Annotated in this window: 104 protein-coding genes, 1 tRNA gene and 1 riboswitch (1 of these 106 running past the window's edge); of the genes, 48 read left to right on the top strand and 57 right to left on the bottom strand. The window is 65.0% G+C overall.

Translation table 11 applies throughout. The features are described 5' to 3' along the window. From QPK31_RS05610 to QPK31_RS05585, 6 genes are all read left to right on the top strand, one after another. On the top strand, positions 1-731 hold the final stretch of the coding sequence (locus tag QPK31_RS05610; RefSeq protein ID WP_374045781.1) for a sensor histidine kinase N-terminal domain-containing protein. The gene continues 826 nt to the left of window position 1, outside the view; only the last 731 of its 1,557 coding nucleotides appear in the window; the start codon falls outside the window, past its left edge; it ends in the stop codon at positions 729-731. Further along, on the top strand, positions 721-1,035 hold the full coding sequence (locus QPK31_RS05605; protein ID WP_290421961.1) for a DUF4212 domain-containing protein: 315 nt from the start codon (positions 721-723) through the stop codon (positions 1,033-1,035). Before QPK31_RS05610 ends, QPK31_RS05605 begins: the two co-directional genes overlap by 11 nt. Continuing rightward, complete coding sequence (locus QPK31_RS05600; protein ID WP_290421960.1) at positions 1,032-3,080, top strand: VC_2705 family sodium/solute symporter; 2,049 nt, start codon at positions 1,032-1,034, stop codon at positions 3,078-3,080. Before QPK31_RS05605 ends, QPK31_RS05600 begins: the two co-directional genes overlap by 4 nt. 49 nt (positions 3,081-3,129) lie before the next feature. Further along, positions 3,130-4,344 (top strand): 6-phosphofructokinase, encoded by a 1,215-nt coding sequence (locus tag QPK31_RS05595; RefSeq protein ID WP_290421959.1) that lies wholly within the window; start codon positions 3,130-3,132, stop codon positions 4,342-4,344. 94 nt (positions 4,345-4,438) lie between these two features. Continuing rightward, a complete protein-coding gene (locus QPK31_RS05590; RefSeq protein ID WP_290421958.1) occupies positions 4,439-6,475 on the top strand; it encodes a S9 family peptidase in 2,037 nt (678 codons plus the stop codon). 10 nt (positions 6,476-6,485) lie between these two features. Further along, positions 6,486-8,516 carry an alpha/beta fold hydrolase gene (locus QPK31_RS05585; protein ID WP_290421957.1) on the top strand — a complete coding sequence of 677 codons (2,031 nt, stop codon included), beginning with the start codon at positions 6,486-6,488 and terminating at the stop codon, positions 8,514-8,516. 182 nt (positions 8,517-8,698) lie between these two features. Here the strand turns inward: QPK31_RS05585 and purM are convergent, their stop codons facing one another. After that, on the bottom strand, positions 8,699-9,742 hold the full coding sequence (gene purM, locus QPK31_RS05580; RefSeq protein ID WP_290421956.1) for a phosphoribosylformylglycinamidine cyclo-ligase: 1,044 nt from the start codon (positions 9,740-9,742) through the stop codon (positions 8,699-8,701). A 291-nt stretch (positions 9,743-10,033) separates the two neighbouring features. Between purM and hda the strand changes: the two genes are divergently transcribed. The 11 genes from hda to proX all read left to right on the top strand — a co-directional run bounded on the left by hda (position 10,034) and on the right by proX (position 19,649). Further along, positions 10,034-10,720, top strand: a complete 687-nt coding sequence (hda, locus tag QPK31_RS05575) for a DnaA regulatory inactivator Hda (RefSeq protein WP_290421955.1) — start codon at positions 10,034-10,036, stop codon at positions 10,718-10,720. After that, positions 10,717-11,391, top strand: a complete 675-nt coding sequence (locus QPK31_RS05570; RefSeq protein ID WP_290421954.1) for an HAD family phosphatase — start codon at positions 10,717-10,719, stop codon at positions 11,389-11,391. Before hda ends, QPK31_RS05570 begins: the two co-directional genes overlap by 4 nt. Continuing rightward, the gene (gene pcnB / locus QPK31_RS05565) at positions 11,384-12,772 is read left to right on the top strand and encodes a polynucleotide adenylyltransferase PcnB (RefSeq protein WP_290421953.1); all 1,389 of its coding nucleotides are present in this window, start codon (positions 11,384-11,386) and stop codon (positions 12,770-12,772) included. Before QPK31_RS05570 ends, pcnB begins: the two co-directional genes overlap by 8 nt. Beyond that, positions 12,769-13,242, top strand: a complete 474-nt coding sequence (folK, locus tag QPK31_RS05560; protein ID WP_290421952.1) for a 2-amino-4-hydroxy-6-hydroxymethyldihydropteridine diphosphokinase — start codon at positions 12,769-12,771, stop codon at positions 13,240-13,242. The genes pcnB and folK overlap by 4 nt, the downstream gene beginning before the upstream one ends. 3 nt (positions 13,243-13,245) lie before the next feature. After that, positions 13,246-13,593: a DMT family protein gene (locus QPK31_RS05555; RefSeq protein WP_136220979.1), complete on the top strand. Its 348-nt coding sequence runs from the start codon at positions 13,246-13,248 to the stop codon at positions 13,591-13,593. A gap of 77 nt (positions 13,594-13,670) precedes the next feature. Then, a complete protein-coding gene (gene panB / locus QPK31_RS05550) occupies positions 13,671-14,528 on the top strand; it encodes a 3-methyl-2-oxobutanoate hydroxymethyltransferase (RefSeq protein WP_374045780.1) in 858 nt (285 codons plus the stop codon). Positions 14,529-14,540: 12 nt separating this feature from the next. Further along, positions 14,541-15,056: an RNA 2',3'-cyclic phosphodiesterase gene (gene thpR, locus QPK31_RS05545; RefSeq protein ID WP_290421951.1), complete on the top strand. Its 516-nt coding sequence runs from the start codon at positions 14,541-14,543 to the stop codon at positions 15,054-15,056. A gap of 160 nt (positions 15,057-15,216) precedes the next feature. Further along, positions 15,217-15,648, top strand: coding sequence for a hypothetical protein (locus QPK31_RS05540; RefSeq protein WP_290421950.1), 432 nt, complete (start codon positions 15,217-15,219; stop codon positions 15,646-15,648). Positions 15,649-16,207: 559 nt separating this feature from the next. After that, complete coding sequence (proV, locus tag QPK31_RS05535; RefSeq protein ID WP_290421949.1) at positions 16,208-17,443, top strand: glycine betaine/L-proline ABC transporter ATP-binding protein ProV; 1,236 nt, start codon at positions 16,208-16,210, stop codon at positions 17,441-17,443. Then, positions 17,440-18,585: a glycine betaine/L-proline ABC transporter permease ProW gene (proW, locus tag QPK31_RS05530; protein ID WP_290421948.1), complete on the top strand. Its 1,146-nt coding sequence runs from the start codon at positions 17,440-17,442 to the stop codon at positions 18,583-18,585. The genes proV and proW overlap by 4 nt, the downstream gene beginning before the upstream one ends. Before the next feature lie 14 nt (positions 18,586-18,599). Next, on the top strand, positions 18,600-19,649 hold the full coding sequence (gene proX, locus QPK31_RS05525; RefSeq protein WP_290421947.1) for a glycine betaine/L-proline ABC transporter substrate-binding protein ProX: 1,050 nt from the start codon (positions 18,600-18,602) through the stop codon (positions 19,647-19,649). Between the two features lie 21 nt (positions 19,650-19,670). On the opposite strand, the gene QPK31_RS05520 is transcribed toward proX, so the two are convergent. Beyond that, a complete protein-coding gene (locus QPK31_RS05520) occupies positions 19,671-21,008 on the bottom strand; it encodes a glutamine synthetase family protein (RefSeq protein WP_290421946.1) in 1,338 nt (445 codons plus the stop codon). A 247-nt stretch (positions 21,009-21,255) separates the two neighbouring features. Here QPK31_RS05520 and QPK31_RS05515 point away from each other — a divergent pair, with 247 nt between their 5' ends. Further along, positions 21,256-22,710: a sodium:solute symporter family protein gene (locus tag QPK31_RS05515; protein WP_290421945.1), complete on the top strand. Its 1,455-nt coding sequence runs from the start codon at positions 21,256-21,258 to the stop codon at positions 22,708-22,710. Positions 22,711-23,078: 368 nt separating this feature from the next. Here the strand turns inward: QPK31_RS05515 and QPK31_RS05510 are convergent, their stop codons facing one another. The 3 genes from QPK31_RS05510 to QPK31_RS05500 form a co-directional block, all read right to left on the bottom strand. Then, positions 23,079-24,527: an aspartate aminotransferase family protein gene (locus tag QPK31_RS05510; RefSeq protein ID WP_290421944.1), complete on the bottom strand. Its 1,449-nt coding sequence runs from the start codon at positions 24,525-24,527 to the stop codon at positions 23,079-23,081. A 34-nt stretch (positions 24,528-24,561) separates the two neighbouring features. Next, entirely contained in the window at positions 24,562-25,932 is a 1,371-nt protein-coding gene (locus QPK31_RS05505; protein WP_290421943.1) for a glutamine synthetase family protein, read from the bottom strand. 117 nt (positions 25,933-26,049) lie between these two features. Next, the gene (locus tag QPK31_RS05500) at positions 26,050-26,808 is read right to left on the bottom strand and encodes a gamma-glutamyl-gamma-aminobutyrate hydrolase family protein (protein ID WP_290421942.1); all 759 of its coding nucleotides are present in this window, start codon (positions 26,806-26,808) and stop codon (positions 26,050-26,052) included. Positions 26,809-27,181: 373 nt separating this feature from the next. Between QPK31_RS05500 and QPK31_RS05495 the strand changes: the two genes are divergently transcribed. Further along, the gene (locus QPK31_RS05495) at positions 27,182-27,919 is read left to right on the top strand and encodes a PEP-CTERM sorting domain-containing protein (protein ID WP_290421941.1); all 738 of its coding nucleotides are present in this window, start codon (positions 27,182-27,184) and stop codon (positions 27,917-27,919) included. A gap of 138 nt (positions 27,920-28,057) precedes the next feature. On the opposite strand, the gene QPK31_RS05490 is transcribed toward QPK31_RS05495, so the two are convergent. Both QPK31_RS05490 and QPK31_RS05485 read right to left on the bottom strand, forming a co-directional pair. Then, positions 28,058-29,446: a heavy metal sensor histidine kinase gene (locus QPK31_RS05490; protein WP_290421940.1), complete on the bottom strand. Its 1,389-nt coding sequence runs from the start codon at positions 29,444-29,446 to the stop codon at positions 28,058-28,060. After that, a complete protein-coding gene (locus tag QPK31_RS05485) occupies positions 29,443-30,129 on the bottom strand; it encodes a heavy metal response regulator transcription factor (protein WP_290421939.1) in 687 nt (228 codons plus the stop codon). Before QPK31_RS05485 ends, QPK31_RS05490 begins: the two co-directional genes overlap by 4 nt. 135 nt (positions 30,130-30,264) lie before the next feature. Here QPK31_RS05485 and QPK31_RS05480 point away from each other — a divergent pair, with 135 nt between their 5' ends. The 4 genes from QPK31_RS05480 to QPK31_RS05465 all read left to right on the top strand — a co-directional run bounded on the left by QPK31_RS05480 (position 30,265) and on the right by QPK31_RS05465 (position 33,006). Continuing rightward, a complete protein-coding gene (locus QPK31_RS05480) occupies positions 30,265-30,750 on the top strand; it encodes a heme-binding protein (protein WP_290421938.1) in 486 nt (161 codons plus the stop codon). 21 nt (positions 30,751-30,771) lie between these two features. Next, positions 30,772-31,182 (top strand): hydroxyisourate hydrolase, encoded by a 411-nt coding sequence (gene uraH, locus QPK31_RS05475; RefSeq protein WP_290421937.1) that lies wholly within the window; start codon positions 30,772-30,774, stop codon positions 31,180-31,182. An 82-nt stretch (positions 31,183-31,264) separates the two neighbouring features. Beyond that, positions 31,265-32,719, top strand: coding sequence for an NADP-dependent succinate-semialdehyde dehydrogenase (gene gabD / locus QPK31_RS05470; protein WP_290421936.1), 1,455 nt, complete (start codon positions 31,265-31,267; stop codon positions 32,717-32,719). Next, a complete protein-coding gene (locus tag QPK31_RS05465; protein ID WP_290421935.1) occupies positions 32,719-33,006 on the top strand; it encodes a hypothetical protein in 288 nt (95 codons plus the stop codon). Before gabD ends, QPK31_RS05465 begins: the two co-directional genes overlap by 1 nt. Positions 33,007-33,205: 199 nt before the next feature. Here the strand turns inward: QPK31_RS05465 and QPK31_RS05460 are convergent, their stop codons facing one another. From QPK31_RS05460 to QPK31_RS05430, 7 genes are all read right to left on the bottom strand, one after another. Further along, a complete protein-coding gene (locus QPK31_RS05460) occupies positions 33,206-33,565 on the bottom strand; it encodes a nucleotide pyrophosphohydrolase (RefSeq protein WP_290421934.1) in 360 nt (119 codons plus the stop codon). A 20-nt stretch (positions 33,566-33,585) separates the two neighbouring features. Continuing rightward, positions 33,586-34,263: a carbonate dehydratase gene (gene can, locus QPK31_RS05455; protein WP_290421933.1), complete on the bottom strand. Its 678-nt coding sequence runs from the start codon at positions 34,261-34,263 to the stop codon at positions 33,586-33,588. 403 nt (positions 34,264-34,666) lie between these two features. Continuing rightward, on the bottom strand, positions 34,667-35,791 hold the full coding sequence (gene dnaJ / locus QPK31_RS05450) for a molecular chaperone DnaJ (RefSeq protein WP_290421932.1): 1,125 nt from the start codon (positions 35,789-35,791) through the stop codon (positions 34,667-34,669). Positions 35,792-35,892: 101 nt separating this feature from the next. Beyond that, complete coding sequence (gene dnaK / locus QPK31_RS05445) at positions 35,893-37,830, bottom strand: molecular chaperone DnaK (protein ID WP_290421931.1); 1,938 nt, start codon at positions 37,828-37,830, stop codon at positions 35,893-35,895. Between the two features lie 105 nt (positions 37,831-37,935). After that, on the bottom strand, positions 37,936-38,484 hold the full coding sequence (grpE, locus tag QPK31_RS05440) for a nucleotide exchange factor GrpE (protein ID WP_290421930.1): 549 nt from the start codon (positions 38,482-38,484) through the stop codon (positions 37,936-37,938). Positions 38,485-38,960: 476 nt separating this feature from the next. Then, positions 38,961-40,064 (bottom strand): ferrochelatase, encoded by a 1,104-nt coding sequence (hemH, locus tag QPK31_RS05435; protein ID WP_290421929.1) that lies wholly within the window; start codon positions 40,062-40,064, stop codon positions 38,961-38,963. 197 nt (positions 40,065-40,261) lie between these two features. After that, the gene (locus tag QPK31_RS05430) at positions 40,262-40,690 is read right to left on the bottom strand and encodes an organic hydroperoxide resistance protein (RefSeq protein ID WP_229439154.1); all 429 of its coding nucleotides are present in this window, start codon (positions 40,688-40,690) and stop codon (positions 40,262-40,264) included. Between the two features lie 235 nt (positions 40,691-40,925). Between QPK31_RS05430 and QPK31_RS05425 the strand changes: the two genes are divergently transcribed. Beyond that, complete coding sequence (locus tag QPK31_RS05425) at positions 40,926-41,651, top strand: NYN domain-containing protein (protein ID WP_290421928.1); 726 nt, start codon at positions 40,926-40,928, stop codon at positions 41,649-41,651. Positions 41,652-41,708: 57 nt separating this feature from the next. On the opposite strand, the gene recN is transcribed toward QPK31_RS05425, so the two are convergent. The 3 genes from recN to QPK31_RS05410 all read right to left on the bottom strand — a co-directional run bounded on the left by recN (position 41,709) and on the right by QPK31_RS05410 (position 45,388). Further along, on the bottom strand, positions 41,709-43,373 hold the full coding sequence (gene recN / locus QPK31_RS05420) for a DNA repair protein RecN (protein ID WP_290421927.1): 1,665 nt from the start codon (positions 43,371-43,373) through the stop codon (positions 41,709-41,711). Positions 43,374-43,399: 26 nt separating this feature from the next. After that, entirely contained in the window at positions 43,400-44,311 is a 912-nt protein-coding gene (locus QPK31_RS05415; RefSeq protein ID WP_290421926.1) for an NAD kinase, read from the bottom strand. A 126-nt stretch (positions 44,312-44,437) separates the two neighbouring features. Further along, complete coding sequence (locus QPK31_RS05410) at positions 44,438-45,388, bottom strand: DUF3667 domain-containing protein (RefSeq protein WP_290421925.1); 951 nt, start codon at positions 45,386-45,388, stop codon at positions 44,438-44,440. Between the two features lie 144 nt (positions 45,389-45,532). Here QPK31_RS05410 and QPK31_RS05405 point away from each other — a divergent pair, with 144 nt between their 5' ends. From QPK31_RS05405 to QPK31_RS05385, 5 genes are all read left to right on the top strand, one after another. After that, complete coding sequence (locus tag QPK31_RS05405) at positions 45,533-45,844, top strand: hypothetical protein (protein ID WP_290421924.1); 312 nt, start codon at positions 45,533-45,535, stop codon at positions 45,842-45,844. Between the two features lie 10 nt (positions 45,845-45,854). After that, positions 45,855-46,286 carry an OsmC family protein gene (locus QPK31_RS05400; protein WP_290421923.1) on the top strand — a complete coding sequence of 144 codons (432 nt, stop codon included), beginning with the start codon at positions 45,855-45,857 and terminating at the stop codon, positions 46,284-46,286. 442 nt (positions 46,287-46,728) lie between these two features. After that, complete coding sequence (gene gloA, locus QPK31_RS05395) at positions 46,729-47,142, top strand: lactoylglutathione lyase (RefSeq protein WP_290421922.1); 414 nt, start codon at positions 46,729-46,731, stop codon at positions 47,140-47,142. A gap of 93 nt (positions 47,143-47,235) precedes the next feature. Next, positions 47,236-47,385: riboswitch (FMN riboswitch) on the top strand. Positions 47,386-47,493: 108 nt separating this feature from the next. After that, complete coding sequence (gene ribB / locus QPK31_RS05390) at positions 47,494-48,138, top strand: 3,4-dihydroxy-2-butanone-4-phosphate synthase (protein WP_290421921.1); 645 nt, start codon at positions 47,494-47,496, stop codon at positions 48,136-48,138. A 223-nt stretch (positions 48,139-48,361) separates the two neighbouring features. Continuing rightward, positions 48,362-49,573, top strand: coding sequence for a hypothetical protein (locus QPK31_RS05385; protein ID WP_290421920.1), 1,212 nt, complete (start codon positions 48,362-48,364; stop codon positions 49,571-49,573). Positions 49,574-49,658: 85 nt separating this feature from the next. On the opposite strand, the gene QPK31_RS05380 is transcribed toward QPK31_RS05385, so the two are convergent. From QPK31_RS05380 to QPK31_RS05360, 5 genes are all read right to left on the bottom strand, one after another. Continuing rightward, positions 49,659-51,014 carry a TolC family outer membrane protein gene (locus QPK31_RS05380; RefSeq protein WP_290421919.1) on the bottom strand — a complete coding sequence of 452 codons (1,356 nt, stop codon included), beginning with the start codon at positions 51,012-51,014 and terminating at the stop codon, positions 49,659-49,661. A 40-nt stretch (positions 51,015-51,054) separates the two neighbouring features. Further along, positions 51,055-51,378: a rhodanese-like domain-containing protein gene (locus QPK31_RS05375; RefSeq protein ID WP_290421918.1), complete on the bottom strand. Its 324-nt coding sequence runs from the start codon at positions 51,376-51,378 to the stop codon at positions 51,055-51,057. Positions 51,379-51,390: 12 nt separating this feature from the next. Next, positions 51,391-52,044, bottom strand: coding sequence for a protein-L-isoaspartate O-methyltransferase (locus QPK31_RS05370; RefSeq protein WP_290421917.1), 654 nt, complete (start codon positions 52,042-52,044; stop codon positions 51,391-51,393). Between the two features lie 173 nt (positions 52,045-52,217). Beyond that, on the bottom strand, positions 52,218-52,868 hold the full coding sequence (locus tag QPK31_RS05365) for a TetR/AcrR family transcriptional regulator (protein WP_290421916.1): 651 nt from the start codon (positions 52,866-52,868) through the stop codon (positions 52,218-52,220). 124 nt (positions 52,869-52,992) lie between these two features. Next, complete coding sequence (locus tag QPK31_RS05360) at positions 52,993-53,895, bottom strand: SDR family oxidoreductase (protein WP_290421915.1); 903 nt, start codon at positions 53,893-53,895, stop codon at positions 52,993-52,995. A gap of 142 nt (positions 53,896-54,037) precedes the next feature. Here QPK31_RS05360 and QPK31_RS05355 point away from each other — a divergent pair, with 142 nt between their 5' ends. Next, positions 54,038-54,292, top strand: coding sequence for a YkgJ family cysteine cluster protein (locus QPK31_RS05355; RefSeq protein WP_290421914.1), 255 nt, complete (start codon positions 54,038-54,040; stop codon positions 54,290-54,292). A gap of 3 nt (positions 54,293-54,295) precedes the next feature. Here the strand turns inward: QPK31_RS05355 and QPK31_RS05350 are convergent, their stop codons facing one another. Together QPK31_RS05350 and QPK31_RS05345 are read right to left on the bottom strand one after the other, a co-directional pair. Then, positions 54,296-54,508, bottom strand: a complete 213-nt coding sequence (locus tag QPK31_RS05350; protein WP_290421913.1) for a hypothetical protein — start codon at positions 54,506-54,508, stop codon at positions 54,296-54,298. A gap of 86 nt (positions 54,509-54,594) precedes the next feature. Next, positions 54,595-54,999 carry a hypothetical protein gene (locus tag QPK31_RS05345; protein WP_290421912.1) on the bottom strand — a complete coding sequence of 135 codons (405 nt, stop codon included), beginning with the start codon at positions 54,997-54,999 and terminating at the stop codon, positions 54,595-54,597. 269 nt (positions 55,000-55,268) lie between these two features. Between QPK31_RS05345 and QPK31_RS05340 the strand changes: the two genes are divergently transcribed. From QPK31_RS05340 to QPK31_RS05330, 3 genes are read left to right on the top strand one after another with little or no spacing between them, the layout of a single operon-like run. Beyond that, positions 55,269-56,102 carry an undecaprenyl-diphosphate phosphatase gene (locus tag QPK31_RS05340; protein WP_290421911.1) on the top strand — a complete coding sequence of 278 codons (834 nt, stop codon included), beginning with the start codon at positions 55,269-55,271 and terminating at the stop codon, positions 56,100-56,102. Between the two features lie 16 nt (positions 56,103-56,118). Next, positions 56,119-57,954 carry a DNA helicase RecQ gene (gene recQ, locus QPK31_RS05335; protein WP_290421910.1) on the top strand — a complete coding sequence of 612 codons (1,836 nt, stop codon included), beginning with the start codon at positions 56,119-56,121 and terminating at the stop codon, positions 57,952-57,954. A 38-nt stretch (positions 57,955-57,992) separates the two neighbouring features. Continuing rightward, positions 57,993-59,270, top strand: coding sequence for a sugar MFS transporter (locus QPK31_RS05330; RefSeq protein WP_290421909.1), 1,278 nt, complete (start codon positions 57,993-57,995; stop codon positions 59,268-59,270). A gap of 158 nt (positions 59,271-59,428) precedes the next feature. Here the strand turns inward: QPK31_RS05330 and trmB are convergent, their stop codons facing one another. After that, a complete protein-coding gene (gene trmB / locus QPK31_RS05325; RefSeq protein WP_290422273.1) occupies positions 59,429-60,109 on the bottom strand; it encodes a tRNA (guanosine(46)-N7)-methyltransferase TrmB in 681 nt (226 codons plus the stop codon). 203 nt (positions 60,110-60,312) lie between these two features. On the opposite strand from trmB, the gene QPK31_RS05320 reads away from it, so the two are divergent. Then, positions 60,313-61,434, top strand: coding sequence for a M14 family metallopeptidase (locus QPK31_RS05320; RefSeq protein WP_308633690.1), 1,122 nt, complete (start codon positions 60,313-60,315; stop codon positions 61,432-61,434). Here QPK31_RS05320 and QPK31_RS05315 read toward each other — a convergent pair. Continuing rightward, positions 61,424-62,128 carry a DUF6064 family protein gene (locus QPK31_RS05315; protein WP_290421908.1) on the bottom strand — a complete coding sequence of 235 codons (705 nt, stop codon included), beginning with the start codon at positions 62,126-62,128 and terminating at the stop codon, positions 61,424-61,426. The genes QPK31_RS05320 and QPK31_RS05315 overlap by 11 nt on opposite strands. A 10-nt stretch (positions 62,129-62,138) precedes the next feature. Further along, positions 62,139-63,083, bottom strand: a complete 945-nt coding sequence (locus tag QPK31_RS05310) for an aldo/keto reductase (RefSeq protein ID WP_290421907.1) — start codon at positions 63,081-63,083, stop codon at positions 62,139-62,141. Positions 63,084-63,260: 177 nt separating this feature from the next. On the opposite strand from QPK31_RS05310, the gene QPK31_RS05305 reads away from it, so the two are divergent. After that, entirely contained in the window at positions 63,261-63,587 is a 327-nt protein-coding gene (locus tag QPK31_RS05305; RefSeq protein ID WP_290421906.1) for a hypothetical protein, read from the top strand. A gap of 11 nt (positions 63,588-63,598) precedes the next feature. On the opposite strand, the gene QPK31_RS05300 is transcribed toward QPK31_RS05305, so the two are convergent. From QPK31_RS05300 to QPK31_RS05290, 3 genes are all read right to left on the bottom strand, one after another. Further along, positions 63,599-63,672 (bottom strand) — tRNA-Gly (locus QPK31_RS05300). A 55-nt stretch (positions 63,673-63,727) separates the two neighbouring features. Then, positions 63,728-64,810, bottom strand: a complete 1,083-nt coding sequence (locus QPK31_RS05295; protein WP_290421905.1) for a sugar-transfer associated ATP-grasp domain-containing protein — start codon at positions 64,808-64,810, stop codon at positions 63,728-63,730. A 174-nt stretch (positions 64,811-64,984) separates the two neighbouring features. Then, positions 64,985-66,019, bottom strand: a complete 1,035-nt coding sequence (locus QPK31_RS05290; RefSeq protein ID WP_290421904.1) for a TraB/GumN family protein — start codon at positions 66,017-66,019, stop codon at positions 64,985-64,987. A 263-nt stretch (positions 66,020-66,282) separates the two neighbouring features. Between QPK31_RS05290 and QPK31_RS05285 the strand changes: the two genes are divergently transcribed. Together QPK31_RS05285 and QPK31_RS05280 are read left to right on the top strand one after the other, a co-directional pair. After that, positions 66,283-66,843 carry an LPP20 family lipoprotein gene (locus QPK31_RS05285; protein WP_290421903.1) on the top strand — a complete coding sequence of 187 codons (561 nt, stop codon included), beginning with the start codon at positions 66,283-66,285 and terminating at the stop codon, positions 66,841-66,843. After that, entirely contained in the window at positions 66,830-68,032 is a 1,203-nt protein-coding gene (locus QPK31_RS05280) for a flagella assembly protein FlgT middle domain-containing protein (RefSeq protein WP_290421902.1), read from the top strand. Before QPK31_RS05285 ends, QPK31_RS05280 begins: the two co-directional genes overlap by 14 nt. A gap of 91 nt (positions 68,033-68,123) precedes the next feature. On the opposite strand, the gene QPK31_RS05275 is transcribed toward QPK31_RS05280, so the two are convergent. From QPK31_RS05275 to QPK31_RS05195, 17 genes are all read right to left on the bottom strand, one after another. Further along, on the bottom strand, positions 68,124-69,602 hold the full coding sequence (locus QPK31_RS05275; protein WP_290421901.1) for a UdgX family uracil-DNA binding protein: 1,479 nt from the start codon (positions 69,600-69,602) through the stop codon (positions 68,124-68,126). Further along, on the bottom strand, positions 69,599-70,831 hold the full coding sequence (locus QPK31_RS05270) for a putative DNA modification/repair radical SAM protein (RefSeq protein ID WP_290421900.1): 1,233 nt from the start codon (positions 70,829-70,831) through the stop codon (positions 69,599-69,601). Before QPK31_RS05270 ends, QPK31_RS05275 begins: the two co-directional genes overlap by 4 nt. 92 nt (positions 70,832-70,923) lie before the next feature. Continuing rightward, positions 70,924-72,501 (bottom strand): tetratricopeptide repeat protein, encoded by a 1,578-nt coding sequence (locus QPK31_RS05265; protein WP_290421899.1) that lies wholly within the window; start codon positions 72,499-72,501, stop codon positions 70,924-70,926. Between the two features lie 19 nt (positions 72,502-72,520). Next, positions 72,521-74,767 (bottom strand): bifunctional diguanylate cyclase/phosphodiesterase, encoded by a 2,247-nt coding sequence (locus tag QPK31_RS05260; RefSeq protein WP_290421898.1) that lies wholly within the window; start codon positions 74,765-74,767, stop codon positions 72,521-72,523. 39 nt (positions 74,768-74,806) lie between these two features. Continuing rightward, complete coding sequence (locus tag QPK31_RS05255; protein WP_290421897.1) at positions 74,807-76,960, bottom strand: HDOD domain-containing protein; 2,154 nt, start codon at positions 76,958-76,960, stop codon at positions 74,807-74,809. Positions 76,961-77,210: 250 nt separating this feature from the next. Then, positions 77,211-78,500: a multidrug effflux MFS transporter gene (locus tag QPK31_RS05250; protein ID WP_290421896.1), complete on the bottom strand. Its 1,290-nt coding sequence runs from the start codon at positions 78,498-78,500 to the stop codon at positions 77,211-77,213. An 18-nt stretch (positions 78,501-78,518) separates the two neighbouring features. Then, on the bottom strand, positions 78,519-79,736 hold the full coding sequence (locus QPK31_RS05245) for a class I SAM-dependent RNA methyltransferase (RefSeq protein ID WP_374045779.1): 1,218 nt from the start codon (positions 79,734-79,736) through the stop codon (positions 78,519-78,521). Between the two features lie 242 nt (positions 79,737-79,978). Beyond that, positions 79,979-80,395, bottom strand: a complete 417-nt coding sequence (locus tag QPK31_RS05240; RefSeq protein ID WP_290421894.1) for a CopD family protein — start codon at positions 80,393-80,395, stop codon at positions 79,979-79,981. Between the two features lie 25 nt (positions 80,396-80,420). Next, positions 80,421-81,686, bottom strand: a complete 1,266-nt coding sequence (locus tag QPK31_RS05235; RefSeq protein ID WP_290421893.1) for a glutamate-5-semialdehyde dehydrogenase — start codon at positions 81,684-81,686, stop codon at positions 80,421-80,423. A gap of 237 nt (positions 81,687-81,923) precedes the next feature. Then, on the bottom strand, positions 81,924-82,937 hold the full coding sequence (holA, locus tag QPK31_RS05230) for a DNA polymerase III subunit delta (RefSeq protein WP_290421892.1): 1,014 nt from the start codon (positions 82,935-82,937) through the stop codon (positions 81,924-81,926). Positions 82,938-82,955: 18 nt separating this feature from the next. Beyond that, positions 82,956-83,468 (bottom strand): LPS assembly lipoprotein LptE, encoded by a 513-nt coding sequence (gene lptE / locus QPK31_RS05225; protein WP_290421891.1) that lies wholly within the window; start codon positions 83,466-83,468, stop codon positions 82,956-82,958. Between the two features lie 3 nt (positions 83,469-83,471). Beyond that, a complete protein-coding gene (gene leuS, locus QPK31_RS05220) occupies positions 83,472-86,117 on the bottom strand; it encodes a leucine--tRNA ligase (protein WP_290421890.1) in 2,646 nt (881 codons plus the stop codon). Positions 86,118-86,350: 233 nt separating this feature from the next. After that, positions 86,351-87,082 (bottom strand): transglycosylase domain-containing protein, encoded by a 732-nt coding sequence (locus tag QPK31_RS05215; RefSeq protein WP_290421889.1) that lies wholly within the window; start codon positions 87,080-87,082, stop codon positions 86,351-86,353. After that, entirely contained in the window at positions 87,079-87,675 is a 597-nt protein-coding gene (locus QPK31_RS05210) for a YdcF family protein (RefSeq protein ID WP_290421888.1), read from the bottom strand. Before QPK31_RS05210 ends, QPK31_RS05215 begins: the two co-directional genes overlap by 4 nt. Positions 87,676-87,822: 147 nt before the next feature. After that, positions 87,823-88,149: a barstar family protein gene (locus tag QPK31_RS05205; protein ID WP_290421887.1), complete on the bottom strand. Its 327-nt coding sequence runs from the start codon at positions 88,147-88,149 to the stop codon at positions 87,823-87,825. 1 nt (position 88,150) lies between these two features. Then, entirely contained in the window at positions 88,151-88,960 is an 810-nt protein-coding gene (gene dapB, locus QPK31_RS05200) for a 4-hydroxy-tetrahydrodipicolinate reductase (RefSeq protein ID WP_290421886.1), read from the bottom strand. Positions 88,961-88,978: 18 nt separating this feature from the next. Further along, positions 88,979-89,590, bottom strand: a complete 612-nt coding sequence (locus QPK31_RS05195) for an outer membrane protein assembly factor BamE (RefSeq protein WP_290421885.1) — start codon at positions 89,588-89,590, stop codon at positions 88,979-88,981. A 79-nt stretch (positions 89,591-89,669) separates the two neighbouring features. Here QPK31_RS05195 and fur point away from each other — a divergent pair, with 79 nt between their 5' ends. Further along, complete coding sequence (gene fur / locus QPK31_RS05190) at positions 89,670-90,104, top strand: ferric iron uptake transcriptional regulator (protein ID WP_229439108.1); 435 nt, start codon at positions 89,670-89,672, stop codon at positions 90,102-90,104. 159 nt (positions 90,105-90,263) lie between these two features. Here the strand turns inward: fur and hrcA are convergent, their stop codons facing one another. Both hrcA and QPK31_RS05180 read right to left on the bottom strand, forming a co-directional pair. After that, positions 90,264-91,280 carry a heat-inducible transcriptional repressor HrcA gene (gene hrcA, locus QPK31_RS05185; protein WP_290421884.1) on the bottom strand — a complete coding sequence of 339 codons (1,017 nt, stop codon included), beginning with the start codon at positions 91,278-91,280 and terminating at the stop codon, positions 90,264-90,266. Positions 91,281-91,428: 148 nt separating this feature from the next. Then, positions 91,429-92,157, bottom strand: coding sequence for an HAD family hydrolase (locus QPK31_RS05180; protein ID WP_290422271.1), 729 nt, complete (start codon positions 92,155-92,157; stop codon positions 91,429-91,431). A 221-nt stretch (positions 92,158-92,378) separates the two neighbouring features. Between QPK31_RS05180 and QPK31_RS05175 the strand changes: the two genes are divergently transcribed. Both QPK31_RS05175 and QPK31_RS05170 read left to right on the top strand, forming a co-directional pair. After that, complete coding sequence (locus tag QPK31_RS05175; protein ID WP_290421883.1) at positions 92,379-93,023, top strand: hypothetical protein; 645 nt, start codon at positions 92,379-92,381, stop codon at positions 93,021-93,023. A gap of 17 nt (positions 93,024-93,040) precedes the next feature. Beyond that, entirely contained in the window at positions 93,041-93,721 is a 681-nt protein-coding gene (locus tag QPK31_RS05170; protein ID WP_290421882.1) for a hypothetical protein, read from the top strand. Positions 93,722-93,900: 179 nt separating this feature from the next. Here the strand turns inward: QPK31_RS05170 and QPK31_RS05165 are convergent, their stop codons facing one another. From QPK31_RS05165 to QPK31_RS05145, 5 genes are all read right to left on the bottom strand, one after another. Beyond that, the gene (locus QPK31_RS05165; protein ID WP_290421881.1) at positions 93,901-94,092 is read right to left on the bottom strand and encodes a hypothetical protein; all 192 of its coding nucleotides are present in this window, start codon (positions 94,090-94,092) and stop codon (positions 93,901-93,903) included. A 256-nt stretch (positions 94,093-94,348) separates the two neighbouring features. Further along, positions 94,349-95,128, bottom strand: coding sequence for a 16S rRNA (adenine(1518)-N(6)/adenine(1519)-N(6))-dimethyltransferase RsmA (gene rsmA / locus QPK31_RS05160; protein ID WP_290421880.1), 780 nt, complete (start codon positions 95,126-95,128; stop codon positions 94,349-94,351). Between the two features lie 8 nt (positions 95,129-95,136). Further along, positions 95,137-96,189, bottom strand: a complete 1,053-nt coding sequence (pdxA, locus tag QPK31_RS05155) for a 4-hydroxythreonine-4-phosphate dehydrogenase PdxA (RefSeq protein WP_290421879.1) — start codon at positions 96,187-96,189, stop codon at positions 95,137-95,139. 4 nt (positions 96,190-96,193) lie between these two features. Continuing rightward, complete coding sequence (locus tag QPK31_RS05150) at positions 96,194-97,642, bottom strand: peptidylprolyl isomerase (RefSeq protein ID WP_290421878.1); 1,449 nt, start codon at positions 97,640-97,642, stop codon at positions 96,194-96,196. A 43-nt stretch (positions 97,643-97,685) separates the two neighbouring features. Continuing rightward, a complete protein-coding gene (locus tag QPK31_RS05145) occupies positions 97,686-99,914 on the bottom strand; it encodes an LPS-assembly protein LptD (protein WP_290421877.1) in 2,229 nt (742 codons plus the stop codon). Between the two features lie 95 nt (positions 99,915-100,009). Between QPK31_RS05145 and QPK31_RS05140 the strand changes: the two genes are divergently transcribed. From QPK31_RS05140 to QPK31_RS05120, 5 genes are all read left to right on the top strand, one after another. Then, positions 100,010-101,080 carry an aminoglycoside phosphotransferase family protein gene (locus tag QPK31_RS05140; RefSeq protein ID WP_290421876.1) on the top strand — a complete coding sequence of 357 codons (1,071 nt, stop codon included), beginning with the start codon at positions 100,010-100,012 and terminating at the stop codon, positions 101,078-101,080. A gap of 11 nt (positions 101,081-101,091) precedes the next feature. Then, entirely contained in the window at positions 101,092-101,811 is a 720-nt protein-coding gene (gene murU, locus QPK31_RS05135; protein ID WP_290421875.1) for an N-acetylmuramate alpha-1-phosphate uridylyltransferase MurU, read from the top strand. Beyond that, entirely contained in the window at positions 101,808-103,139 is a 1,332-nt protein-coding gene (locus QPK31_RS05130; protein ID WP_290421874.1) for an aminopeptidase P N-terminal domain-containing protein, read from the top strand. Before murU ends, QPK31_RS05130 begins: the two co-directional genes overlap by 4 nt. After that, entirely contained in the window at positions 103,139-104,320 is a 1,182-nt protein-coding gene (locus QPK31_RS05125; protein WP_374045778.1) for a UbiH/UbiF/VisC/COQ6 family ubiquinone biosynthesis hydroxylase, read from the top strand. The genes QPK31_RS05130 and QPK31_RS05125 overlap by 1 nt, the downstream gene beginning before the upstream one ends. 307 nt (positions 104,321-104,627) lie before the next feature. After that, on the top strand, positions 104,628-105,206 hold the full coding sequence (locus QPK31_RS05120) for a hypothetical protein (RefSeq protein ID WP_290421872.1): 579 nt from the start codon (positions 104,628-104,630) through the stop codon (positions 105,204-105,206). 2 nt (positions 105,207-105,208) lie between these two features. Here QPK31_RS05120 and QPK31_RS05115 read toward each other — a convergent pair whose 3' ends face one another. The 3 genes from QPK31_RS05115 to QPK31_RS05105 are packed head-to-tail and all read right to left on the bottom strand — an operon-like array spanning position 105,209 to position 108,182. Then, entirely contained in the window at positions 105,209-106,669 is a 1,461-nt protein-coding gene (locus QPK31_RS05115; protein WP_290421871.1) for an NAD(P)(+) transhydrogenase (Re/Si-specific) subunit beta, read from the bottom strand. Continuing rightward, positions 106,666-107,031 (bottom strand): NAD(P) transhydrogenase subunit alpha, encoded by a 366-nt coding sequence (locus QPK31_RS05110; protein WP_290421870.1) that lies wholly within the window; start codon positions 107,029-107,031, stop codon positions 106,666-106,668. Before QPK31_RS05110 ends, QPK31_RS05115 begins: the two co-directional genes overlap by 4 nt. Before the next feature lie 38 nt (positions 107,032-107,069). Beyond that, positions 107,070-108,182 (bottom strand): Re/Si-specific NAD(P)(+) transhydrogenase subunit alpha, encoded by a 1,113-nt coding sequence (locus tag QPK31_RS05105; RefSeq protein ID WP_290421869.1) that lies wholly within the window; start codon positions 108,180-108,182, stop codon positions 107,070-107,072. A 349-nt stretch (positions 108,183-108,531) separates the two neighbouring features. Between QPK31_RS05105 and QPK31_RS05100 the strand changes: the two genes are divergently transcribed. The 3 genes from QPK31_RS05100 (at position 108,532) to QPK31_RS05090 (ending at position 112,122) form a co-directional block, all read left to right on the top strand. Beyond that, on the top strand, positions 108,532-109,032 hold the full coding sequence (locus QPK31_RS05100) for an NUDIX hydrolase (protein WP_290421868.1): 501 nt from the start codon (positions 108,532-108,534) through the stop codon (positions 109,030-109,032). Positions 109,033-109,035: 3 nt separating this feature from the next. Then, on the top strand, positions 109,036-110,142 hold the full coding sequence (mnmA, locus tag QPK31_RS05095; protein ID WP_290421867.1) for a tRNA 2-thiouridine(34) synthase MnmA: 1,107 nt from the start codon (positions 109,036-109,038) through the stop codon (positions 110,140-110,142). A 252-nt stretch (positions 110,143-110,394) separates the two neighbouring features. Further along, a complete protein-coding gene (locus QPK31_RS05090; RefSeq protein ID WP_290421866.1) occupies positions 110,395-112,122 on the top strand; it encodes a methyl-accepting chemotaxis protein in 1,728 nt (575 codons plus the stop codon). Positions 112,123-112,160 lie beyond the last annotated feature (38 nt).

Genomic DNA, 112,160 nt, shown 5'->3' with positions numbered 1-112,160 from the left:
GCCGCCTGGCCCAGACCATCGACATGCAGAAGCGTTTCATTGCCGATGCCGCCCACCAGATGAAGACGCCGCTGGCCGGCATGCGCATGCAGTCCGAACTGGCGCTGCGCCAGGTCGACCCCGATGAAATCCACCGCTCGCTGGAGCAATTGGCCAAGAGCTCGGAGTCGGCCACGCGCCTGGTGAACCAGCTGCTGGCCCTGGCGCGTGCGGAAAACCAGCCGCATGCCGGCCTCGCCTTCGAGGAAATCGAGCTCGGCGCGCTGGCCGTGAGCGTGGTGCAGGACTGGGTCCAGGCCTCGTTTTCCCACGACATCGACCTCGGCTACGAGCCGCACGACGAACCGGTGACCATTGCCGGCAACGCCATGATGCTGCGCGAACTGCTGTCGAACCTGATCGACAATGCCCTGCGCTATACGCCGGCCGGCGGCAGCGTCACGGTGCGCGTACGCCGCGATGGCGAGCACGCCTTGCTGGAAGTCGAGGACACCGGCCCCGGCATCGCCCCGGCCGAGCGCGCCCACGTGTTCGAGCGCTTCTACCGTATCCTGGACAACAGCGCCAGCGGCAGCGGCCTCGGGCTGGCCATCGTGCGCGAGATCGCCGGCCAGCACAATGCCGAGGTCGACATCTTCAACAACCCGCGCAGCCATTCGAAGAAATTTCCGGGCAGCCTGTTCCGGCTGACCTTCCCGCCACCCGCCAGCGACCCCATCGATGCCGCCTGAATCCGCGCCTTCCCAAGACTCCGACCTGCGTCGCCAGCGCTTGCAGCTGGCCGAGCGCGCCCTGCACTGGCGCCGCACCCGGCGCCTGACCGCCATCCTGATGGGACTGTGGCTGCTCACCGGCTTTTGCACCGTGTACTTTGCGCGCGAACTGGCGCGGATCACGATCTTCGGCTGGCCGCTCTCGTTCTACATGGCGGCGCAAGGCGCCTCGCTGGTCTGCCTGGCCATCATCGGCTTCTACGCCTGGCGCATGCGCCAGCTCGACGCCGCCTACACGCGCGCCATGGAGGAGTCCGCGTGACGGCCAACAAGCGCTATTTCCGGCGCCTGTCCGGCTACTACGCCTGGTTCTGCGTCTGCTTCGCCGGCTTCCTGCTGGCCCTGACGGTGCTGGAAAAAGAAGGCATGCCGCGCTTGTGGATCGGCCACCTGTTCATGTTCGCCACCATCGTGCTGTACGCCACCATCGGCGTGGTCAGCCGCACCTCGAACGTCACCGAATACTATGTGGCCGGGCGGCGCGTGCCAGCCCTGTTCAACGGCATGGCCACCGCCGCCGACTGGATCTCGGCGGCCAGCTTCATCAGCCTGGCGGGCGGCCTGTATCTGTATGGCTTCGATGCCCTGGCCTACATCATGGGCTGGACTGGCGGCTACTGCCTGGTAGCGCTGCTGATCGCGCCCTACCTGCGTAAATTCGGCCAATACACGATTCCCGACTACCTGGCGGCGCGCTACGGCGGCGGCGCGGGCGGACGCGGCGGGCCGGTGCGGGCGCTGGCGGTCGGGGCGACGATCATCGTCTCGTTCATCTACGTGGTGGCGCAGATCTACGCGGTCGGCCTGATCGCTTCGCGCTTTACCGGCGTCGATTTCTCGGTGGGGATTTTCCTGGGCCTGGCCAGCATCCTGGTCTGTTCCTTCCTGGGCGGCATGCGCGGCATCACCTGGACGCAGGTGGCGCAGTACATCATCATCCTGGTCGCCTTCCTGATTCCGACCATGTGGCTGTCGGCCAAGCATGCCGACAACCCGTTGCCGCAGGTGGCCTACGGTTCGGTGCTGCCGAAGCTGGCCCAGCGCGAGGAACAACTGGCGGCCGACCCGCGCGAGGAAGCGGTGCGCGCCCAGTTCCGGCGCCAGGCCGACGACTATGCCGCCCGCCTGGCTGCCTTGCCGGGCTCCTGGGAACAGGGCCGGCTGGAGGCCCAGCGCCGCCTCGACACCGCGCGCCTGCGCAATGCCTCGCTGGGCGACGTGCGCAATGCCGAGCGCGCCCTGGCGGCCTATCCGAAAACCGTCGACGACGCCGACACCCTGTGGCGTGCCCAGCGCGCCCGCCTGCTGGCGCGGGCCCAGCCGCCGCAGCCGCACGCCGCGCCCTTCCCCGGCGCCACCGAGGCGGAATCGAACGCGCGCCGCAACAATTTCCTGGCGCTGGTGTTCTGCCTGATGTTCGGCACCGCCGCCCTGCCCCACATCCTGATGCGCTCCTACACCACGCCCTCGGTGCACGCCGCGCGCGGCTCGGTGTTCTGGACCCTGTTCTTCATCCTGCTGATTTATTTGAGCATCCCGGCGCTGGCGGTGCTGGCGAAGTACGACATCTATACGAGCCTGGTCGGCAGCGACTTCCGCTCCTTGCCGACCTGGATTTCGTATTGGGCGAATGTCGACAAGGTCAACCCGCTGATCAGCATTACCGACATCAATGGCGACGGCCTGGTGCAGCTGGCGGAAATTGCCATCGACGGCGACGTGCTGGTGCTGGCCACGCCGGAAATCGGCGGCCTGCCCTACGTGATCTCGGGGCTGGTGGCGGCCGGCGGCCTGGCCGCGGCCCTGTCCACCGCCGACGGCCTGCTGCTGGCGATCTCCAACGCCCTGTCGCACGACGTGTATTACAAGATCGTCGATCCTGGCGCTTCCACGCAAAAGCGCGTGACCATCTCGAAGCTGCTGCTGCTGGCCGTTGCCTTCATCGCCGCCTATGCCGCCTCGCAAAAGCCGGCCGATATCCTGTCCCTGGTGGGCGCGGCGTTTTCACTGGCGGCCTCGACTTTGTTTGCGCCGCTGGTGCTCGGGGTGTTCTGGAAACGCGCGAACCATGCCGGGGCGATTGCCGGCATGATCGTCGGCTTCTTGACCTGCCTCTACTACATGCTGCGCACCAACCCGATACTGGGCGGTCGGATGGATGCGGCCTGGTTCGATATCGCGCCGATGTCGGCCGGGATCTTCGGCGTGCCGGCCGGGATCGCAGCGGTCGTCGTCGTCAGCCTGCTCACCGCACCGCCTGGCCGCGCCAGCAATGGGCTGGTCGACTACATCCGCGCGCCGGAGTGAAAGAAAAGTCACAAGGTTTTTTTCCGCAGTCCACTTGAGAGGAGTGTGTATGTCGTCAGGGAAAATTCTTGTTGCACAGGGAGGCGGGCCGACCGCCGTCATCAACCAGACCATGGTCGGGGTCGCGCTCGAAGCGCGCCGCTTCCAGAACGTCACCCGCGTCTACGGCGCCCTGCACGGCGTGCGCGGCATCGTCGACGAGGACTTCCTCGACCTGACCCAGGAAACCAGCCACAACCTGGAACTGGTGGCCGCCACGCCCTCTTCGGCGCTGGGCTCGACGCGCGACAAGCCCGACGCCGCCTACTGCGGGCGCATCTTCGACACCCTGCGCGCCCACGAGATCGAACATTTCTTCTACATCGGCGGCAACGACTCGGCCGACACGGTGCGCATCGTCAGCCAGGAAGCGCGCCAGGCCGGTTATCCGCTGCGCTGCATCCACATTCCGAAGACCATCGACAACGACCTGGCCGGCAACGACCACACGCCCGGCTTTCCCTCGGCGGCGCGCTTCGTGGCCCAGGCCTTTGCCGGCGCGAATCTCGACAATGCCGCCCTGCCCGGCGTCTACGTGGGCGTGGTGATGGGACGCCATGCCGGCTTCCTGACCGCTGCCTCGGCGCTGGGCAAGAAGTTCCCGGACGATGGCCCGCACCTGATCTACGTTCCCGAGCGCACCTTCGAACTCGAGCGCTTCCTGGCCGACGTGAAAGCCGCCTATCAACGCCACGGACGCTGCGTGATCGCCGTCTCGGAAGGCATCCACGACGCCTCGGGCGAAGCGGTCGCCGCCCTGCTGGCCAAGGAGATCGAGCGCGACGACCACGGCAACGTGCAACTGTCGGGCAGCGGCGCCCTGGCCGATCTGCTGTGCGACGAAATCAAGGCGAAGCTCGGCATCAAGCGCGTGCGCGGCGACACCTTCGGCTACCTGCAGCGCTCCTTCATCGGCTGCGTGTCGGACGTGGATGCACGCGAGGCGCGCGAAGTCGGCGAAAAGGCGGTGCAGTTCGCCATGTGGGGTGAGCGCGACGGCTCGGTGGCGATCCGCCGCACCGGCTTCTATTCGGTCGACTACGAACTGCTGCCGCTGGACGCGGTGGCCGGCAAGACCCGCACCATGGAAGACGAATTCATCAGCGACAGCGGCACCGACGTCACCGACGCCTTCCGGCTGTATTTGCGGCCGCTGCTGGGTTCGGGCATGCCGGACGCCTTCCGCCTGCGCGGGGCGCGCGTACCGAAGGTGCTGGGGCGTTAACTTGTCTAAATGAAAGTGATAATCCGATAGTTTTTGGCGGTGTCGGCGCTGCTATGCTGCCGGCCACTTCATCTTTCTTTGGATCATCATGGCCTTGTCGCCCCTCCGTTCTGTTCCCTTGCGCCTGGCGCTCGGGATCGCCCTGTCGTGCATGCTTGCCGCTGCGCCGGCCGGCGCGGCGCAGGCGTCTCCGCCGCCGGCAGCCGCTTTCTTCGGCAACGCCGAGTTCGGCGGCGCCACGCTCTCGCCGAGCGGCCGCTACCTGGCCGCGCGCACGGGTGCACCGGGCAAGCCCTTGCGCCTGATGGTGGTCGACCTGCAGGACAACAGCGTCAAGACGGTGGCCGCCTTTACCGACTCGGATATCCACAACTTCCAGTGGGTGAACGACGAGCGCCTGGTCTTCGACGTGACGGACCGCAACGTCGCCCCGGGCGACATGCACTTCGCGGCCGGCCTGTTCGCAGTCAACCGCGACGGCGAAGCCTTCCTCCAGCTGGCCGCGCGCCGCACGGGCCGCGGCGTGGTCAAGAGCAGCACCCTGGCGCAGAAGCGCATGCTGCCCTGGCACACCTTCATGCTGCCCCAGCCCGGCAGCCAGGATTCGCCATTCATCTACGTGGAGTCGACGGAGTTCGACCATGCGGGACGCGAGGTGAACAACAACCTGCTGCGCCTGGATACCCTGACCGGACTGTCGCAACTGGTCGAGCGACCCGGCAAGGTCAGCAAGTGGATGCTGGGCCAGGACGGCGAGCCGCGCCTGGCAACGGTGCTGAAGGACGACAAGCTGACCCTGTACTACCGCGCGCCGGGCAGCCAGGGCTGGCGCCAGCTCTACCAGGCGGTGGCGTTCCGGGGCGACAACGGCGCCTTTACGCCGCTCGGCTTCGGCCCGGATGGCCTGCTGTACGTGGAAGCCAACAACGGCCGCGACACCAGCGCGCTCTACACGGTCGACACCGCCAGCGGCAAGCTCAGCCCGGCCCCGGTCCTGACCGCGCCCGGCTACGATTTCGAGGGCCACCTGGTGGCGAACAAGGACAAGCTGCTGGGCGTGCGCCTGCTGACCGATGCGCGCGACAACGTCTGGTTCGATGCCGGCATGAAGGCGGTGCAGGAAAAGATCGACCAGCAACTCCCGAACACCATCAACCTGATCACGCCGGCGCGCAATCCGCAGGCGGCGCACATGCTGGTGGAATCGTATTCCGACGTGCAGCCGCCGGTGTTCTGGCTGGCCGATATCAAGACCGGCAAGCTGAACAAGGTCGGCGAATCGCACGCCGCGATCAAGCCGGCCGAGATGGGTGGCCAGCAATTCGTGCGCTACAAGGCGCGCGACGGCCGCGAGATTCCGGCCCTGCTGACGCTGCCGGCAGGCGCCAGCCCGAAGAACCTGCCGCTGGTGATGCTGGTGCATGGCGGCCCGTTTGTGCGCGGCACCGAAATGGGCTGGAAGGCGCAGGCCCAGTTCCTGGCTTCGCGCGGCTATGCGGTGCTCGAGCCCGAGTACCGCGGCAGCACCGGTTTCGGCAACGCCCACTTCCGCGCCGGCTGGAAACAATGGGGCCTGGGCATGCAGGACGACATCGCCGACGGCGCGCGCTGGGCCGCCAGGCAGGGCTATGCCGACCCCGATCGCATCTGCATTGCCGGCGGCAGCTATGGCGGCTACGCCGCGCTGATGGGCGTGGTCAAGGATCCCGGCCTGTACCGCTGCGCGGTCGACTGGATGGGTGTCACCGACATCAACCTGCTGCACGACGGCCACTGGAGCGCGGTATCGGACGCGTCCGACGCCTATCTGCAATACGGCCTGCCGGTGCTGGTGGGGGACCAGGTCCGCGACGCGGCCCAGTTGCAAGCCACTTCGCCGATCCAGCAGGCGGCGCGCATCAAGGCGCCGCTGCTGCTGGCCTACGGCGGCGTCGACCGCCGCGTGCCGCTCTACCACGGCACCCTGTTCCGCGACGCCGTCAAGAAGCACAACAACGCGGTCGAATGGGTGGAATACCCGGACGAAGGGCACGGCCTGGCGCTGGAAGCGGACCGCATCGATTTCTGGACGCGGGTGGAGAAATTCCTGGACCAGAACATCGGCGCGGGCCGCAAGCCCGCACAACCTTAAAGGAAAACACATGCTTTCACGCAACCTGATGTGGCGGCTCGGCGGCGCCCTTGCGCTGGTCCTGTGCGCCGCGCCATGGCACGCCACCGCGGCAACCACGGCGCCGGCCGGCGCCCTGCCGCCGATCGAGGCCTTCTTCGCCAACCCGGTGCTGGCCGGCGCCAAGCTGTCGCCGAGCGCACGCTACCTGGCCGCGGTGTCCGGTGCGGCGGGGCGGCGCGACGCCCTGGTCGTGATCGACCTGAAGGAAAAGTCGGCCAAGCTGGTGGCCGGCTATGGCAACGTCGACATCCTCGACTTCGAGTGGGTCAACGACGGCCGCCTGGTCTTCAACGTGACCGACCGCCAGGTCGCACCGGGAGGCCAGTACCTGGCGGCCGGGCTGTACGCTGTCGACAAGGACGGCGGCCAGCTACGCCAGCTGGCCGCGCGCCGCGGCGATGCACAGGACACGACCAGTTCGCGCATCGGCCGAAGGATCCTGCCCTGGCACACCTACATGATGAATGAACGCGGCGCCCAGGATTCGGCATTCATCTACGTCGAGAGCTACGACTTCGACGACGAGTCGGGCGAACTCAAGACCGTCAACCTGCTGAAACTCAACACGCTGACCGGCGCCGTGCAGACCGTGCAGCGCCCGGCCAGGGTCAAGGGCTGGATGCTCGACCACAAGGGCGAACCGCGCCTGGCCACCGCGAGCGAGGCCGGCGTCACCACCATCTGGTACCGCGATCCCGCCAATGGCCAATGGCGCTTGCTGAGCACCTTCGACACCTACAAAGGCGGCAAGGAAGCCTTCGACCCGCTCGGCTTCGGCAGCGACGGCACGCTGTACGTGACGGCCCACGGCGACGCCGACACCACCAGCGTGTACACCGTCGATCCGGCCACGGGCAAACGCAGCGTGGAACCGGTGGTGGTCACGCCCGGCTACGATTTCGCGGGTGACCTGATCAGCAGCGGCGACAAGCTGCTCGGCATCCGGGTGCGCACCGATGCCGCCGGTACCGTCTGGCTCGATCCGGCCATGGCGGCGGCCCAGAAGCAGCTCGACGGCGCCCTGCCCGGCACCATCAACCTGATGAGCTTCCCGTCGGGCAACCACGCCGAATGGGCGCTGGTGCAGTCGTATTCGGACGTCAAGCCGCCCTTCTACACCCTGTACAACATCAAGACCGGCGCGCTCGACCCGGTGGGCAAGGCCTATCCCGGCATCGACCCGGCGGGCATGGGCCGCCAGGACCCGGTGCGCTACACCGCGCGCGACGGCATGGAGATTCCGGCCCTGTTGACCCTGCCCGCGAACGGCGCGAAGAACGCGCCGCTGGTGGTGCTGGTGCATGGCGGCCCTTATGTGCACGGCAACAATTGGGGCTGGGACCCGGACACCCAGTTCCTCGCGTCGCGCGGCTACGCGGTGCTGGAACCGGACTTCCGCGGCAGCACAGGCTACGGCGACAAGCACTTCCGCGCCGGCTGGAAGCAATGGGGCCTGAAGATGCAGGACGACATCGCCGACGGTGCACGCTGGGCCATCGCCCAGGGCATCGCCGACCCGAAGCGCATCTGCATCGCCGGCGCCAGCTACGGCGGCTATGCCACCCTGATGGGCCTGGTGAACGATCCCGACCTGTACAAGTGCGGCGTCAGCTGGGTGGGTGTCACCGACATCAACCTGCTCTACGACGGCCACTGGAGCTTTACCTCGGACATGACGGAACAGTGGAAGCAGTACGGCATGCCCGACATGGTGGGCGATCAGGTGAAGGATGCGGCGCAACTGAAGGCCACCTCGCCGATCCAGCAGGCGGCGCGCATCAAGGCGCCGCTGCTGCTGGCCTACGGCGGCGTCGACCGCCGCGTGCCGATGTACCACGGCCGCAAGTTCATGGATGCGATCAAGCCGACCAACAGCCAGGTCGAGTGGGTCGCCTACCAGGACGAGGGGCACGGCTGGCGCTTGCCGGCGAACCGGGTCGATTTCTGGAGCCGGGTCGAGAAGTTCCTGGACAAGAACATCGGCAGCGTTGTGAAATAATCGATCAGTTTGATACCGTAGGGTGGGCGCCCCGTGCCCACGCGTGAAGCATGCATGGTGATAGCCAAAGCACGCTAACCATGCGCAACGTTCACGCGTGGGCACGGAGCGCCCACCCTACCTTTTCATGCGCTAACAAAAAAGGCGCCCGCAGGCGCCTTTTTGCTGAGCTGACGAACCGCTTACACAACAACCGTCTGCGCCTGGCCTTCTTCGCGCGCACGGATTTCGCCGATGCGGTACACGGTTTCGCCGGCCGCCTGCAGCTGGGCCATGGCCGCATCCGCATTTTCCTTGGCCACGATCACGGTCATCCCGATACCGCAGTTGAACACGCGGTGCATCTCGGCATCCGCCACGCCGCCATGCTGCTGCAGCCACTGGAACAGCGGCGGCATGGTCCACGACTTGGCATCGAGCACCGCGGTCAGGTTGTCCGCCAGCACGCGCGGGATGTTCTCGACCAGGCCGCCGCCGGTGATGTGCACCAGGCCCTTCACTTCCATCGCCGCCATCAGCGCCAGCAGCGGTTTCACGTAGAGGCGGGTCGGCGCCATCAGCACGTCGGCCAGCTTGCGCCCGTGGAAGTCGGCTTCCAGGTCCGGCTGGGCCACCTGGATGATCTTGCGCACCAGCGAGTAGCCGTTCGAGTGGATGCCCGACGAAGCCAGGCCCAGCACCACGTCGCCCGGGACGATCTTGCTGCCGTCGATGATCTGCGATTTTTCCACCGCGCCGACGGCGAAGCCGGCCAGGTCGTATTCGCCGTCCGGGTACATGCCCGGCATCTCGGCCGTCTCGCCGCCCAGCAGGGCGCAACCCGATTCTTCGCAGCCCCTGGCGATGCCCGAGACCACGGCGGTGGCGGTGGCCACGTCGAGTTTGCCGCAAGCGAAGTAGTCGAGGAAGAACAGCGGCTCGGCGCCCTGCACCAGGATGTCGTTGACGCTCATGGCGACCAGGTCGATGCCGACCGTGTCGTGGCGGTTCAGTTCGAAGGCGAGCTTGAGCTTGGTGCCGACGCCGTCGGTGCCCGAGACCAGGACCGGTTCCTTGAACTTCTTGCTGATCTCGAACAGACCGCCGAAGCCGCCGATGCCGCCGAGCACGCCTTCGCGCATGGTGCGCTTGGCCAGGGGTTTGATCGCTTCGACCAGGGCATCGCCGGCGTCGATATCGACACCGGCATCGCGGTAAGACAGAGAAACATTAGATGGTTGGCTCATGGTATTTAGCAGCGGAGGCGGTAAAATAGAAGGCGTAGACCTGTTTCTGGTCAATTCGCTATTCTAGCAAAACGGGCTGGCCCCAACCGCTAAACCGCCGCTAAACCGAGATAACAACAAAAACATGCCATTCTTTTCGCCAACTGGAGAACAACTTGCCGAGCTTGTGGCGGCGCTCCGGGGGCAATGTCGGTGCGATGTTTCGGTGGGGACGAGTGCCTATGCCGGCCGCCCCCGCCCTACACTTCCAGCGATGCGTGCGCATAAATATTCCAGCATGAGGCCGACACCATGAAACAGCTGGTGCTCGATCTCGGCGCCGAACATCCGGCGCAGAGCCTCGATACCTTCCAGGTCGGGGCGAATGCGGAACTGACGCACCTGATGCACCAGTTCGCGCAGCGCGCGTCGCGCGAGCATTTCGCCTACCTGTGGGGCGACACCGGCGCCGGCAAGACCCATTTGCTGCAGGGCCTGGCCGCCACGCCGGCCTCGCGCTACATCGCCGCCGACGCGCCGAGCGAAGAATTTGTCTTTACGCCCGAGATCACGCTCTACCTGCTGGACGACTGCAACCTGCTGTCGCCGCAAGCCCAGATCGACGCCTTTGCCCTGTTCAACCAGATCCGCGAGCACGGCGCCTACATGGTTTCCACCGGCCCGGTGCCCCCGGCCGTGCTGCCGGTGCGCGAAGACCTGCGCACGCGCATGGGCTGGGGCCTGATCTACCTGATCCACGGCCTGTCCGACGACGAGAAGATCGCGGCCTTGACCCAGGCTGCCGAGGCGCGCGGTTTGACGCTGTCGGCCAGCGTGTTACCCTATTTGCTGTCCCATTTCAAGCGCGACATGCGCTCCCTGGCGACGATGCTGGACGCCCTCGACCAGTATTCGCTCGAAACCCAGCGCCCCGTCACGCTGCCGCTGCTGCGCGACCTGCTGCTCCAGGGAACCCCGCAGTCGGAATCCAAAGAATGAAAAACCTTGCGTTGTTTGACCTCGACCACACCCTGCTGCCGATCGACTCGGATTACGAGTGGGGCCAGTTCCTGGTGCGGATCGGGGCCGTCGACGCGGCCGAATACAAACGCCGCAACGACGATTTCTTCGCCCAGTACCAGGCCGGCGTGCTCGACCCCGTGGAATACCTGGAATTCGCCCTCGGCACCCTGGCGCGCTATCCGCGCCCGGAACTCGACGCCATGCATGCGCAGTACATGCGCGAAGTGATCGAACCGGCGATCCGCCCGCAGGCGCGCGCGCTGGTGCAGCGCCACCTCGACGCCGGCGACCTGGTGGCCATCATCACCGCCACCAACCACTACATCACGGCGCCCATCGCGCAGGCCTTCGGCGTCGAACACCACATCGCCGCGATGCCGGAGCTGGACGCACAGGGCAAGCTGACCGGGAAACTGGCCGGCACCCCGACTTCGGGTCCGGGCAAGATCACGCACATGCACGCCTGGCTGGAACGCCTGGGCCGTCCGTTCGCCTCCTTCGAGCGCAGCTGGTTCTACAGCGACTCGCACAACGACATTCCACTACTATCGGTGGTGTCGGACCCGATTGCGACCAACCCGAGCAGCGCACTCGCCCAACACGCACACGCCAACGGCTGGCCTCACCTTCATCTTTTCAATGATTAAAAAATTCATCCGTAAAATCCTTGGCGTGAAAGACGGGCGCAACCCTACCGAACCGGTGACCCTCGGCGTCGACCAGCACGGCATCGACCTCAAATTGCTGTCGCCGAACGCGATCCGCCTCACGCAAACCCTGCAGGAAGCCGGCTTCAAGGCCTTTGTCGTCGGCGGTGCCGTGCGCGACCTGCTGCTGGGCGTGAAGCCGAAAGACTTCGACATCGCCACCGACGCCACGCCCGAGCAGGTGAAAAAGCTGTTCCGGCGCGCCTTCATCATCGGCCGCCGCTTCCAGATCGTGCACGTGATGTTCGGCCAGGAGCTGCTGGAAGTGACCACCTTCCGCGGCGCCGGCAGCGCCAACGCGCCGAAGGACGAGCACGGCCGCGTCCTGCGCGACAACAACTTCGGCCCGCAGCACGAGGATGCCGCGCGCCGCGACTTCACCATCAACGCCATGTACTACGATCCGGCCACGCAGACCGTGCTGGACTACCACGGCGGCATCGAGGACATCCGGGATAAAACCCTGCGCATCATCGGCGTGCCCGAGGCGCGCTACCGCGAAGACCCGGTGCGCATGCTGCGCGTGGTGCGCTTCGCCGCCAAGCTCGGCTTCACCATCGAGCCGACCACGCGCGCGCCGATCCCCGTGATGGCGCCGCTGATCGACAACGTGCCGGCCGCGCGCGTGTTCGACGAAATGCTGAAGCTCCTGCTGTCGGGCCACGCGCTGGCCTGCCTGAAGGAGCTGCGTTCGGCCGGCCTGCACCACGGTTTGCTGCCCCTGCTCGACGTGGTGCTGGAACAGCCGATCGGCATGAAGTTCGTGACCCTGGCGCTGGAATCGACCGATGGCCGCGTGAAAGCCGGCAAGGGCGTGTCGCCGGGCTTCCTGTTTGCCTCGCTGCTGTGGCACCAGGTGCTGGAAAAATGGACCGCCTACCGCGCCGCCGGCGAAGCGCCTATTCCCGCGCTGCACCTGGCCGCCGACGCCGTGCTGGAAACGCAAACCGAAAACCTGGCCCTGCAGCGCCGCATCGCCACCGACATGCGCGACATCTGGGCCATGCAGCCGCGCTTCGAGCGCCGCCAGGGCAAGGCGCCGTACAAATTGCTGGAGAACCCGCGCTTCCGCGCCGGCTACGACTTCCTGCTGCTGCGCTGCGCCTCGGGCGAACTCGATGCCGAGATCGGCGAATGGTGGACCGCCTTCTACGAAGCCGAATCGGGCGAACGCGAACGCCTGGTCACGCAAGCGAATGCCCGCCCGGCGGCCGGCGAGAAGAAAAAGCGCGCACCGCGCCGTGGTCCGCGCCACCGCAACACCGAAGGCGGCGCGACCGCGACCGCTGCCGCAGCTGGATCGGGCGGCGCCGAGGAATGATCGCCTACGTCGGCATCGGCGCCAACCTGGGCGACGCGCGCGCCAATGTGCGCGACGCCCTGGCGCGCCTAAATGCGTATCCCGGCTGCCGTTTGCATGCCGCCTCCGGCAGCTGGCGCACGGCGCCGGTCGATTCCTCGGGCGACGACTACATCAATGCCGTGGCCGCCGTCGACACCGGGCTCGATGCGCACGCCTTGCTGGCGGCGCTGATGCACATCGAACAGGCCCACGGCCGCGAACGTCCCTACCGCAATGCCCCGCGCACGCTCGACCTCGACTTGCTGATGTATGGCGACGCCATCATCGATACGCCAACGCTGGTCGTGCCGCACCCGCGCATGCACGAGCGCGCCTTCGTGCTGGCGCCGCTGCTGGAGATTGCGCCGGACATCGTCATTCCCGGCCGCGGCCGCGCCGCCGACTGTCTGCCCGGCGTGGCGGACCAGGCCATTATCAAACTGGACTAGCCCATGCAAATTCCCGTTTTCTTCCAGACCGCGGGCCTGCTGGTCCTGTCGAACATCTTCATGACCTTTGCCTGGTACGGGCACCTGAAGAGCCTGAACAACCGCGCCTGGTACATCGCGGCGCTGATCAGCTGGGGCATCGCCCTGTTCGAGTACCTGCTGCAGGTGCCGGCGAACCGCATCGGCGCGACGCAATACAGCCTGGCCCAGCTGAAGATCATGCAGGAAGCGATCACGCTCACCGTGTTCGTGCCGTTTGCCATGTTCTACATGAACCAGCCGTTCAAGCTCGACTACGTATGGGCGGCGCTGTGCCTGGTCGGTGCGGTGTATTTCATTTTCCGCAGCTGAAAAATCGCAGCTTCGGCAAGATTTCAAGGACGGCATTACACTACGCCGTCGATTATTTCGTATTTCAAAGGATGACCATGAGCGCTTATTTGCAAGGCAAGGACATGACCGGCGGCGACACCCCGCCTCCATCCAAGCCGGCGCGCAAACCCGTCACGATTCCCGCCCTGCACGCCATGCGCGCGGCGGGCACCAAAATCTCCATGCTGACCTGCTACGACGCCAGCTTCGCTTCGCTGATGGACCGCTGCGGCGTCGACATCCTCTTGATCGGCGATTCGCTGGGCATGGTCTGCGCCGGCCACTCGTCGACGCTGCCGGTGACCCTGGCCGACATGGTCTACCACACGGCCTCTGTCGTGCGCGGCAACAAGAACGCGCTGATCGTGTCCGACCTGCCGTTCGCCAGCTATGCCACCAAGGAAATCGCCTTCGAAAGCGCGGCGGCACTGATGCGCGCCGGCGCCCAGATGGTGAAGATCGAGGGCGGCGCCTGGCTGGCCGAGACGGTTGCCTTCCTCGCCGAACGCGGCATCCCGGTCTGCGCCCACATCGGCCTGACCCCGCAGTTCGTGCACCAGCTGGGCGGCTTCAAGGTGCAAGGTAAAACGAGCGAAGGCGCCGAGCGCCTGAAGAACGATGCCCTGGCCCTGCAGGCGGCCGGCGCGGCCATCGTGCTGCTGGAAGCGGTGCCGTCGGCGCTGGGCAAGGAAGTCACGGAGTCGCTGCAGGTGCCGACCATCGGCATCGGCGCCGGCCCGGATACCTCGGGCCAGGTGCTGGTGATGCACGACATGCTCGGCGTCTTCCCCGGCCACAAGGCGCGCTTCGTGAAGAACTTCATGGACGGCCAGACCAGCATCGACGGCGCCGTGCAAGCCTATGTGGCGGCGGTGCAGGACGGCAGCTTCCCGGCGCCGGAGCACTGCTTCTAAGCAGGAGGAGCGATGGACAGCGTTTCGAGCACTCGCCTGTTCCTCGCTCTCTGGCCGGACCCAGCGGTCCGGCATGCGCTGCGCGAGCGGCGCGACCTCTGGGACTGGCCGCGCGGCGCCAGTCCTGTTCATCCGGATAAACTCCATGTGACGCTGCACTTCCTCGGCAGCGTGCCGAGCGAACGCGTGCCCGATCTGCGGCGCGGGTTCGCGGTCCCCTTCACACCCTTCGCATTGCACTTTGGCGCGCCCAAGCTCTGGCATAACGGCATCGCCGTGCTCGAACCTTCGAACGAACCGCCGGAACTGCTGGAACTGCACACGCAACTGACGAATGCCCTCGTTGCGCTCGGCCTGCAGCCGGAAGCGCGCAAGTACCGCCCGCACGTGACCTTTGCGCGGCGGGCCAGCGAGGTCGAGGTGCCGGCCGATTCGCCAGCGCTGGTGTGGAAAGTCGACAGCTATGCGCTGGTGGAATCGCAGCCGGACAATGGCGGCGTGTACCGGGTGCTGGAAACGTATTCTTGAAGCAGCAGATAAAGCAGCGCTTTTCGGATTCGCACATTGAGCTCTTCTGAAACGGCTGCTATCGGGCCAAGAGTGGACGTTCGCAGTAATGACGATCGCTATACAGCGCGGCTAGACTGCCAAGCGCTACCCTTGAATCGTTGAACAAGGAGTAGGTTCTATGGAAACAGAGGCCGAGCAAGCTCACTTTGGGTCATGGAGTATCTTCTCCTTCGTTAGCTCAGCAATTATTCTCATCGCTTTCATCGTTGCGATCTTCAGCATGTATCGTATCCATGCGCCTATTGAAGCGTCGATGGTTCGAGTCGCTAACGAGACCGGTCTCCCGCTTCAAAACGTCCGCATCAATAGCGTCTTCTTCGGCGATGTGCCGGTCGACGGAGTGAGTAGTTATCAGGCTTTAACGCCCGCGTACCGATACGCTGCCCTGCATGTAGACGTGGCAGGAAAAAAGTTCGATCTGGTTCCGGAAGACTATGTTGGCGAGACGCCACTAGGCCGAGGAAAATTCACTTACAGAGTCCGGCGCCAGTACGACGACACAACGATGTACTTCGACCTACAAGATGCCACCAGGGATACAACTGAATAGACCCCGGCTTAGCTAAACTGGTTTGGCCCTGACCGTCCATTGGCCAACGTTATCTAGCTGAATGAAAGCTAGGTTTCACATGGTTAAATCACTACGTAGTTTCCGCAATTGGTACGCTGGAACACATTACTAGCACATCCATTTTGGAATGCCAATTGACTTTATTGTCATTTTGCACTACAATTGGCAACAATTAACAACAATTGTCGTCAATACGACTTCTGCTGCACCGTGTTTTCCGCCATGCGTGGGAAACCATTCCCGGGCCTTGCGCCCACACCTGTAATCGTTTGACGCAGTTTTCTCGTCAACACTTCCGGCGTCGCACGTTGCGCAGCGCCTTGCGTGCTTAAAAGTCCTGAACCCCAGCCTCTTTTAACACGCGTACGACACCCTTGAACGGCATCTGCTCCGGCAATGCGTGTCTCGCCCCTTTCCGTCGTTTGCGCGCTCGTGCGCCTGTGCGCCTTGCATCGCCGACGGCTCGGGTCCATTCATTCCTTTGGCGCCAATGGCTGCGCGATGTCGCCCATTCGCCAAATCGAAGGAGAACCACAACGTGGCAAAACAAATCATCATCGACCATGTCTTCAAGGTCTACGGCGACGAACCCGAAGCGGCGCTGGAACTGGTCCGCCAGGGCGCCGGCAAGCAGGACATCCTCGCCAGCACCGGCTGCACCATCGGCGTGTTCGACGCCAGCTTCACCATCGAAGCCGGCGAGATCTTCGTCATCATGGGCCTGTCCGGTTCCGGCAAGTCGACCATGGTGCGCATGCTCAACCGCCTGGTCGAGCCGACCGCCGGCCGCATCCTGGTCGACGGCAACGACATCAACACCCTGCCCGACGCGCAACTGCGCGCCCTGCGCCGCAAGGACATCAGCATGGTGTTCCAGTCGTTCGCGCTGCTGCCGCACGTGACCGTGCTCGACAACACCGCCTTCGGCATGGAACTGGCCGGCATCCCGAAGGCCGAGCGCCATGCGCTGGCACGCCAGGCGCTGGAGCAAGTCGGCCTGGCCGCCTATGCCGCCAGCTATCCCGATGAACTGTCGGGCGGCATGCAGCAGCGCGTGGGCCTGGCGCGTGCGCTGGCGTCGGACCCGTCGATCCTGCTGATGGACGAGGCATTCTCCGCGCTCGACCCGATCATGCGCACGGAAATGCAATCCGAGCTGCTGCGCCTGCAGCAGATCAAGCGCCGCACCATCGTCTTTATTTCGCACGACCTCGACGAAGCGATGCGCATCGGCGACCGCGTCGCCATCATGAAGGACGGACACGTGGTGCAAGTCGGCACGCCGGAGGAAATCCTGCGCAAGCCCGCCAACGACTACGTGCGCAACTTCGTGCGCGGCGTCGATGCGGCGGCTGTCTTCAAGGCGAGCGATATCGCCCGCAAGAGCCAGATCGTGGTGTCGGAGTCGCCTTCGCGCGGTTCGCGTGCGGCGCTGTCGATGCTGGAGGAAGAAGACCGGGCCTACGCCTATGTCGTGAATCCCCAGCGCAAATTCCTCGGCCTGGTGTCGGCCGATTCCCTGCGCAGCGCGCTCGACGGCCATACCGGTCCGCTGGGCCTGGCGCATGCCTTCCTGCCGGAGGTGCAGACCATCAACGCGGACGAGCCGGTTGCCGGCCTGTTCGGCCAGGTGGCGCAGTTGCCGTACGCGGTGCCGGTGGTGGCCGACGATGGCAGTTTCCGTGGCGCCATCAGCAAGACCACCTTGCTGAAGTTCCTCGACCGCGATACGCCGGCCGTTCCCGAGACCCCTATTCAGAAAGGACAAGCATGAATTCGAGTACCGTCAGCGCTGCGCAAGCGGCAACAGAAGCGGCAGCGGCGCCCGCCATCGCACCGGTCACCGCGCCGGTCGCCGAACAGGCGGCCCAGGTCAACCCATGGCTGCCCACGCCGCCATCCGACACCTCGTGGCTCGACGCGGTACCGCCATCGGCCACGGCCGAGCACGCATCCGGTGTCGACATCACGCACATCCTCGACGGCTCGCTGCCGCTGCAAGCCTGGATCAACGAAGGCCTGGGCTGGGTAGTCGCGCATTTCCGCCCCTTCTTCCAGGCCGTGCGCGCGCCGATCGACGCGACCCTGGCCGGTTCCAGCCACCTGCTGCTGGCCGCGCCGTCGCTGGTGGTAATCGCCATCATCGGCCTGCTGGCCTGGCAGTTCACCAGCCGCACGCTGGCGGTCGGCACCGTGCTGTCGCTGCTGCTGGTATCGATGCTGGGCGTCTGGCCGGAAGCGATGATCACCCTGTCGCTGGTGCTGACCTCGCTCGCCTTCTGCCTGGCGATCGGCTTGCCGCTGGGGATCTTCCTGGCCAGCAGCGACCGCGCGCAATCCATCCTGCGCCCCGTGCTCGACGCCATGCAGACCACGCCCGCCTTCGTCTACCTGGTGCCGGTGGTGATGCTGTTCGGTATCGGCAATGCGCCGGGCGTGATCGTCACCATTATCTTCGCCCTGCCGCCGCTGGTGCGCCTGACCAACCTCGGCATCCGGCAAGTCCGTCCCGACCTGATCGAAGCGGCCCGTGCCTACGGCGCCTCGCCCTGGCAATTGCTGACCCGCGTGCAGTTCCCGCTGGCGATGCCGTCGATCATGGCCGGCATCAACCAGTCGCTGATGCTGTCGCTGTCGATGGTGGTGATCGCCTCGATGATCGCGGTCGGCGGCCTGGGCCAGATGGTACTCCGTGGTATTGGCCGCCTGGACATGGGCCTGGCCACTGTGGGCGGCCTCGGCATCGTGCTGCTGGCCATCACGCTCGACCGCCTGACCCAATCGATGGGCCAACCGCGCCGCGGCGTGCGCCACTGGTACCAGACCGGCCCGCTGGGCTTCGTCCTGCGCCTGGTGCGCGGCAGTGCGACGCGCGGCGATGCGGCCGCGCCGGCTGCGCCCGCCACCGCTCAATAATAGGAAAGGATCATATGCATCAAACTGAACATTTCAACGTTACCTATAAAGCCCAGCGCCGCTTCCAATGGTTCTCGGCCCTGGCGCTGGCCGCCCTGACCCTGAGCACCGGCCTGGCCATGGCGCAGACGCCGGATGCCGCCCTGCCCGGCAAGGGCATCCAGGTGCAGGCGCTGCAAAGCTCGGTTGCCGAGGAAACCTTCCAGACCATGCTGGTCAACAGCGCCCTGGAAAAGCTGGGCTACGAGCCGCAGCCGATCAAGGAAGTCGCCTACCCGACCGCGCACATCGCGATTGCGAATGGCGATGCGACCTTCCTCGCCGTCCACTGGGACCCGCTGCACCAGGACTATTACGAGAATGCCGGCGGCGCGGCCAAGCTGCTACGCGTCGGTTCCTATGCCGGCCCGGCCGCGCAGGGCTACCTGATCGACAAGGCGACCGCCGAGAAGTACAACATCACGAACATCGAGCAACTGCGCGACCCGGGCCTGGCCAAATTGTTCGACCATGACGGCGACGGCAAGGCCGACCTCACCGGTTGCGATCCGGGCTGGGGCTGCGAAGCGATGATCGAGCACCACATGGACGGCTACAAGTTGCGCGCAACGGTCAAGCACGTGCAGGGCAGCTATTCCGCCCTGATCGCCGACACGATCGGGCGTTACCAGCGAGGCGAACCGATCCTGTACTACACCTGGACGCCCTACTGGGTGAGCGGCGTGCTGGTGCCGGGCAAGGATGTGGTGTGGCTGCAGGTGCCGTTCTCGTCCAATCCGCGCAAGGACAATACCCGCCTGGCCGATGGCAGCGATTACGGCTTCTCGGTGAACACCACGCGCATCGTGGTGAACCGCGCCTGGGCCGAAAAGAATCCGGCGGCGCTCAAGCTGTTCGAAGTCATGCGCCTGCCGATTGCCGATATCAATGCGCAGAACGAACGCATGCGCACGGGCGAAAATTCGCAGGCCGATATTGCACGCCATACGGCGGGCTGGATCAAGTTCCACCAGCAATTGTTCGATAGCTGGATCGCACAGGCGCTGGCGGCGGCCAAGCCCTGATTCTCTCCGAGCACCTGATGTTCAGACCAGCAGCATCAGGTGCTCGCGCTCCCAGGAACTGATCACGCGGCTGAAGGTCGCGAATTCCAGTTCCTTCACTTCGCAGAATGCCTGCACGAACAGCTCCCCCAGCATGTTCGACAGCGCCTCGCAGCCGCGCAGGCGCAGGATCGCGTCTTCCAGGTTGCGCGGCAGATCGTCGTGCACCTGCTCGGCGCTGTCCGCCATCGGCTCGGATGGCATGAATCCCTCCACCATGCCCAGGTAGCCGCAGCTGAGCGTGGCGGCCATCGCCAGGTAGGGATTCACGTCCACGCCCGGCACGCGGTTTTCCACGCGGCGGTTCTCGGGCGAGGAATTCGGCACGCGGATGCCGCAGGTGCGGTTGTCGTGCCCCCAGCGCACGTTGGTCGGCGCCGACTGGAAGCGCGACAGGCGTCGGTAGGAATTCACGTGCGGCGCGAACAGCAGTAGTGCCGGCGGCACGTACTTTTCCAGCCCGCCGATGAAGTGGAAGAACAGCGCGCTCGGCCCGCCATCCTCCTCCGTAAAAATATTCCGCCCGGTCGCCATGTCGACCACGCTCTGGTGCACGTGCATGGCGCTGCCCGGCTCGGTTTCCATGGGTTTGGCCATGAAGGTGGCAAAGATGCCGTGGCGCAGCGCCGTTTCGCGCACGGCGCGCTTGAACAGGAACACGCGGTCGGCCAGCTCCAGCGCGTCGCCATGGGTGAAATTGATTTCCATCTGGCCCGCACCGGCTTCGTGGATCAGGGTTTCCACGCCCAAGGCATGGGTCTTGCAAAAGCTCGACAGTTCCAGGAAGAAGGGATCGAAGTCGTTGACGGCGTCGATCGAGTAGGACTGGCGGCCGAGTTCCGTCATGCCGCTGCGGCCCATCGGCGGCATCAGCGGCACGTGCGGATCGGTATTCCGGGCCACCAGGTAAAACTCCATCTCGGGCGCCACCACCGGCTTCCAGCCGCGCGCGGCATAGCGGTCCAGCACACGCCGCAGTACCGCACGCGGGGCCAGCTCGACCGGGGTGCCGTCGAAGTTGCAGCAGTCGTGGATGACCAGCGCCACCGGTTCCGAGGCCCAGGGCACCACGCGCAAGGTGGCTTCGTCAGGCACGCAGACCATGTCGGGGTCGGCCGCGCCGACGTAGGGCAGATTGTTCGGCTGCTCGCCGTTCACGGTATTCAGGAGCACGCTTTTCGGCAGGCGCATGTGCTCGCCCTTCAGGAACAAATCCTTGGGCAGGATCTTGCCGCGCGCAATGCCCGTCATGTCCGCGATCACGCATTCCACGTCGAGTATCCCGTGTTCCTGCAAGAACGCGTGCATCGCTTCGCTCATCGCCACTCCCATGCTGCCGGCAAGGGGGCCAATATAGCACTGGCCCCATCGAGGCCGCGCGCCCCTTCATCGACCGCAGCGGTTTCCGACACGGCGGCAGCTTGTTGTTCTCATGCCAGCATTCTTCCGGATATGAAAGAAAACTCCACGAAAATCCGGGCCGGGTTGATCCTTCAGCCAACTTCTGCCGCTATAATCGCCGATTTTCCGCCCGAACATTTCTTGCCCTTGCCAAGGGATCTACCCTATGAACTTCACCCTGATTACCTGTGTCGTCATCTACCTGCTGGGCACCTTGGCGCTGGGCGTGTGGGCGGGCTCGCGTATCAAGAATACCAGCGACTTTGCCGTCGCCGGCCGCAGCCTGCCTTTGATTATGGTCATCACGACGACGTTTGCTACCTGGTTCGGCGCCGAGACCGTGATGGGCGTGCCGGCCAAGTTCGTGCAGGGTGGCCTGAACGCCATCATCGAAGACCCCTTCGGCGCCGGCAGCTGCCTGATCCTGGTTGGCCTGTTCTTCGCGACCAAGCTGTATAAACTGAATCTGCTGACCATCGGCGACTACTACCGCCAGCGCTATGGCAAGGGCATCGAGATCTTTTGCTCGGTCGCCATCATCCTGAGCTACCTCGGCTGGGTCGCGGCACAGATCACGGCGCTCGGCCTGGTGTTCTCGGTGCTCACCGGCGGTGCCATGGCGCCTGCGGTGGGCATGGTGATCGGCACCCTGGCCGTGCTGATCTACGTGGTGGTGGGCGGCTTCCTGGCCGTGGCGCTGACCGACTTCATCCAGATGATCGTGCTGGTGGTCGGCATGTCGATCATCGCCTTCTTCGCGGCGGATCTCGCCGGCGGCGCCGACAAGGTGATGGACATGGCCCAGCAAGCCCAACTGTGGCGCCTGCTGCCGGAACCGAACTTCAAGGACATCATCTTCTTCATCGGCGCGGCGATTACCATGATGTTCGGCAGCATTCCGCAGCAGGACGTGTTCCAGCGCGTGATGTCGGCCAAGGATGCCCCGACCGCGCGCGCCGGCGCCGTGATCGGCGGCGCCAGCTACATCGTGTTCGGCTTCGTGCCGATGTTCATCGTCGTCGCCGCAGTCGTGGTGATGGGCAGTAACGCCATGGAAATCGCCCGCAACGATTACCAGCAGTTGCTGCCGACCTTCGTGATGACCAAGATGCCGCTGGTGATGCAGATCCTGTTCTTCGGCGCCCTGCTGTCGGCGATCAAGAGCACTTCGTCGGCCACGCTGCTGGCGCCGTCGACCAGCTTCACCGAGAACATCCTGAAAAATATCCGCCCGGGCATGAGCGACCGCCAGCAATTGTTCGCGATGCGCGTGACCATCGTCATCTTCGCCGCGCTCGTGCTGGCGTATGCGATTGCGATGGAAGGCACCTCGATCTACGAGCTGGTGTCGTCGGCCTACCAGGTGACGCTGGTAGCGGCCTTCATTCCGCTGGTGATGGGGCTGTACTGGAAGCGGGCGACGACCCAGGGGGCGATTGTCTCGATCGGCGCCGGGCTGTTCGTGTGGATTCTGTTCTTCCCGCAGATCTCGACGCTGGGCGAAGAATTCCCGGGGCAGCTGGCAGGCTTGCTGGCGGCGTTTGCCGGCATGATCGTCGGTTCGCTGGCGCCGCAGGTGCTGAAGAACCGGACGGAGCCGGCGAAGACCATCGCGGCTTGAACACGTAGAGCGTGTGAATAAATCGTCAGGGCAAGGGATACGGCCTACCGGCGCCGAGTCGAAGACAGTACGAGCGTACGGCGAGACGAGGCAACGCAGCCATGGCGATTTATTCACACGCTCGTAAGGTGGGCACTCCGTGCCCACGCGGATGCGTGATCGGTGTTGGCGCCGGTGGCGTCGATCATGTCGCGTTACGCCGGCGCCTCCCGGGGCGTCTCGCTAGCGCCGCTGGTCAATGTCCGCGTTTCGGAGCGAGTCATCACGGCTACGAACTACGGACGAGCACGTAACTGCGTGGGCACGGAGTGCCCACCGTACGTTGCGCACATGGCGCCATCAATACCGCCAACAGATATCACGCCAGGCTAGATCCACCCGCGCCCGTACACATCCGCCAGCGTCAAATCCAGGCAATCCCAGATCCGCTCCGCCATCTCGTCGATCTCGGCCTTCGTCATCACCAGCGGCGGCGCCACGATCATCCGGTCGCCCACGGCACGCATGATCACCCCGTTGTCGAACATGTGCCCACGGCACAGCATTCCCCCCCCCAGCTCGCGCGGGAAATGTTCGCAATCGTGCGGCCCGGTTCCCTTGCGCCGCACCAGGTTCAGCCCCGCCACCATGCCGCAACTCTCGGCATGCCCCACCAAGGGATGCGTGGCCAGCTCGGCAAATGCCGCCTTCAAATGCGGCCCGGTTTCCTGCGCCACCTTTTCCACCAGCTTATCCTCGCGCAGGATGCGCAGGTTTTCCAGCGCCGCGGCGCACGCCACCGGGTGGCCGGAATAGGTGAAGCCGTGGTTGAAGTCGCCGCCCTGCTCGATCAGCGCCTGCGCCACGCGCTTGCCGACCAGCACACCGCCCAGCGGCACATAGCCCGAGGTGATGCCCTTGGCAAAGCTGATCAAGTCCGGCCGCATGCCCATCAGCTCCGAACCGAACATCGTGCCCAGGCGCCCGAAGCCGCAAATCACCTCGTCGGCGATCAATAAAATGCCGTACTTGTCGCAGATGCACTGCACTTCCGGCCAGTAGGTTTCCGGCGGAATGATGACACCACCCGCGCCCTGCACCGGTTCGCCGATGAAGGCGGCCACCCGCTCCGGCCCGCTGGCCAGGATCTGCTCCTCCAGCCAGCTGGCGGCGCGCAGTCCGAAGGCGTTCTCGCTCATGCCCTGGCCGCTTTCGGCATAGTTGGGCTGGCCGATGTGCACGATGTCGGGAATCGGCAACCCGCCCTGCGCATGCATGCCGGCCATGCCGCCCAGCGACGCCCCGGCCATCGTGCTGCCGTGGTAGGCGTTGTGGCGGCTGATGATGACGCTGCGCCCGGGCTGGCCCATCACGTCCCAGTAGCGCCGCACCATGCGCACCACCGTGTCGTTGGCTTCCGAACCCGAGCCGGTAAAGAAGACGTGGCTGAACTGCGGCGGCGCCAGACTCACCAGTTCGGTGGCCAGCTGCACCGCGGGCACGTTGGTCGTATTGAAGAAGCTGTTATAGAAAGGCAGGGTTTCCATCTGCCGGTACACGGCCTGGGAAATGGAGGTGCGGCCATAGCCCACGTTCACGCACCAGAGTCCCGACATGCCGTCGATCAGTTGCTTGCCTTCGGAATCCCACAGGTAGACACCCTGCCCGCGCACGATCACGCGCGCGCCCCGACTTCGCAGCGCCGCATGGTCGGTGAACGGGTGCAGGAAATGCGCCGCATCGCGTTGCTGGATGGCGCGCGTGTCGAAGGTTTCCGCGTCCGGCAGGCGCGCGGAGGTCAAGCTGGCGGCAAGCACCGCCGTGTCGTCGGTTGCCATGATGGCACCTCTTTTGGTTTAAGAATCCCTGGTTTTAGACGTGCAATAACAGGTGTTCGCGCTCCCATGGGCTGATGACGGTCATGAATTCCTGGTGCTCGAGTTCCTTGATCGCAGAATAGACGTCGATGAAACGTTCGCCCAGCACCTCGCGCAGGGCCGCTTCGCCGCGCAGCAGGTTCAGGGCTTCCGGCAAGCCTTGCGGCAGCTCGACCGGCATGTTGTAGGCGCTGCCTTCGACGATCGGCGACGGTTCGGTGGCCTCGACCATGCCGAGGTAGCCGCAAGCCAGGGTGACGGCCAGCGCAAGATAGGGGTTGGCGTCGGCGCCGATGATGCGGTTTTCCACACGGCGGTCCTGCGCACCCGACACCGGCACGCGGAAGCCGACGGTGCGGTTGTCGATGCCCCATTGCAGGTTGATCGGCGCGGCCGTGTGGCGCACGATGCGGCGGTAGGAGTTCACATACGGCGCCACCACCGCCATCGCCGACGGCATGTAGCGCTGCAGGCCGCCAATGTATTGGTGGAACAGCGTCGATTCGGAGCCATCCTCGTTGCTGAAGATGTTGCGACCGGTGCCGGCATCGACCACGCTCTGGTGCACGTGCATCGCCGAGCCCGGCTCGCCCGCCATCGGCTTGGCCATGAAGGTGGCGTACATGTCGTGCTTCAACGCCGCTTCGCGCAGGGTGCGCTTGAAATAGAAGACCTTGTCGCCCAGGCCGAGCGGATCGCCGTGCTGGAAATTGATTTCCATCTGGCCGGCGCCGATCTCGTGGATCAGGGTGTCGACGTCGAGGTTCATCATGTCGCAGTAATCGTAGATGTCCTCGAACAGCGGATCGAACTCGTTGACGGCGTCGATGCTGTAGACCTGGCGGCTGGTTTCCGAGCGTCCGCTGCGGCCGATCGGCGCCGTCAATGGCAGGTCGGGGTCGATGTTCTTGGCGGTGAGATAAAACTCGAGCTCGGGCGCGACCAGCGGCTTCCAGCCCTTTTTCTCGTACAGTTTCAGTACACGGCGCAGTACCGAGCGCGGCGCGAAGTCGACCAGCTCGCCGCTGGCGAAATAGCAGTCGTGGATGACCTGCGCCGTCGGGTCGACCGCCCACGGCACCATCGTGATGGTGGTCGGGTCGGCCTTCAGGATCATGTCGCGGTCGGTGGACGAGATCGCCTTGTCGTAGGCCGCGTCATGGGTCGGCGAATTGCCAGTGACGGTCATGCCGAGCACGGCTTCCGGCAGGCGCATGCCGCGCTCTTCGGTAAATTTGACGCGCGGCAGGATCTTGCCGCGGGCAACGCCGGTCAGGTCGGGGACCAGGCATTCGATTTCGGTGACGCGCTTGGCATTGAGCCAGTCGTCCATGTCGGTGTAACTAAAATTCTCGCGGATTGCCATGATTGCCTCATTGTTCGCTTCGGTTCGCAGGCGCGCGCGGGCACGCCTGCACGTAAATGCAGGAGAGACCGAGGCAGAGCTAGGGGACGGCGCGCGCCGCCCACTTTTCCCAGGCGGTCATAAGCGTCCCTGTTTCCTGGCGCGGTAATCGCGGCAAGCCTGGCCGAAGGCGCCGAACATCTTCATGGAATACGGGTTATGCGTGATGCGCCATTCCGGATGCCACTGCACCGCCAGCGTGAAGCCGGGCGCGGCGCCGACCGAGAAGGCTTCCACCAGGCCGTCCTCGGCGGTCGCTTCGACCACCAGGCCGGGCGCCAGTTCGTTGACGCCTTGCCCGTGCAGGGAATTGACGGGAATTTCGTCGGCGCCGAGCACGCCGTGCAGGAAGCCGCCCGGCACGATGCTGACCTTATGGGCATCGCCGTATTGTTCGTCCATGCCGAGTTCGGGATCTTCGCGGTGGTCGAACTTGCCGGGCACGGTCTGCACCGCCTGGTGCAGGCTGCCGCCAAGGGCCACGTTCATCTCCTGGAAACCGCGGCAGATCGCGATGATCGGAATGCCCCGCCCCACGGCTGCGCGGATCAGCGGCAGCGTGGTTTCGTCGCGCGCCGGGTCTTGCGGCAACGAGGGATCGAGCAAGTCTTCCGAATAATAGCTGGGGTGGACATTCGACGCCGAACCGGTGAGCATGATCCCGTCGCACAGTTGCAGCATGGTCTCCAGGTCGAGCGCCGGCCCGAGCGAGGGCAGGATCATGGGAGCGCAATCGGCTCCCAGGACGACAGCGTCGCAATACTTGTGCTGGGCTGCGTGGTACGGGTGTTCGCCGAAGTCACGCGTGCATGCTGGAACAATGACGATGGGGCGCATGTTGTCTACCTTGTCGTGAGCGCACGAGGACCATCATACGAGCAATCTGGTCCGGGCGCGAGTGGCCGTTAATCCAGATCAAACACCGTGCGACAAGTACGCGCAGGCGGCACCGATCTGCTAGTAAAACGCGATTTCCATAGCAAAAGCTTAACGTTAACCGAAGATCGATGCCAACACGATCCGGCAGCCCTGGACTGCCTGCCTCTTTCTCCCTTTCTCTGTCGAAAAATCTTACAGTCAAGCCCAGCCGTATTGATCCCGATCAGTTAAGTTCTTGAAAGAAATGAATATTTCTTTTCAGGCACACTAATTGCTTTATATGAAAGCAGAGTGTTTCCAACCTGAATTCAACCTGACGAGAACTACGACCATGCTGAAAAAGATCATCGCTACCGCCGCCCTCGCCCTTGGCGTCACCTCCGCTGCCCAAGCTACCTACCTGCCGGCCTACCTGACCACCAACGATCCATACAACGCCACCCTGAAGATCAGCGATGTGGCAGGCACCGAGATCGAATCGGCCAAGCTGTACCTGACCTTCGCCGACGTGACCAACAACACCTGGACCACCAAGGAAACCATCTCGGTCAAGCTCGATGGCGTGTTGGCCGGCACCATCTACAACGTCGGCAGCGACTACACGACCTACAGCTTCAACGTGCGTCCGTCGACGCTGAGCGATAACAAGCTGGACCTGTCGATCTCGCTGGGCTGCACCCCGGCCTACTACATCTTCTGCCTGGACCAGGACGTGTGGCTGAAGAAGATCCTGCTGGACATCAAGCGCGTGCCGACCAAGCCGACCGTGCCAACCACCCCGACGGAACCAACCACCCCAACCACGCCGACGACGCCGACCACTCCGACGACGCCAACCGAGCCGACCACGCCAACCACCCCGACGGAACCGACCACGCCAACCCAGCCGACCGAGCCGACCCCACCGGTCGACGTGCCGACCGAACCGCCAGTCGTCACCCTGCCGCAGCCGCCAGTCGAACTGCCGGCCGACCCGACCACCCCACCGTCGGAAGTGCCTGAGCCGGCAACCCTGCTGACCCTGGGCCTGGGCCTGATGGGCCTGGCAGCTGCACGCCGCCGCAAGTAATCGCAATCCCGCGCAACCCCGGCATTGCCGGGTCAGCTAAAAATGAGCGCCCTGTGGTTCGCCCACACGGCGCTCTTTTTGCGTCTTTGACTTACTGTCGGAAAACTTGACACCCGGTTCGTTCGACCAGGCAGTGCTTCACGCGGCAGGAAATGCCAGCGTGAAGGTGATCCGGCCGCCGTCCGCCTGGACACCCGCCTCGCCGCCATGCAGGACCATGATGGCGCTGACGATCGACAAACCGAGGCCGGTCGAGCCTTCGGCATCGCTGCGCGCGGTATCGGCGCGATAGAAACGCTCGAACAGGTGTGCCAAATGTGCCGGCGCAACCGGCAGGCCGGAATTCGTCACGCTGAGCACGGTCCGCTCGCCTTGCGCCTCGGCGTGCAGGACGATGGTGCTGCCTTCATCGGCATGGCGCACGGCATTCGACAGCACATTGGCCAGGGCGCGCCGCAACAGCGCAGCGTCGGCCAGCACGGTGGCATCGCCGGTGCATGCCAGCGTCAGCGCGCGTTCCTGCGCCATGCCATCGTAGAAGTCCGCCACCTTGCGCATCTCGTCCAGCGCCGCCAGCGGCCGGCGCTGCAGCCTTACCTCGTCCTGCTCGGCGCGCGCCAGGAACAGCATGCTGTCGATCATGCGCGCCAGCCGTTCCAGTTCTTCGATGTTGGATGCGGTCAGGGCTTCGTAATCGGCGACGCTGCGCGCCTGCGCCAGCATGACCTGGCTCTGCCCCAGCAAATTTGTCACCGGTGTACGGAACTCGTGCGCCAGGTCGGCCGAAAAACCGGACAGGCGGACATAGCCTGCCTGTAGCCGGTCGAGCATGGCGTTGATGGCCCCGGCCAGCGGCAGCAGTTCCGACGGCACGCCGGCGGTGTCGAGACGGCGCGCCAGCGTGCCCGGACGCACCAGCGCGGCATGCTCGGCCATGGTGTGCAAGGGCCGCAGACCGCGGCGCAGCATCAGGGCTGCCAGCAAGGCCGCAGCCAGGGCGCTGACCGCCGCCGCGCCGGCAATCTGGCGCCGGTACGCGGCGAACATGGCGCTGCGCTCGGCGTAGGCGCGGGCGACCACCACCGTTACCTCGTCCGCGTCCAGGCGCGCGCTGCCGGCCACCACCCGGCCCGGGTCGCCGCGGCGCGTGGTCCAGGCCGCAATTGCAGAGGTGCCCGGCGCGGCGCCGGCGGACGGCGGCACCGGATAGTGTTCGCCGAGGGCATTGATGTCGGCCAGCAGCCGGCCGTCGGCGCCCAGGATGCGTACCAGGGAATTTTCCTGGCCGCTCATCGTGTCGCGGAAGACGTCCGGCTGCGCGCGCAGCAACTCAGCCGCGCCCGGACGCCCCAGCAGCGTCTGCACCTGGCGCAGCTTGCCCAGCAGCTGGATATCGTCGCGCCGCACGATTTCGCCGGCAAAGGCGCGGTACAGGTAGACGCCGAGGCTGGACGCCGCCAGCGCCACGATCAGCGTAAACACGAGCGTCACGCGCAGGGTCAGCGAACCGCGCAGCGCCCCGCTCACTGCACCGCCCCGCTCTCGCACACATAGCCCATGCCGCGTCGCGTGTGGATCAGCTTGTCAGAGAAAGGATCGTCGATCTTGCGCCGCAAGCGGCGCACCGCCGCATCGATGACGTTGGTGTCGCTGTCGAAATTCATGTCCCAGACCTGGGACGCGATGAGCGAGCGCGACAGCACCTGGCCCTGGCGCCGCGCCAGCAAATGCAGCAGCGCGAACTCCTGGGCCGTGAGGGTGATCGCCTGACCGCCCCGGCGCACGCGGCGGCGCAGCACGTCGATTTCCATGTCGCCGATGCGGATCAGCTCTTCTTCGCGTACCGGGCCGCGCCGCAACAGGGTGCGTATGCGCGCCAGCAATTCGACGAAGGCAAAGGGCTTGACCAGGTAATCGTCGGCGCCCAGTTCCAGGCCACGCACCCGGTCTTCGACCTCGTCGCGCGCGGTGAGGAACAGCACCGGAATCTGCTCAGTTGCCGGATCGCCGCGCAGCGCCTCCAGCACTTGCCAGCCGTCCATGCGCGGGAGCATGACGTCGAGCACGACCAGGTCGATCTCTTCTTCGCGCGCGATGAACAGCCCGTCGCGGCCGTTGCGCGCGAGATGCACCGTAAAACCCGACTCGCTCAGGCCGCGCTGCAGGTAGTCGCCGGTCTTCGGCTCGTCTTCGATCACCAGGATGGCCATGGCATGCTCGGGCAAAAGCGCCATTCTATGCCGGTTGCGCGCGGCCGAAGATGACAGGATTGTCATCTGGCGGTCAGCTGCGCGTCGCCTGCCGCCCCTTATCGTGATGGCTGTCCCAACCATTCGAGAAATACCATGCGCTCATTCCTTGCCGCCCTGCTCGCCGTCTGCGCCTCTTCCTCCGCCTGCGCCCAGCTGCGCCAGCACGACGAGCTGACGCTGGCTGCCGCCAACCGCCTGGCCGGCGGCGCCGTCGAGGCCTGCGCGCGCCAGGGACGCGCCATCGTGGTCAGCGTGCTCGACCGCGGCGGCAATCTGGTCGCCCTGCAGCGCGCCGACGGCGTCGGCCCGCACAACACCGAAGCGAGCCGGCGCAAGGCCTATACCGCCCTGTCGACGCGCAGCGCCACCCTCACCCTGGCGCGCAAGGCCGCCGCCGACCCGGATGCACGCAACCTGGCCGGCCTGCCCGAGCTGCTGTTGCTGGGTGGCGGCCTGCCGTTGATGGCTGGGGGACAACCGGTCGGCGCCATCGGCGTGGCCGGCGGTGGCGGCGCCGCCAACGACCATGCCTGTGCACTGGCGGCGCTGGCCGCCGTCCCGCAACTCGACCAACCTTGATCCCTTTTGAAAGGAAACACCATGCAAGCACTTCGACCGCTGATCCTGGCCGGCGCCCTGTTCCTGGCTGCCGGTTCCGCCCTCGCCGCACCCAACCCGCTGAGCGTCCACGTGCTCGACCTGCAAAGCGGCCAGCCGACCGCCGGCATCGGCGTGACGCTGGAACAGCGCAGCGGCGAACAATGGCGCGAACTGGCGGCCGGCGTCACGAACGCGCAGGGACGGATCGCCGCCCTGTATCCGGAGGGCAAGCCGATCGCCGCCGGCGAATACCGCATCGTCTTCAAGACCGGCGAGCACTACGCGCGCCAGGGCCAGGCCACTTTCTTCCCGCGCATTCCGGTCGAGTTCAAGGTGGAAAATACGACGCAGCACTACCATATTCCTCTGCTGCTGAGCCCCTTCGGCTACTCGACCTACCGCGGCAACTGACGCGTCCTGCCGCAAGGTAGCGGAACCGGCGGTGCCGAAAAAAGGTCTACCATGAAGCATTGTTCATCGAACCGAGGACTTCATGCTGAACCTGAAAGACACCAGCCTGCTGCGCCAGCAGGCCTATATCGACGGCGCATGGTGCGACGCTTTGGAAGGCGCCACGGTCGACGTCATCAATCCCGCCACCGGCGAGAAACTGGGCACCGTGCCGCACATGGGCGCCGAGGAAACCCGGCGCGCCATCGAGGCCGCGAACGCCGCCTGGCCGGCCTGGCGCAAGAAAACCGCACGCGAGCGCAGCCTGATTTTGCGCAAGTGGAACGACCTGATGCTGGAGAACGCCGACGACCTGGCGCTCCTGATGACGGCCGAACAGGGCAAGCCCCTCACCGAATCCAAAGGCGAAGTCGCCTATGCCGCCTCCTTCTTCGAGTGGTTCGGCGAGGAAGCCAAGCGCGTGGCCGGCGACACCATCCAGTCACCCTGGCGGGACCGCCGCATCGTGGTGACGAAGGAACCGATCGGCGTCTGCGCCGCCATCACACCGTGGAACTTCCCGGCGGCGATGATCACCCGCAAGGTCGCGCCGGCACTGGCCGCCGGCTGCCCCATCGTGCTGAAACCCGCCGAGCTGACGCCTTATTCCGCCCTGGCGTTGGCGGTACTGGCCGAGCGCGCCGGTGTGCCGAAGGGCGTGTTCAGCGTCGTCACCGGCGACTCGAAAGCCATCGGCGGCGAAATGACGAGCAACCCAATCGTGCGCAAGCTTAGCTTTACCGGCTCGACGGCGGTGGGCCGCCTGCTGATGGAACAGTGCGCGCCGACCATCAAAAAGATTTCGCTGGAGCTGGGCGGGAATGCGCCTTTCATCGTCTTCGACGATGCCGATATCGATGCCGCCGTGGACGGTGCGATCGCGTCGAAATACCGGAATGCGGGCCAGACCTGCGTGTGTGCGAACCGGCTGTATGTGCAGGACGGCGTGTACGAGGAATTCGCGCGCAAGCTGGTGGCGGCGGTCGAGAAGCTGAAGGTGGGCAATGGCGTCGAAGCCGGCGTGACCCAGGGGCCATTGATCGAGGAAAAAGCGGTGGCGAAGGTCGAGCAGCATATTGCCGACGCCCTGTCGAAAGGCGCGCGCCTGATGTTGGGCGGCAAGCGCCATGCACTCGGACACAGCTTCTTCCAGCCGACCGTGCTGGCGGACGTGACGCCGGCGATGATGGTGGCGCGCGAGGAAACCTTCGGACCGCTGGCGCCTCTATTCCGGTTCAAGACCGAAGAGGAAGTGATTGCCATGGCCAACGACAGCGAGTTCGGGCTGGCCTCGTATTTCTATTCGCGCGATATCGGGCGGGTGTGGCGCGTGGCCGAAGGAATCGAGAGCGGGATGGTGGGCGTGAATACCGGCCTGATCTCGACGGAAGTGGCGCCGTTCGGCGGGGTCAAGCAGTCGGGACTGGGACGCGAGGGGTCCGTGTACGGGATCGAGGATTACCTGGTGATCAAGTACATCTGCATGGGCGGGATGTGATGGCGCGCGACCCGCTGCACGGTGTGGTGGATGCGCCGTTGTTCATCGTGCCGCGGGTGATGGAGGGATTGCGGGCTTATCGTCCGGGGCTGGAAGGCTTGGCTGCGGCGGAGTTCGAGCGTTTGCGCAGGCGCTTGCTGGAGGGGATCGAAGGGCATCCGACCAGGTTTTGGGTGTTGAAACAGGTGCAGAAGTCGCGGGACGCGGTGGAGGGTGAAGATATCTCGGCACGCAAGCAGTTCAATGCTGCACTGGAGGCGCTGCTGGCGATTGTTGGCGCCTCGTAGGTTGGGAACACCGTGCCCACGCTGTTACGTGCTCATATCCCGGACACGTGCCGGGAGGTGTCGCTCGTAACCCTTTACATCGGCCGCCAGTGCTTCATAATCGTCACCGGAACGCATTGGTACAACCCGGTGGGCTCGAGAGCCCACCCTACGCCTGTGCAAACGCACGTAGTCGAAATGAGTCGACTGTCAACGCGGATTAAGCGTCCTTGTATTCGTAGTACTTGCGCGCATCGCCGCGCACTTTATCGGCCGGATACTTGGCGCGGTTCAGCACCATCTTCTCCTCCACCGCCGCCATCAAATCGACATCGAGCTTGTCGGCCAGCCGCACGAGATACACCAGTACATCGGCCATCTCGTGCCGCACTTCACGCAGCTTGTCTTCCCCGAGCTCGTCGAGACGCCCCGTCTGCAGCCACTGGAAATGCTCCAGCAGCTCGGCCGCTTCCACGCTCAAGGCCGACGACAGATTCTTCGGCGTATGGAACTGGTCCCAGTCGCGCTCGTCCACGAACACGCGCACGAGATCGCGCAACCGGGCCAACTCCCCCGGCATGCCGGGCTCGGGAGCAGAACTCACAGTTCTTCGCCGCGGTCGCGGTAGCCTTCCAACACCACTTCCAGCTTCGGTGCGATTTCGGCGTAGCTGCTGACGGTGATGCCGAGGTCGCGCAGCAGGCCGTCGTGCACGCCGTAGACCCAGCTGTGGATGGTCAGCGGCTGGCCGCGTTCCCAGGCGTCGCGCACGACCGTGGTTTGCGCGACGTTGATCACCTGCTCGGCGACGTTCAGTTCGACCAGGCGGTTGGTGGCCGACACGCCGCTGACGTTGCCCAGGTACTGGCCGTGCTTGTCGCGGACGTCGCGCACGTGGCCGAGCCAGTTGTCGGCCAGGCCGACACGGGTATTGTTCAGTGCGGCGCCCACGCCCGAGCAGCCATAGTGGCCGCAGAGGATGATGTGCTTCACTTTCAGCACGTCGACCGCGAATTGCAGCACGGTCAGGGCATTCAGGTCGGAATGCGAGACCACGTTAGCGATGTTACGGTGCACGAACAGTTCGCCCGGGGCCATGCCGAGCAGTTCGTTGGCGGGGACGCGGCTGTCGGAGCAGCCGATCCAGAGGTATTCGGGGGCTTGTTGCGAAGCCAGGTCCTTGAAGAAGCCCGGGTCTTGTTCGACCATCGAGGCCGCCCATTCGCGGTTGCGCTTGAACAGGTCTTCCGCGGTCAGGCCGGTGGGGGTTTTTGCCATGTGGTTCTCCTTGCTGCGGGCGGCGCGGAACGCCTGCCCGTGTGGTGTTCGGTGAGATTTCCGTATTGTAAGCGGAGTAGAGGCGGATGTGGATTCGCTGTCGCGGTCAGGGTGTCGGCGGTTCCCGTACGGTGGGCACTCCGTGCCCACGCGGAAGCGTGCGTGGTGATGGCCGTTTTCGAAGCGCGCTCGTCGCCATTTGTTTAACGTCTCGGGATGATCATTTGGACGCGTTTCGATCATCGTACCGCGCGGGGGAGAACCCAGCCAACCATGTTCGTCGTTCCGCGTGGGCACGGAGTGCCCACCGTACGATATCCAGCAGCTCGGCCGAACCGACGCACCGTACATTCATGAAAAAACCGCCGGGGACTCGCGTCGCCCGGCGGTTCATTTCAACTTCTTATTCGAAGAAGTCTTTTACTTTATCCATCCAGCCCTTGCTCTGCGGGCTATGCTTGGCGCCGCCCTCGACCGTCATGCGCTCGAACTCGCGCAGCAGGTCCTTCTGCTTCTCGGTCAGCTTCACCGGCGTCTCGACGATCACATGGCAGAACAAATCGCCATGGTAACCCGAGCGCACGCCCTTGATACCCTTGCCCTTCAGGCGGAAGGTCTTGCCGGTTTGCGTACCTTCAGGCACCGTGAACGACACCTTGCCCGACAGGGTCGGCACCTCGATCTCGCCACCCAAGGCCGCTTTCGAGAACGAAATCGGCATCTCGCAGTGCAGGTCGTCGCCTTCGCGCTGGAACACCGCGTGCGGCTTGATGTGGATTTCCACGTACAAGTCGCCCGACGGACCGCCGTTCGTGCCCGGTTCGCCGTTGCCGGTCGAGCGGATACGCATGCCATTGTCGATACCGGCCGGAATCTTGACTTCCAGCGTCTTGTTGCGCTTGATGCGTCCGGCGCCCGAGCACGATGGGCAGGGTTCCGGAATCATCTTGCCGCTGCCATGGCACTTCGGGCAGGTTTGCTGGATGCTGAAGAAGCCCTGCTGCATGCGTACCTGGCCGTGGCCGGCGCAGGTGGTGCAGGTCACAGGCTGGGTGCCCGGCTTGGCGCCGCTGCCGTGGCAGGTGTCGCACTTGTCCCAGCTCGGCACGCGGATGGTGGTGTCGTAGCCGTTGGCCGCCTGTTCCAGCGTGATCTCGAGGTTGTAGCGCAAATCGGCGCCGCGGTAGACCTGCGGACCGGCATTGCGCGAACGTCCGCCGCCGCCGAAGATGTCGCCGAAGATATCGCCCAGGTCGCCGAAACCGCCGCCACCGAAGCCGCCTCCGCCGCCGCCCATGTTCGGGTCGACGCCGGCATGACCGTAGCGGTCGTAGGCCTCGCGCTTCTCCGGATTGGTCAGCATCTCGTAGGCTTCCTTGACCTCCTTGAACTTCTCTTCCGCTTCCTTGTTGTCCGGGTTGCGGTCAGGGTGGTACTTCATCGCCAGCTTGCGATACGACTTCTTGATCTCTTCTTCCGAAGCACCCTTTGCGACCCCAAGGATCTCGTAAAAATCACGCTTTGCCATTTGGCACCTTGCTGTTGTCTACTAATCGAAACTGTTTGAGCAAAAAAACCGAGCCGCGCACCCTGGGGGCTACGTCGGCTCGGTTCGTTACGCGCTAAGGATTACTTCGCGTCTTTCACTTCCTTGAAGTCGGCATCGACCACGTCGTCGGCCTTGGCCGATGCGTCGGCACCACCCTGCTGGGCGCCACCTTCGGCACCGCCAGCCTGCTGCGCCTGCATGTCGGCGTACATCTTTTCGCCGAGCTTTTGCGCAGCGGTCGACAGGGCGGCCGTCTTGGCTTCGATGTCGCCCTTGTCGCCCGACTTGATCGAGCCTTCCAGGTCGGTGATCGCCGCTTCGATGGCTTCCTTCTCGCCGGCTTCCAGCTTGTCGCCGTATTCGGTCAGCGACTTGCGGGTCGAGTGCACCAGCGCGTCGGCCTGGTTACGCGACTCGGCCAGTTCCTTGACCTTCTTGTCTTCCTCGGCGTTCAGCTCGGCGTCCTTCACCATCTTCTGGATGTCCTCTTCGGTCAGACCCGAGTTGGCCTTGATGGTGATCTTGTTTTCCTTGCCGGTGGCCTTGTCTTTCGCGCCGACGTGCAGGATGCCGTTGGCGTCGATGTCGAAGGTCACTTCGATCTGCGGGGTGCCGCGTGGTGCCGGCGGCACGCCTTCGAGGTTGAACTCGCCCAGGCCTTTATTGCCCGCAGCGATTTCGCGCTCGCCCTGGAACACCTTGATGGTCACGGCCGGCTGGTTGTCGTCGGCGGTCGAGAACACCTGCGAGAACTTGGTCGGGATCGTGGTGTTCTTGTGGATCATCTTGGTCATCACGCCGCCCAGGGTTTCGATACCCAGCGACAGCGGGGTCACGTCCAGCAGCAGCAAGTCCTTGCGCTCGCCCGACAGGACCGAACCTTGAATGGCGGCGCCAACGGCGACGGCTTCGTCCGGGTTCACGTCACGGCGTGGCTCCTTGCCGAAGAATTCCTTGACCTTTTCCATGACCTTCGGCATACGGGTCATGCCGCCGACCAGGATGATGTCGTCGATGTCCGAGACCTTGACGCCTGCATCCTTGATGGCGATGCGGCATGGCTCGATGGTCTTGGTGATCAGTTCCTCGACCAGCGATTCCAGCTTGGCGCGGGTAATCTTCAGGTTCAGGTGGACCGGCGCGCCGTTCGCCATGGCGATGTACGGCTCGTTGATTTCGGTCTGTGCCGACGACGACAGTTCGATCTTCGCACGCTCGGCCGAGGCCTTGATGCGCTGCAGGGCGATCGGATCTTTCGACAGGTCCAGGCCGTTGATCTTCTTGAACTCGTCGATGATGTAGTCGATCACGCGCTGGTCGAAGTCTTCGCCGCCCAGGAAGGTGTCGCCGTTGGTCGACAGCACTTCGAACTGCTTCTCGCCGTCCACGTCCGCGATCTCGATGATCGACACGTCGAAGGTGCCGCCGCCGAGGTCATACACGGCGATCTTGCGGTCGCCCTTGTCGGTCTTGTCCAGGCCGAATGCCAGTGCGGCAGCGGTCGGCTCGTTGATGATGCGCTTGACGTCCAGGCCGGCGATACGGCCGGCGTCCTTGGTTGCCTGGCGCTGCGAGTCGTTGAAGTAGGCCGGCACGGTGATGACGGCTTCGGTGACTTCTTCGCCGAGGTAGTCTTCGGCGGTCTTCTTCATCTTGCGCAGGACTTCGGCCGAGATTTGCGGCGGAGCCAGTTTCTTGTCGCGCACGCCGACCCATGCATCGCCGTTGTCGGCTTTGCTGATGGTGTAAGGCATCAGCGAGATGTCCTTCTGGACTTCTTTCTCGTCGAACTTGCGGCCGATCAGGCGCTTGACCGCGAACAGGGTGTTCTTCGGGTTGGTGACCGCCTGGCGCTTGGCAGGTGCGCCGACGAGGATCTCGCCGTCTTCTTGGTAAGCGATGATCGACGGCGTGGTGCGCGCGCCTTCGGCGTTCTCGATCACCTTCGGCTGGCCGTTTTCCATGATCGCGACGCAGGAGTTGGTGGTCCCCAGGTCGATACCGATAATTTTGCCCATGATTTGTTTTCCTTTGAATGCTGAGATGTTTTTAATGCTTCGGATATTGGGAAATACCTGACTGCTTTCAAGGCCTCTTGCCAGGCAGCACCTTACTTTTTCTTCTTACTTTGCTTGTGCTGCAGTAACAATAGCCGGACGCAACAGGCGGTCGGCAATCATGTAACCCTTTTGCAGGACGCTGACGACCGTGTTCGCTTCCTGGTCGGCAGGCACCACGGCCACGGCCTGGTGCTTGTTTGGGTCGAGCTTCTCGCCTTGCGCCGGCATCACTTCCACCAGGCGGTTCTTCTCGAAAGCGGCGGTCAGCTGCTTGAGGGTCATTTCCACGCCTTCGCGCATGGCTTCGACGGTTTGCGTTTCGACCTTCAGGGCCATTTCCAGGCTGTCGCGCACCGGCACCATGGCCTCGGCGAAGCTTTCGATGGCGAACTTGTGGGCCTTGCTCACATCTTCCTGGGCGCGGCGGCGGATGTTTTCGCCGTCGGCCTTGGCGCGCATGAATGCATCGTGCATTTCAGCCAGCTTGGCTTCGGTCGCGCTCAGTTGCTCTTCGAGGGTCGGTTCGCCTTTTGCTGCTGCGGTGTCCGCCGCGGCGGGTGCGGCCTCGGCCTCCGGCTGGATATTCACCTCTGGGTTTTCTTGGTCATGCATCGAAAAAACTCCTGAAATCAAGGACTTGGCTGAATGGTTGGACAAGGTCTACTTGTCGTACAGCGCCGCATATGGGGCGATCTCCTACATTTTCAAGGGATATTGCGACTCTGTTAGCAGAAAGACTGACAAAATTTGTTACAACAGTTACCGATGAGGTGATTCTTTCCCGTACTCAAGGTTCTACCATGTTCTTGCACGCGTCATGGATGCGTGACCAGAACAACAACCGAGCGTGGGAGAGCAGCATGAGATTGCACTTGATTAGCAGCGCCGTCGTGGTCTACACCGCCCTTGCAACAGCGTGTATTTGCTACGCCGGGGTGTGAACCACGCCACAAAAACGTGCCATTTTAGCAGGTTGGGATCAGGGGAGCCCCGTCGTGGGGTTTGTGGCCGGGCCAACGGGCGGTGGGTTCGAGAACCCAACCTACGTATATCGGCTGTAGGGTGGGTTCTCGAACCCACCATTTACATCACGCACCGAGACGCAACGCGTGTTCGCGCGCCATCTCCGCATCGCGCCGCTCGGCCTCGCGCTGTGACGGACTCATCATGGTCGGCCAGCCGATCAAATGCTGCTCGGCGATCTCGGCCATGCCCACGATCCAGGTCGGCGCCTCGTTCAGGCAGGGAATGTAGTGGAATTCCTTGCCGCCGGCGGTTTCGAAGTCATGCTTCACTTCCATCGAGATCTCTTCCAGCGTCTCCAGGCAGTCGCTGGTAAAGCCCGGACAGATCACGTCGACCCGCTCGACGCCCTGGCGCGCCAGTTCGGCCACGGTTGGCGCCGTGTAGGGCTGCAGCCACTCGGCCTTGCCGAAGCGCGACTGGAAGGTGACGACATACTCGTCCGGCGCCAGGCGCAGGCGTGCGGCCAGCAGGCGTGCGGTCTTCTGGCATTCGCAGTAATACGGGTCGCCCAGTTCCAGCGTGCGCTTCGGCACGCCGTGGAAACTCATGACCAGTTTCTGGCCGCGGCCGTGCGCGTCCCAGTAGGCCAGCACGGTGTCGTGCAGGGCGTCGATGTAGCCGTCGTGGTCGTGGTAATGCTTCACCAGGCGCAGCTCGGGGATATTCCGCACGTTTTTATAGTGCGCGAACACCGCGTCCCAGATCGAGGCGGTCGTGGTGCCCGAATACTGCGGGTAGGCCGGCAGGACCGCGATGCGGTCGCAGCCGTCGAGCTTCAGTTGATCCAGCACCTCCGGCAGCGAGGGCGAACCATAGCGCATCGCCATGCGCACCTGCACGCCTTCGTGGCCGCGCTGTTCGAGCGCCGCTTGCAGCAGTTGCGCCTGCTTCTGGGTATGCACCTTCAGCGGCGAACCGTCTTTCGTCCAGATCGTCTGGTATTTTTTTGCCGAGGCGCCCGAACGGAACGGCAGGATGATCAGTTTCAGGATGAACGACCACACCAGGCGCGGGATTTCGACCACGCGCGGATCCGAGAGGAATTGCTTCAGGTAGCGCTTGACCGCGGACCGGGTCGGTGCGTCCGGCGTGCCGAGGTTGACGAGGACGATGGCGCTGTGGGCAATGCTGCCGTGGGTGTGGGGTGGTTCTTTTCGAAAGGGCATAAGGAAGACAGAAACGCTTGGTGCTCCATTATAGGTGGGCGCCGCCCCGCCTTCGAGAAGATATTCCTGATTGCGGCGATAGCCCAACAGTTGATCGGGCCGATAGGCGCGGTCAATGGAAACGACAACGCCACCGCAGGAGGGTGGCGTTGTCGTTCTGGCGGACGGGCGACAGGCGGCGTTCCGCCTGCCCGGTGTCAGGTTGTCACGTGCAGGCGCACATCGATGTTGTTGCGCGTCGCGTTCGAGTACGGGCAGACGATGTGGGCCTTGTCGACCAGTTCCTGCAGCTGCCCCTGCTCCATTCCGGGGCCGTGGATGGTGAGATCGGCTTCGATGCCGAAGCCCGTCGGGATCTGGCCGATGCCGACTTCGCCGGTCACGGTCAGGTCTTCCGGCAGTTTCACTTTTGCCTGGCCGGCGACGAACTTCAGCGCGCCCAGGAAGCAGGCCGAGTAGCCGGCAGCGAACAGTTGTTCCGGGTTGGTGCCAGTGGCGCCGTTGCCGCCCAGTTCCTTCGGCGTGGTCAGCTTCACGTCCAGCACGCCGTTGTCGCTGCGCGAGGTGCCTTCGCGGCCGCCCTGCGAGGTGGCCTTGGCGCGGTACAGGACTTTGTCGATGCTCATGCGATCCTCCGTGTTTTGGTTGGATGGAGATTGTGGCAGATGGGTGAAGTGGACAGCGCGCGGCAGAATGAAAGCATCTTGTTCAGTGAGTGATTTCTAACCAACAGAATTCATGCAAAGAAAATAAGCATTGCCATCTTTCTGAATATGCTTTTTAGTAGACGAAATTCGGTGACGACGAGGAAACATCTGTGCCGAATGATACGGAGAAATAACACGACCATGGGAGACCGAGATGGCACAGCCAACCAATCAAAAACTAGCAGTCCTGATCGACGCAGACAACGCGCAATCATCGATAGTCCAGCAGCTTCTTGCAGAGATTTCACGTTACGGGGTTGCGACGGTTAAGCGGGTGTATGGAGACTGGACTAACTCAAACTTAAAGGGGTGGAAGGAAGTACTGAACGCGAACGCCTTACAGCCATTTCAGCAGTTTGGCTACACGACTGGCAAGAACGCCACCGACTCTGCGTTGATCATTGATGCGATGGATCTTTTACACTCGGAGCGGGTAGACGGCTTCTGCCTGGTTTCTTCAGATAGTGACTTTACTCGGCTTGCCACACGCATTCGAGAATCAGGTCTTGTCGTGTACGGTTTCGGCGAGAAAAAGACGCCGAAGCCGTTTGTTGTAGCTTGCGACAAATTTGTGTTCACAGAAATTTTGCGAGGCGATAAGCCACCTCTACTTGAAAAAACGCCGGACGAGGTGAGCGTGAAACCTGTCGAAGGAATTCTAAAAAGTGCAGTGACCGCCGCGATGCGCGACGATGGATGGTCGATGCTCTCTACTGTTGGAGGTCTGATCACAAAAACCAATCCTGAGTTTGATCCCCGAAATTATGGTTTCGAAAAGCTCGGACAATTGGTTCGCGCGCAGTCGTATCTCGAAGTAAAAACAGTCGCCTCAAACGAAAATGGGGGGCCGTCGCACGTGTATGTCCGGCTCCACGACTAACCATCACGCGGCTTGAAACGACTACAGGAAGCAACGACTGCCTGAGCCGCTACAACCTCAAGACGCCAGCAATTCCCGCGCATGCTTGCGCGTGGTCTCGGTAATCTCGATCCCGCCCAGCATGCGCGCCACTTCCTCCACGCGCGCCCGGTTGTTCAGCACCTCGATGCGCGACACCGTGCGCCCTTCGCCTGTCGTGCCCTTGGCCACCTGGAAGTGCTGGTTGGCCTGGCTCGCCACCTGCGGCAAGTGGGTCACGCACAGCACTTGCCGCTGCTGGCCCAAGCGCTTCAGCAAGCGCCCCACCACCTCGGCCACGCCGCCGCCGATGCCGCTATCGACCTCGTCGAAGATCAGGGTCGGCGTCACGGTGGCATTCGAGGTGATGACGGAAATGGCCAGCGAGATACGCGCCAGTTCGCCGCCCGAGGCGACTTTCGCCAGCGGACGCGGCGCCACGCCGGCGTGGCCGGCCACCAGGAATTCCACCTGCTCCAGCCCATGCGCACCCGGCTCCGACGGATTCAGCGCCACGGCAAAGCGCCCGCCGCCCATGCTCAGTTCCTGCATGGCCAGCGTCACCTGTTCGCTCAGCGCCTTGGCCGTGGTCACGCGCCGCGCCGACAATCGATTTGCGACCTTCCTGTAGGCGCTTTCCGCCTTTTCTTCCTGGCGTTTCAGGCCGTCGATGTCGGTGGCATCGGCCAGCTGGCGCAGCTTGGCGGCGAGCGTCGCGTGTTCCTCGGGCAGTTCTTCCGGCGTGACGTGGTACTTGCGCGCGGCGCTGTGCAGGGCATCCATGCGGGCGTCGACTTCGCGCAGGCGGCTCGGGTCCAGCTCGACCTTGTCGATGTAGTTGTTCAGCGCATACACCGCTTCCTGCAGCTGGATGCGCGCCGGTTCCATGCAGTCGAGCACGGCCTGCAGCTCGGCGTCGACGTCAACGAGCTTACCCAGCTTGGTGTTCAGCGACGACAGCTGCGACAAAATCGGATGGTCCGATTCCGAGATCGCGGCCAGCGCCTCTTGTGCACCGTCGAGCAGGCTGGCGGCATGCGACAGGCGGCTGTGCTCGTTGGTGATCTCGGTCCACTCGCCCGGCTTCGGCGACAGCTTGTCGAGTTCGCTTACCTGCCATTCGAGGCGCTCGCGTTCGAGCAGCACATTCTTGGCATTCGTTTCGTATTCCTCGCGCTGGCGCGACAGCGCACGCCAGGCACGCCAGGCGCTTGCCACTTCCTGGGCTTCAAGCACGGCGGCCGGGTCGCGCACGGCGATCTGGTTGTCGAGCAGGGCGCGCTGGGCGTCGGATTTCAACAGGCTCTGATGCGCGTGCTGGCCGTGGATGTCGACCAGCATGTCGCCCAGTTCGCGCAGCTGGCCGGCGGTGGCGGCGATGCCGTTGATGTAGGCCTTCGAGCGGCCGGCGTTGTCGATCACGCGGCGCAGCAGCGCCCCCCCCTCTTCGCTGGCGAACTCGTGCTCTTCGAGCCAGCTCGCAGCCTGCGCGGTGAGGGCGAAGTCGGCCGTGATGTCGGCCCTGGCCGCGCCCTCGCGCACCATGCTCGCTTCGCCGCGCCCGCCGAGCGCCAGTTGCAGCGCGTCGATCAGGATCGACTTGCCGGCCCCGGTTTCGCCGGTGAAGACCGAAAAGCCGTTGGCAAATTCGAGTTCGATCGCGTCGACGATGACGAAGTCGCGGATGGTCAGTGTGCGCAGCATGAAGAAACAGGTCTCCTGTGGTTCTTTTACTTGAGTTTGCCGTCGTAGGACGGGTATTCGTGCCAGTGCAGCTTTTCGCGCAGGGTGTTGTAGTAGCTCCAGCCTTCCGGGTGCAGGAAGGTGATGGTGTTCGGCGAGCGCGAGATGACGATCTCGTCGCCGTGCTGCAGGCTGGCGAAGGTCTGCATGTCGAAGTTCACGGAGATGTCGCGGCCACTGACGATGGTGACCACGATCTCGCTGGTGTCGGGCACGGCGATCGGCCGGTTCGACAGCGCGTGCGGCGCGATCGGCACCAGCACGATGCCTTGCAGGCTGGGATGCAGCAGCGGCCCGCCGGCCGACAGCGCATAGGCCGTGGAGCCGGTGGGCGTGGAGACGATCAAGCCGTCCGAACGCTGGTTGTACATGAACTGGCCGTCGACCGTCACGCGCAGCTCGGCCATGCCGGCGCCGCTGCCGCGCGCCACCACCACATCGTTCACGGCCACGCCGCAATAGATCATGGCGCCGTCGCGCATCACGCGCCCTTCGAGCAGGCTGCGCTTCTCGGCGGTGGCCTTGCCCTGCAAAATTTCGCCGAGCGCCGGCAGCATGCGCTCGACCGGGATGTCGGTGATGAAGCCGAGGCGGCCGAGGTTGATGCCGATGAGGGAGACTTCGTACTTGGCCAGCTGGCGCGCAATGCCGAGCATGGTGCCGTCGCCGCCCATCACGATGACCAGATCGGCCTGCTCGCCGATGGCGTTGACGTCCATGGCTTCAATGCCGGGCATGCCGAGGTGGGCCGCGGTATCGGCCTCGAACACCACGCGGTAGCCGGCGTCCTGGAGAAAGCCCAGGATGCGCTCGACGGGTTCTTCGATGCCGGCCGTGTTTTGCCGCACCACGAGCGCGATGAGTTGTTGCGCTTGGTTTGTTTCTTGCTCAGGGGGCATAGGTCTCTCGGCAGTAGAAGGCGAACACGCTGAGATTAACCGATAATCCCAGCGCCTGCCACTTGGCCGCACGGCGAATACTGTACAAAATCACAGTATAGATGGGCGAGCCGGATAACTGCAAGTTCAGCCCATCATTCCCATCGCTGCGGCGAACACGGCCGCCAACATGATGCTGAAGGTATGCGCCGTCATCAGCACCATCCAGCGCAGCGCGGTCAGGATGCGGCTGCCGCCATACACCTTGCGCATGGCGGTGGGCAAATAGAACACCAGCCACAGCCCGAGTGCCTTGCCCACCAGCGGCACGAAGTCGGGCATGACCAAGATCAGGCTGAGGCACAGGAAGGCAAAGGCATTCGTGTGCAGCGCGAACAGCACGTGTTCGCCGTAGCGGCGCCCCGAGCCGAGATACAGCAGCTTGAGGAAGGCGGCGAACACCGGCATCAGGAGGAAGATCGCGTACGGCGCGTAGCTGAAGAAGGCGCGCTTCAGGGCTTCGTTGCGGACCTCGCTCGGCAGCTTGCCGAAGTGATCCATCTTTGCGCCAATCGACGGGTGGACCTTGTCCGCCAGGTTGCGCAGGTCTTCGTCGTCGTCCTCGATTTGGATCAAGGCGGGTTGATTGGTTTTCTTGTCCGCCGGCTTGGCGGCAGGCGCTGCGACGGCGGCCTGGCCATCTCCTGCCGGCGCCGGCTGCACGGCAGCGGCCTTCGGCTTCGCCGCTTCGATCTCCCTTTCCTGGGCGCCGATGTTGATGCCGCTGAACTTGAACAGTGCAAAGAAGATGATGCTGAAGGTCAGGTAGAGGCGCAACGGCTCGACATAGCGCACGCGGCGCCCCTCGATGTACTCGCGCGTCAATTGCCCTGGCTTGAACAGCAGCAGCTTGACCGACTGCCACAGCTTGCCCTCCAGCGCCACGTAATGGGCCACGAACTCATGCAGGAACTCGCGCGCGCTCGGCACATGCAGCTTCGCGGCCTGGCCGCACTCCTGGCAAAAATTGCCGCTCAGGGCGAAACCGCAGTTGGGGCAATTCGCGGGGCTGTGGTGCAAATGGGCTTCGGATTTCACGGAACGGGAGGCACGGTGATGGCGAAGCGTTCATGTTATCCAGTTAATTGCAAAAAAGCATCATAAACCGGTCATTCAATTGCGCGACTGTCGCATGCCCGACGCGTTAGGATTCATGCAAGAGTCAGCAACAGGAGGATACCCATGGTTACCGAAACCAAAGACCGCTTCGTCAACACCGATGCAAAGATCGAAAACGACGGCGTCAAGCGCCAGCCGCACGAGCGCGATGAGTCGCCCGATGGCCAGGACACCGAGCCGCGCGGCATCATCAAGCAGGCGGCCGAAGACCTGGCGCAAGGCCTGGTCGACACCGATGCCCGCAACACCCCTGGCATCAGCGTTGCGGTCGAACCCGACGCCGACGCCACCGGCCAGGCCAACCCACAACCCGACCGCCATCGTTCGATGCGCGATCACGATTCCGTCGAGCCCGTACCGGGCAAGAACCGATAAAGGAGAACTCATGACCATCAAACGCAATGGCAGCGCCGTCTGGAGCGGCGGCCTGAAGGACGGCAAGGGCGCGGTCTCGACCGGCAGTGGCGTGCTGAAGGATTCGCAGTACGGCTTCAACACCCGCTTCGAGGACGGCCCCGGCACCAACCCGGAAGAACTGATCGGCGCGGCCCACGCCGGCTGTTTCACGATGGCCCTGTCCGGCCAGCTCGGCCAGGCCGGCCTGACGGCCGAGGAACTGCGCACCACGGCCACCGTGTCGATGGAAAAGGTCGAGGGCGGCTTCAAGATCACCGCCGTGCACCTCGACCTGGTGGCGAAGATTCCCGGCGCCAGCCAGGAGGCCTTCGACAAGGCGGCCACCACCGCCAAGGAAAACTGCCCGGTGTCGAAGTTGTTTAATGCCGAGATCACGCTGGCTTCGCGGCTGGAAAACTGATTCGTTGATGTTGGGTGAACGGTTCATGCCCGCGTTGGCATTTCCATTCACTCGCAACGCTGACCGTACGGTGGGGTCATTGATGCCGGGGGCATCAATGACGAAGTGCCCACGCGGTTACGCACGTTTGCTTGCACCTGCGGCCGTAACTGATCGCTCGGACCATTTATGATGGCCACGAACTGACCAAATGGCGCCCTTCGGATACGTATCGAGCGATATGTTGCCGGCACAGGTGCAAGCAGGTGTACGTAACCGCGTGGGCACTTCGTCATTGATGCCCCCGGCATCAATGACCCCACCGTACGGTCAGCGCCAACAATGAAACGACGCCGGCGGAACATCCGTGATGGACAACGCCTCCTTCCTACCCGCCTCCGGCAAGGATCGCCCCGAACGCATAAAATTGCTGCTTTCCGTTTTCTCAGAAGGACACCACCCCATGCGCATCCTGCACACCATGCTCCGCGTCGGCGACCTGCAACGCTCCATCGATTTCTACACCCAGGTCCTCGGCATGAAACTGCTGCGCACCAGCGACAACCCCGAGTACCAGTACAAGCTGGCCTTCCTCGGCTACGGCAGCAACCCCGACCACGCCGAACTCGAGCTGACCTACAACTACGGCACCGAGCGCTACGACATGGGTACCGCCTATGGCCACATCGCCATCTCGGCCGACGACATCTACGTCACCTGCGACGCCGTACGCAAGGCCGGCGGCAACATCACGCGCGAGCCGGGCCCGGTCAAGGGCGGCACCACCGTGATCGCCTTTGTCACCGACCCGGACGGCTACAAGATCGAGTTCATCCAGCGCAAGGACAACGAAGGCGGCGGCGGCCTCAGCAACTAAGAGGCAACGGGGCCAGCCGGCGAAAACCGGCCCTGCCCGGCAGGGCTGGACGCTTGCTGTTAAAATTCTTGCGCCTGTTTCCACAGGCATTCAATACGTCTTCGGGGCGGGGTGGAATTCCCCACCGGCGGTAAGGTCTGCAAAGACCAAGCCCGCGAGCGCCTGCCACTTCCCGTGGCAGGGTCAGCAGATCTGGTGCGATGCCAGGGCCGACGGTCATAGTCCGGATGAAAGAAGATGTGCGCTGCCATGCGCTTTGCCTCTGCTCGCCCCTGCGGCTTGCACGCAAGGCGCGTCTATTCGCTTGCCCTGATGCGTTTTTCGCCAACTTCACGCGAGGAGCGTCTCACAATGTTAGTCAACACTTACTCCCTTCACAGCACCGACCTGGACGGCCGCATCGCCGCGGCACTGGCGGCCACCCGCGCCGGCATCCCGGTCATCCTGCTCGACGATTTCGACCGCGAAAACGAAGCCGACCTGATCGTTGCCGCCGAAAAGCTGACCGTCGAAACCATGGCCCTGATGATCCGCGAATGCAGCGGCATCGTCTGCCTGTGCCTGTCGGCCGAGCGCGTGCGCGAACTGGAACTGCCGCCGATGGCCATCGAGAACGGCAGCCGCTACGGCACCCCGTTCACGGTGTCGATCGAGGCGCGCCACGGCGTCACCACCGGCGTCTCGGCGGCCGACCGCGTCACCACCATCCGCGCCGCGATTGCTGCCGATGCCAAGCCGGACGACCTGGTGCGCCCTGGCCACGTATTCCCCCTGCGCGCCACGCCGGGCGGCGTGCTGTCGCGCGCCGGCCATACCGAAGGCTCGGTCGATTTGTCCATCATGGCCGGCCTGCAACCGTCGGCCGTGCTGTGCGAGCTGATGAACCCGGACGGCACCATGATGCGCGGCGCAGACATCGAGCGCTTTGCCGAGGAACGCGGCTTCCCGATCCTGACGATTGCCGAGATGATCGAATGGCGCAAGCGCCAGGCGTAATGCGGGCATGAACAACGGCGCTGCGGCGCCGTTTTTCTTTACGGAAGCATTTGAAAGAAGTCATTGCACGGGGTCAACGGTCGCCTTGACCGAAGACAAACGAACTCTTCAATACGCGAACGCAGCAGCCGAGCCCGACCTAGACTGAAGCATCAAACGTCAATGGAGGCGCGTCATGTCCGGTTTCCGTTCATCCAGGATCGTCATTCCAACCCACCAGGCAATGTCAGGCGCCGTCCTGGCACTGTGCGCCTTGCTGACTGCTTGCGGCGGCGGCGGCGGCAGTCACACTCCGCACCCGGCGCCGCCCGTCCAGCCCGCGCCGCCCTCGCCACCGGTCAACCAGGGTCCGCTGTACGACTTTACCCCCATCGGCCTGCCCGGCATCACGTACGGCGTGGTCGACCGGCAAGGCATTGCCAACGGCGGACTGGTGACCGGCAGCTCGTGGGATGAATCGGGCACCGTCCGGGCTTTCCTGTACAACGGCAAGACCAACATCGACCTCGGCACCTTTGGCGGGGCGAACGCGCGGGCCTTCGCCGTCAACCGCTGCGGCCAGGTAGCCGGCTGGGGGCAGACGCCGTCCGGCATTCCCCACGCCTTCTTCTACGACGGCACCCTGCACGACATCGGCACGCTGGGCGGCGAGTCCTGGGGCGTGTCGATCAGCACCTGCGGCAAGGTGGCCGGCTGGTCCACGGTGCCCGGCTCGCCGCGGCACGCCTTCTATTACGACGGCAAGTCGATGCGCGACCTCGGCACCCTGGGCGGGCAGATCTCGGAGGCGCTCGACATGAATGCGGCCGGCCAGGTGGTCGGCACATCAACGATCACGGGCGAGAACGTGCTCCACGCCTTCCTGTACGACGCGCGCACGGGTGCGCCGCTGCAGGACCTGAATCCGCCCGGCTTCAGCTCGCAGGCAATCGACATCAACGAGTCCGGCCAGGTCACCATCAGCGCGCGCGACCCCGTGGTCGATGGCCTGCTGCGCGCCTTCCGCTACAGCGGCGGCGTACTCCAGGACCTCGGCATGCTGCCCGACACCAACGGTGCGGTGCCCCATGCGATCAACGACGCCGGCCATGTGGTCGGCTACGTCTACAGCAATTTCGGCCAGGTCGCCTTCGTGCATGACGGCACGAGCATGCGCAGCCTGGGCACGCTGAACGGCGGCCGCTTCTCCGACGCCAACGCCATCAACGCCTCCGGCCTGATCGTCGGCCAGGCGGTCGATGGGAACACCGGTCCCGAGCACGCCGTTGCCTGGGGGCCGACCTATGGCCTGGTCGACCTGAATACGCGGGTGAAGGACCTGCCGGCGGGAGTCGTGCTGCTGGAAGCCGAGGCGGTGGCCGACGATGGCGCGATTGCCGTACGGACCAACACCGGACTCGGCCTGCTGCGACCAAGAAAGAACGGCGGCAAATAAGCGTTCATGGGAAGAAAAACGGCGCCAGTAAGGCGCCGTTTTTTATTTGCATCCAGGAGCCAGGATGCAAATTTTATATGCAAGCTTATTTCTGCAGCAGATTGTTCACCGGCACCAAGTCCGCTTCGCGCAGCGAACCGGCCGCCGCCTTCAGGCGCAGGCCGTTCAGGATGGTGTTGTAGCGCGCACGCGCCAGGTCGGTACGGGTCGAATACAGCTGGCGCTGGGCATTCAGCACGTCGATGTTGATGCGCACGCCCACCTGGTAACCCAGCTTGTTCGATTCCAGCGCCGACTGGCTCGACACTTCGGCCGCTTCCAGCGCCTTGACTTGCGCCATGCCGCTGTTCACGCCCAGGAAAGCCTGGCGTGCCTGCAGGGCGGCGTTACGGCGCGTGGTTTCGAGGTCGTTGCGGGCCTTGTCTTCCAGGGCGATCGATTCGCGCACGCGGCTGGTGACGGCGTAGCCGCTGAAGATCGGCACCGTCCACTGCACGCCGATGGAATTGTTGCGGCCGTCGCCCGAACTCAGGGTGCGCCCGCTGACGTTGCTGCGGCCGGCATTCGCCACCAGGTCCAGGGTCGGCAGGTGGCCGGCGCGGTTGCGCGAGATGTCGCGCTTGGCCGATTCCAGCGCCAGTTCCGAAGCGGTCACGCCGTAGTTCTGGGTTTCGGCCGAACTCACCCAGGGGTCGACCGTGGCCGGCTGCGGCGAGGTCAGCGTCACGCCGGTCTGCAGCGGCGCCAGCGCTTCCGGCGCCTTGCCGATGATCATTTGCAGCATGGTGCGGCGGTTTTCCAGGTCGTTGACGGCGGCGAACTCCTGGGCCACCACCAGGTCGTACGCGGCCTGCGCTTCGTGCGTGTCCGTGATGGTCTGGGTGCCGACCTCGAAGTTGCGCTTGGCCGAGGCCAGCTGCTCGGTCACCGCACTCTTCTGGGCGCGGGTCGACTCCAGCGTGTCCTGGGCGGCCAGCACGTCGAAGTAGGCTTGCGCCACGCGCGTGATCAAATCTTGCTGGGCCTGGGCAAACTGGGCTTCGGCAATTGCCTGGGCGAGTTTGCTTTGCTCATAGGTCTGCCAGCGGTCCCAGCGGAACAGCGGCTGGGTCAGCGACAGGCCGTACTGGTTGGTGCGCAGGTCGGAACCGCTGCCGGCAATGATGGTCGGCACGCCGTCGACGACCACCGTCTGGCCCTGGTTGAATGGCGAAAAATCGTTGTCGTTCTTGACGTAGGAGCCCGACAGGCCGACCGTAGGCAGCAACCCCGCACGCCCCTGCGTCACCCGTTCACGGCCGGCGGCGAGCGAAGCGCGCGCGCTGGCGTAGGTGGCGTCGTTGGCCAGGGCCTGCTGGTATACCTGGATCAGGTCGATCGCGTTCGCGTCGAACGACACGAAAGCGCTGGCCAGCAGCATGGCGATGAGGGGTTTCTGCATTGCGGTCTCCGTCGGAGTCATCAAAAGTTAGGAAAGCAGGTCAATACTTCGGCATGGCCGGATCGACCTGTACGGCCCAGGCGTGTATTCCGCCCGTCAAATTCGTTACGTTCTCGAACCCGTTGCGCTCCAAAAAGGCCGCGACCTGCATGCTGCGCGCGCCGTGGTGGCAGATGCAGACGATTTCCTGGTCGTCGGGCAGTTCGCCGGCACGGATCGGAACCAGGTGCATAGGAATCTGGGTCGAGCCTGCGATGTGGCAGGTGGCGAATTCCCAGTTCTCGCGCACGTCGAGCAGCAGCGGGCGCTCGCCTGCCGGGTCGTTCAGCCGCGCGGCCAGCTCGGGAGCGGTGATGTGCTGCATCGTTTCCGCCTCTTAGAAAGTGAAACGCGACGCGACCGGCGCGCCGGCCAGCGGCTTGGCGTTGGTCTCGAACAGCTTGACCGTGTCGTAGCCGGTTTCCGATACGCGGGTCACGATCTCGCAGGACATGGCCGGCGCCTGGCCGACGATGGCGGCGATGCGGCCACCGACCTTCACTTGCTTGAGGAAGGCTTCCGGCAGGCTTTCCAGGCCGCCCGAGATGACGATCACGTCGAACGGTGCGCCCTTGTCCCAGCCGGCCGCGGCATTGCCTTCGACCACGGTGACGTTGACGATGCCGGCGTTCTTCAGGTTGGCTTCGGCCAGCGCCTTGACTTCCGGCGACAGCTCGACGGTGGTCACCTGGCGCGCCTTGTGCGCCATCAGTGCGGCCATGTAGCCGGAACCGGCGCCGACTTCCAGCACGGTTTCGTCTTTCTTCAGGTTCAGTTCCTGCAGGATGCGCGCTTCGACTTTCGGATTGAACATCGCGGCGCCGCCCGGCAGCGGGATCTCGACGTCGGCAAAGGCCAGGTTCTGGTAGGCCGTCGGCACGAACTGTTCGCGCTTGACCACGTGCAGCAGGTCGAGGACGTCCTGGTCCAGCACGTTCCATGGGCGGATCTGCTGTTCGATCATGTTGAAGCGGGCTTGTTCGATATTCATCTTGATACTCGGTGGTAAAAGAAATAATCCGATATTTTATCGTTGAACTGCCTCAGGACGCACATCTTATCGGGATGGCATCGCGAGATCGCGAAATTGCGACAGTCTGCAGTTTACGGGGAATGAACGCCCGAAAAAGGCGTCCTGAAGAGGATGGGTTTGCGCTCGACCGTTCACGCCGCCGGGGCGGCCGGAGGCAGCAGGCCGTGCAGCGCCATGTCGAGGAAGGCGTCGAGGAAGGCCAGCGGTTCGAGGTCGCCGCGCTCGCAAGGACCGACCGAATGCTTCCAGGTGACCAACATCAGCATGGGCGCCATCAGCACTTGCGTCGTTTGCGTGACATTGATTGCGCGGAATTCGCCGCGGGCGATGCCGCGTTCGAGCATGCTGGAAATCATGCGCGTGCCGCGGTTGATGACCTCGTCCTGGTAGAACTTGGCCAGTTCGGGAAAGTTGTTCGCTTCGGCCATCACCAGCTTGACGATGCCGGACACTTTATTGACGCCGATGCGGTCCCACCAGTCCAGCATGACCTTGCGCAGCAGTTCGGCGCTGTGGCCGTCGAATTCGGCGACCGAGGATTCGGCCTCGCCGATCACCGGCACGATACTGGTGCGCACCACGGCCTTGAACAATTCTTCCTTGTTCTCGAAATACAAATACAGGGTGCCCTTCGACACGCCGGCGCGGCGCGCGACGTCTTCCAGCCGGGTCGCGGCAAAGCCGCGTTCGACGAACAGGTCGATGGCCGCCGCCAGCAACTCCTGCGGACGAGCATCCTTGCGGCGCTCCCAGCGCGGCTTGGTGTCAAGTGGGCATTCCATGCTTCTGTCCGACAACTTTCAAAGAGTCATCGAATATAGACCCGGGTGGGAGACCAGTCAAGCGCGCATGCGCCTGCCGCCCTGCTCCACCCGCCCCGTGTTGTCATGCCTTGCTCCGACGGTCCTACTTCCCTGCCTTGCCGTTGCCGCAGCCATAAATACGCCCCTGCGCGCCGGCCCGGTAGAGCGCGCCCTCGCGCGTTTGCGCCGGCTGGTCGGTCTGCTGGCGCGGCACCTGGAAGGCCGCCATCACGTCCGCCACGCCCGGCAGGAATTTTTCCACCGCCACGTCCAGCGTGGCCATCGCGCCCACCTTGACGTTGCGCGCCGGCGACGTGGCGGCGTCCAGGATGGCCTCGGCGACCTGGTGCGGATCGAGCTGGGGCGAAGGCAGCTTCGGTTCGTGCGCCATGTAATTGCGCGCGTGCTGGGGCAGCGGCGTGTCGACCGCGGTCGGCTGGATCAGGGTGATCGACACCGCCGCGCCATCGACCTGCTCGACCTCGATGCGCAGCGCATCGGTAAAACCTTTCACCGCGTGCTTGCTGGCCGTGTACATGCCCTGCAAGGGAATGGCGACCTCGGACGCTTCGCTGCCGACGTTGACCAGTGCGCCGCCGGTCATGCGCAGGTGCGGCAGCGCCGTCAGCGAACCGTTGACGATGCCCCAGAAATTCACGTCGAACAGGCGCCGGCTGTCGGCCTCGTTCACTTCGTCGAGGCGGCCGTAGATGGTGCCCCCGGCCACATTCGCCCAGGTATCGATGCGTCCGAAGCGCGCAATCGCCGCCTGCGCCACCGCCTCGACCTGGGCACGGTCGGACACGTCGGCCACCACGTGGATGGCCTCGACGCCGCCGGCGCGCAGGCCCTCGACCACCGCCGCCAGCACGTCGCCGCTGCGTGCGGCCAGCACCAGTTTCGCGCCGCGCCGGCCGGCGTCCTGCGCCGTGGCCAGGCCGATGCCGCTGGAGGCGCCGGTGATGACCATGACTTGCTGGTCGAGGGGCTTGAGCGAACTGGCCATCTGCCGGACTCCCGGTTGTTTTCGTTGTGACCAACCTTATCAGGAAAGACAGCAACGGCGCGCCCGCCAGCTGGGCGCTGTCAATCAGCCCGGCGCCCGCGTTATACTTGCCGGCTCCGCTGCCCGCTTCCTCGATTACCTCATGAATTGCCGCGACCACTGCGGCGCCTGCTGCACGGCGCCTTCGATCACCAGTCCGATTCCGGGCATGCCCAACGGCAAGCCAGCCGGCGTGCGCTGCGTGCAGCTGGCCGAGGACAATCGCTGCCTGATCTTCGGGCGTCCCGAGCGGCCGGCATTCTGCGGCGGCCTACAACCATCGCCGGAAATGTGCGGCGACAGCCGCGAACAGGCGATCCGCTGGCTCGATGCACTCGAACGCGCAACGGCGCCCTGAGCATCAGCCTGGTTCTTCGGCCTCCGGTTCGGATTCGCCCGGCATCAGCAGGCGTGCCTTCTTTTTCTTTTTGACGGTTGTCGAGATTTCCTGCCCGACCCTGGTGGCAGGCGGCGGCGCCATCCGGATCGGAAAGCCGAGAAAGACCATGATGAAAAACACCGGCAGCAGCAGGTAGAAGAGCGGTCGTCTCCAGTTGAGCTTGTGTTTCATCATTGCCAATAGATGAGCTTTGGCAATGACGGTTCAAGTGCTGCCTTGTAAATATTTTGCGGGCGCCAGGGCGGCGCCGGCGTCCGACCTTAACGCATTGCCGGCCGGGCCTGCTGGATATGCGAGAACAGCGCGCCCAGCGTCATGCGCTCGTCCCAGATGTCTTCCAGCGCCACGCCGAACTTGGCGCGCAGGTTGCGCGCCAGGGTGTCGAACTCCACCGTGCCAGGCATCCATTTCGAAGGATGCACGGCGCGGTAAAGACCGAGCAATTGATCGTCGGGACGGAACTTCAGGAGGTCGGCATCGCGGAAATCGAAGGCCGATGTGAAGACGGAGAGGAATTCGCGGATTTGTTTGTTGGACGCCCGCGGGAAGGCGCGGCGCCAGGAACGGCCCTGGCAAGTGCGTGTACGCAGGGGGTTCGGCAGTTGTCCGAACGCCAGCACCGACCATGCGACCGCCAGCAGGACAAGGATCGCCAGTATGCTCATTTGTAAACGGCAGCGTTACTCATGCAGACGAGTCTAGCACGATAAAACCGGCGTGGCGCATGTCGCGGCGGGTATTGTGCGCGGCCGTGGCTGGCATATAAAGCGAGCAATTTCTAGTAATAAACAGGCAATATTCGCGCAATAAAATATCCCGGCCCATTGCGGCCAACTCAGCGGCACCGGGCCTGTCCGTGGTAAGCTTCGACGCCTTGTGGGTCGCCTCCGCTTATCCGCGCCTTTACTTCCCCACTCATCAATAGCAAACCTTCATGGATATCCTTCTCGCCGTCAAGGCGATCATCATGGGCCTGGTCGAGGGCTTTACCGAATTCCTGCCGATTTCCTCGACCGGCCACCTGATCCTCGCCGGCAGCCTGCTGAACTTCACGGGCGAGAAGGTCAAGGTCTTCGAAATCGCGATCCAGGCCGGCGCCATGCTGGCCGTGATCTGGGAATACCGTGCGCGCATCGCCCGCGTGCTGAGCGGCCTGTCTTCCGAGCGGCGCCAGCAGAAGTTCGTGATCAACCTGATCGTCGCCTTCCTGCCGGCCGCCCTCCTCGGCCTGGTCTTCGCCAGCGCCATCAAGGCCGAGCTGTTCAAGCCGGTGCCGGTGGCGATGGCCTTCATCGTCGGCGCCTTCGTGATCCTGTACGCCGAGCGCCGCCACAAGCATTTGCCAAAGGCCGCGCGCATCGAGACCGTCGACGACATGACGGTGCTCGACGCCTTGAAGGTCGGCTGCGCCCAGGCATTCGCCCTGATACCGGGCACCAGCCGCTCGGGCGCCACCATCATCGGCGGCATGCTGTTCGGCCTGTCGCGCAAGGCGGCCACCGAATTCTCCTTCTTCCTGGCGATCCCGACCCTGCTGTCGGCCACCGTGTACTCGGTGTACAAGGAACGCGCGCTGCTGTCGATGAGCGACCTGCCGATGTTCGGCATCGGCGGCCTGGCCGCCTTCGTCTCGGCTTTCCTGTGCGTGCGCTGGCTGCTGCGCTACATCAGTACCCACGACTTCACGATCTTCGCCTGGTACCGTATCGTGTTCGGCGTGATCGTCCTCGTCACCGCGCACTACGGCCTGGTGGACTGGGCGGAATAATCCCAGGAAACTTTGCATGAACACCGAGACCCTTGCCCCTGACACCGAAGCACGCGCGCTGGACGTCCTGCAGACCGTCTTCGGCTATCCCGCCTTCCGCGGGAACCAGGCCGACATCGTCCAGCACGTGGCCAATGGCGGCGACGCCCTGGTCCTGATGCCGACCGGCGGCGGCAAGTCGCTGTGCTACCAGATCCCGGCGCTGCTGCGCGACGGCGTGGGCGTGGTGGTCTCGCCGCTGATCGCGCTGATGCAGGACCAGGTCGATGCGCTGGAAGAAGTCGGCGTGCGCGCCGCCTTCCTGAACTCGACCCAGACCTTCGAAGAGACCCTGCGCATCGAGCGCCTGGTGCGCACCGGCGGCATCGACCTGGTGTACGTGGCGCCCGAGCGCCTGATGACCCAGCGCTGCCTCGATTTGTTCCACGATTCGCGCATCTCGCTGTTCGCCATCGACGAGGCCCACTGCGTGTCGCAATGGGGCCACGATTTCCGGCCCGAGTACATCCGCCTGTCGATCCTGCACGAGCAGTTTCCCGACGTGCCGCGCATCGCCCTCACGGCCACGGCCGACCAGCAGACCCGCGCCGAGATCGCCCAGCGCCTGCAGCTGGAGGAAGCGCGCCAGTTCGTGTCGTCCTTCGACCGCCCGAACATCCGCTACGCCATCGTCGAAAAGACCAACGGCCGCAAGCAGCTGCTCGACTTCATCAGCGCCGAGCACCCGGGCGACTCCGGCATCGTGTACTGCCTGTCGCGTAAAAAAGTCGAGGAAACCGCCGACTTCCTGAACGAGAACGGCATCCGCGCCATGGCCTACCACGCGGGCATGGAGCACAGCGTGCGCGCCGGGAACCAGGCGCGCTTCCTGCGCGAAGAGAACATCGTGATGGTCGCGACCATCGCCTTCGGCATGGGCATCGACAAGCCGGACGTGCGCTTCGTCTGCCACCTGGATCTGCCGAAGAGCATCGAGGGCTATTACCAGGAAACCGGCCGCGCCGGCCGCGACGGCATGCCGGCCAGCGCCTGGATGGCCTACGGCTTGCAGGACGTGGTGCTGCAGCGCCGGATGATCGACGAATCCGAGGCCGACGAAACCTTCAAGCGCGTGCTGTCGATCAAGCTCGACGCCATGCTCGGCCTGTGCGAGACGCTCTCTTGCCGGCGCATGCGCCTGCTCGATTATTTCGGCGAACGCTCCGGCCCCTGCGGCAACTGCGATACCTGCCTGATTCCGCCGGTGTCGTTCGATGCCACGGTGCCGGTGCAAAAGCTGCTGTCGGCCATCTACCGCGTTGACCAGCGCTTCGCCGCCGGCCACGTGATCGACGTGCTGCGCGGCGTGCAGACCGACCGCATCAGCCAGTGGCACCACGATGCGCTGTCGGTCTACGGCATCGGCAACGACCGCAGCGAACAGGAATGGCGCGCCATCGTGCGCCAGGTGATCGCGCTCGGCCTGGTGGCGGTCGACCACGACGCCTATAGTTCCCTGAAGCTGACCGACGCCGCCCGTCCGGTACTGAAGGGCGGGCAGAAAGTACAGCTGCGCCAGTACCAGAAGCCGGTCAAGCCGAAGCGCAGCTTCGCTTCCTCGAAGGGTTACGAGGAGCTGGAACTGTCGAAGTCCGAGCAGGCGATCTTCGACCGCCTACGCTCCTGGCGCATGGGTGCGGCGCGCGAGCACGGCGTGCCGGCCTATGTGGTGTTCCAGGACGCCACCCTGCGCGAGATCGCCAAGGTCAAGCCGACCTCGCTGCAGGAATTGCGCGGCGTGTCAGGCGTCGGCGAGAAAAAACTGGTTTCCTACGGCGACGACATCGTCGGTATCATCAACGAGATGCTGTAGCAGTAGCCGAGGCACGATTCAACCATAGCTTATCCAACATGCAGATCGAATCCTCTACCGCCCCCGCGCCTGCCCATGCTGTGCCGGCGAATGCCGCCAGCCTGCAGACCTTTGTCTTCGCGCTGTTCTTCATCTTCGGCGGCATCACCAGCCTGAACGACGTCATCATCCCCAAGCTGAAGGACTTGTTCACGCTCAGCTACGCACAGGCGATGCTGGTGCAGTCGGCCTTCTTCGCCGCCTACTTCATCGTCTCGATTCCGGCAGCCGCCATCGTGCAGCGCATCGGTTACATGCGCACCGCGGTGGTGGGGCTGCTGACCATGACGGCGGGCTGTTTGCTGTTCATTCCGGCTTCCTCGTCGGGCGTGTTCGCCACCTTCCTGGTCGCGCTGTTCGTGCTGGCCTCCGGCATCACCATCGTGCAGGTGGTGGCCAATCCGCTGATCTCGCTGCTCGGCGCGCCGCAGACGGCGCACAGCCGCCTGACCTTTGCCCAGGCCTTCAATTCGCTCGGCACCACGGTGTTCCCGTACGTGGGCGCGATCCTGATCCTGGGCTCGCTGGCGACAATCGATGCGAGCACCCTGAGCGGCGCCGCGCTCGACGCCTACCGCGCCGAGGAAACGCGGGTCGTGGTGCAGACCTATATCGGCCTGGCGATCGCGCTGGTGATCGTGGCCGCCCTGGTCTGGCACAACCGCAAGAAGCTGGTAGAGACGCCGGCGCCGAAGGTCAGCATCCTGAAGGCCTTCGAACTGCTGAAGCAGCCGCGCTTTGCGTTCGGCGCGGCCTGCATCTTCCTGTACGTGGGCGCGGAAGTGGCGGTCGGCTCGGTGATCGTGAACTACCTGATGGAATCGAACGTGCTGGGACTGAGCGCGGAAGCGGCCGGCAAGCACGTGCCGCTATACTGGGGCGGCGCCATGGTCGGCCGCTTCATCGGCGCGGCCCTGCTGCGCATGTTCTCGCCGGGGAAGGTGCTGGCCTGCGCGGCAAGCATGACGATCCTGCTGCTGCTGGTGTCGGCGAATACGACCGGCATGGTGTCGGGCTGGTCGCTGCTGGCGGTGGGGCTGTTCAATTCCATCATGTTCCCGACCATCTTCTCGCTGGCCTGCGAAGGGCTGGGGGAGCGTGCGGCGGAGGGGTCGGGGCTGATCTGCGTGGCGATTGTCGGCGGCGCGATCGTGCCCCTGATTACCGGGCACACGGCGGACCTGGTGGGGCTGAAGATGGCGCTGATCGTGCCGGCTATCTGCTACGGCATCATCGTGTGCTTCGGGATGTTCGCGCGTAGGCCACGCGCCGCTTGATTGGTAGGGTGGGCGCCCCTGTGCCCACGCGTGACGTGTGAATAGTGTTGGCTTGTTGAAAAGCGAGCCAACAATGATCAGCGTTCACGCGTGGGCACGGGGCGCCCACCCTACGTCGGGCACGGCCAACAATGCCAGAAATGCCGGCAGCCTACTGATTACTTCTTGGTGAACACCAGATCCCACACGCCATGGCCGAGTTTCAGGCCACGGTTCTCGAACTTGGTCAGCGGCCGGTACGCCGGCTGCGGCGCATAACCCTCGGCGGTATTCGCCAGCTGCTCTTCGGCGCCCAGCACCTCCAGCATCTGCACCGCATAGTCTTCCCAGTCGGTCGCCAGGTGAATATAGCCGCCGGCTTCCAGTTTCTGGCACAGCAACTTGACGAACGGCGCCTGGATCAAACGGCGCTTGTTGTGGCGCGCCTTGTGCCAGGGGTCCGGGAAGAACACATGCACGCCAGCCAGCGAGCCGTCCGCGATCATGTGGTTCAGCACCTCGAACACGTCGTGCTGGACCAGGCGCAAATTGGTAATCGACTGCTCGCCGATCTGCTTGAGCAGGCTGCCCACGCCCGGCGTGTGCACTTCGACACCGATGAAATCCTTTTCCGGCATCAGGCGCGCGATGTGCGCCGTGGTGTCGCCCATGCCGAAGCCGATCTCCAGGATGACCGGCGCCTTGCGCCCGAAGGCGGCCTCATAGTCGAGCAGCTCCTTCTTGTACTCGACCAAAAATTGCGGCCCGAATTCCTCGAAGGCGCGTGCCTGCCCCGTCGACAGCCTGCCGGCGCGCGTGACGAAACTGCGGATGCGGTGTTCGGTAGGGTCGTACAGCATCGTACGGGCTGGGCCGTTGCTTGGCTTTTCTTCGGACATGGGAATTTGGGTAGGAGGACAGAAACGGCGCACATTATAGCCTACCGTCCTGCCGTCATTACCGCCACAACATGTTCATGAAACTGTTGCTGCGCCGCATAGTCGTGTGATCATAAAGACAATTTGCGCGATAATATTTCTCCCGTTCAGCTCCTTCCGAGGCCATGATGCATTCGACCAAACACCCGATCGCGATCGAAGACAACGTCGCCACTTTCCAGCTCACCTCCTTCCATTACGGCCAGCCCGGCAGCGGCAAGAAGGTGTATATCCAGGCCTCGCTGCACGCCGACGAAGTACCGGCCATGCTGGTCGCCCACTTCCTGCGCCAGGAGCTCGACCGCCTGGAAGCCGAGGGCCGCATCAAAGGCGAAATCATCCTGGTGCCGGCAGCCAACCCCATCGGCCTGTCGCAGACCATCCACGGCACGCCTTTCGGCCGCTACGACCTGTCGACCGGGGTGAATTTCAACCGCGCCTACAAGCACGTGGCGCAAGACCTGAAACAATCGCTGGAAGGCAAGCTGGGCCAGGATGCCGACGCGAATGTCGCCCTGATCCGCGAACACGCGCGCAACTCGCTCGCGGAATGGGCGCCCTCCACCGCCGGCGGCGTATTGAAGAAAGCCCTGCTGTCGATGGCGATCGATGCCGACATCATGCTCGACCTGCACTGCGACAACGAATCGGTGCTGCACATGTACGCCGGCGAACCGCTGGCCGAGGCCGCCCAGCCGCTGGCCGCGCTGATGGGCGCCCACGCCGTGCTGCTGGCGCGCGAGTCGGGCGGCGAGCCCTTCGACGAAGCCTGCAGCCGCCTGTGGTGGGACCTGGCCGAGCACTTCGGTCCGGACGTCGCCATTCCGCCGGCCTGCGTCGCGATCACCGTCGAGCTGCGCGGCGAAAACGACGTGCGCTACGAGCTGGCCCAGCCGGATGCCCAGGCCCTGCTGCAATACCTGGCGCGTGCCGGCGTGCTCGATATCCCGCTGGAACCGCTGCCGGAGCCGATCTGCAAGCCGACGCCGCTCGATGCCGTCGAACCCCTGTTTGCGCCGCATTCGGGCGTGCTGGTATTCCTGAAGCAGCTCGGCGACCGGGTGCAGGCCGAGGAAACCGTGGCCGAGATCGTCAACCCGGTGACGGGCCAGGTGACGCCTGTAAAACCAACGCGCGCCGGCGTGTTCTTTGCCAGCACGGCGCACCGCCACCTGTTGCGCGGCATGCACGTTTGCAAGATCGCCGGCGACACGGGCTTCCGCACCGGCAGCCTGCTCAGCCAGTAGACGAGGTGTGCTGGTGCTGGCGCGGCAGCGGCCGCATGCGCAGGCGCGCGATGAACATCGCCGCCAGCGCCAGCAGGCCGATTCCCGGCAAGACCCAGGCTTGCGGCGACCGCAGTTCCATCAGGGTGGCGCCGCTGACGGCGCACCACAGCAGCGGCACGATCCACAGGAACGGAGGCGCGCGCCACAGCAGCAGCATGCCGAGCGTGGCCGCCACGGTGGGGTCGGGCGCGATGCCGAACACTTCCGCCTGTTGCCAGGGGCGCCCGTCGAAGGCGGCCAACAGCGGATACAGCAGCAAGCCCGCCAGCACCAGCGCAAACGCCAGGCCGCCCAGCGGCCCGCGCCAGGAAGCGATGGCCGGTGCGCGCCGGTGCGTGGCCAGCCAGCACAGCAGCACGGTTTGCAGCGCGAAGCCCATCGCAAAATACGGCGCCGCCAGGTTGATGCCGGCATAGCGCTGGGCGTGGTAAGTCCAGGCCACCCACAGCCAGCAAACGGCGAGCAGCGCCGCCGCCAGGCGCCCGGCCTTGCCCGCGCCGCGCAGGATGGCTGCCACCAGCGTCAGCCCGACCAGGATGGCGATCAGGTGCGCCGGCCACACCGCCTCGTTCAGTAGCGCGAACAGGCGGAAATAGGTGGGCCTGGAAAACATCAGCAGGTCCGACAGGGTATAGGTCCACCATTCGCTCATGTCGGTGTCTCTAGGTCAGCTTTTGCACGTCGGCGACGATGCGCCGGCGCAGGTTCTGGTCCGGCAGCGGCCCGCGCGCGGCCAGCATGTTCTCTGTTGCGTGGCGCGGGTTCGAGGTGGCGGGAATCGCGCAGGTGACGTCCGGGTGCGAGACGATGAATTTCAGCAGGATCTGCGCCCAGCTGGTGCAGCCGATCTCCGCTGCCCATCCCGGCAGCGGCTTGCCTGCCAGGCTCTGCGTCAAATCGCCCTGGCGGAAGGGCCGGTTGACGATCACGGCGATGCGCCGCTCGCGCGCCAGCGGCAGGATGCGGTTTTCCACTTCGCGGTCGAGCACGTTGTAGCTGACCTGCACGAAGTCGAGCGGCTGGCTTTCCATCAGCTTGACGATCTCGCCATGGCGCCGCCCTTCCGAGGTCGTGATGCCGACGTAGCGCAGGCGATTCGTCGCCTTCATGCGCAGCAGCAGCGGCAGGTGGTCTTCCCAGGCCAGCAGGTTATGCACTTGCAGCAGGTCGAAACGCGGGATGCGCCACAGCTTGCGCGAGGTGTCGATCTGGGCCGGGCCACCGCTGTTGGTCCAGACCTTGTCGGCGGCAAACAGCGGTTTCGGGTGCCCGAGCCGGGCGAGCGCGTCGCCGATCACCGACTGGGCCGAGCCATACATGGGAGACGAATCGATCAGGCGGCCGCCGGCGGCGAAAAAGGCCTTGACGACCTCGGTGCAGGCGGCGCGCGCCTGGGCGTCGTTGCCGACGTTGAAGGTGATCCAGCTGCCCAGGCCGACGACGGGGAGCTGTTCGCCGGACGAGGGAATCGGACGCGTCAGGAGTGTCTGCTGCAGGGGTGACTTCGGGGGCGGCTGCTGCGCCAGCAATGGTGGAGCGAGCGAACAGCCGCCGGCGGCAAGCATGGCTTGCAGCAAGCGTCTGCGTTCGAAAGACGGCAATGACATGGCGCGCTCCGGCAAGGTTCGGCATGGACCAGCAGAGCTGCCATGTCATCACAATTCATTCCCGCGCTCAAGGGGCGCACGCTTAGGGCAAGCTGAACGGCCTCTCTGTGGCAGCTCCACTAGAATAGTAAAAAATCATCGTTTGGGCCTGGCCCAGCTTGACCGAAAGGCTTTCGCATGGACACTACTTCTCTTCCGCAGTCCTTGATGCTCAGGATACGTTTCAAGGGCAAGCCGCCGGCAATCCAGCCGCGCGTCATTGCAGACCCGGGCCTGGCCGGAGCGAGCCTCCTGGCGCCGCGCCAGAAACAGTTGCTGACGATTGCCGGCAGCCATCCGCGCATCCGCTTCATCGGAACCGAAGGCAGCAGCCACGACGCCAGCATGGCGCTGGCGCGAGCGCGGTGTGCATTGCAAGGATTGCCCAGCGGGGTATTTTTCGGTCCGGCCCACAGTGGTTTCCACCGAAGCACGGATTGGCTGCGCCAGAAAGCGGCGCGATGATGAAGCGGTCGTGGAGCGGGTGAAGGGAATCGAACCCTCGTATGAAGCTTGGGAAGCTGCCGTTCTACCATTGAACTACACCCGCGTTGCCAGCATTCTACGCGCGTTTGCCGCGCATTGACAACTTTACAGGCCCGGCTTCACACCGTCAGGTTGTCGGCGATCACCTGGCGGTAACCCTTCTTGTAGGCCACCTGCAGGATGTCGATGTCGTAGCGCCAGTTGGCCTCGACAATCACCGGCCCATGGTCGGTGATCGCCACGTCCCAGCCGACGGTGTACAAATTGTCGATCGACTGATGCGCCTGCGTCACCAGTTCCACCACATCCTGCCAGTAAGGCAGCTTCACGCCGACGATGGTCTTGCCGGTGCGCGGGTGGGCCAGCACGTCGGTCATCTTCGGCCAGGTGCGCGATACCGAGGCACGTACGCCGATCAGCTCGCCCGTATCGGAATCGATGGCGCCGACCAGGTTGCCGCTCGAGCCGTGGGTAAAATTATCGGTTTCGCTGTCGCCGACGATGATACGCAGGCAGGAGCCGATCACCTTGATCTCGCTGCCCTTGCGCACCGTAACGATGCGCACCGTCGACAAGCCCCTGGCTTGGGTAATGTTGCGGATCGTCTGGTGGTTGACCATCTTCGGCTGCACGATCAGCGCCCGCGTATGCTTCAGCGCGGCGCGGCAATACGCGAAGAATTCTTCGAAGGAACCGCTGCGGCCCGCCCAGTGCAGGGTGGCGCCCTCGACGCGCAGCGAAAAGGTGCCGTTCCCGTGCGAGCCGTTGCTCGGCTTGAAGAAATAGTCGCCCGGCACCAGCACGCGCGCCAGGTCCTCGGTCGAATACAGGTGCGGGATGATGCCGCCGTCCGCCGGCAGCGACGTTACCATGCCCAGGATCGGGATGGTGCGGATGCCGTGGGCGTGGCAGTGTTCGAAGAAGCGCGACTTGTCGTCCGCAAGCTGGCGCGCTTCCTTCGACGTGAAGGCCGCGTATTGCGCCTTCAATGGCTCGTTGATCAGGTAATCGGACCAGGCGTGCTTCGGTGTACTGGCCAGGCGGTACAGCGAAAAGTCCTTGGCCCCGATGCCGTAGGCCGAGCGCGCGTAGATCGGACCCCAGATCAGGTGCACGTCCGACAGCTTGCGGATCGAGGACAACGCGTACATTTCGGCGCGCGCGTAATTCGAGATCGTCTCGGCGACGCGGGATAGGTTCATTGCTCTGGCCTTTTACACTGAATATGTCGTGGACGCGGCCTCGGCGAACATCTACCCGCCTGGCAGCCACAGCAATAATATCGCAATAGCAATAATTTCAGTGCACGGCAGGCGTGCGCGCGGCGGATCGGCCACAGCATCGGCCCACATTACGCCCGCCTGCCAGGAAGCCGCTCAGTTCGGCTTCTCGACCGTATAGCCTTTTGCCTTTAGTTTCGCCAGCGCGCCTTGCGGCGAGAGGACTTCGCGCATACTCAATACGGTAAAGGTGCTGGTGTTGTTCTCCAGCGCTTTCTCGGCCGCGGCCATCCAGTTGTCCATGGAACGTTGTTTCGCCGTGAGGATTTCCGGCTGCAGCCTGGTGATCGCGCTGCTGAGGAAAGCGTTGGTGCAGGCGGTTTCGCGCTCGTCGAAATTCAGTTTTTCGATGGCGTCGAGCTCGCCGACGGCCCAGGCATTCGCACGGACGCGGATCGCCTCGACCTCGGCCCCCAGGCTGTTCATGGTGGCAACCAGGCAAGGGACATCTTCCATCACGGCCTTCTTGAACTCGCGCACCGTCTTGACCGGCTCCTTCACCTGGACCTGGACCCGCGTCGGGGTGAACTTGATGTTGTGCTTCTCGGCCAGCTTGCCCAGCACTTCACGCGGCTCCGGCCCCCTGGCCAGGCCGGCCTCGGCCATCGCCCGGCGATACAGTTCCTGGGCCACGAACACCGGGCGCTCGCGCTCGATGTCGTCGTCCTTGGCGAAATATTTCTGTTTCAACGGCTCCCAGCGCGCATACATCTCGGGCGTCAGCAAGTCCTTCAGGGTGACGCCGTCGGGATTCTTCTTGAAGCCGACCATGAAGGGCAAGGCGGTCACGGCGCTCCAGCCGACGCCAACGCCCATTCCCGGTCCGCCCAGGTATTCCTGCGACTGCGCGATCTTGCGCTCGGCATCCCGCGAGCGCCATTCGATGCTCTTGGGCAGGGAATCGTAGGCGCCGAACACCCACATCACATGCTCGCCTTTCGATACCTTCCACAAGCCGGGCCCGGGACGCTGGCCCGACACCAGGACGGTCTGCGGCAGCGGCTCTCCCGCTTCAGCGGCCGGCGCGGTATCGGCGGCGGGTGTTGGCGCGTCGGCCACCGGCGCGGTCTGGGCCAGCGCCGGCAAGGTCAGGAAACACAGGGTCAGGGCGGGTAAAGCGCGTTTGAACATGACATCCCTCTTGAGTTGACTGAAGGCATTGTCATGCGATCAAGGGATATAAGCAAGAAACAAGATGTTACAAGAAGCATATGCATAGTTGATATCTCTTCCGATGCCAGCTTGATCAGGAATCGTCTCGGATGGTCGAGTCATGACCGATTTTGCGACTTTTCGGTACAAATATTTCCCAACGCCATCAAGATACGGCGAGCGCATCCGTTACCCATGAAGACAGCGCGCTCGACGCGCACCGAACACTCTACGGACCTGACATGAAATTCGTCGTTGCTCTCGCCCTCGCCGCTTCCACGCTGCTGACCGCATGCGGCACGGTGCGCATGCCCACCCGGGCGCCACAGCCGGCAGCCCACGCCGCGCCCGCCATCGTCACCCTGACCGCCACCGGCTACGGTGCGGTCAACACCACCCTTTGCCAGGGCGAATGCGACCGCATCTCGCCGGCCCAGCGCAAACTGCTGGCCATGCGCGCCGCGCGTCTGGACGCCTACCGCGCCATGGCCGAGCAGGTGTATGGCGTGCGCGTCGAAGGCGGCAGCACGGTTGGCTCGCTGGCCCTGAAGGACGACAGTTTCAAGGTGTATATTGACGCTTTCATCCGTGGCGCGCGCGTGACCAATGTCGCCCAGCGCGAGGACGGCAGCTACGAGACCACCGTGGAGATGGATTTCGACACCAATGCACCGCAGATGCAGGCCCCAGCCCAGGAACACGCTTCCGCCCAGCCCGCCGTGGCCAGGAACGCCCGCAGCCTGGTGGGCAACGCCGGTCCCGGCGCTGCTTACGGCGCGTCGTTCTACCATGCCCAGCAATAAGGCATCCCGCCTGCTCGGCAGCGCTGCGTTGGCGCTGCTACTGGCGCTGCTGTTTGCATTCCATGCTCCTGCCCAGGCCGCCCCGGCCGAAGCCGAAGGCGTCGCCCTGATCGACGAAGGCGGCACGGCGCGTGCGCGCCAGTTGGCGATCCGCGACGCCCTCGAACAGTTGGGCCTGCGCAGCGCGGCCCGCGTCGACGTCGCCAGCGCCGGCGGCACCAAACCAGCGGGCAAGACCCTGGACAGCAGCCGCGTCCAGCCGGGCGCCGAATTCGACAACTACAAGATCGTGCGCGAATGGCAGACCGGCCAGCTGCTGCACGTGCGCGTGGCCGTCAAGGAAGAAGAAGCGCGCCCGCGCGGCAACGTCAATCTCGCCTACCGCAAGAAGATCGTCGTCACGCCTTTCCACGTGCGCCGCTCGCCCCAGCTCGACGACATCGACAACATCGCCACCCGCCTGCCCCAGGAACTACTGCGCCGCATGAGCGAGACCGGCAAGTTCCTCGGCAAGGACAGCCCGTACGTGATTTCGCCGGGCACGGTCGGGCCGGCATCCGACACCGCCGCGGTGCGCCGCCTTGCCGCCCTCTACGAGAGCCAGTTCGTGATCTCGGGCGAGATCGTCGATGCCGGCAATTTCGGCAAGCCGGCCTATTACGGCCTGCTCAAGAAGGATGCGCGCCGCATCGAGATCGCCTTCTACGTGCACGACGGTTTGAGCGGGGCGCTGGTGGCGCGCCGTACCGTGGTGGCCGAGGGCGTGGGCGAACGCCGCATCGGCCGCGACAAGCCTTTCGGCAGCGCCAGCTTCGCGGCCACGCCTTTTGGCGGCGCCATCCTGCGTGCGCTCGACGAGGGGATCGCCCAGATCGCCCAGGACATCGCGCCGCTGCCCTTCATGGCCAAGGTGGTGCAGGTGCAGGGCGAGCGGATCTTCATCGATGCCGGCAGCACCTCGTCGGTGACGCCGGGCGACCAGCTGGTGCTGTACCGCTCGGACGCGCGCCAGCAGGTGTATGGCAACGATCCGCTGGTGCCGCTGGGGACGGTGGAAGCGCCGCTCGGCACCGTGTCGATCGTGCAGGTGCAGCCGGGGTTTGCGATCGGGAAGATCGAGCCGGCATCGGCGGCGAAGCAGGTCAGTGCCGGGGACCTCGTGCGCTTCGACGTGGCGGTGGGGCCGTAGGGTGGGTACTCGTACCCACCGATGCTGCGCCGGATAATCATGCGGTGGGTTCGAGAACCCACCCTACGAGCTGACGATTTCTTCACACGCTCTACGCCGGCGGTTCTTCCGGCGGGCGCTCCAGCAGTTCCTGCGCCAGCTTCAGGCCATCGACCATCACCTTGAACGCCTGCTGCTTCGCATTCTCGTCGGGCACGCGCAGGATGTACGAGGGGTGGTAGACCGTCACCACCCACCTGCCGTCGTGCCGGATCGGCTTGCCCAGCGTGTCCTTCAGCGTCACGTTCCCCGTGCCCAGCACCGACTTCAGCGCCGTGCTGCCGAGCGCCACGATCACCTTCGGCTTCACCGCCGCCAGCTCCTTCTCCAGCCAGTAGTGGCAAGCCTCGACTTCGCGCTGGGCCGGGGTCTTGTGCAGGCGGCGCTTGCCGCGCGGTTCCCATTTGAAGTGCTTCACGGCGTTGGTCAGGTACAGCTCCCGGCGCGCGACGCCGGCGGCATCGAACACTTTATCGAGCAGCTTGCCGGCCGGCCCGACAAAGGCGTGGCCGGCCAGGTCTTCCTGGTCGCCCGGCTGCTCGCCGACCAGCATGATCTGCGAACGCTTCGGCCCCTCGCCGGGCACGGCCTGGGTGGCGTACTGCCACAGCTCGCAGCGCCGGCATTCGTCCAGCTTGGACGGTTGCTGGCGCTCGGGCTGGGCGTCGGCCGGGGCGATGGGGATGGTGGCGCCGCCCTTGCGGCCCACCGCCTGGGCCTGGCCGGTGCGGCGTTCGCCCAGCGCCGCATTCGTCACCATCTGCGGCACGATCGCGCCTTCCGGCAGGTTCTTCCAGAAGCGCGAGGGGATGTGGCTTTGCATGACCTGGGTGTTCAGGCGCGCCGGGTTGAAGATGCTGCGGTAATAGGTGAGCCAGAGCGCTTCGCCGGCGTCGTCGAGATCGGCCGCGCTGCTCATCAGCGGCCCCGTGTTGTGCAGGGTGGCGCCGTCCCACAGCACGCTGGCGTCGGGCGTGGCGATCATCCAGCTGACCTTGCCCATGCGGCTGACGAAGTGTTCGGCCACCTGGGGCAGCACGTCGTGGCGCGGCTCGAACCAGGCGACGAAACGCGGCGGCCCGGCGGCTTCGGGACGTTCGCGGAAACGGATGTAGGCATGCATGTCGTGCTCCTCGCGGTGCACCGCTTTCACCATCGCGTGCAGGCGCGCGCCGTCGGCGTCGGCGGCGGACTGCACGTCGTGCTCGCCCTGGGTCCAGCGCCAGATCACGCGGTACAGGAAAGCCCAGCGGTCCGGCATGCGGCAGCAGGCCGCGGTCTGCAGCATGTCCATCAGCGAGCGCGGCACATGCGGCGCGGGTCGGGCCTGATCCAGACGGATGGAAGCATTATGCGCAGGCTCGGCCGGCGCCGGCGCACCCGAGAACAGGTCGACGGCGCCGGGCTGGCTCCAGGTGACGAGTTCGGGCGGAACGGCATGGACCAGCAAATCGCGCGCCGCTTCGCGCCACTCGGCGAAGTGCGATACCAGCAGCGGCTGGCCGGCGGCGAGCGCTGCGGCCGCGCTCATGCCGCCTGCAGTTCCGGCCACAAATTCATCTGCTGCGAGGCGTCGGCCAGGTGGCGCCTCAGCAGGTGGGAACTGGACTGTCCTTGGGCCGGCTTGTAGTCGGCCGTGATGACGAAGGGCGCCACCTTTTTCATGCTGCAGCGCAGGCGCGACAGGTCTTCCCAGCGCACCCGGCGCAGGCGGCGCAGCTCGACGATGCGCTTGGCGTTGCGCAGGCCGATGCCGGGAATGCGCGCGATCATCTCGGCGTCGGCCCGGTTCAGGTCCATCGGGAAGTGTTCGCGGTTGGCCAGCGCCCAGGCCAGCTTCGGGTCGACGTCGAGCGCCAGGTTGCCCGACTGCGGGATGATTTCGCCGGCCGTGAAACCGTAGCCGCGCAGCAGGAAATCGGCCTGGTACAGGCGGTGCTCGCGCATCAGCGGCGGCGGCGCCAGCGGCACGCTCTTCGGACTCTGCGGAATCGGGCTGAAGGCCGAGTAATACACGCGCTTGAGTTTATAGCTGCCGTACAGGGTTTCGGCCGTGTTCAGGATGGTGTGGTCGTCGCTGGCGTCGGCGCCGACGATCATCTGCGTGCTCTGGCCGGCCGGCGCGAAGGCGGGCGCCTTCGGTTCCTCGGCCTTTTCGTCGAGCTTGCGACGGATTGAGCCCATCGCCAGCTTGATGGTGTGGACGTTCTTTTCCGGCGCCAGGCGCGTGACGCTGTCGTGCGTGGGCAGCTCGATGTTCACCGACAGGCGGTCGGCATAGCGGCCGGCCTTGGCGATCAAAGCCGGGTCGGCGTCGGGAATGGTTTTCAGGTGGATATAGCCGCGGAACTTGTGCACTTCGCGCAGCTGGCGCGCCACCTCGACCAGCTGCTCCATCGTGTAGTCGCTGGACTGGATGATGCCCGAGCTGAGGAACAGCCCGTCGATGTAGTTGCGCAGGTAAAAGTCGTGGGTGAGCTTGACTACTTCCTCGACCGAGAAACGGGCGCGCGGCACGTTCGAGCTGCGCCGGTTGACGCAGTACTGGCAGTCGTAAACGCAGAAGTTGGTGAGCAGGATCTTCAGCAGCGAGACGCAGCGGCCGTCGGGCGTGTAGCTGTGGCAGATGCCCATGCCGGTGGTGGCGCCGATGCCGTCGCCGTTGCTGTCGGATGCGCGCTTGGGGGCGCCGCTGCTGGCGCAGGAGGCGTCGTACTTGGCGGCATCCGCCAGGATTTCGAGCTTGTCGGTAAGTTCCATCGCGAAAGGTGGAGCTGTATGGATGTACAGTATATACCAGTCGCGTTGCGCGTGGCGCGCGCATGAGGTTGGGGCACAACAGGTCGGGAAGTCTACGGCCCTTCGGTGTACACCTGCGCCTGCGCCAGCTGCACCGGCGCCATGCGCGCCGCGATGCGTTTCAGATAAGGCGCCGCCGCCGGAATCCCGCCCGCCGCCGCGCGGTGCAGCCAGCCGTAGGCCTGGACCGGGTCGCGCTCGGTGCCCTGCCCGGCGGCCGCCATCACGCCGAGGTTGAACTGGGCGCGCGCATGGCCCTGGCGCGCGGCGCACAGGTACCAGAAGTGGGCGGCCTCGTAGTCGCGCTCGACGCCATGGGCGCTGTCGTAGCGCAGCGCCAGCGCGAACTGGGCCAGCGCGTGGCCCTGCTCGGCGGCCTTGCGGTACCACTCGGCCGCCTCGCGCGGGTCGCCCCGTTCCTCGCGGTCGAGCAGGGTGCCGACCATGTGCTGGGCCGGCGCATAACCCTGCGCGGCGGCGCGCCGGTACCAGTCGAGGGCGCGCGCCGCATCCTGGGGCACGCCGTTGCCGGCCTCGAAGCGCAGGCCGAGGTCGAACTGGGCGCGCAGGTGGCCCTGCTCGGCGGCCTTCAGGAACCAGCTTGCCGCCGCTTCCGGATCGCGCTCCACGCCCTGCCCCGCATCGAACAGCTGGCCGAGGTGGTATTGCGCCGCCGGCAAGCCCTGCTCGCCCGCCTTGCGGTACCAGTGCGCGGCCAGGCCGGCGTCGCGCGCCAGGCCCTGGCCGTGTTCGTAGCGCAGGCCGAGGTTGTCCTGGGCGCCGGCGTGGCCGCCTTCGGCCGCCAGCCGGTACCACTTCAGCGCCGCCTCTTCGTCGCGCGCCACGCCATGGCCGCTGTCGTAGACCAGCGCCAGGTTGAACTGCGAGCTCAGGTGGCCCTGCTCGGCGGCGCGGGTGTACCAATGCACCGCCTGGGCGCTGTCCTGCTGCACGTCCTGGCCCTTGTCGTAGCGCAGGCCGAGGTTGAACTGGGCCGGCGCATGGCCCTGGCTGGCGGCGCGGCGCATCCAGTCCAGCGCCTGGGCCGGATCGCGTTCCGTTCCCAAACCCGCCTGGCCGCTGTCGTAGCGCAGGGCAAGCGCGAACTGGGCGCGCGCATAGCCGTTTTCTGCCGCGCGCCGGTACCACATCCATGCCGCATCCTGGTCCGGGGCGATGCCCTTGCCGCCTTCGTACATCAGGCCCAGGTTGTGCTGGGCGCCGGCGTCGCCCTGTTCGGCCGCCTGGCGGAACCAGTGCAGGGCCTTGTGCACGTCGGCCGGAGCGCCCTGCCCCTTGGCATACAGCCAGCCCAGGTTGTACTGGGCCGGCGCGTAGCCCTGTTCGGCCGCGCAGCCGTACCAGTACAGGGCCTGCCCGTGGTCCTGGGCCACGCCCTGGCCCTTCTGGTACATCACGCCGAGGTTGTACTGGGCCTGTTCCAGGCCGGCGGCGGCGGCCAGGCGGTACCAGCCCACGGCCAGCTCGTAGTCCTGCGGCACGCCCTGGCCGTTCACGTACATGAAGCCCAGGCTATGCTGGGCGCTGGCGACGCCGCGCTCGGCCAACCCCTTCACGCGCAGGAATTCGGCCGTGTGGCGTTCCTGGGCAGGGGCGGTGGCGGGGTTCATGGGTGGAGGCAGTCCGGCGTCAGGCGCGGCCGACGCGCACCGCCGGACCCGGGATTACCGGTGCGCTTGGTGCCTGCGCGCGCAGCACGCCGATGAAGTTCGACAGCGAGATCGGGCGGTAGAACAAATAGCCCTGCATGGTCTCGCAGCCGTTCGCCTTCAGGTAGTTGGCCTGCACCTCGGTCTCGACGCCTTCGGCGATCAGGTGCAGGCCGAGGCCGCGCGCGATCGAGATGATCGCCAGGATCACCGGGTAGTGTCCGTTCTCGTCGTGGATCTCTTTCACGAACGACTGGTCGATCTTCATCGTGTGGATCGGGAAGCGGTGCAGGTAGGACAGCGACGAGTAGCCGGTGCCGAAGTCGTCGATCGCCACCGATACGCCCAGCTGGCACAGCTTGTTCAGCTGCTCGATCGCGTATTGCGGGTTGCGGATGCAGATGTTCTCGGTGATCTCGACCTCGATCTGGCTCGGCGAAATCCCGTAGCGCACCAGGGCGCCGCGCATCTTTTCGAAGAAATCGCCGCGGTCCAGGTATTGCGGCGACAGGTTCAGGGAGAGGCGCACCGCCTGGCCGCTGGCCAGGTTCCACTGCAGCATGTCGCGGCACAGGGCGCCGATCATCCAGTCCGAGATGGGCAGCATCAGGCCGTTCTCTTCGGCGAACGGCAGGAATTCGCCGGCCGACAGCAGGCCGCGGGTCGGGTGGTTCCAGCGCATCAGCGCTTCGGCGCCGACGATGCGGCCCGTCGCCGCGTCGAGCTGCGGCTGGTAGTACATCTCGAGCTCGTTGTGCTCGAGCGCGCGGCGCAGCGCCTGTTCCAGCGCGATCTTCTGGTGCGACACGTCGAGCATCGAGTCGTGGTAGAAGCTGTGGCCGTTCTTGCCCAGGGCCTTGACCTGGTACATCGCGATGTCGGCGTGGCGCAGCAGCTCGTCGATCGATTCGCCGTCGCCCGGGTAGATGGCGATGCCGATCGAGGCCGAGATGTGAACTTCGTGGCCATCCAGGTCGAAGGGGCGGTGCAGGCTTTCCAGGAATTTATCCGCCACCATGCGCGCGTCGTCGCGGTCGCGCAGTTCCGGCAGCACGATGGTGAATTCGTCGCCGCCCTGGCGCGCCAGGGTGTCGCCCTTGCGCAGGCATTCCTTCAGGCGCACCGCGGCCTGCTGCAGCAGTTCGTCGCCCTTCACGTGGCCGAGGGTGTCGTTCACCAGCTTGAAGCGGTCCAGGTCGATGAACATCACCGCCAATTCCGTCTGCTTGCGCTTGGCCTGGATCACGGCCAGGCCCAGGCGGTCCTTGAACAGGATGCGGTTCGGCAGGTCGGTCAGGATGTCGTGGTAGGCCTGGTAGGAAATCACCTCTTCCGCGCGCTTGCGGTCGGTGATGTCGCGCGCCACGCCATAGGTGCCGAAGAACTCGAGTTTCTTGACGTCCTGGTCGGGCACGTGCATGCCGATCGAGTTCAGCGAGATCGTCATCAGGGTGTTGTTGAAGGTGCGGTCGCCGGCGTTACTCAGTTTACCCGTGGCGCCGCGGCACTTCAAACGCAGCTCGACGTTGCGCGAGGCGCGTTCGTCGACGCGGCGCTCGTTGAACACGTAGCGCGCGCGTTCCAGGTCTTCGTCGTGCACCAGGATCGAATAGTGCTTGCCGATCAGTTCATCGCGCGAGAATCCCAACAGCTGGTACGCGCGGTCGTTGACGAAGGTGAAGCGCCCTTCGTGGTTCAGCGTATAGATGATGTCCGGCGAGCTGTCGACCAGGTAGCGGTACATCTTCTCCGAGTTTTCCAGCTGGTTGGCGATGTGCGCGTTCGCATTCGCCAGGCGGCGCTGCTCCAGCGCGTTACCGACCGTCTTCAGCAGCTCCTCCCGGGCGTAGGGCTTGCGCAGATAGTCGTAGGCGCCGCGCTTGAGGGCGCCGATGGCGGCGTCGATGCCCACTTCCCCGCTCATCACGATCACGTCGGCATCGATGCCGCGCGCGTTGATGAAGTCCATGATCTCGTGGCCGCCGATGTCGGGCAGGCGCAGGTCCAGCAGCACCAGGTCGAAGCGCTGCGACGACAGGTGGGCGATCGCTTCGCTGCCCGAGCTGGCGGTGGTGAGATGGTAGCCGCGGCCGCGCAGCAGCTCGTAGAGCGAGGCGAGCAGGCGCGGCTCGTCGTCCACCAGCAGCAGGCGCGGCTCGAGCTGGATCTCGCCTCCGGCATCGAAGCTGGCAACCGAGCCGGCCTGGCCCTCTGCATCTCCGAACATGGCTGAACTTGCGCTGGCTGAGTACACGTTGGTCTTACCTTATACAGAACCCAGGGCGCGCGCAGGCAGGGCCGGCGCGGCGCTGGCGCCGGACCACGCCGGCAGCAGGATTTCGAATGCGGTGCCGGTCCTGCCGCTGCGGCAGGCGATATGGCCGTTCAGTTTTTTCACCAGGCCGTGCACGATCGACAGGCCGATGCCGCGGTGGGCGCCGTCCTTGGTGCTCTTCACGGCGGCGAACAAATTCGCCATCACCTCGGGCGCCAGGCCCGGACCGGTGTCGGACACGCTCAGCTCCAGGTAGAGGCGGCGCTCGCGGTGCACGTGGCCGCGGTTGGCGATTTCGATGCGCCCGCCGCCGCTTTCCGCCAGGGCCTCGACCGCGTTCTTCACCAGGTTCACCAGGATCTGCTTGAGCGTGTCGGCGTCGCCCTCGACCAGGCGCGCGTCGTCGTGCAGCGCGGTGCTGATCTGCACGTTGGCGGGCACGAACTGGCCGGCGCGGAACAGGCGCACCACATCCTCGGCCACTTTCACGGCGTCGGTCGGGCGCGGGCCGGCCTCGAGCGGCTTGATGTCGGCGAGCGACCCGATCAGCTGGCCGACGCGGTCGATCTCTTCGTTCAGCACCGACATCTCGCTGGCCACCGGTTCCTGGCGTTCCAGCTTGCTGTCGAGGACACTCAGGTAGTTCTTGATGATCGAGAGCGGGTTGTTCACTTCGTGCAGCACGCGGCGCGAGGCTTCGCGGTATTCGTCGGCCACGCTGGCCACCTGGCGGCGCGCGTTCAGGCGTTCCTGCAAGGCGCTTTCCAGCGCGGTGGCGGCTTGCGTGCCGAACGATTGCAGGAAGCGCTCGCGCTTCTGGCAGGCCGCCAGCTGCCACGACGCCACGCCGCCCACCAGCACGCCCAGGCAGCGCGCGCCGGACACCAGCGGCAGGCAGACCAGGCCCTCGGTGCCGAGCATGCGCAGCAGCTGTTCCTCGGGCAGGCCGAGGGTATCGCCGCCGCGCTGCAGGTAGGCCGGACGGCGCGCCAGCGCGGCCGCGGCGATCGGGCCGCCCTTGGCCAGCGGGATCGCGAATTCGGCGATGCGCGCGGTGGCGATGCCCGGCGCCCCCACCAGCAGCTGGCCGGTCGGGTTTTCGAGCAGGATCACGGTGTTGTCGAAGTCGAACAGGATGCGCGCGCTGCGCGTCATCGATTCGAGCAGCGCGCTCTCGCCTTCCTGGCGCGCGAAGGTCTGGCCGACCTCGGACACCAGCACCAGGTTGCGCACTTCTTCCGACAGGCGCTGCTGGACCGGGTCGACCACCGGCGCGGCATACGCCGGTGGCGCCGGGATATCGTCGGCGCCGGCGAGGTCGATGCCGAGGTGGACGGCGGCCTTGTCGACCTGGCGCGCGGCGGCGGCGAGCATCTCGCCGACCTCGCCCGGCTCCAGGCCGCACAGCAGCGCGCCTTCGTCCAGCGCCGCCGTGTCGCCGGGATGCGCGGACATCAGGTGCGCCAGGCGCACGATGCGGATCAGCGGATGGGCCGACTCCAGGCGCTCGCTCGACTCGTGGTGGTACAGCACGGCGTCGGCCAGGAAGGAGTCGAGCTGCCAGCGCTCGATCAGCCAGGCGCCCGCTTCGGTATGGGTGATCTGCAGGGTGCGCTGCTCGACCGCGCACAGGTCTTCGTCGTCGAGCGCGGTGAAGTTGAAGGCGTATTCCTTCGGCGCGGTGGCGAGCAGGGCCAGGCGCCCGACGTTGTGCAGCAGGCCGGCCAGGTAGGCCTCTTCCAGGTGCGGATAATCCATGCGGCGGGCGACGTCGCGCGCGATGACGGCGGCGGCCAGCGAATGCTTCCAGAAGGCGCGCAGGTCGGTGCTGCCGGAATGCGGGAAGTTGTTGAAGGTCTGGAAGACGGAGTCGCTGATGACCAGGGTCTTGATCATGTCGGTGCCGAGCGAAGCCAGCGACTGCTCCAGGTTGGCGGCGCGGCTGCCGCGGTGGTAGGCCGAGCTGTTGGCGACGGCCAGCAGCTTGCCGGTCATGCCGGCGTCCTTGGCGATCAGGGCCGCGAGTTCCTGCATGCCCAGGTCGTCGGCCTGCAGGTGCCCGAGCAGCTTGACGAGAATCTGCGGCATCGCCGGCAGCCTGGCAACGAGCAGGCGATTGCGAATATCCTGGTCTGGTTGGTGCATGGTCTCGCTCGAGGACGCCACGAAGGTTTTAGGGTGGCGCTCCATCCCTGAGCTACCACGACATGACATTTATGTATCGTTAGAACTGGATGTTCTTTTTATGCTATTTCGCAGAAAAATAAGGGTCTTAGCATATATACATTTCTGATCGGGAACAATACTTTCTGTTAAAAGTGTGATCTTTTTCACGAACATTCGTGTACACACAGACAATTTTATTGCCTAAATGTAAATATGTTGCAAAAGACCCTTAGCGGGCGATACCACCGTTGCGCGCCTTGATGCGCCGGTACTGGCGCGAGACCACCCAGCACGCCAGCGCCGCCAGGGCAAATCCGGCCTGCCCCAGCGCCAGCGCCAGCACCGAATGCGATAGCGCCGGTGCGATCAGGCCGGCCACGATCGCGCCCAGCAAGGTGGAGACGAAGGACTGGCAGGAGGCGACCGTGCCGCGGATATGCGGGAACAGGTCCAGCGCCAGCAGGGTGGCGCCAGGCGCGATGATCGAGCTACCGAAAGTAAAGAAAAACATCGGCAGCACGGTCCAGGGCAGCGCCGGCGGCAGGAACAGGTGGTAGCCGACGTTGAACGCCACCGCGCCCAGCATGAAGGCGAAGCCGGTCCAGATCTGGTAAGAGAAACTCTTCTTGCCGGCCATGCGGTTGGCCGCCATCGAACCGAGGAAGATGCCGCTCACGGTCGGCACGAATAGCCAGGCGAAGCCCGACGGCCCCAGGTGCAGCTGCTGCGGCAGCATCACCGGCGAGGCCGTGATGTAGAGGAACAGGCCGGCGAAGTTCAGCGCCGTGATCCCGGCCTTCATGTGGAACAGGAAGGAGCCGAAGATGGCGCTGTAGCTGCCCGCCAGGAAGCGCGGGTTGAAGGGCTGGCGCTTGTCCTTCGGCACGGTTTCCGGCAGGTGCTGCCAGCACATCCAGCCGAGGATGACCGTGAACACGCACAGCGCCAGGAAGATGCTGCGCCAGCCGAGCAGGATCACGATCCAGCCGCCCAGCACCGGCGCGATGGCCGGCGCGATCGAGAAGATCATCGTCACCATCGACAGCAGGCGCGCCGCCGCCGTGTCGGAATACAGGTCGCGGATGATGGCGCGCCCCACCACCACGCCGGCCCCGGCAGACACCCCCTGCATGATGCGGAACACCCACAGGTAGTGCACCGAGGACGCCGCCGCGCAGCCGAAGGTACCGATCGCGAACACCACCAGCGCCACCAGGATCACGTTGCGGCGCCCGAAGGCATCCGACAGCGCGCCATGCCAGAGCACCATGCCGGCAAAGGCCAGCATGTAGGCGGTCAGGGTCTGCTGCACCTCGATCGAGGAGGCGTGCAGGGTGGCCTGGATCTGCGGGAAGGCAGGCAGGTAGGCGTCGATCGAGAACGGCCCCAGCATCGACAGCCCGGCCAGCAGGGTGGCCAGGCCGCCGGCCGACAGCATGGTGATCTTGTGCGGGGTCGGCAATGGGACCGGGATGACCGGGTCCTTGGGCAGTTCGTCGGGCTCTGTGGGTGGCAGCATGGCGTGGCTTCGTGCTTCTTAGTTTGCTTGCGGGTCCTGCTTCGGTTTCGCTTCCTCGCGGCGGTTGTAACCCGCCACCATGTCGAAGCGGAACAGGCGGCATTCGAGGGCGCCGTTGAAGAACGGGGTCTTGCGCGCTTCCTTCAGGCGCAGCAGCTTGGGCAGCGACAGGTCGGCCGTGAACAGGTACACGGTCCAGCCGGCGAAGCGCTGCTTCAGCGTCGTGCCCAGGGCCGAATAGAAGGAGACCGCCATCTCGTCCTGCGGCACGGTCGAGTCGCCGCGCACGCCGATGCGCTCGCCGTACGGCGGGTTGGTCAGCAGGATGCCGGGGCCTTCCACGGGCGGCGACACGTGCTGGGCCTCGATCTGCTTGAGCGGCACGTCGAACAGGACGCCGGCGATCTTCAGGTTATGGCGGGTCATGGCGACCATGTCGCCCGAGATGTCGGAGCCGAAGATGGTCGGTTCGCTCGGCAGCGGGTTGGCCTTGATCGCGGCCTTCATCTCTTGCCAGGCGTCGCGGTCGAAGTCGGCGAATTTTTCAAAGGCGAAGCGGCGGCGCGCGCCCGGTGGAATGCCCTGCACCATCTGCGCGGCTTCGACCAGGATGGTGCCCGAGCCGCACATCGGATCGAACAGCGGCGTGCCCGGCTTCCAGCCCGAGACGCGCAGCATGCCGGCGGCCAGGTTCTCGCGCAGCGGCGCGTCGCCCGTCTCTTCGCGCCAGCCGCGCTTGAACAGCGCTTCGCCCGAAGTGTCGAGGTAGATGATGAAGTTGCGTGCGTCCAGGAAGCCGACGATGCGCATGTCGGGCTCGCGCGTGTCCACCGACGGGCGTTTGTTGAACTGGTCGCGGAAGCGGTCGCAGATCGCGTCCTTGATCTTCAGGGTCGTGAATTCCAGGCTTTTCAAAGGCGATTTCACGGCGGTGACGTCGACGCGGATCGTGTGGTGGACGCCGAACCAGTCTTCCCAGGGCTGCTCGAGCACCAGGTCGTAGATGTCGTTTTCGTTGTTGTAGCTGCGCTGGCCCATGCGCATCAAGACCCGCGAGGCGATGCGCGAGTGCAGGTTGACGCGGTAGGCGTCGACCAGGGTGCCCGAGCAGTGCACGCCGCCGGGGACCTGGTTGTGGACTTTCAGCGTGGTGCTGTGTTGTTGCGCGATTTCGGCGAGTTCTTCGGCCAGTGCGGCTTCCATGCCGCGCGGGCATGGGCAAAAGTATGAGGTCATGGGGGTACCCTTTGTCCGTTGGTGTTGAAAAAATAATGTGGCTGGAAGCGCCGGTCGCTTGCAGCCACGATGGTGTATCAGATAATTGTTATGTCAGTGGTCGTTCCGACGGTAGCGTGGTGGGTTCCAGAACCCACCCTGCGTAGGGTGGGTACTTGTACCCACCATTGCACAGCCAGCACAGCCGCGAACGCCCATCAACGCGCGAACGCGCTGCGCGGATGACCGCGCGATCAAAAAATTCAGAACGGCTTCACGACCACCAGGATCACGATCAGCAGCAGCAGGATCACCGGCACTTCGTTGAACCAGCGGAACCAGGTATGGCTGCGCTTGTTCACGCCGGCCTCGAACTTTTTCAGGATCGAACCGCATGCATGATGGTAGCCGATCGTCAGGATCACCAGCGCCAGTTTCGCGTGCAGCCAGCCGCCCTTGATGCCGAAGCCCAGCCATAGCCACAGGCCCAGCAGCAGCGCCGGCACGGCCAGCATGGTGGTGAAGCGGTACAGGCGGCGCGCCATCAGCAGCAAGCGCGCGGTGGCGACGTTGTTGTTTTCCTGGGCCAGGTTCACGAAGATGCGCGGCAGGTAGAACAGGCCGGCGAACCAGGAGGCGATGAAGACGATGTGGAAGGCTTTGATCCAGAGGTAGAGCATGCGGGTCCTTTAAATGGTCAATCGTTCAGCTGCGTACTTCGCCGTGGCCGAACACGACGTATTTCAGCGAGGTCAGGCCCTCCAGCCCGACCGGGCCGCGCGCATGCAGCTTGTCGTTCGAGATGCCGATCTCGGCGCCCAGGCCATACTCGAAGCCGTCGGCAAAGCGGGTCGAGGCGTTCACCATGACCGAAGCCGAGTCCACTTCGCGCAGGAAGCGCAGTGCGGCGCTGTAGTCCTCGGTGACGATGGCCTCGGTGTGCTTCGACGAATAGCGGTCGATGTGGTCCATGGCTTCCTCGATGCCGGCCACGACCTTCACGGCCAGGATCGGCGCCAGGTATTCGGTACTCCAGTCTTCTTCAAGCGCTTCGGCCAGGTGCGGATAGCCGGCCAGGAGCGCGCGCGCTTCCTCGTCGGCGCGCAGCTCGACTTCCCTCGTCTTGTACAGTTCGGCCAGTTGCGGCAGCACCGCCGGGGCGATCGCACGCGCCACCAGCAGGGTTTCCATCGTGTTGCAGGTGCCGTAGCGGTGGCATTTGGCGTTGAAGGCGATCGGCAATGCCTTGGCGATGTCGGCCTTGTCGTCGATGTAGACGTGGCAGATGCCGTCCAGATGCTTGATCATCGGGACCGTCGCTTCCTCGATCAGACGCGCGATCAGGCCCTTGCCGCCGCGCGGGACGATCACGTCCACATACTGCGGCATGGTGATGAGCATGCCGACGGCGGCGCGGTCGACGGTGTCGACCACCTGCACGGCGTCCAGCGGCAGGCCGGCTTTCGCGAGGCCTTCGGTCACCAGCTTCGCCAGCGCGCGGTTGCAGTGGATGGCCTCCGAGCCGCCGCGCAGGATCGCCGCGTTGCCGCTCTTGATGCACAGGCCGGCGGCGTCCACCGTCACGTTCGGGCGCGCTTCGTAGATGATGCCGATCACGCCCAGCGGCACGCGCATCTGGCCGACCTGGATGCCGCTCGGACGCGATTTCATGTTCGAGATCTCGCCGATCGGGTCCGGCAGCGCGGCGATCTGGCGCAGGCCGTCGACCATGGTGGCGATCGCCGCCGGGGACAGGGCCAGGCGGTCGAGCAGTGCGGGGGCCAGGCCGTTGGCGCGGGCGGCGTCGAGATCCTGTTGGTTAGCGGCGCACAGCGCCGGCGCTTCGCGCTCGATGGCCTCGGCGATCAGGAGCAGCGCGCGGTTGCGCGTCGCCCCATCGGCGCGCGCCATCGCCCGCGACGCGGCCCGGGCGTTACGGCCCAGCGTGTGCATGTAGTCGGTGATGTCCATCGTTTGGTTCCAGTTGCGTTGTGGTTGTGCGGCGTTTGGGAACGATTCGGGATGAAAAGGTGCGTTGAACGGAGCCGGAATGCGCACGTGATGTGAACGCGTGGACGGCGAAGCCGTCCACCCTACGAACGTCTCCCGTACGGTGGGCACTCCGTGCCCACGCGGATCATGCAAACCAATTGCAGCGCACCCGCAGGTCCAGCGGCTCCAGGAAACCGCGAACGGCCAACGAATGCTCTACCGCGCTACCTTCAACGCCAACTGCAGCATCGCATCCCACGCATCGCCCGCGAACGCCCTGGCGCGCAATCCCTTGACCATCTTGTCCACCTGCGCCGCATCCTGCAGCGCCGCTTCCAGCGTCGGCAGCGACACGCGCCGCAAGGCCGGCTCCATCATCCGCTCGCGCGGCCCCCAGATCCGGTACTCCTTCAAGAGCGCCCCGAGCGGCCGCCCCTGCGCCATCCCGGACTTCAATTTTAGCAGCGTGCGGATTTCCTCGGACACCGCCCACAAGACCAGCGGCAGCGCCTCGCCCTCCCCCTTCAGCCCGTCGAGCATGCGCGCCAGCCGCGCCGCGTCACCGCTCAACATGGCCTCCGACAGCTTGAACACGTCGTAGCGCGCCACGTTCAGCACGGCGTCGTGCACCTGCTCGAACGTCAGCTTGCCCGGTTCGTGCAGCAGCCCCAGCTTCTGGATTTCCTGGTGCGCCGCCAGCAAATTGCCCTCCACGCGGTCCGCGATGAAGTCCAGGCTCTGGCGGTCCGCGCTCTGCCCTTGGGCACTCAGGCGCATGCCGATCCAGCCCGGCAGCTGCGCCCGTTCCACGTTCGGAATCTCGATGTACACCGCGGCCTGCTGCAGCGTTGTCACCCACGCCGCCTTGGCCGTCTGCCAGTCCAGCTTGGGCAGCGTGATCAGGGTCAGGTTGTCGGGACTCAGGTCCTTGGCATAAGCCTGCAGGGCTGCGCTGCCGTCCTTGCCCGGTTTGCCGCCGGGGATGCGCAGTTCGATCAGCTTCTTGTCGCCGAACAGCGACAAGGCCTGGTTCGCCGCCAGTAGTTCGCCCCACTTGAAGGTGCGCTCCACCGTCAGCACGTCGCGCTCGGTATGGCCGGCCGCGCGGGCGGCGCGGCGGATCTTGTCGGCGGCCTCCAGCGCGAGCAGGTGCTCGTCGCTGGTGATCACGTACAGCGGCGCCAGGCCTTTCGACAAATGGCCTTCGAGCGCCTCAAGCCGCAGTTGCATCCGGTCCTGCTCCGCTGATCAGGACTTGATCGCCGCCAGGCGGCGAATGATCTGCTGCACCAGGTCGGACTGCATGTCGCGGTAGAGCAGCGCTTCCTCGCCTTCCTTGGCCAGCAAGGCTTCCTCGCTGAAGGTGAGGTTGCGGCGCAGCGTGATCTCGGTCGGGCCCAGGATCAGGTTGCCGGCGGTATCGCGCACCTGGAACACCAGGGTGTAGCTGAGCAGGTACTCGCGCACCCGGCCCAGATTGTTCAGCGACAGGATCGCCTTGTTGCGCGCTTCCGAGACGACCTCGAAGCGCGCCTGCGCACCCTCCGCCTTCGGCACGATCACGACATTGTCGATCGCGCGCAGGTTGCGTTTCAGCTCATTGCCGAGCGGCGAAGCTTCGCCGAAGCCGAGGTGGATGGTCCGGAACGGCATGCTGTACGAGCCGTTCGAGCCACGCAGCTGGAAGCCGCAGGCAGCCAGGCTGGAAACCAGCAGCAGCGCGGCGAACGCGCGCAACAAGGAAGGGAAGGATGCGCGCATGGGTTACACCACGATGTTGACGAGTTTGCCGGGCACGACGATGACCTTCTTCGGCGTGCCTTCCACGAACTTCTGTACCGCTTCCGAGGCCAGCGCCGCCGCCTCGACGGCCGCCTTGTCGGCTTCCTTCGGCACCTTCACCGAGCCGCGCAGCTTGCCGTTCACCTGGATCATCATCTCGATCTCGGCCTGCTCCAGCGCGGCCGGGTCGACCTGCGGCCACTGCACGTCGAGGATGTCGCCGTGCGCTTTCGCGTAGCCGAGTTCCTGCCACAGCGCGTGGGTGATGTGCGGCGCCACCGGGTTCAGGATGCGCAGGAAGATCGACAGGCCTTCGGCGATCACGCCGTCGCCGGCCGGGCCTTCGGCCAGCTTGGCCTGCTCCAGGGTGTTCAGCATCTTCATGCAGGCCGAGACCACGGTGTTGTACTGGATGCGCTTCAGGTCGTAGTCGGCCTGCTGCAGGATCTTGTGCACTTCGCGGCGCAGCGACTTGTGCGCTTCGTCCAGGGTCGCGGCGCCATCGGTGTTGGCCAGCGCGGCGGCGATGCGACCCGACTGCGCATAGGCAAAGGCCCAGACGCGGCGCAGGAAGCGGCTCGCGCCTTCGACGCCGCTGTCCGACCATTCCAGAGTCTGCTCCGGCGGCGAGGCGAACATGGTGAACAGGCGCGCGGTGTCGGCGCCATACTGCTCGATCTGGGCTTGCGGATCGATGCCGTTGTTCTTCGACTTCGACATCTTCTCGGTGCCGCCGATTTCCACTTTTTCGCCGTCGGCCTTCAGCACGGCGCTTTGCGGGCGGCCCTTGTCATCAAAAGTGAGCTCGACGTCGGCCGGGTTGTACCAGGTCTTCTTGCCGGCCGCGTCTTCGCGGTAGTAGGTCTCGTTCAGCACCATGCCTTGCGTGAGCAGGTTCACGAACGGCTCGTCGAACTTCACCAGGCCAAAGTCGCGCATGACTTTCGTCCAGAAGCGCGCGTACAGCAGGTGCATGACGGCGTGCTCGATGCCGCCGATGTACTGGTCCATCGGCATCCAGTAATCGTTGCGCGCGTCGACCATGGCATCGTTCGAGCCCGGCGAGGTATAGCGCATGTAGTACCAGGACGAATCGATGAAGGTGTCCATGGTGTCGGTCTCGCGGCGTGCGGGCTTGCCGCATTTCGGGCAATCGCACTTCAGGAACGCTTCGTCCTTGTTCAGCGGGTTGCCGGTGCCGTCCGGGACCAGGTGTTCGGGCAGCACGACCGGCAAGTCTTTTTCCGGCACCGGCACCACGCCGCACTCGCCGCAGTGAATCATCGGGATCGGCGTGCCCCAGTAGCGCTGGCGCGAGATGCCCCAGTCGCGCAGGCGGAAGGTGACCTTCTTGTCGCCCAGTTCCTGTGCCGCCAGGTCGCCGGCGACCGCGTTCACGGCCGAGGTGTAGTCCAGGCCGTCGTACTTGCCGGAGTTGATGGTGCGGCCGTGCTCCTTGTCGCCGTACCACTCGTGCCAGCCGTCGAGCGAGTATTCCTGGCCTTCGACGGCTACGACCTGCTTGATCGGCAGATCGTATTTCTTGGCGAATTCGAAGTCGCGCTCGTCGTGGCCCGGCACGCCCATCACGGCGCCGTCGCCGTAGGTCATCAGGACGTAATTGCCGATCCAGACCGGCACCTGCTCGCCGGTGACCGGATGGGTGACGAACAGGCCGGTCGGCATGCCCTTCTTCTCCATCGTCGCCATGTCGGCTTCGATGACGGAACCGAGCTTGCACTCGGCGATGAAGGCTTGCAGTTCAGGGTTGTTTTGCGCGGCGTGCTGGGCCAGCGGGTGCTCGGCCGCCACGGCGCAGAAGGTCACGCCCATGATGGTGTCGGCACGGGTGGTGAAGACGTACAGCTTGCCGTCGTTGATCAGCTCACCGGCATCGTCCATGATCACGTGCGGGAAGGCGAAGCGCACGCCGGTGGACTTGCCGATCCAGTTCGACTGCATGATGCGCACGCGCTCCGGCCAGCCCGGCAGCTTGTTGTCCACGAAATCCAGCAGCTCGTCGGCGTAGTCGGTGATGCGCACGTAGTACATCGGGATTTCGCGCTTCTCGATCGTCGCGCCCGAACGCCAGCCCTTGCCGTCGACGACCTGTTCGTTGGCGAGCACGGTCTGGTCGACCGGGTCCCAGTTCACGGTGCCGGTCTTCTGGTAGATGATGCCCTTTTCGAGCATCTTCAGGAACATCCACTGGTTCCACTTGTAGTATTCCGGCTTGCAGGCGGTCATTTCGCGCGACCAGTCGATGGCCAGGCCCATCGATTCCATCTGCCCGCGCATGTGGGCGATGTTCGAATAGGTCCACTCGGCCGGCGGCACGTTGTTGGCCATGGCCGCGTTCTCGGCCGGCATGCCGAAGGCGTCCCAGCCCATCGGCATCAGCACGTTGTAGCCGTTCATCCGCAGGTAGCGGTACATCACGTCGTTGATCGTATAGTTGCGCACATGGCCCATGTGCAGCTTGCCGGATGGGTAAGGCAGCATCGAACAGGCGTAGTACTTGCCTTTCGGGAAACGTGGGTCGTTCTCGACGGCTTTGTAGGCGTCGATCGACTTCCAGTACGCCTGGGCGGCCTGTTCAACTTCGGCTGGACTATATTTATCTTGCATGATGTTCTGCGGAAGAAATTTTGAAAGTGGAAAGCGGCTAACAAAGCCGTTAGGCCAAGGGATGCGGCCCCCCGACGCGTCGTCGAAGACAGTACGCTAGTACGGCAAGACGATGCAACGCAGGCATGGCGGGTTGGTTAGGCGCTTTAACAGGACATTATACTGGTTCATCTTGCACTGCGGCGTAGCAGGGCCGCGCCTTTCCCCGAGCGTGACCAGTTACGCCTGATGCTTCATTTCGGTGCAACGCAATGCGCGTACTCGGTATCGAACCAGCCCGCCGGGCGGCAGCGGCCATCCAGCACCGCCCGCACCCGCGCCAGGCGCAGGGCAAAGGCCGCCGGTTCGCGCACCGGGTGGTAGGCATTCGGCGCCTTGATCATGGCGACCAGGCGCACCATGCCGGCATCGTCCACCTTCGCCAGCGGCTTGCCGAGGTAGACGCGCGCGGCCTGGTCCAGGCCGCGTACCTGGCGGCCATCCTGGCGCCCCATGTAGACCGACTGCGCGAACAGCGTCAGTTGACGCTGTTTCGACAGGTGGGCGTCGAGCACCAGCGCCATCACGTCGCGGCCGACATCGACGCGCTTGCAGCAGTCGAACACGCGGCGGTAGAACGCCTGCAGCATGCCTTTGGCGCCATCCAGGCGCGGGCCTTCGAGGAAGAGTTCGCGCGCCAGCGCAGAGGAAATCGTGGCCACGCCCTGCCCGTCGGCCAGGCTCAGGCCATGGTGCGAGTAAAAGCTTGGGTCTTCGATGCGCAGCAGGATGCCGGCCTGGCTCAGGGTCAGGGTGGCCTGCCGATCGTCTTGCGGCCAGCGCGCCAGCAGGTCGTCGATCGATGCCGAGGCCCAGCCGGCAGCGATGGCAAGATACAGCACCGGCGTCAGGACCAGCGCCAGCACGGCCTTGCCCAGGCCCTGCCTTATGCGGCGCATGCGGGTCGGACGGCTGATGCGCTTCATGTGGCTTCTACGCTGGGATAGCTGCCCAGGCCATCGATCTCGCGCAGGAAGCCTTGCTGCAAATAGCCCGGGATCTTGCCGAACTCGCCCAGCACGCGGGCGCGGAATTCGTCGTGTTCGTGCCAGCGCGCGGCGGGCAGGCCGAAGTAATTCACGGGATGGGCGGACACGCACGGTTCGGGCCAGTGGCGCGCCAGGGTCATCAGGTAGCGGCGCATGGCGCAGACCTTGCCGATCACCAGCAGGCTGTCGATGTGCTGGAGACCGATCGTCTCGGCGACCCTGGCGCGGCCGAGGAGCACGTTTTCGCCGGTGTTGGTGGCGGCGGTTTCCAGGATCAGGATGGATGCGGGGACGCCGAGTTGGACCAGGCGTTCGGCGATGACCAGGGCTTCCGCCTGGGGATTGCCGCCGGTGGCGCCGCCCGAGACCAGCAGATGGCGGAACATGCCGGCTTGCCAGAGGGCGTGGGTCTGGAGGCAGAATTCGTCGACGCCGTGGCGGGTGCCGAACAGGAAGCCCAGCGTGGAGGGCTGCGCCGGCAGGGGCGGCATGATGTAGTCGGAGATGCGCAGGAGGTCGTCGGCAGTCATGGCATGTCGGGCGGTGGCAGTACCTCGGTTCGTATGCGACGGCTGGTGGAGCTGCGGCTGCACTGTTAGCGGTGTGCTCGATCCGCGTGGGCTCAAGAGCCCACCCTACGGGCACTGCCTCGGGCCCAAGCAATCAAAAAACGCCCCTTAGCGCAGCACCAGCTTCAGGGCCGGCTTTTCGCCGTAGTCTTCGTAACGCTCGTTGATGCCGCCGACGCAGTAGGCGATTTCCTCGACCAGGTCGGGCAGGCGTTGCTGCAATGCTTCGCCATCGGTGACGACGATTTCCAGCACCTCGTTCGGCTTCAGGCGGAACCGGGTCATGTTCTCGTCGTCGCGCAAATAGCTCAGGCAGTCGACCCAGGCGTCGATGCTGTCGCCGTAGGTCTCCGGGAAGCCGAAGGCGCGGCGGCTTTCAAGGTGAAAGGCCGCTTCGTCGACGATGGCGGCGCCGTTCAGTTGGACGCTGGCCATGTCAGCCCTTCAGGCCCAGCACGTCCTGCATGTCGTACAGGCCGTTCGCCTTGTCGGCGATGAAGCGTGCGCCGCGCAGGGCGCCGTGGGCGTAGGTGACGCGGCTGCTGGATTTGTGGGTGATCTCGATGCGCTCGCCGGTGCCGGCGAACAGCACGGTGTGGTCGCCGACGATGTCGCCGCCGCGCACGGTGGCAAAGCCGATGGTCGACGGGTCGCGCTCGCCGGTCACGCCTTCGCGGCCGTAGACGGCGCAGTCCTTCAGGTCGCGGCCCAGGGCGTCGGCGATCACCTCGCCCATCTTCAGCGCGGTACCCGATGGGGCGTCGACCTTGTGGCGGTGGTGGGCTTCGATGATCTCGATGTCGTAGCCTTCGGCGAAGCTCTTCGCCGCCATTTCCAGCAGCTTGAGGGTGACGTTCACGCCCACGCTCATGTTCGGCGCGAACACCACCGCCACTTGTTCGGCGGCGGCGCGGATCGCTTCCTTGCCGGCCTCGTCGAAACCGGTGGTGCCGATCACGACCTTGATGCCGTTGGACGCGCAGTATTCGAGGTGCTTCAGCGTGCCTTCGGGGCGGGTGAAGTCGATCAGGCAGTCGGCGCCGGCCAGCGCGCGCTCGAGCTCGGAGTGGATGACCACGCCGGTCAGCTGGCCGGAAAAGGCGCCGGCGTCGCTGCCGATGAAGGGCGAACCGGCGACGTCGAGGGCGCCGGACAGGGTGGCGTCGGGCGCGGCGGCGATGGCCTCGATCAGCATGCGGCCCATGCGCCCGCTGGCGCCGGCAACCGCGATTTTCAATTGCGTCATGACGTACTTCTTATTCGATTACTGAATATTGTTGGTGGCAGGCGACGCCGGCGTCACCGGCTCGACCGGACGGACCGGCGCATTCTTCTTCGGGAACTTGGTCGGACCGGCGATGCGGTCGATGTACTCGCGCTCGGTAGGCAGGTTGCCGCCATCGAAGCGCTCGACGACATTGTCCTTGAAGTAGACGGTGACACGGCTGGTGGTCAGTTCGCCGTCGCCGCGCGCCAGGTAGAAGGGATAATCCCAGCGGTCGGCGTGGAACATGTCGGCCAGCATCGGCGTGCCGAGCAGGAAGCGGACCTGGTCGCGGGTCTGGCCAGGCTTCAGCTGGTTCAGCATTTCCTGCGAGACGAAATTGCCCTGCTGGATGTCCGGGCGATAAGGCGAGAAGACCCAGAGGAATTTCTGCAGCTTGGTCGCCTTGGTCGTTTGCGCACCGGAATTGGCCAGGGCGGCTGCCTTGTCGGCATCGGCTTCCACGCTCGCGGCGTCGGTGCTGGCCGGTGCGGCCGGCCGGGTCTGGTTGCGCCAGGATGCGCAGCCGGACAGCAACAGCGTGCATGCGAGGCCCGCGGCGAGTGCGGCGCGGACTGTGGAATGACGAACAACGGCATCGGTGACACGCATAAGTAACCTCAAAACGTTTAAGCGGGAGCTTCCAAAACGCTATATCATAAAGCACTCCGCCCATCTACGAGTAACAAACATGAGTAACAAACCCACCGACCTGAAGGCGAGCGGCCTGAAGGCTACCCTGCCACGCCTCAAGATCTTGGAAATTTTCCAGAACAGCGAAGTGCGGCACCTGACGGCGGAAGACGTCTACAAAATCCTGTTGGCCGACAATATGGACGTCGGCCTGGCGACGGTGTACCGCGTACTGACCCAGTTCGAGCAGGCCGGCCTGCTGAACCGCAACCACTTCGAAACCGGCAAAGCCATCTACGAGCTGAACGCAGGCTCGCACCACGACCACCTGGTCTGCCTCGACTGCGGCCACGTGGAAGAGTTCTTCGACGAGGAAATCGAATCGCGCCAGAACAAGATTGCCGTCGAACGCGGCTTCAAGATCGCCGAGCACGCGCTGGCCATCTATGGCAATTGCATCAAGACGGCTTGCCCTCACCGCGGGAACAATTGATCGACCGGTTGCATTGGCAACAACAAGAAACGGCGCCGCGGCGCCGTTTTTTTACGTCGATTTACACGCGTAGGGTGGGTTCTTGAACCCACCGCTGTGTGCGCTTCAAACAAGGTGGGTTCGAGAACCCACCCTACGACGACCAATCACGCGAACGTGTCAGGAATGGCTCAGCGCATTCGACAGCAATTTCGCCGTGATGTCGACGATCGGGATCACGCGCTCGTAGGCCATGCGCGTCGGCCCGATCACGCCCAGGGTGCCGACGATCTTGCCGTTCACCTCGTAGGGCGCGGTAACCACGCTCATCTCGTCCATCGGCACCAGCTTCGATTCGCCGCCGATGAAGATCTGCACGCCGCCGGCGCGGCTGGAGACGTCGAGCAGCTGCATCAGGCCGGTCTTCTGCTCGAACATCTCGAACATCTGGCGCAGGGAGGTCATGTTCGACGACAGATCCGACACCGACAGCAGGTTGCGCTCGCCGGCAATCACCATGTCCTCGCCCTCGGCCATCGCCTCGCTGCCGGCTTCGACCGCCACCTGCATCAGGCCGGCCATGTCTTCGCGCAGCTGGCGCAGTTCGCCGGTCAGGCGCGCGCGTACCTGGTCGAACGAGAGGCCGGCGAAATTCTGGTTCAGGTAATTTGCCGACTGCACCAGTTGCGCCGGCGTATAGTCGGCGTCGGTGAGCAGCAGGCGGTTCTGGACGTCGCCGCGCGGGTCGACGATCACGAGCAGGATGCGCTTTTCCGACAGGCGCAGGAATTCGATCTGCTGGAATACCGATTCGCGCCGCGGGCTCTGCACCACGCCGGCGAACTGCGTCAGCGAGGACAGCATCTGGGCCGCGTTGGCGATGACTTTCTGCGGCTGGTGGGCGGAGAGGCACATGCGCTCGGTGTCGACTCCGCCCTCGCCCAGCTGCTGCACGGTGAGCAGGGTATCGACGAACAGGCGGTAGCCGCGCGGCGTGGGCACGCGCCCGGCCGAGGTGTGCGGACTGGCGACATAGCCCATCTCCTCGAGGTCGGCCATGATGTTGCGGATCGTGGCCGGCGACACGTCCAGGCCCGAGATCTTCGACAGCGCGCGCGACCCGACCGGCTGGCCATCGGCGATGTAGCGCTCGACCAGGGCTTTCAGCAGGGTTTGGGCACGGGGTTCAAGTTGCATGGAGAGAAACGAAGGAAAAACCGGGAGTGGTTCCGGTTCCATTATGCACCTTTGCCAGGCGGCTGTGCAGTCGGCCACGCTTGCGCTGCGCTTCAGTCGCGCTTCAGTCCCGCATCAATCGCGCTTCAGTTGCGCTTCAGTTGCGTAGTCAGTCGTATTCCTGCCCGAGCCAGGCAAGCAGTTCATCGAAGTTGGCGACGATCGCATCCGGCTGCACGCCTTCTTCCACGTGGCGGCGGCTCGCGGTGCGGTTCATCCACACGCCGCGCAGCCCGGCGCGCTGGGCGCCCTGCACGTCCAGGATCAGGTCGTCGCCCACGTACACGGCTTCCTGCGCGGCCACGCCGAGCGCCTCGCAGGCGGCGTGGAAGATCGCCGGGTCCGGTTTCGCGCGGCCGAAGCGCGGCGCCGATACCGAAGCCTGGAAATGGTGGGCCAGGCCGATCGTCTGCAGGTCGGCATTGCCGTTGGTGACCGCGCCGAGCAGCACGCGTTTCTTCAGGCGCAGCAGGCCGGGCAGTACGTCGTCGTAGGGCGTCACGGCATTGCGCGCGGCAAAGAATTCGACCATCGCCAGTTCGACCTTGACCACGTCTTCACCGGCCTGCTCGAAGGCGGCCAGCAGCCCGGCGCGGCGCAGGGCGCCCAGGTCGAGCTGGAATTCCGGGCGGCTGGCCAGCAGTTCCAGGCGCGCCTGGCGCAGGCTGTCGATGGTGAAGCGCTCGGCCACGCGCGGGGCGTTGTTGGCAAGCCACGCGAACAGGGTCTGCTCGGCCTGCAATATCACGGGAGCGATCGGCCACAAGGTATCGTCGAGGTCGAACAGGACGGCGCGTGGCCAGGGACGGCGGGATGGGGTCGGGGGCTGGGCGGGCATCAAGGCGGCATCGCGGGTGCAAGGGAGTGGGCCGAGCATAGCGAGGCCGGCGGCGAAATGCAAACGCGCACGCGCCGCGCTACCGGCCGTTACACCGTGATACAAACGGCGATGAGCCCGGGGCTTGCCAAATGCACTAAAATGATGGGCAAAAATCCAGCTTCGACGCGGCACGGACGCCGTTGCGCGTCTTGTCCCGTTCCTTTTCATTTGGAGAAATTATGATTCGTTCCCCATTGCGTGCCGGCCTCGCGCTGGCATGCGCGCTGAGCCTGACTTCCTGTGGCGGCGGCGATGGTGAGTTTTACCTCAGCGGTGTTGTCTACGGCATCAACAAGGGCGACCTGGTGCTGACGAACAACGGCGGCTCCGACAAGAAGATCACGGCAGCCGGCCAATTCTACTTCGACGACCTGGTCGACGCCGACTCGAGCTACAACATCGAAGTGAAGAGCGTACCGGACAACATCGCCTCGCCGGCGGAGTGCAAGGTTACTGGCGGCAAGGGCAAGGCCACCTTCAACATCACCACCATCGTGGTCAGCTGCACCATCAACACCCACGAACTGGGCGGCACCGTGACCGGCCTGGCCGGCTCGACGAGCGACAAGCCGCTGGTCCTGATCAACGGTTCCGACCGCGTCGAAGTGACGCCGGCCGCCCTGCCGACCCCGGACACCCCGCCGGCGAGCGTGTCGCAGCCGGTCAAGTTCGCCAAGGTACCGGAAGACGGCAAGTACGGCATCACCATCCTGCAGCAGCCGAGCGACCGCCGCTGCGAAGTCGCGAACGGCGTCGGCACGATGCTGAAGGCCGATATCACCAACGTCCAGGTCACCTGCACCCCGATCGTCCCGGCAGTTTGAAGTCTACGGAGAACATGTTGAAAAAATCTTTTCTGATCCGCTCGGCGGCCGCCCTGGCCGTGGCGGCAGCGCTCGCCTCTTGCGGCGGCGGTACGAACTACACCATCGGCGGCGTGGTCTATGGCCTGCAGCCGAACAGCACGCTGGTCCTGACGACCAACGGCATGGAAGTGTCCGTCACGCAGACCGGCAAGGCCGACGCCAGCGGCAACGTGCCGAACGTGAGCTATTCCTTCCCGAAACAGCTCGAATACGGCGAGGTCTATAACGTGATCCCGCAGGTCGCCAGCACCGCCGCGGACGGCACGGTCACCTACAAGCAGCCGGCTCACCAGACCTGCGTGGCATCGGGCCGCATCAGCGATACCGCAGGCCGCCTGTCGGAAATCAGCGCCGACTATACCTGCGCACTGGTCGCGCCGACCATCGGCGGTGTCGTCAAGGGCCTGGTCACCGGCAGCGTCGTGCTGAGCAACGGCAGCGACGCCACCACCACCATCGCCGCCGCCACCACGCCGACCAACCCGCCGGCCGATATCCCCTACTCCCTGGGCGCCGTTACCTACGGCAAGACCTACGGCGTGACGGTCACCAGCAGCCCGGCAGGCTACAACTGCAGCGTGGTCAATGCCGTCGGCACCATGGGCGACAACGCAGTCGGCAACATCGACGTCACCTGCGTCGCCACCCCACCCTGAGACAGATATATGCCGCGCTAATGACGATCATTCCAAAAGAAAATTGGATTTATATGTTGTAGCGCAGCATAATCCTACCTGTCTCCTCCAACTCTCCTCAGAAAAGAATTGGATTTAAGCCCACCCGCAACGGTGGGCTTTTTTTTTGCCCCGTCGCGTGCGACCCGGGCGTGCCGGGCTCAACCGAGCTTGGTAACCGAGGCCAGGCGCTTGCCGCTGACCTTCACCACAGCCATCTTGCCGGTGCTCACCGCCACCATCGAGTCGGCGCGCACTTGCGCCTTGTAGCTCTCGGCGCTGGCGTAGGTGCTGACGCCGACCAGCAGTGCGGCGACGACGAAGATCGATTCCATGTGTTTGAGGACGTTCATTTCAGGCTCCCTTCGGTTGAGTGGCTGGCCCTTGGCATGTGCGTTCGGGCTTTCGATGGGAGTAGATTAGCAAGCACCTCGAACACCTTCCATCGGCCTGCGACGAACTGCAAAAAGGGGGCGTCAGAGCGCGCCAGGCGGCGATATAACGTGGATCCGCACGCGTTTTTGCGGTGCCGCAAGCAGCCTGGTGCGGAGAACGGGGAGAAAGAGGCCGCGGCGGCCGCACGGACCGCCGGGTTGGGAGGGAAAGGGCTTACTGGACCGGCTTGAGGATGTTTGCCAGCGCCACGTACTGCTCGAGCGAGACCGCTTCCGGACGCACGCCCGGGTCGATGCCGGCGTCGAGCAGCTGCTGTTCGGTGAACATGCCGGCCACGCAGTTGCGAATCACCTTGCGGCGCTGCGAGAAGGCCTTCTGCACCACCGCTTCCAGGGTCGGGCCGTCGGCCGGCAGCTGGCGCCGCGTCGGCACCATGCGCACGATGGCCGAGTCGACCTGGGGCGGCGGGTCGAAGGCGGTCGGCGGCACGATGAACAGCAGCGCCATGTCGTAGCGCCATTGCAGCATCACCGACAGGCGGCCGTAGGCCTTGGTGCCCGGCTCGGCCACCATGCGCTCGACCACTTCCTTTTGCAGCATGAAGTGCTGGTCCTCGACCAGGTGGGCGAAGTCGGCCAGGTGGAACAGCAGCGGGCTGGAGATGTTATACGGCAGGTTGCCGACCACGCGCAGCTTCTGCCCTTCCGGGACCGGAATCGAACCGAAGTCGAACTTCAGCGCGTCGCCGGCATGGATCGTGAGCTTTTCGCGCGGGTAGGCTTTTTCCAGGCGCGCCACCAGGTCGCGGTCGAGTTCCACCACGTGCATGTGGTCGAGCTCCTTCAGCAGCAGCGCCGTCATCGCCGCCAGGCCCGGGCCGATCTCGACCATCGCCTCGCCGCGGCGCGGGCCGATGGCGTCGATGATGTTTCCCAGGACGTGGTTATCGGTCAGGAAGTTCTGGCCGAAGCGCTTGCGTGCAACGTGTTTCATTGGTGCTTTCAAGTTGTGTGTACGGTGCGGCTGGCCGCGACCATGCCGGCGGCGGCGCGGATCGCCTCCTCCATGCTGCCGCAATCGGCATGGCCCAGGCCTTGCGCCGCCAGGTCGAGCGCGGTGCCGTGGTCGACCGAGGTGCGGATCAGGGGCAGGCCGAGGGTGACGTTGATGCCGCGCCCGAAGGTGGCGTGCTTCAGCACCGGCAGGCCCTGGTCATGGTACATGGCCAGCACGCAGTCGGCGTCCGGCAGGTACTTCGGCTGGAACAGGGTGTCGGCCGGATACGGGCCGCGTGCATCGATGCCGCGCGCCTGCGCCGCCGCCAGCGCGGGTTCGATGACCTCGATCTCCTCGCGGCCCAGGTAACCGTTTTCGCCCGCATGCGGGTTCAGGCCGGTGACCAGGATGCGCGGCGCGGCGATGCCGAATTTCGTCTTCAGGTCGTGCTGCAGGATGTCGAGCACGCGTCCCAGGCCTTCCCCGGTGATCGCGCCCGGCACGTCTTTCAATGGCAAATGGGTGGTGGCCAGCGCCACGCGCAGGTAAGGCTGCTCGCCGACGGGCTGCCCGGCCAGCATCATGACCACTTGCGGCGTGCCGGTCTTCTCGGCCAGGTATTCGGTGTGGCCGGAAAAGGCGACGCCGGCGTCGTTGATGGTGCTCTTTTGCAGCGGCGCGGTGACGATGGCGTCGAACCAGCCGGCCCGCACGCCTTCGATCGCGAGATCGAGCGTGGCCAGCACCGCGCGGCCGTTTTCAGGGTCGAGCCGGCCCGGCACCACGTGGGCCGCCAGCGGCACGTCGACCACGGCGATGCGGTCGCGGCCGAAGTGCGGCAGGCCGCCATTCCTCAGCGCCTGCGTGGACAGGGCCGACAGGCGGATCGCCGGGTCGACCAGGCTGGCCGTGAGCGCGAGGAAGGCGGCGTCGCCGACCAGCACGCAGTTGGCGGTCTCGCGCAGCGCCCAGGCGGCGCGGATCGCGATCTCGGGGCCGATGCCGGCCGGCTCGCCGACCGTGAGCGCCAGGGCCGGACGTGCTGCCTGCACCGCCATGATGTCAGCCTTCCTCGCGGAATTCGACGTAGGCGCGGTCGCGCACTTCGCGCGCCCAGTCCTCGAAGGCTTCGCCGAGTTTACGCTCGCGGATGATCTGGCGCGCGCGGTTGCGTTCCTTCTGCGCGGTCACGTCTTCGCTCTTGCGCTCGAGGACCTGGATCAGGTGGAAGCCGAACGGGGTCTCGACCACGCCCGAGATCTCGTTCGGTTTCAGCTTCGCCATCGCGGCTTCGAACGGCTCCGGGACGTCGCCCGGATACTGCCAGCCCAGGTCGCCGCCCTTGCTTGCCGAACTGTTGTCCTGCGAGTTCTGGCGCGCCAGGTCCTCGAAGGTGGCGGCCTTGCTCTCGACCTTGGCCTTGATCTCTTCCAGCTTGCGCCTTACCTCGGCCGCCGGCATGGTCGGCGTGGCCCGCATCTGGATGTGGCGCACGCGGGTCTGTTCGACCACGGCCTGGTCCGGCGTGGCGGCGCTCGCCAGGCTGCGCTTGTCGATCAGCTTCAGGATGTAGAAGCCGACGTTGGTCTTGATGACCGGGGTTACCTGGCCGGCGCTGAGCTTACGCAGTTCGGTCGAGAAGATCGGCGGCAGGCGGTCGGCCTCGCGCCAGCCGATCGCGCCGCCCTTCAGGGCGTCGCCGGCGTCGGAATAGGTGGCGGCGACCTTGGCGAAGTCGGCGCCGGTGCGCAGCTGGCGCTGCACTTCGTCGGCACGGGCGCGGCGCGCGGCGATCTGCTCGGGCGTGGCGTTGGCCGGGATGCCGACCAGGATCTGGGCGATGTCGACTTCGATGCGGTCGGCGGCGGCGGCCTTTTCGGCGGCCAGGAAGGTGTCGACCTCGGCGTCCGAGACCTGGATCTTGCTGTCGACCTCGTGCTCGCGCAGGCGCTGCATCATGATCTCGTTGCGGATCTCTTCGCGGAAGGCGGCAAAGGCCATGCCTTCTTTTTCCATCTGGTTGCGCATTTCCTGGACCGACATCTTCTGGTCCTGGGCGATGCGGCCGATGGCGGCGTCGAGCTGGCGGTCGTCGACGCGCACGCCCATTTCCTTGGCCAGCTGGACCTGGGCGCGTTCGACGATCATCGCCTCGGTGACCTGGCGTTCGAGGTCGGCCTGCGGCGGCAGCTGGGTGTTCTGGGCACGCAGGCGCTGGACGATCTGGGCCACGCGATTGCGCACTTCGTTACGGGTGATGACCTCGTCGTTGACGACCACGCGGATGGCGTCGACGACATTCGCGTTGCTCGATGCCGGCGGCAGGAAGCCGCTGCCCGGGTTCGCAGGCGCGGTGGAGGAAGGAGCGCTCGCTCCGGCAGTGCCGGAGGCCGCGGCGCCAGCCGGGGCGCCTGTGCTCGCGGGAGTCGCCTGGCCAAGGGCCGTGCCGGCCGTGAGCGCGCACAGCAGCGCCGCTGCGAGCTTGAGTTGATGCAAACGGGTAGTACGCATAATCTGGAAAGCACTCATTCAGGTCAAAAATCCATGGCCCCGGTCAGCGGCGGCCGACGTTGGTGTTCAGCCGGGTATAGCCGGGAATACTCTTGTTAAACGAATCGAGCGGGTTGCCCATGCCGAAGCCCGACAGGCCGTTCAGCTCGAGCTGGAAGAACACCGGCGTCGAGGTCGACTGGGCCGCCGTCACGAAGCGCTGCGCGCCCATGCGGAAAACCCAGCAGTCGGCCTTGTATTCCAGCCCGACCAGGCCCTCGAGCACCTTGTGGTCCTGCAGCGAGTAGCTGACCCGGCCGACGCCGAACCAGCGCGTCGACAGCGGCCACTGGGCCGAGACATCGACGTTGCGGAAGCTTTCGCGCACGTAGCGGTACTCGGCGTTCAGCACCTTCAGCAGGCCCGGGGTCCAGCGCAGGCCGTAGTTACGGCTGTACACGCTCGAACTCGTCGCGTCGTATTGTACGCTGGCGTCGACGTTCAGGCTCTCGACGATGCGGCCGGAGGCCGCCAGCAGCAGGTCGGAGCGGTCTTTGCGGTCCTGGATCGCGCGGCCCGGCATCTGCACGCGCGGTTCGGTGAAATAGAAGCGCTGGCCGAAGGCCAGGCGCAGGCGTTCGGCGCCGCTGCCCTCAATGTAGCGCGACACCAGGGCCGCGGTCAGCTGGTTGGCGTCGGACACGCGGTCGTTGCCGACAAAGCGGTTCTCGCTGAACAGCTGGGCGTAGCTGAAGCCGGTTTCGCCGCTGTCGAAGATCGGGAAGTCGTCCTGGTTCTTGTACGGCGTACGCACGTAGAACAGGCGCGGCTCCAGGGTCTGGGTGGCGGGCGTGCCGAGCAGCGAGGTCTCGCGCTCGAACACCATGCCGGCGTCGACCGAGAAGGTCGGCAGCACGCGCGACAGGGTGGTGTCGCGCCCGGCATTGCTGTCCATGTCGTACTGGCTCGCGTGCAGCATCAGCTTGGGCGTGATGTAGTAGCCCGGACGCACCCAGGGATAGCTCACCTGCGACTGCACCACGGCGCGGTTGCCGCTGTCCCAGGTCGAGTGCGTGAAGCGGGTCGCCTCGGCGTCGACCGCCCAGTCGAAGCCGCCGACGTCGAAGCGGCCGGTGTGGAAGTTAATCTGCGGCAGGCGCGCGTAAGGCTTCGGAATCGTCAGCGCCGGATTGGTGACCGCCGCCGGTTCCTGCAGCACCTGGAAGTTCTGCGCGCGCACGCTCAGGTTCCAGAATTCGGTGCCGTAGGACGAATACAGCTCGCGCACCAGCTGGCGCTCGGCGCTGACCGAGACCGAACGCGAGAAGTCGCTCAGGTACTGGTCGTCGGAGGCGCCGTGCAGGTTCCAGCCGAAGGACCAGTGCGGACTCAGCTGCTGGTTGTGCAGCGAGTCGACCAGCCAGCGGTCGGTCTTGGTGATGCGGTCGTTGCGCAGGAACTCGAAGTGGGTCTCGCCGCTGTAGGGGCCGCGCTCGGTGGCGCCCAGATAGCGCCCGGTCGCGCCCAGCTGCAGGCCGCGGTCGAACATCATGCGCGGGTACACGGTCAGATCGCGGTTCGGTGCGATGTTGAAGTAGTACGGCACCATGATCTCGGTCTTGCCCTTGGAGCCGGCGCCGATCGTGGGCGGCAGCCAGCCCGAACGGCGCGCGCCCGAGAGCGAGAACGACAGCGCGGGCGTGCCGAGGATGGGCACGTCCTTGAAATACACGATGGTCTTGCCGGCGGTGCCGACGTCGCGCCCGGAATCCAGGCGCAGCGTGCTCGACTTCAGGTACCAGTCGGGGTTCGGGCCTTCGCAGGTGCTGTAGGTGCCGTCGACCACCAGGGCCTGGTCTTCGCCGAGGAAATCGATGCGGTCGGCGCGGCCCTGGGCGTTATTCATCTGCAAACGGTATTGCGGATTCAGGAACCAGCCGCGGCCGGTTTCGAGATTCAGCTGCAGTGAATCGCCCTGGTAACGGTCGCCGAAGCGCCACAGGTTGACGTTGCCGCTGGCCGTGACTTCGTCCTCGACCAGGCGATAGCAGGCCGTATCGGCCGTCATTTTCGTCTGGCCGCGCTCGATCTCGACGTCGCGGTTCAGGTTGATCTCGCGGTCGGGACGGCCGCCGATTTCCTCGGCGCGTACGGTGACGGGAAGATCCTGTTCGTCAGGATGGGGCGTGGCCGGCGCGGTTTGCGCATGCAGCGGCCCCGAGGCCATGGTGACGAGAGCGGAAAAGGCGACTGCCTGCCGCTGCGGGAATGGTAGGGCCGTAAACCAGCTCATGGAATCTTGGGCTGCACCATAAAGGGCGATTTTTTAGATTGAATCCCTTATTATATGGGAATTGCCTTCCTCAACCGGTTTTACCTGGACGTTTCATGTCTTCTTTGTATCAAAACATTTCCACTTCCGCCGGACAGGACGCGCGCCTCGCACTGCTGACCGAATGGCTGGACTCGCTGAACCTGGTGGAAACCGGTTCGCGCCGCCCCGCGTCGACCGACGCGAGCTTCCGCCGCTACTTCCGTCTCGATGTGGCGCCGGCGCTACGCGCGAAGCTGGGCGACACCCTGATCGCCATGGACGCGCCGCCCGAGCGCGAAAACGTCCCGGCCTTCATCCACGTCCAGGGCCTGCTGCAGGAAGCCGGCGTCACCGTGCCGAACATCGTCGCGCGCGACGTCGAACGCGGCTTCCTGCTGCTGTCCGACCTCGGCACCACCACCTACCTGCAGCGCCTCGACCCGGACAATTCGGCCTTCATGTATTCGGACGCGGTCGATGCCCTGATCAAGTTCCAGCTGCACAGCCAGCCCGGCGTGCTGCCGGAATTCGACCGCGCCTTCGTGCTGCGCGAACTGAACATCTTCCCCGAGTGGTACCTGGGACGCCACCTGGGCGCCACGCTGAGCGAGGCCCAGCAGGCCCAGCTCGACAAGGTGTTCGAGACCATCACCTCGAACGTGCTGGCCCAGCAGCAGGTGTTCATGCACCGCGATTTCCACTCGCGTAACCTGATGTTCCTCGACGCCGGCAACCCGGGCGTGCTCGACTTCCAGGACGCCGTGTATGGCCCGGTGACCTACGACCTGGCGTCGCTGCTGCGTGACGCCTACATCCAGTGGGACGAAGAGATCGTGCTCGACTGGGTCGTGCGCTACTGGCAAAGCGCGAAGGGGGTCGGCCTGCCGGTGAACCCGGACATCGATGCCTTCTACCGCGACTTCGAGTTCATGGCCTTGCAGCGCCACCTGAAGATCCTCGGTATCTTCTGCCGCCTGAACTACCGCGACAGCAAGTCCATCTACATGGGCGACCTGCCGACCGTACTCGACTACGTGCGCAAGACCGCCAACCGCTACACCGAACTCAAGCCCCTGCTGCGCCTGCTCGACAGCGTCGACGCCTTCGGCGACGGCAAGGCGCCGCAAGTCGGCTACACCTTCTGAGCGCGACCACCATGAAAGCCATGATCTTCGCCGCCGGCCGCGGCGAGCGCATGCGTCCGTTGACGGACACCTGCCCGAAACCCCTGCTCAAGGTGCGCGGCCGTCCGCTCATCACCTGGCACGTGCTGAACCTGGTGCGCGCCGGGATCACGGACATCGTCATCAACCACGCCCACCTCGGCCACATGATCGAGGAAGCGCTCGGCGACGGGAGCAAGTTCGGCGCGCGCATCGTCTACTCGCACGAACCGAAGGCGCTGGAAACGGCGGGCGGCATCGCGAATGCGCGCCACCTGCTGGGCGAGGAACCTTTCCTGGCGATTTCCGGCGACATCTACGCGCCCTACTTCGACTTCTCGCAGGTGCTCGACGCCCTGCCCGAGCGCGACATGCTGGGCCAGCCGATTCCGCCTGAAAAACGCGACATCGCCTGGCTCTACCTGACGCCGAACCCATGGCACAACCCGGAGGGCGACTTCGGGCTGAACATGTACTCGCTGACCAACGACGGCGATCCGAAGTGGAACTTCGCGAACATCGGCGTCTACCGTCCCGAGATGTTCGACGGGATCGCGCCCGGCGAAGTGATGCGCATCGGCCCGCTGATGCGCAAGTTCATCGAGCAGGGCCGCATCGGCGGCGAGATCTACAACGGCCCCTGGGTGAACGTCGGCACCGTCGAACAGCTCGAGGAGCTGAACGCGCCCCTGGCGAAAAAGGCCGGCGCGTGAATCCCTGGGCCGCACGCCGCGCCCGCCTGGCCCTGGCCATGGAGCCGGGCGCGGTGGCGGTGCTGGCCACCGCGCCGGAAGCGCTGCGCAACGGCGACAGCGAGTATCCCTACCGCCACGACAGCTATTTCTATTACCTGAGCGGGTTCACCGAACCCGAGAGCGTGCTGGTGCTGGTGGCCGCGCGCGGCGACCTGCCTGCGCGTTCCATCCTGTTCTGCCGCGAGAAGAACGTCGAGCGCGAGACCTGGGAAGGCTTCCGGTATGGCCCGGCCGCGGCGCGCGAGGCCTTCGGCTTCGACGAAGCGTTTCCGGTTGCCGAACTCGATGCGCAGATGGCGCGGCTGCTGGCCGACGTGCCGGCCGTGTACTATGCGAACGCGCGCGATGCCGCTTTCGATGCGCAGGTGGCCGGGTGGCTGAAAGCAGTGCGTGGGCAATCGCGCAGCGGCGTCGTAGCGCCAGCCCGTATCCAGCACTTGCTACCGCTGCTCGACGAGATGCGCCTGCTGAAGGACGCGCATGAAGAGGCGCTGATGGCGAAGTCGGCGGAGATTGCCGGCGCCGCCCACCTGCGCGCCATGCGTGCGGCGAAGCCGGGCATGTTCGAGTACGAACTCGAAGCCGAGCTGCTCTACGAATTTCGCCGCAACGGCGCCCAGTTCCCGGCCTATACGCCCATCGTGGCGAGCGGCGCCAACGCCTGCATCCTGCACTACAACGCCAACAATGCCCGGACGCGCGACGGCGAGCTGGTGCTGATCGACGCCGGCTGCGAGTTCGACAGCTACGCCTCCGACATCACGCGCACCTTCCCGGTGAATGGCGTGTTCAGTGCGCCGCAGCGGCAGTTGTACGAACTGGTGCTGCGCGCCCAGGATGCGGCGCTGGCGGCGATCCAGGCGGGCCGGCCCTACAGCGATTTCCACGAGGCCGCCGTCAAGGTGCTGGCCGAGGGCATGCTCGACTTCGGGCTGCTCGACCGGGCGAAATACGGCGGCGTCGAGAACGTGCTGGCCGAGCGTGCGCATACCCAGTTCTACATGCACGGCACCGGCCACTGGCTGGGCCTGGACGTGCACGACGCCGGCGCCTACCGCGACCTGGCCGCAGAGGGCAAGCCTTCGCGGCCGCTGATGCCGGGCATGGCGCTGACGGTGGAACCGGGCATCTACGTGCGCCCGGCGCCCGGCGTGCCCGAGCAGTTCTGGAACATCGGCATCCGCATCGAGGACAACGTGATCGTGGGCGAAGCCGGTCCACAGGTAATATCGGGGACGGCGCCGAAGACGGTGGCGGAGATCGAAACCCTGATGGGAGGACAATGATGGAACAGCACCAGGATCATTATGACGTGGCGATCTGCGGCGCCGGCCCGGTGGGCCTGGCGCTGGCGGCCCTGCTGGCGCGGCGCGGCATCGCCGGCAAGCGCATCGTCCTGATCGATGCGCGCGCGCTCGGCCAGTCGATTTCAGACCCGCGCTCGATCGCCCTGGCCTGGGGCAGCCGCATGCTGCTCGAGGAAGTCGGCGCCTGGCCGTTTCCTTCCACGCCGATCCACAGCATCCACGTCTCGCGCCGCGGCCACCTGGGCCGCAGCCTGATGGACCGCGCCGAGCACAAGCTGGACGCACTGGGTTACGTGACCCGCTACGGCGAGGTGGTCGATGCGCTGGCGCGCGCGGCTCAAAGCGCCGGCGTCGAGGTGATCCGCCCGGCGCGCGTGGCGTCGCTCGATGAAGGCGGCGATCACGTCACGCTGACGCTGGACGATGGCCGCACCCTCACGGCCCAGGTGGCGGTGGGCGCAGAAGGGGGCGTGTTCGGGCAGCAGGAAGACAAGAAGCAGACCCGCGACTATGGCCAGCATGCGGTAATCGCGCGCGTGGCCGCCAGCAGCCCGATTCCGCACCGCGCCTTCGAGCGCTTCACCGACGAGGGGCCGCTGGCCCTGCTGCCGCAGGAAGGCGCGGACGGTTTGCAGTACGCGCTGGTGTGGTGCGTGGCGCCGGAACGCGCAGCCGCCTTGCAGGCGATGGAAGACAGCCGCTTCCTGGCGGAGCTGGGCGAGGCCTTCGGCGGACGCCTGGGGCGCTTCACCCACGTGTCGGCGCGCCTGGCCTATCCGCTCGGCCTGAACGCCGAAGCCCACGCCACCACGCGCACGGTTGCCATCGGCAACGCGGCGCAAACCCTGCATCCGGTGGCGGGACAAGGACTGAACCTGGGCCTGCGCGACGCCGCCGTGCTGGCGCGTTTGCTGGCCCGCTGCCCCGGGCCGGAAGGCATCGGCCGCTTCCTCGACGAACGCGCGCAGGACCGCAAGCTGACCATCGCCCTGACCGACGCCATGGCGCGCGCGTTTGTCGGCAGCGGGCCGCTGCAATCGGTGCTGGGGCTGGGGCTGGCGGCGCTGGATGCGGTGAAGCCGGCGCGCACGCTGCTGGCCGAAGTCATGATGTACGGGCGACGTGGCGGGTCGTCGTTCTTGCCGCACCGGCAAGGCTGAGGCTGCCGGGTTTGCAAACCGCTTGGCCCCTTATGTTGCTTTTCGTAGGGTGGGCCGGGCCGCGCAAGGCACCTGTGGCCACGCGGTCCACCTTCTGCGCAGATGCGCCTTTTACAAATACCACCACGCCGGCATTCCTCCATTCACACAAGACGCATAGACGCATGCGATGAGACAGCGTGGACACAGGTGCCTTGCGCGGCCCGGCCCACCCTACAAATCTCCGCTCTCGATGATCGTCAATTTTTCTTGACACTCGCTTGAGTGTCAACTAATCTTGACGAATCACTCATCCACCGAGGACACCATGCCCACCGCAATGCCCACCCAGCCCGGCCCGCTCTCTTCCGAGCAACGCGCCAGCCTGCAGCAATCCATCGAAGCCTCCGTCGTCGCCCACGCCAACCTGGTCGACACGCCCGACGCCGAGGCCGACAACGCCCTGCGCCTGCTCGCAGCCAGCAGCGCCGGCCTGCAGATCTGCGAGGGCTTGCAGAAGGAAGCCGTCGGCAAGGCGCGCCAGGCCGGCCGCTCCTGGGCCGACCTCGGTACGCTGATGGGCATCACCCGCCAGGCGGCGCAGCAGCGCTTCACGCCGACGGGCAGCAAGGAATGGTTCGTCAAGGAGTGGCTCGCCACCTGGGAAGGCAGCGAGATCAAGGTGCGCAACTCGTGGAACGATGGCCTGAAGCTCTTCGTCGACGGCGAGCAGGTGGCCGAAACGCGCCAGGTATTCGCCCTCGACAAGACCCGCCCCGTGGCCGCGGCGACGGTCGCACGCCCGGATGGCAAATCGTATCTCGTCGAGGTTTTCGCCTACGCCCTGTTCTCGGTCAGCGTCAAGATCGTGGTTGACGGCAAGCAGATCGCCGGCGAAGTCTTTTAGCCCTACTCCACCGCCTTCACCATCGACTCGATCACCTTCTTCGCATCGCCGAACACCATCATCGTGTTCGGCATGTAGAACAGATCGTTGTCCAGGCCCGCGTAGCCCGAGGCCATCGAGCGCTTGTTGACGATGATGCTCTTGGCTTTGTAGGCCTCGAGGATCGGCATGCCGGCGATCGGCGATTTCGGGTCTTTCGCCGCCGGGTTCACCACGTCGTTCGCGCCCAGCACCAGCACCACGTCGGTCTGGCCGAATTCGCCGTTGATGTCTTCCATCTCGGCCACCTGGTCGTAGGGCACCTCGGCCTCGGCCAGCAGCACGTTCATGTGGCCCGGCATGCGCCCCGCCACCGGGTGGATCGCATAGCGCACCGTCACGCCGTGCTCGGTCAGCTTGTCGACCAGTTCCTTCACCGAGTGCTGGGCGCGCGCCACCGCCAGGCCATAGCCCGGCACGATGATCACCGATTCGGCGTTTTGCAGGATGAAGGCGGCGTCCTCGGCCGAACCGGATTTCACCGGACGCTGTTCCTTGGCCCCGGCATCAATCGCCGCCGCCTCGCCGCCGAAGCCGCCCAGGATCACGTTGAAGAAGGACCGGTTCATGGCCTTGCACATGATGTAAGACAGGATTGCGCCCGACGACCCGACCAGCGAGCCGGCGATGATCAGCATCGAGTTATTCAGCGAGAAGCCGATGCCGGCCGCCGCCCAGCCCGAGTAGGAGTTCAGCATCGACACCACCACCGGCATGTCGGCGCCGCCGATGGGGATGATGATCAGCACGCCGAGGATGAAGGCCAGCGCGGCCATGATGGCGAACGGCGTCCAGGCCGGCTCCACCGCGTCGGAAAAACAGAACACCAGGCCCAGCGCGATGATCGCAATCGCGATCGCCAGGTTCAGGATGTGCTGGCCGCCAAAGCGCACCGGCGCGCCCTGGAACAGGCGGAACTTGTACTTGCCCGAGAGCTTGCCGAAGGCGATCACGGAACCCGAGAAGGTGACGGCGCCGACAAAGGTACCGATGAAGAGTTCGAGCCGGTTCCCGAAGGGCAGCGCGCCGCCGCGCTCGGCGATGTTGAAGGCCCAGGGCTCGGATACGGCGGCCACCGCGATGCACACGGCGGCCAGGCCGATCAGCGAGTGCATCGCCGCCACCAGCTCGGGCATCTTGGTCATTTCGACCTTTTTCGCGGCGTAGGCGCCGATGGCGCCGCCGACCACCACGCCCAGCAGCACCAGCGGGAAACCCATGCCGGCGTGGCTGCTCGCGAACTGCTCCTGCAGCTTGAAGATCAGGGCAATCGTGGTGGCCACCGCGATCGCCATCCCGGCCATGCCGAAGGTATTGCCCATGCGCGCGGACGAGGGCGAGGACAAGCCCTTCAGTGCCTGGATGAAGCAGACCGAGGCCACGAGATAGAGCAGCGTGACCATGTTCATGCTGATCATGTTCATGCGGCCTCCTTGGCGGCGCTCTTGGCGGAGGTCTTGGCAGATTCGTCGGCGCCGCCTTTCGGTGCGGCCGCCTTGGGTTCCTTTTTCTTGAACATCTCCAGCATGCGCTGGGTGACGAGGAAGCCGCCGAACACGTTCACCGCGGCCAGGGCCACGGCCACCGTGCCCATGGTCTGGCCGAGCGCGCCTTCGGTGAGGCCGGCGGCAAGCATGGCGCCGACGATGATGATGGCGGAAATGGCATTCGTCACCGCCATCAGCGGCGTGTGCAGCGCCGGGGTCACGGTCCAGACGACGTGGTAGCCGACGTAGATCGCCAGCACGAAGATGATCAGGTTGATGATGGTGTGGCTGATGTCCATTCCCGTCTCCTTGTTTTCGCAGCCTTATTTGCGCAGCCTTATTTGCGTAGTGCTTCGCCCTGGTGGCACAGCAGCGTGGCGCGCACGATCTCGTCTTCCAGGTCGATGTGGAATCTGTCTTCCTTGTCGAACACCAGCTTCAGGAAGTCGAGCACGTTGCGCGCGTACAGGGCCGAGGCGTCGGCCGCCACCAGCGCCGCCAGGTTCGGCTCGCCGATCAGGGTCACGCCATGCTTGACCACGGTTTTGCCGAGCTCCGTCAGCGGGCAGTTGCCGCCCTGCTCGATGGCCATGTCGACGATCACCGAACCCGGCTTCATGGCCTGCACGGTTTCCTCACGGATGAGGACCGGCGCCGGGCGGCCCGGGATCAGGGCGGTGGTGATGATGATGTCGGCCAGCTTCGCGCGCTCGTGCACAAGTTCGGCCTGGCGCCGCATCCAGTCCGCCGGCATCGGCCGCGCGTAGCCGCCCACGCCTTGCGCGATCTCGCGCTCTTCCTCGGTCACGAAAGGCACGTCGATGAACTTGGCGCCGAGCGACTCGACCTGCTCCTTGACCGGCGGTCGCACGTCGGACGCTTCGATCACGGCGCCCAGGCGCTTGGCGGTGGCAATCGCCTGCAGGCCGGCCACGCCCACGCCCATGATCAATACGCGCGCCGCTTTCACGGTGCCGGCGGCGGTCATCAGCATCGGCATGAAGCGTTGATAAGTGTTTGCAGCGAGCATCACGGCCTTGTAGCCGGCGATGTTGGCTTGCGAGGACAGCACATCCATCGACTGCGCGCGGGTGATGCGCGGCGCCGCTTCCAGCGCAAAGGCGGTCAGGCGCGCGCCGGCCATGGCGGCGATGTTGTCGGGATCGAAAGGATTCAGCATGCCGACCACGACCGTGCTGGGCTGCATGCGGGCGCGCTCGGCGTCGTTCGGCGCGCGCACCTTCAGCACGATCTCGGCGCCGAAGGCTTCGTCGGCGCCGACGATGCGCGCACCGGCGGCGGCATACGCCTCATCCGTCACAGCGGCGTGCAGGCCGGCGCCGGACTGGACAAGGACCTGGTGCTTGCCCGCGAGTTTCTTGACCGTTTCCGGAGTCGCCGCCACGCGCGTTTCGCCGGGCCGCGTCTCCGCCGGAATGCCAATTCTCATGCACGCCTCCTTTCGATCGTGTGAAAAAAACGCCATGACTGCGTTGCATCGCCTCGCCGTACATTCGTACTGTCTTCGGCGACGCGCCTTGCCCTGGCGCTTTTTTCACACGCTCTTCTTTTGGGCAGCGTTCACAATCTAACACGTAAACATGCACAAGAATCTACTGAGAATGACAAGTCTATTTAGCTCGGCATTTCGATGGTAAATACGATACAGCTGAGGCGAGATGGCATCATTTTTTGTATCAAATCCGCCTTCTTCGGGCTTTTTTGCTGCAATGCACACGTACTGTCGAGCAACGGTTTGCGCCGCGCTGTAGAATATCGGCTCATTTCCAAGGACGCGCATGACCCATACCTTCAGACCGTCAGTCACCGTTGCCGCAATCATCGAACGCGATGGCCGTTTCCTGCTGATCGAGGAAGAAACGAGCGAAGGGATCAAGCTGAACCAGCCGGCCGGTCATCTCGACCCGCACGAGTCGCTGGAACAGGCGGTGGTGCGCGAATCCCTGGAAGAAACCGCGCACGAGTTCATTCCCGAGGCGCTGGTCGGCATGTACATGTCGCGCTACCATTCGAAGTCGCGCAACGCCGACGTCACCTATCTGCGCTTCACCTTCTGCGGCAAGGCGGGTAAACAATATGACCAGCCGCTCGACGAAGGCATCCTGCGCACCCTGTGGATGACGCGCGACGAAATCGCCGCCAGCGCCGAGCGCCACCGCAGCCCCATCGTGCTGCAATGCGTGGACGATTACCTCGCCGGCAAGCGCACCGAACTGGCGCTGCTGCACACCCACCCGTCGGTGTTCGAGGGTGGGCTTACCACCACAAACCAGGTTTAAAAAATGAGCAAGAAAAAAGTCGTGATCGGGATGTCGGGCGGAGTCGACTCCTCGGTCGCGGCGTGGATGTTGAAGGAACAAGGCTACGACGTGGTCGGCCTTTTCATGAAGAACTGGGAAGACGACGACGATTCCGAATACTGCTCGACGCGCCAGGACTGGATCGACGCGGCCAGCGTGGCCGACGTGGTCGGCGTCGACATCGAGGCCGTCAACTTCGCTGCCGAATACAAGGACCGCGTGTTCGCCGAATTCCTGCGCGAATACCAGGCCGGCCGCACGCCGAATCCGGACGTGCTGTGCAATGCCGAAATCAAGTTCAAGGCCTTCCTCGACCATGCGATGAAGCTGGGCGCCGACCTGATCGCGACCGGCCACTACGCACGCGTGCGTGAAAACGCGGCCGGCAAGTTCGAGCTGCTCAAGGCGTTCGACGCAACGAAAGATCAAAGCTACTTCCTGCACCGCCTGAACCAGGCGCAGCTGTCGAAATCGCTGTTCCCGCTGGGCGAGATCCCGAAAACCGAAGTGCGCAAGATCGCCGAAAAGCTGCAATTGCCGAACGCGGCCAAGAAGGATTCGACCGGCATCTGCTTCATCGGCGAGCGCCCTTTCCGCGACTTCCTGAACCGCTACCTGTCGCACAAGCCGGGCCCGATCAAGCTCGACAACGGCCAGACCGTGGGCGAGCACATCGGCCTGTCGTTCTACACGCTCGGCCAGCGCAAGGGCATCGGCATCGGCGGCCTGAAGTCGCACAAGAATGCCGACGGCACGGGCGAGCCGTGGTTCGTGGCGCGCAAGGACATCGCCAACAACACCCTGTACATCGTGCAGGGCCATGACCATCCGTGGCTGTTATCAAGCCGCCTCGAAGCCGGCCAGGCCAGCTGGGTCGCGGGCGAGGCGCCGGAGCCGCGCCTGCTGTCGGCCAAGACGCGCTACCGCCAGCAGGACGTGGCCTGCACAGTCCGCGCCGACGGCATGGACCGCTTCGCACTGGACTTCACGGATCCGCAATGGGCCGTGACCCCGGGCCAGTCGGCCGTGCTGTACGACGGCGACATCTGCCTGGGCGGCGGCATCATCGACGGCATGCAGCCGGCTTGATGCTGCCTGGCTGAACGCTGGCGGGTCCTCCCGCCAGCCCCTCCCCCTCTTATGCCGGATGCATGTGCACCTGACGGTGCACGCCCTGCTCTGTGGCGCATGTGCCGCATTGTGAAGAAATTCGCTTCCAAATTAATACTTCGCCATTGAGTTGACTCAATCCGCGACGTTATCCTCAATTGCATCAAGGCAAATCGGAAATTTCGGCAAACGCTGAAGGCGTTGTCGCGTCAACTCACCAGAAAGAGCCCCATGAACTTTGCTAATTTGCGCGTCAGGACCCGGCTGTTTGCCGGTTTCGGCCTCCTGTGCGCCTTCCTCATCGTTGTCGTCGTACTCGGCACTTCCATGCTGGGCCGGATCAAGACCGGCACCGACATCATCGTCAACAACTACATGCCGAAGATCGAGGCCTCGAATGCCGTGCTCACCGAGGTCAACAACGTGTCGATCGCGCTGCGCAACATGATGCTGAACGCCGACCCGGCCGACCGCAAGGTGCAGGCTGCCGACATCGACAAGGCGCGCGCCAGCATTGCCGCCACCTTCGAGAAGCTGGCCCCGACCATCGTCAGCGCAGAAGGCAAGGCCCTGCTGCGCCAGAGCCAGGAATACAACGCCAGGTTCGTCGCCGCCCAGGACGTCCTGCTGCGCCACATCGGCGCCGGCGAGATCGAGCAGGCCTCGACCTACCTGGTCAAGGAATACCGTCCGCTGCTGGCGGAGTACCGCAAGGTCATCAACGGCCAGATCGACATGCAGAAGGGGCTGGCCGCGAAAGCCGCGCTCGACGCCGACGCCACCTACGCCAGCACGCTGCGCCTGATGCTGGTCCTGAGCGCGGTGATCCTGGTGCTGGCCGCCGTCATCGCCTGGCGCATCACCGCCTCGATCACGACGCCGGTGGCGCGCGCCCTGGCGATCGCCGAAACCGTGGCCGCGGGCGACCTGACCAGCCGCATCGAGGTCACCAGCAAGGATGAACTCGGCCAGCTGCTGGCGGCCCTGAAGAAGATGAACGACAGCCTGCTGGCGACCGTCTCGACGGTGCGCAGCGGCACCGAGCTGATCGCCTCGGCCTCGTCGCAGGTGGCGGCCGGCAGCATGGACCTGTCCTCGCGCACCGAAGAGCAGGCCAGCGCGCTGGAAGAAACGGCGTCGTCGATGGAAGAGCTGACTTCGACCGTGCGCCAGAACGCCGACAACGCGCGCCAGGCGAACGTGCTGGCCGGCGTGGCCTCGACCGTCGCCGAACGCGGCGGCGCCGTCATTGGGCAGGTGGTCGGCACCATGGACGCCATCAACGAAGCCTCGAAGCGCATCGGCGACATCATCGGCGTCATCGACGGCATCGCCTTCCAGACCAACATCCTGGCCCTGAACGCCGCCGTGGAAGCGGCGCGCGCCGGGGAACAGGGGCGCGGCTTCGCGGTCGTGGCATCCGAAGTGCGCAGCCTGGCCCAGCGTTCGGCGGCGGCGGCGAAGGACATTAAGCTCCTGATCGACGACTCGACCGGCAAGGTCGGCGACGGCAGCCGCCTGGTAGGCGAGGCCGGCAGCACCATGGGCGGGATCGTCGACAGCATCCGCCGCGTGGCCGACATCATGGGCGAGATCAGCGCCGCCAGCGGCGAGCAGAGCGCGGGCATCGAGCAGATCAACGGCGCCGTGGTGCAGATGGACCAGGTGACCCAGCAGAACGCGGCCCTGGTCGAGGAAACCTCGGCCGCCGCCGATGCGATGCGGATGCAGGCGGCCAAGCTGGCGGAAGCGGTGGCGGTGTTCAGGACCGGCGAGGCGGCGGCGCCTGCCGCGAAGGTGGCGGCGCCTGTGGCCGCTGCGCCGCGTGCGGTGAAGGCGGTGAAGGCGGCGCTGCCGCCGGCGGCGCCGCGTGCGGCTGTCAAGGCCGTCAAGCCGGCGGCGCCGGTGCGCAAGGCGCAGTTGGCCAGCACGGCTGGGGATGAGTGGGAAGAGTTCTGAACGAAGTCCGGCTTCAATAAAAACGGCGCACCTGGATC

The sequence above is a fragment of the Massilia sp. YIM B02769 genome (assembly GCF_030411995.1).
In the GTDB taxonomy this organism is placed as follows: Bacteria; Pseudomonadota; Gammaproteobacteria; order Burkholderiales; family Burkholderiaceae_D; genus Telluria.
The sequence above is the reverse complement of the archived record's forward strand: the minus strand, read 5'-3'. Positions and strand labels throughout refer to the sequence as shown.

What these genes read in the sequence shown, in the direction of transcription:
- QPK31_RS05510 (WP_290421944.1), bottom strand. Translation starts at nt 24,527, where the DNA reads ATGGCAACCGACGACACGGCGGTGCTTGCCGCCAGCTTGACCTCCGCG.
- QPK31_RS05280 (WP_290421902.1), top strand. Translation starts at nt 66,830, where the DNA reads ATGCCCAGCAATAAGGCATCCCGCCTGCTCGGCAGCGCTGCGTTGGCG.
- QPK31_RS05500 (WP_290421942.1), bottom strand. Translation starts at nt 26,808, where the DNA reads ATGCGCCCCATCGTCATTGTTCCAGCATGCACGCGTGACTTCGGCGAA.
- pcnB (WP_290421953.1), top strand. Translation starts at nt 11,384, where the DNA reads ATGATTAAAAAATTCATCCGTAAAATCCTTGGCGTGAAAGACGGGCGC.
- purM (WP_290421956.1), bottom strand. Translation starts at nt 9,742, where the DNA reads ATGAGCCAACCATCTAATGTTTCTCTGTCTTACCGCGATGCCGGTGTC.
- QPK31_RS05295 (WP_290421905.1), bottom strand. Translation starts at nt 64,810, where the DNA reads ATGAACCTATCCCGCGTCGCCGAGACGATCTCGAATTACGCGCGCGCC.
- QPK31_RS05350 (WP_290421913.1), bottom strand. Translation starts at nt 54,508, where the DNA reads ATGATGAAACACAAGCTCAACTGGAGACGACCGCTCTTCTACCTGCTG.
- QPK31_RS05320 (WP_308633690.1), top strand. Translation starts at nt 60,313, where the DNA reads ATGATGCATTCGACCAAACACCCGATCGCGATCGAAGACAACGTCGCC.
- QPK31_RS05310 (WP_290421907.1), bottom strand. Translation starts at nt 63,083, where the DNA reads ATGTCATTGCCGTCTTTCGAACGCAGACGCTTGCTGCAAGCCATGCTT.
- QPK31_RS05115 (WP_290421871.1), bottom strand. Translation starts at nt 106,669, where the DNA reads ATGAACATGATCAGCATGAACATGGTCACGCTGCTCTATCTCGTGGCC.
- QPK31_RS05110 (WP_290421870.1), bottom strand. Translation starts at nt 107,031, where the DNA reads ATGGACATCAGCCACACCATCATCAACCTGATCATCTTCGTGCTGGCG.
- QPK31_RS05370 (WP_290421917.1), bottom strand. Translation starts at nt 52,044, where the DNA reads ATGAATATCGAACAAGCCCGCTTCAACATGATCGAACAGCAGATCCGC.
- murU (WP_290421875.1), top strand. Translation starts at nt 101,092, where the DNA reads ATGAAAGCCATGATCTTCGCCGCCGGCCGCGGCGAGCGCATGCGTCCG.
- QPK31_RS05385 (WP_290421920.1), top strand. Translation starts at nt 48,362, where the DNA reads ATGTCAGGCGCCGTCCTGGCACTGTGCGCCTTGCTGACTGCTTGCGGC.
- QPK31_RS05090 (WP_290421866.1), top strand. Translation starts at nt 110,395, where the DNA reads ATGAACTTTGCTAATTTGCGCGTCAGGACCCGGCTGTTTGCCGGTTTC.
- QPK31_RS05415 (WP_290421926.1), bottom strand. Translation starts at nt 44,311, where the DNA reads ATGCCCCCTGAGCAAGAAACAAACCAAGCGCAACAACTCATCGCGCTC.
- QPK31_RS05570 (WP_290421954.1), top strand. Translation starts at nt 10,717, where the DNA reads ATGAAAAACCTTGCGTTGTTTGACCTCGACCACACCCTGCTGCCGATC.
- QPK31_RS05105 (WP_290421869.1), bottom strand. Translation starts at nt 108,182, where the DNA reads ATGAGAATTGGCATTCCGGCGGAGACGCGGCCCGGCGAAACGCGCGTG.
- QPK31_RS05360 (WP_290421915.1), bottom strand. Translation starts at nt 53,895, where the DNA reads ATGGCCAGTTCGCTCAAGCCCCTCGACCAGCAAGTCATGGTCATCACC.
- QPK31_RS05290 (WP_290421904.1), bottom strand. Translation starts at nt 66,019, where the DNA reads ATGTTCAAACGCGCTTTACCCGCCCTGACCCTGTGTTTCCTGACCTTG.
- QPK31_RS05480 (WP_290421938.1), top strand. Translation starts at nt 30,265, where the DNA reads ATGCGCTCATTCCTTGCCGCCCTGCTCGCCGTCTGCGCCTCTTCCTCC.
- hemH (WP_290421929.1), bottom strand. Translation starts at nt 40,064, where the DNA reads ATGCCCTTTCGAAAAGAACCACCCCACACCCACGGCAGCATTGCCCAC.
- gabD (WP_290421936.1), top strand. Translation starts at nt 31,265, where the DNA reads ATGCTGAACCTGAAAGACACCAGCCTGCTGCGCCAGCAGGCCTATATC.
- hda (WP_290421955.1), top strand. Translation starts at nt 10,034, where the DNA reads ATGAAACAGCTGGTGCTCGATCTCGGCGCCGAACATCCGGCGCAGAGC.
- QPK31_RS05235 (WP_290421893.1), bottom strand. Translation starts at nt 81,686, where the DNA reads ATGGACATCACCGACTACATGCACACGCTGGGCCGTAACGCCCGGGCC.
- QPK31_RS05465 (WP_290421935.1), top strand. Translation starts at nt 32,719, where the DNA reads ATGGCGCGCGACCCGCTGCACGGTGTGGTGGATGCGCCGTTGTTCATC.
- QPK31_RS05400 (WP_290421923.1), top strand. Translation starts at nt 45,855, where the DNA reads ATGACCATCAAACGCAATGGCAGCGCCGTCTGGAGCGGCGGCCTGAAG.
- QPK31_RS05100 (WP_290421868.1), top strand. Translation starts at nt 108,532, where the DNA reads ATGACCCATACCTTCAGACCGTCAGTCACCGTTGCCGCAATCATCGAA.
- proX (WP_290421947.1), top strand. Translation starts at nt 18,600, where the DNA reads ATGCATCAAACTGAACATTTCAACGTTACCTATAAAGCCCAGCGCCGC.
- trmB (WP_290422273.1), bottom strand. Translation starts at nt 60,109, where the DNA reads ATGCTGTACGACCCTACCGAACACCGCATCCGCAGTTTCGTCACGCGC.
- QPK31_RS05175 (WP_290421883.1), top strand. Translation starts at nt 92,379, where the DNA reads ATGATTCGTTCCCCATTGCGTGCCGGCCTCGCGCTGGCATGCGCGCTG.
- QPK31_RS05205 (WP_290421887.1), bottom strand. Translation starts at nt 88,149, where the DNA reads ATGGCCAGCGTCCAACTGAACGGCGCCGCCATCGTCGACGAAGCGGCC.
- QPK31_RS05520 (WP_290421946.1), bottom strand. Translation starts at nt 21,008, where the DNA reads ATGAGCGAAGCGATGCACGCGTTCTTGCAGGAACACGGGATACTCGAC.
- QPK31_RS05150 (WP_290421878.1), bottom strand. Translation starts at nt 97,642, where the DNA reads ATGCGTACTACCCGTTTGCATCAACTCAAGCTCGCAGCGGCGCTGCTG.
- QPK31_RS05380 (WP_290421919.1), bottom strand. Translation starts at nt 51,014, where the DNA reads ATGCAGAAACCCCTCATCGCCATGCTGCTGGCCAGCGCTTTCGTGTCG.
- ribB (WP_290421921.1), top strand. Translation starts at nt 47,494, where the DNA reads ATGTTAGTCAACACTTACTCCCTTCACAGCACCGACCTGGACGGCCGC.
- QPK31_RS05285 (WP_290421903.1), top strand. Translation starts at nt 66,283, where the DNA reads ATGAAATTCGTCGTTGCTCTCGCCCTCGCCGCTTCCACGCTGCTGACC.
- QPK31_RS05270 (WP_290421900.1), bottom strand. Translation starts at nt 70,831, where the DNA reads ATGGAACTTACCGACAAGCTCGAAATCCTGGCGGATGCCGCCAAGTAC.
- QPK31_RS05145 (WP_290421877.1), bottom strand. Translation starts at nt 99,914, where the DNA reads ATGAGCTGGTTTACGGCCCTACCATTCCCGCAGCGGCAGGCAGTCGCC.
- QPK31_RS05120 (WP_290421872.1), top strand. Translation starts at nt 104,628, where the DNA reads ATGCCCACCGCAATGCCCACCCAGCCCGGCCCGCTCTCTTCCGAGCAA.
- can (WP_290421933.1), bottom strand. Translation starts at nt 34,263, where the DNA reads ATGGCAAAAACCCCCACCGGCCTGACCGCGGAAGACCTGTTCAAGCGC.
- QPK31_RS05250 (WP_290421896.1), bottom strand. Translation starts at nt 78,500, where the DNA reads ATGCTGCCACCCACAGAGCCCGACGAACTGCCCAAGGACCCGGTCATC.
- QPK31_RS05540 (WP_290421950.1), top strand. Translation starts at nt 15,217, where the DNA reads ATGGAAACAGAGGCCGAGCAAGCTCACTTTGGGTCATGGAGTATCTTC.
- QPK31_RS05515 (WP_290421945.1), top strand. Translation starts at nt 21,256, where the DNA reads ATGAACTTCACCCTGATTACCTGTGTCGTCATCTACCTGCTGGGCACC.
- dapB (WP_290421886.1), bottom strand. Translation starts at nt 88,960, where the DNA reads ATGACGCAATTGAAAATCGCGGTTGCCGGCGCCAGCGGGCGCATGGGC.
- QPK31_RS05595 (WP_290421959.1), top strand. Translation starts at nt 3,130, where the DNA reads ATGTCGTCAGGGAAAATTCTTGTTGCACAGGGAGGCGGGCCGACCGCC.
- fur (WP_229439108.1), top strand. Translation starts at nt 89,670, where the DNA reads ATGAGTAACAAACCCACCGACCTGAAGGCGAGCGGCCTGAAGGCTACC.
- QPK31_RS05165 (WP_290421881.1), bottom strand. Translation starts at nt 94,092, where the DNA reads ATGAACGTCCTCAAACACATGGAATCGATCTTCGTCGTCGCCGCACTG.
- uraH (WP_290421937.1), top strand. Translation starts at nt 30,772, where the DNA reads ATGCAAGCACTTCGACCGCTGATCCTGGCCGGCGCCCTGTTCCTGGCT.
- QPK31_RS05330 (WP_290421909.1), top strand. Translation starts at nt 57,993, where the DNA reads ATGCAGATCGAATCCTCTACCGCCCCCGCGCCTGCCCATGCTGTGCCG.
- panB (WP_374045780.1), top strand. Translation starts at nt 13,671, where the DNA reads ATGAGCGCTTATTTGCAAGGCAAGGACATGACCGGCGGCGACACCCCG.
- QPK31_RS05140 (WP_290421876.1), top strand. Translation starts at nt 100,010, where the DNA reads ATGTCTTCTTTGTATCAAAACATTTCCACTTCCGCCGGACAGGACGCG.
- QPK31_RS05345 (WP_290421912.1), bottom strand. Translation starts at nt 54,999, where the DNA reads ATGAGCATACTGGCGATCCTTGTCCTGCTGGCGGTCGCATGGTCGGTG.
- mnmA (WP_290421867.1), top strand. Translation starts at nt 109,036, where the DNA reads ATGAGCAAGAAAAAAGTCGTGATCGGGATGTCGGGCGGAGTCGACTCC.
- thpR (WP_290421951.1), top strand. Translation starts at nt 14,541, where the DNA reads ATGGACAGCGTTTCGAGCACTCGCCTGTTCCTCGCTCTCTGGCCGGAC.
- folK (WP_290421952.1), top strand. Translation starts at nt 12,769, where the DNA reads ATGATCGCCTACGTCGGCATCGGCGCCAACCTGGGCGACGCGCGCGCC.
- leuS (WP_290421890.1), bottom strand. Translation starts at nt 86,117, where the DNA reads ATGCAAGATAAATATAGTCCAGCCGAAGTTGAACAGGCCGCCCAGGCG.
- QPK31_RS05605 (WP_290421961.1), top strand. Translation starts at nt 721, where the DNA reads ATGCCGCCTGAATCCGCGCCTTCCCAAGACTCCGACCTGCGTCGCCAG.
- gloA (WP_290421922.1), top strand. Translation starts at nt 46,729, where the DNA reads ATGCGCATCCTGCACACCATGCTCCGCGTCGGCGACCTGCAACGCTCC.
- holA (WP_290421892.1), bottom strand. Translation starts at nt 82,937, where the DNA reads ATGCAACTGCGGCTTGAGGCGCTCGAAGGCCATTTGTCGAAAGGCCTG.
- hrcA (WP_290421884.1), bottom strand. Translation starts at nt 91,280, where the DNA reads ATGCAACTTGAACCCCGTGCCCAAACCCTGCTGAAAGCCCTGGTCGAG.
- QPK31_RS05245 (WP_374045779.1), bottom strand. Translation starts at nt 79,736, where the DNA reads ATGACCTCATACTTTTGCCCATGCCCGCGCGGCATGGAAGCCGCACTG.
- recN (WP_290421927.1), bottom strand. Translation starts at nt 43,373, where the DNA reads ATGCTGCGCACACTGACCATCCGCGACTTCGTCATCGTCGACGCGATC.
- QPK31_RS05495 (WP_290421941.1), top strand. Translation starts at nt 27,182, where the DNA reads ATGCTGAAAAAGATCATCGCTACCGCCGCCCTCGCCCTTGGCGTCACC.
- QPK31_RS05555 (WP_136220979.1), top strand. Translation starts at nt 13,246, where the DNA reads ATGCAAATTCCCGTTTTCTTCCAGACCGCGGGCCTGCTGGTCCTGTCG.
- recQ (WP_290421910.1), top strand. Translation starts at nt 56,119, where the DNA reads ATGAACACCGAGACCCTTGCCCCTGACACCGAAGCACGCGCGCTGGAC.
- QPK31_RS05240 (WP_290421894.1), bottom strand. Translation starts at nt 80,395, where the DNA reads ATGCTCTACCTCTGGATCAAAGCCTTCCACATCGTCTTCATCGCCTCC.
- QPK31_RS05265 (WP_290421899.1), bottom strand. Translation starts at nt 72,501, where the DNA reads ATGAACCCCGCCACCGCCCCTGCCCAGGAACGCCACACGGCCGAATTC.
- QPK31_RS05275 (WP_290421901.1), bottom strand. Translation starts at nt 69,602, where the DNA reads ATGAGCGCGGCCGCAGCGCTCGCCGCCGGCCAGCCGCTGCTGGTATCG.
- QPK31_RS05195 (WP_290421885.1), bottom strand. Translation starts at nt 89,590, where the DNA reads ATGCGTGTCACCGATGCCGTTGTTCGTCATTCCACAGTCCGCGCCGCA.
- QPK31_RS05430 (WP_229439154.1), bottom strand. Translation starts at nt 40,690, where the DNA reads ATGAGCATCGACAAAGTCCTGTACCGCGCCAAGGCCACCTCGCAGGGC.
- rsmA (WP_290421880.1), bottom strand. Translation starts at nt 95,128, where the DNA reads ATGAAACACGTTGCACGCAAGCGCTTCGGCCAGAACTTCCTGACCGAT.
- QPK31_RS05125 (WP_374045778.1), top strand. Translation starts at nt 103,139, where the DNA reads ATGGAACAGCACCAGGATCATTATGACGTGGCGATCTGCGGCGCCGGC.
- QPK31_RS05375 (WP_290421918.1), bottom strand. Translation starts at nt 51,378, where the DNA reads ATGCAGCACATCACCGCTCCCGAGCTGGCCGCGCGGCTGAACGACCCG.
- QPK31_RS05425 (WP_290421928.1), top strand. Translation starts at nt 40,926, where the DNA reads ATGGCACAGCCAACCAATCAAAAACTAGCAGTCCTGATCGACGCAGAC.
- QPK31_RS05405 (WP_290421924.1), top strand. Translation starts at nt 45,533, where the DNA reads ATGGTTACCGAAACCAAAGACCGCTTCGTCAACACCGATGCAAAGATC.
- QPK31_RS05260 (WP_290421898.1), bottom strand. Translation starts at nt 74,767, where the DNA reads ATGTTCGGAGATGCAGAGGGCCAGGCCGGCTCGGTTGCCAGCTTCGAT.
- QPK31_RS05180 (WP_290422271.1), bottom strand. Translation starts at nt 92,157, where the DNA reads ATGCCCGCCCAGCCCCCGACCCCATCCCGCCGTCCCTGGCCACGCGCC.
- QPK31_RS05505 (WP_290421943.1), bottom strand. Translation starts at nt 25,932, where the DNA reads ATGGCAATCCGCGAGAATTTTAGTTACACCGACATGGACGACTGGCTC.
- QPK31_RS05365 (WP_290421916.1), bottom strand. Translation starts at nt 52,868, where the DNA reads ATGGAATGCCCACTTGACACCAAGCCGCGCTGGGAGCGCCGCAAGGAT.
- QPK31_RS05355 (WP_290421914.1), top strand. Translation starts at nt 54,038, where the DNA reads ATGAATTGCCGCGACCACTGCGGCGCCTGCTGCACGGCGCCTTCGATC.
- QPK31_RS05485 (WP_290421939.1), bottom strand. Translation starts at nt 30,129, where the DNA reads ATGGCCATCCTGGTGATCGAAGACGAGCCGAAGACCGGCGACTACCTG.
- QPK31_RS05210 (WP_290421888.1), bottom strand. Translation starts at nt 87,675, where the DNA reads ATGACTGCCGACGACCTCCTGCGCATCTCCGACTACATCATGCCGCCC.
- QPK31_RS05315 (WP_290421908.1), bottom strand. Translation starts at nt 62,128, where the DNA reads ATGAGCGAATGGTGGACCTATACCCTGTCGGACCTGCTGATGTTTTCC.
- QPK31_RS05255 (WP_290421897.1), bottom strand. Translation starts at nt 76,960, where the DNA reads ATGCACCAACCAGACCAGGATATTCGCAATCGCCTGCTCGTTGCCAGG.
- QPK31_RS05305 (WP_290421906.1), top strand. Translation starts at nt 63,261, where the DNA reads ATGGACACTACTTCTCTTCCGCAGTCCTTGATGCTCAGGATACGTTTC.
- lptE (WP_290421891.1), bottom strand. Translation starts at nt 83,468, where the DNA reads ATGCGCGCATCCTTCCCTTCCTTGTTGCGCGCGTTCGCCGCGCTGCTG.
- QPK31_RS05585 (WP_290421957.1), top strand. Translation starts at nt 6,486, where the DNA reads ATGCTTTCACGCAACCTGATGTGGCGGCTCGGCGGCGCCCTTGCGCTG.
- QPK31_RS05460 (WP_290421934.1), bottom strand. Translation starts at nt 33,565, where the DNA reads ATGCCGGGGGAGTTGGCCCGGTTGCGCGATCTCGTGCGCGTGTTCGTG.
- proW (WP_290421948.1), top strand. Translation starts at nt 17,440, where the DNA reads ATGAATTCGAGTACCGTCAGCGCTGCGCAAGCGGCAACAGAAGCGGCA.
- QPK31_RS05215 (WP_290421889.1), bottom strand. Translation starts at nt 87,082, where the DNA reads ATGAAGCGCATCAGCCGTCCGACCCGCATGCGCCGCATAAGGCAGGGC.
- dnaK (WP_290421931.1), bottom strand. Translation starts at nt 37,830, where the DNA reads ATGGGCAAAATTATCGGTATCGACCTGGGGACCACCAACTCCTGCGTC.
- dnaJ (WP_290421932.1), bottom strand. Translation starts at nt 35,791, where the DNA reads ATGGCAAAGCGTGATTTTTACGAGATCCTTGGGGTCGCAAAGGGTGCT.
- QPK31_RS05340 (WP_290421911.1), top strand. Translation starts at nt 55,269, where the DNA reads ATGGATATCCTTCTCGCCGTCAAGGCGATCATCATGGGCCTGGTCGAG.
- grpE (WP_290421930.1), bottom strand. Translation starts at nt 38,484, where the DNA reads ATGCATGACCAAGAAAACCCAGAGGTGAATATCCAGCCGGAGGCCGAG.
- pdxA (WP_290421879.1), bottom strand. Translation starts at nt 96,189, where the DNA reads ATGGCGGTGCAGGCAGCACGTCCGGCCCTGGCGCTCACGGTCGGCGAG.